Genomic DNA, 93,557 nt, shown 5'->3' on the forward strand with positions numbered 1-93,557 from the left:
TTGCGTAAATCGCATGCACATGAATGACGAACATCGGAAAGCCGTATGAGGGAAAACCTCACGTACGGTTTGATGAGGAGGGGCTGAAATTATTCAGTCCCTTACTCTAGCGGCAATGGATATATGTTCTTGTCATTAATGGCTATATATTTTTGTCATCCGACAGACAGCTGTCGAGTGACAAGAACATACAACGTTAAGTAACCCTCCAGAAGGTGTTTTTTTGAGTTATGGATATATGTTCATGTCATTAGCAATTGACAAGAACATATATCCATTGTCGATTTGTGACAAGAACATATATCCATTACCGGAGTGAGCTGCTATGGCCGTTACGCTAACGGGCAGGACCCCAGTCATTTTATATACTAGAAAATAACAAAAACAGATATAATCAGGTGAGATTCCAAATACAAGGAGTGATGATGTGATGAGTATTGTAAAAGAAATTAACTGCATTTACATCCCTACAACAAATACAGAAGTAACGGCCAAATGGTATGTGCATAATTTAGGTTTGGAGTTAATAAGACCCATTCATGAAAATCAGGCTCAGCTTCGTATCCCTCGGGACAAGCCATTTTTTTGATTAAGACTCCTGAGCAAAAAAATCTAAACTACATTGAAATAAGTGGAACAGAACAATGTGCACTTACCTTGGAAGTAAATGATTTTAACGGACTCTACAGCCAAATGAAGGACAACGGAGCTAAGGTATCGGAGATTGAAGATAATGGGAGCTGTGGTCTTAATTTTTATGCCTATGACCCAGATGGAAATAAACTCGATATTTGGGGAGGCTGGCGAAAGTAATTTGTTATTCAGCTATTGTCGAACGTTAGCTCAACCTGAACGAGGCTGCCGGCAAATTGTCAGCAGCCTATTAAGCTAAAGGGCATATGAACGTATTGATCTCAACTATTTACACCCGAATATACGTTCGATAAAACTTTGGAAGTACTCATTTCCTAAAGGCTCCATTTATACCTCCTTAAACCATCCCCAGAAAATGCAACACCCTACTCGCTGTTTTCATCCTGCTAGTAAATCGTAGAGATCACGATTCAATAAACTGCATTAATACCTGATTGAACCTCTCGAGTTCGTCCAGGAAAGGAACATGACCGCTATATTGAAACGGAACGAGGGTTGAATTTTTGATGAGCTGATGGGTTTCCTTGGCATTGGCAAACGGGACGACGTGGTCGTGGACGCCATGAACGATAAGGGTAGGCGTGGTGATTTTCGGAAGATCGTTGCGCACGTTTTGATCCCTTAATGTCGCCATCACTGCCGCAGTCGCCCAACCCGCTCCTTGCAAGCCGACTTGAAAAAACCAGTCCGAGAAGGGTCCGGTAATATGTTTAAAGAAAAATTGATTCGTTAACCCGGCGAGCATACTAGGCCGATCCGTCAAGGTGTCGGAAATAAACTGATTAGCCGCTTCCTGCGGGATTGATCCCGGCGATTGTGCATCAATCAACACGAGCTTGGATACCCCGTGTCCTTGATGTCTGGCCATATACCGGACCGCTAAAGCTCCGCCCGCGGAATGTCCCGCCAATGTTATGTTATTTAATTGCAAGGCATCGATGACAGCCCGGATGTCGTCGGCCAATCGGTCCAAGCCATATCCGCTATAGGGCTTATCCGAATTGCCAAACCCACGCCAATCCATGCCTATGCAGCGAATGCCTTTCATCGGAAGCAAATTGAATTGATATTCGAATTGTTTATGGCTTAAAGGCCAGCCGTGAATAAACAAAATCGTCTTCTTCCCCGTCGGATTCAGATCCTGCACAAATACCCGTACGCCCGGTTCAACACTAACAAAGTATTCCAAGGTGATTCCCCCTTACTGAAGGTGAAGTACCTTAATAGATATTTGGCTGATCAAAGAGGTATTCCTTATCGATTGTAATCGGTCAGCCATCAGAAGGATCTTCACATAGTAATTACATATGCAGTGAAATTAAGAGATTGGGTAAGAATAAAGTAAGCCTTTATACATTAGGACATTCCAAAAATGAAGCTACGCTGGCCTTTATCATAGATTTCATCCCTTTTGATACTGGATCGTGAAGGAGAGAGAGGATTTCAAATAAAGACACTGGCTTTGTGGACAGGTTTTCTTATTGCCAAAGGAGGTGGACATACGGCAAGCAGATTCCGCTGACCTACGGACCCGCGACGCTGAACGGCAGCCTCTACGTACCGATCGGCGATATCGGCAAGCTGCTTGGCATCGGCGTCGCCTGGGAAGCTGGCCCCCGGACGGTCGTCATTACGACAAAGGCGACATAAAACATTTGGGCGGCTTTTTGCACCGGGGCCGGCACCTTAGAAACCCGATGTTTCACAGAAAACTCGGGTTTCTCGATCTGCCGGAGCAGCTTTTACGAAGAAAACCAACAATCGCCGTCACCGATCGCGGTTGGGTGCCAGCTCCTTCGCGAGCTGCTGTCGCAACTCCCCGGATATGGGCAACAGCGGCAGACGAAAGGTATCTGACACCAGGATGCCTTGATGCGAGAGCAGCCATATGAGTGGGGTGGGTTGGAATCCCGGAACAGCAGTTCAATGAGGGTGCCAGCGAATCGAAGGTGCTCGCCGCCGGCCAGTTAAACTAACGGGTACGATAGCACAATGATACCAGGCTGCCGGTACGATCGGCAGCCTATTCAGGCTTGTGCCAAATGAACTCGAAGGTTGTCTTTTAGTGTGCTGACGAAATCTATTTCAATTATTGGGAATTTGATTTACTTGACGAGGTTGGATTACATGTGTAATATTAAGCAATGGGATTACATATGTAATCATAGGAGGGTTCATTGATGTCGCAAATTCCAAAAATATCGGATTCGGAATGGGAAGTTATGAAGGTACTTTGGGTAAGATCTCCGAAAACGGCAAATGAAGTGATTGAGGACTTACCAGAAAGTAATGAATGGAGCCCCAAAACGGTTCGAACACTTCTGAACAGGCTTGTTGAAAAAACGGCGATCGCCTATAACCAAGATGGACGAGTATATTCGTACTATCCGCTTGTGAAAGAGAACGAATGTATTCAATCCGAGACACAGTCCTTCCTTCGTAAAATATACGGTGGGGCGCTAAAGCCGATGCTCGTCAACTTTCTTAAGGATGAAAAATTGTCCAAAGAGGATCTGGATGAGCTTAAAAGTATTTTGGAGCAGAGGAGGGATTAATCGTGACAGCATGGATTGATGGCGCATTTGATTGGATTTGGACAACGACAATCATGGCATCGGTGCTGGCATTGCTGATTTTCCTTGCGAAAGTAATTCTGAAGGATAGAATCAAACCGCGAATGTTGTATCTGTTCTGGATGTTGCTTGTCGTGCGACTTGTTCTGCCGTGGACGCCTGAAAGCTCGTTTAGTATGTTCAACCTTATCCATTTGGAAAGCGCTGCGAATACGACAATTTTGCAAACGGTGCGAGCATTTCCAACACCCGGAATGATAGAGACTACACCAATTACAAATAAACCCACACACGTGAACATGAGCAGTCTAGCGTCAGTTCTAGACCAATCCCCGAACAATAAATTTCGTATGGATTGGTTGCAGGTACTTCCATTACTTTGGGCGATCGGAACAGTGCTTATGGTCATCGTGATTGCGATAAGCAATGTTTTATTTGCTTTAAAGATCAAACAGCAAAAGATCGTCTTGCTTTTTCACTGAAGTAACGGGCGCATAGCTCAAAAGATTCTTTGATAGCTGCAACATACCAAAATCCCCAAACGTCAGAACAGTTGAATGGGGGATTGTTATGAAAAGAATTATGATAACACTGTTAGCAATGTGCTTCATTCTTACAGGGTGCATGAACAACGAGAAAACAATTACGTTAGTACAAATCAAAGATTTATTTGAGAAACATGGCATTCCCTTAGAAGAGCCGTCAGGATTAAATAAAGAGAATATATTTCTAATGACATTGAATGGTGTAAAACCTGAGCCTTTTATGATCAATGAAGATCAATTAGTGAGTATTTATATCTATACGTCCAGCAATGGGGCTAAAAAGGGAATAATGGATTTTGAGGATAAGACGGCAACGGCAGATGTGGTAGCGCATGAACGATATCAACCAGCGAATTTATTAATTTTTTATGATTACGAAAGCTCCCATAAAAAAGATGATCAAGTAGAAATGGTGATAAAGGACATGAAGTCTCTAGTGCGGTAGTATGAATCTGAATTACTTATTGTTATTAAGCTAACGGGTACGATAGTTCAACTCACTTGGAGCAGTTTGCCGGCGGCATTTGCTCCATTTTTCGTTAAGTTAACGGGCAGGATAATTCTAACATGCCTTTAAGCGTTAGGATGCCTCCGAACCGTCGATTCATTTCGGCGGTTTTTTACCGTGCTTGAGTAAGTTTTTATCAACAATGGAGAAACATTTTGCTGGACTGGAAGTATTATCCTGTATAGTTTGCGAATGTGAATTGCAGGAGGGAGCAACCAAGATGAGAAAAGGCTACGTCGTCTACAGCATTGCGGCGGCGCTGATTCTAGCGAGCTGGCTCGTTAGCGCCGGCTACAACCGGTACTATCGACTGCCGGAGGGACGGTTTCTGCAGCATCACATTGAAGCAACGGACTCGCCTTCCGTGGCTTTCGATCTCCTCTATGTCGCTAACAAGGGAGACAAGCGGACGATTCAATCCATTAAGGTGGCCGAACTGCCAACATTGGATTTTTACCCCGTTCAAGTGCATCAGGAATTCAACCGGCAAACGATTTATAAATTCATGGGCTTCTACCGAAGCGCTCCCGAACGAAAAACGGCGCTGCCGCCGTTGAATCTTCACGCCGTTACCGTTACTTACAACGACGGGAGGACACGGGTGATGGAGGTCGGCGATATTATCGTCTATCGGAACGTGTATCCGTCCAAGGCTTCGCCGGTCGAGTTTTCTTCCGGAGGGAGCTCCTCGGACAATACAGGCTTAAATACGGTGAGCGTGAGTCGTATTGACCGGAATGACATCGGCTTGGCTCGGCCTGCTCGGTACGGCTTTTCAATTCAACGAGGAATGGATCAGCAGCATCGCGAGCTCCAACGGCCCCCTCGAATCGGAAGTGACCTATCCAATGAAGCTGGCCAAAGGCGACAGCCTCATAACGAACTATTGGTTCGATTTTCCCGACAGCAGTCCGCTGGCGGCGGACGTATTCAACTTACTCCTGACGCAAACGTTTAACGAGGAAGGCGGCAGCCGGTCGAGCTATCCGATTTTTGCAAATTATTTGCCCTACTTCACGGAATCGCAAATGAAGCATTTTGTCCGAGCGCAGAGGGAGGATCGCGAATGAAAAACTCTGCTTATTCCCTCATCGCCGTGGGCGTGGCACTCGATCTGCTCTATATCGACAATACTGACCGGGCGCCAATCTGTTCCTCCTGCCTTTCCTGTTGAAGGTCGCGAAGTCGGATGCGGTCTGGGTCGTGCTATTCGTTAGAGGGGCTATCATACATGTACGGGTTCTCTTCCTTGTCAGGAGCATGAACGACAAACTTGGAGCGGTTTGCCGGCGGCAGCAGCTCCATGGCTAACGGATACGATAGAAGATTCGCTGTTACTGCTTGTACCGTGGATTTGAAGGGGGCGTGTTCATGTTTATTTGGAGGAGAGCGGTATTTTGGTTCTCGTTATTCAGCATTATCATTTGCTTTCAAGACTATTGGAAAACGATTCATATTAATAATCCGACGACACTCATGATAGGACTTGGACCGTTTGAACCATTCAATCATTGGATGCTAGATTTTGATCCTTTCGAGCCGCCAGTTACTGCAACTATAAGTGCAAAAATGCGCGGTTATGTCATGCATTTGATTTTTTTCTTTTTAGTAGGCGCGGCTCTTGATAAACTTATCCACAAATTAAAACGTAAGCGGCCGGTCGATTAAGCTAATGGGTACGATAGTGCAAGGACCAGGGACATTCGCAGTGTTCGGCAACTGTTCCCTTTTTCATTGAATTAACGGGGAGATTTTGGTGCATTTTTGGTATATTAGTTATACAGACACCAAAAAAAAGGGGGGAGGAGATGCTCATTATATCCAGGTTGGAATGTGATGAAAGACCCTGACTGTCCTAGCTGCAGGAGAGCGTTGAAAGAAGGAGATGCTTGATGAGGAAGTACGCCTTTCCAAAACTCAGCACTAATCATACAATTCAAAAGGTCATGATTTATGAAACAACAAAAAATGGAGTGTATCTGTATCTATATCTAACACAAAAAGATCTGCCATCGCATAATGATTTCTGGTTTGATGATTTGCAAGATGCTGAAAATTTTAGCAAGTCATCTTTTCACACTGATGACTCCGACTGGATTATGATTGACGATCCCAATGAAGGTTGCCAAGACGATCTAATTAGACCAATTCGGCGGCGTAAAGATAATTCTTATGAATTACTTGAGGATGGCGTTTGGAAAAAAATCGAGTTATAAAATACAACAAGTTCCCAATGATCATGAGACATTATTGAACTAACGGATACGTTAGTTTAGACTACAGGATGGTATCCGGAAGTTCACCAACCTCCGTTCTCTTAACGAATGGAAAGATTAACTGAGTCTGTATTGGGGGTGAACGTAATGTCGACAATCGCGATAATCGGAAGTCGACGCTATTCCAAATTGAGCTTAGTTGAGGAATATGTAAATAGCTTATCCAAAGATACGATCGTTATCAGTCGAGGCTCGAGAGGTGTTGACCATGTGGCTTACGTGGCCGCACATTTTCGTGGGCTTCATTGCAGGAGGTTTCCTGCTGATTGGAATGAAAATGGAAGTAGTGCAATTTTCCTCTCGAATTTGCAGGTTGTATCCGAAGCAGAAATGCTTGTTGTGTTCTGGGACGGTGAAAGTAGAGGTACGTTGCAGACAATCGAAGTTGCATATCAGTACGAAAAACCAGTGACAATATACGGACCCAACGGAGAAATTCTCGAAAGTACTTCATTCAACTAACTGGGTACGATAGTTCAAATAAAGAAGTGAAGGCAGCCGATCGGAAATAATCGGCTGCCTTCGCTTAACTAACGGGCAGGATAATGAAATGACTTGTAGAAAAAAACCTATAAATAAAAGTAACAAAAGTAGCGTAAGGTGTGTGGATTTCAAATCTCGCAGATGATGCAGGATCATATGTCTACCCTCTCTGGCGATTTTTAATCTGGACAATTCTACCGGTAGTTGAATAAAGCGGATGACAATTCAACCAACGCTTGATAGGATTGCGTTTGCGGAAATGCTATGCTGTTTTCGACAGTGCGCACTGTACATTTTGTGTTATCGGAGGTATACGATGCTCGACGTGCGTAAAATTGGAGCTTATATATCGAAGCTTCGCAAAGACCAGGATTTGACCCAATTGGAACTTGCCGATCAACTGAATGTAAGTCATCAAGCGGTATCGAAATGGGAACGGGGCGACTCGCTACCGGATATCGGAACTCTTCCGCAGTTTGCAAGGTTATTCGGCAAAACGGTAGACGACATTTTAAATGCAGGAGACAACGTAGAAAATCGGGAGCACCAGCACCTGGGAACGATCGTTAAGGAGATCTCAGAGAACAGGCCGGTACAAGTTGCAGAGATGGTCAATACCGGAGAGGTGAAGGTGGAAGAGCTTGTAGAAGTAGCGCCGTTTGTAAAGGCAAGCGTTCTGCATAAGGTTACAGAACGATTAGACAGCAGCGTTCTAAAGTTAGACGTGATCATGCGGCTGGCTCCGTTCCTTGCAACAGATACATTGGATGCATTGGTACGTCAGGCAGAAGAGGGCGAAATTGTGTGGAATGCCATTACTGGACTCGCTCCGTTCGTCAGCAGCGACACATTAAGCCGACTGGTAGATAAGTCGATTGACGGTTCCTTAGAAGTGCAAAATCTTGTTGGAATTGCCCCGTTTCTTGGAAGAGAACATGTAGATCGGTTGGTACAAGAAGCCGAAGAGGGCAGCTTGAGCTGGCATTCCGTTCAAGGGCTGGCACCCTTTATTAGCAGAGAAACATTAAGTCGTTTGGTAGACCGGGTTGTAGATGGCACCATCGATGCGAACCGGATCATAAGCCTCGCACCGTTCCTGGGTAGGGAGCAAGTGGATCGGTTGGTACAAGAAGCCGAAGAGGGCAGCTTGAACTGGCATTCCGTTCAAGGACTGGCACCCTTTATTAGCAGAGAAACATTAAGTCGTTTGGTAGACCGGGTTGTAGACGGCGCTATCGATGCGAACCGAATAGTAAACCTCGCACCTTTTCTGGACAGGGAAAATATCGAGAAGTTGATTGTTGGAGTCGAACCGGAACATCTTAGCCCGGATCTGCTGGCAAGTCTTGCTCCTTTCGTCGATCAAGGGACACTGAGTAGAATGGTGACAAACTTATTAAATAAAGTAAAGTAGACATGTATATTGGAGATTGGTAATGCACGGCGATCCCCAAAGCTACCGGCTTGAAATTCGGTAGCTTTTTGTTTGGTTTCGGATCATTGTGAACCAGCGATACACAGACTGCGGTTGTCTTGGTAAAATAAAGAATTAGACTGAAAATAAAGTATTCAATTGTGAGAATAAAGTTCTGGACTAGGCAACGGCGTAAAGCTAACGGGTACGATAGTTCAACGCTTCTTAGAGCAGTTTGCCGATGGCAACTGCTCCATTTATCGTTATGCTAACTGGCAGTTATGTGCGGCGATTAAATTTTGCGCCTCTCGACAATAATATTCTACTGAAGTAGAATAAAAGAGAATTCTACTGTAGTAGAATTGAGGGGGAAATGAGGTGCTTTCATATGAATATGAAGCTGTTTGACAGCGAGCTTAACATTATGGAGATTTTGTGGCGAGAAGGCGATACCACTGCAAAGAGAATTTCAGAAATTACGAAGGATAAAATTGGTTGGAGCAAGACAACAACCTATACGATCATTAAGAAGTGCCTTGTTAAAGGAGCGATTGAACGGCAAGAGCCAAATTTCGTTTGCCGTGCGCTTGTTACGAGGGAGCAGGCGCAGGAACATGAAACAACAGAACTTATTAATAAGATGTATAATGGTGCACCAGACAGGTTGATTGCGTCGCTTTTGGGGCAGAGACAGTTGACGACTGAGGAAATTAACCGCTTAAAACAACTGATTGAGAGCTTGGAATGATGTGGCATATGTCGTTGCTTGAAAGAAGTGTATCAGCTTCCCTCATAATTCTTGCGGTTGTATGCTTTCGCTCCCTGCTCCTGCATAAAGTTCCTAAAATGACCTTTATCATTCTTTGGGGGATTGTGTTATTCCGGCTGCTTGTTCCTATTTCTGTTCAATCGCAATTTAATATTTATACGGCGGTTAACGATTTAAGCAGGATGTTCACAGTACACGAGAGCAATTCCCTGATGCATAACTCACCGATTTCAAATGGAGGCACAGTTACCATGCCCCCCATAACAGATGGAATGATTACATCAGCCTTACCACTGGAGTTGGCTTCACCGATACCATCTTTTGTGCTGGTATGGCTTATTGGTTTCACGTTATGTGCTATGTTTTTCATCATCCCGCATTTACGGTGTCGTAATATTTACAGAATGTCGTTACCGATTGAAAATGATATCATCCAAAAATGGCAGAAGTCTAATCCTGTATGGCGAAAGGTGCAAATTCGGCAGTTAGATAGAATTTTGACTCCGCTCACCTATGGTATCTTTCAGCCTGTGGTACTCTTGCCGAAACATATCGATTATACCGATGAAAAACAACTCGAGCTTATCCTTACCCACGAATATATTCACATTAAACGATTTGACACGCTCAAAAAGTGGTTGCTTGCAGCTAGTGTGTGTATCCATTGGTTTAACCCTTTCGTGTGGGTCATGTACATTCTTGCCAACCGTGACATCGAGCTATCTTGTGATGAAACGGTCATAAGGACATTTGGGGATAGCATGAAGTCTTCTTATGCTATGGCACTTGTCCGTTTGGAAGAAAAGAAAAGCGGGCTGTCTTCTATGGTTAGTAATTTTTCCAAAAACTCAATGGAAGAGAGGATTAACTCGATTATGAAAACCAAGAAAATCTCTATAGCGGCGATGCTACTCGCTAGTTTGATTGTGGCCGGATCTATTACGGTCTTTGCGACTTCTCCACTGGACAAAACGGATGCGGCTTTTGCTGTCGAAGGCCCAGCGACCGAAAGTACGCCTACCTCATATCAAGGCGAATTCTCGACAGCGTTAATGCCGATTGATTTAACCTTTACCAAATTGGACGTGCCGCAGTTGATTGATCAGCTTAACGCTTCAAAGTATATGGCGCTTTATTTGGACAACGAGATGCTTCTGCGCGTAATGAATGATAATTCCATACAGATTAGCAAGGACAACGGGGCATCTTGGAAAAAATATGATACTGACAGAATCTCGGCAACAGATTTTGCCGTCTGGCTTTTGAAAAATGATCCGAATCCTGGCTACTCAATAAAAGAAATGCAGAATCGCTTAGCAAACGGAGCAGAAGTAGAACATATTAGGTTTGAAAACGGAAAGGAAATGTATGTTGTCGTAGACAAAAGCGGCGTCCAGATTGAGCTTGTTCAACCTAAAAAAATTGCTTCAGTCCTGTTGGACGGTCAAAGAATGATGATTACTTCCGATAGACTCCCCATGCTTATATCAGCACAGATGCTGAAGTCATTTTATGACTCGTTAGTTTCCAACAGTATACTGACAGAAACTCAAGCAGCACAAGATTATTCGGAAAGAGTAAAGCATCTTAAAGAAAATGATACGATCTTCACGGTAACGAATTAAAGGGAATTTACTAATCTTTAAGTTGCCATTCCTGTAAGACTTAACGATGGTGGGAACAAGCTGTTTTAAAAAAAAAGGGATCCAAATATATTTGTTATGGATTCAGCTAACGGGTACGATAGCACAACGGCACCAGGCTGCCGACAGTCGTTGGCCAGTTCAGCTAATGGACAGATAATGTAATTTGATTGATTCTTAAAAGTAACGATTCAATGTGGTAAAGTAAATAGTAAAAGATGTCAAACGGAGATGGTTTCGCAATGGATCAATTGTCCATCTGAGATGAAATAGGAAGAACTAATAAAATCACTAAAGAGTCATGTGTACTTTGCTGAAGTAAATAAGAATATGTGGAAACCAGTTATCCAAAAAATCGAGGAGTCGTTCATTCAAAAACAACATTATACAAACAGTTTGCATTGGGGTTGGCAGAGACTTAAAGATCCACAATATGTGCTTAGAATGGTTGACATATCAAATAGATATTTAAAGTATTTTGTTAATGATGATAGGGTTTGGTTTATTGTGGAGGATTACAAAAATAAAATGTGGCTATATGAAGGAGATACAAACTTTATAATAAAGAATGTTATTTCTGAACTTATGCATCTAAGGGAACATTATTTAGTCTCAAATACGCATGGTTAATAAGCGTTAATCATCATGATATTGTGTTCGGATCAGGGTTAGAGGTAGTGAATAAGATGAAAAAATTTGAGCAAATGAACTCAGAAGGAATTATTAGGAGTTGATTGATTCGTATTCAGGGAACTAGTACCACACTTTATTAAGCTAACGGGTACGATAGCTTAATGTCGTCAGGCTGCAGTAGAGGAAGGTATGGCTGCAGAACCGAAAAAGGAGGCGTTCCTATTGAGTACAACTTTCTTTCTTGTAAGGCACGCATTAAAGGAAAAAGCAATCGGAGATGTTTCAATTACCTCACAAGGGATACAACAAGCACAAGCGACAGCCAGGTATTTCTGTAACCTGCCAATAACAATAATCGTGACGAGTCCACTCCAACGAGCAAAAGAAACTGCCGAGTACATTGCCCATAATACAAATGCAACACTAATGGTGGATAGCCGTTTGCGGGAACGAGCAAATTGGGGCGATTTACATGGGCAAACATTTGATGAATTTGCTGCGATGTGGGAGCGATGCACACGCGATCCTGATTACATACCACCGGTTGGTGATTCGGCCAACAGGGCGGGAGAACGCTTATTATCACTTTTGACAGAGCTGGGAAACGCGCAGCCGCCCGAAAGCAATATAGTAATTGTTACTCATGGGGGATTAATTACCGATTTCTTAGTGAGAGAATTTCCAGGGAGTGAGCTTGATGCTTTGCACCAAGATTTTGTTTTGAAGCAGAGTGAGCTCATTTCCGAGTGTTCAATTACAAAACTGATATCCAATAACGGACGTTTCAATTTGGAATCATTCGCATCAATAGAACACTTGAGTACAAGTTGATGCGTAATAAAGGATTATGAAAAGCTCACTTTATTGAACTAACGGGTACGATAACACAACGACACCAGGCTGCCGGGATAACGGCAATCTGGTTCATAAGAGAATAAACAGAATGGAGAGAATTATAAAATGAACCGACTAGTAATCATGACAGTAGGAAAGACTCATAGTGGAAAAACTACTTTCGCAAAAGAATTAGAATCAGTATTACAACAAGCTGTTGTCATTGATCAGGACAACCACGCAGAATTTATAAATAACCATTATAAGAAACTACGCCCCATTGAAGGACCAAATACAATCAAATTCTCTCTTACAAATACGATTGTTGAGTATGCAACGGAGCAAAGCAATTTACACATAATCCTAAGCAATTCCAATCTGCATGAACCAGCACGAACGAATGTACTTCGTTATTTTCATGAAAGAGAATTTGTAAGCATTATAGTTTACTTTGATTTACCTGTTGAATTACTGAAAGAGCGTGTAGAACAAACACAGAGAACTAAAGCGATCTTTCGAAGTGCCTCGAGCTTTCTAGAAGTGCTAGAGCGACAAGAAATCTCGAAACAGGTACAACCGAGAGAAGATGAAGCTAATTATATATTTGTCATTAAGGATCCAACTAAGCTAATGGAAATAATTCAACAAATTAAAACAATCAGTGAATAAGTGAATTATAATATTTTACATTAGCTGATTTAAATTTGTTTCGGGGCATTTGGCTCTGGTAATTCAAATTTTCATTACGCTAACGGGTACATTAGTTTATAACTACACGACAGCAGCCGGCTTGTAATCGGCTGCTGTTTTTGTTGAAGTAAAGGGCAGGCTAGTGCGGGATAATAGTAGGAGATACTCTAGAAAATGTGAACTAGGTTATGTCTCTCATTAAAATCTAATGTGTTTGTAAAGTCATTCTCATCTACTATGTTTTATGATAAGACCGATCAATGAATTTGGGAGGAATGCAAATAAAAATTCACTAACATATCGTGCTGACGATTTAGATTGACAATCCGTCATAATGAAAACCTTCACGAGGCAATCTTGACAAACACAATTAAAGGAGAGATCGGAAATGACTAAATCATCCATGATGAAAAAATCCATAATTACAGGTATGACATTTGCTATGGTTCTTGGAGGCTCAACTGCTGCATTCGCTCACGGAATCCATAAGGACAAGTCTCAAGATAAGTCCAGCAAATCCGCTCAACAATCAACACAAAATCCAACTGCAGTACAATTATTGAGTTTCCAGCAGAAAGCAGAGTCCTCACCAGCAGTGGCTCAGTCGATTACTCGAGCAGAAATGATCTCATCAATTAACCGTTCATTCCAGCTTGCGGAAAAAACGGATATTACCTTTTCGGATCTGAGCAACTCGGATTTGGCATATGACCAAATCTCAATCGCTGTTAAGGCCGGCTATGTAAAGGGCTACGCGGATGGAACGATCCGTCCGAATCAGCTGGTAACGCGTGAGGATGCGGTAACCATGGTCGCCACTCTTGTAAATCTAAAGTTGGATACCATTAAAGGGTTAGACAAGTACACGCATGCGGCCTTGATGGAAGCATGGAGCAAACCTGTAATCGCTGCGGTTTTGAATGCAGAGATTTTGAATGTTGGCAGCTTCGGGCCGAAGGCCAAGTTTACAAGCGTGGTATCGGACGCTCTGCTCGAGAAAGCTCTAGAGTTTGCGAAAGATCTAGGGGTTGTAATCCCGGCAACGCCGCCTACGGGCCCAGGCACAGAAACGCCGCCTACGGGCTCAGGCACGGAAACGACGCCTACTGGCGATCATGGTTCAGAGACAGGCACGGTAAAAACGTTTGATACTGCTGGCGTATATGGTCCAGAAACAGGCACGGAAACGATTAAAGGCAATGTGGCCGTATCCGCTCCAAGCATTACGTTGCGCCATCTTGTTATTGAAGGAGATCTGAGGATAACGGCCGACGTCAGTGACGGGGATGCATACTTCAAAAATATTACGGTAAAAGGAGTCGTTTACATACAAAGGGGAGGCGTAAATTCAGTTCACTTCGAGGATTGCGATCTGGCGAGCGTCAAAATGTACTGACGTAAGGCTCTATCCCCAAGGGTTATGACCTAGCATTTCGGACGAGAAACTGGCAGAGGAGTCCAGGTTACACTGGTCCCATTCATACCGCGTTTCTTGGTAATGATGAAAAGAGCATACTTACGAGATTTTTATGTAAATAAAATACCTCTAATAGCTGAGAAAGACATCAGAATTAAGATGGCTATTTGAATGAAGATCGTCCACAGTGAAGTTACACTAGCGATGAAGGAGCTGCCGCGGCAGCTCCTTTTACATCTTCACAAAAATAGGGGGGGTTACAGACATACTGCTGGCCGTTAAGCTCCCATGGAAGAACGTAATTACTTCCATAATCTATGGTATCGCGTGAGCGGCATGGATGGCTAATGGGCAGTTATATTTAAAATTATCCTGTTGTCCAAAATTCACATATGGTGTAATCTGGAAACATCCTTTTAGAAAGCGAGTGATTATCGTGAGAACCATTCATACAGTTTGCGACGCAGTTATATTAGAGGTATGGAAGGGATAATTGCTTGAGCTAATCCCTTCCGTGCAAAACCAAAATACGGAGGGAAAACAGATATGTCTTTTAGTAATTACGGTGAACTCTGCACGGAAGTCTATGACCTAACCAAAAAAATTGGGCAATCATTCGGTGGAGACATTGAGTATTATCGCGAAAAGCTTAAACATTATAAGGGACGCATTCTGGAGGCCATGGTTGGATCTGGACGGGTGATCATTCCTCTTCTTGAATCTGGCCTGATTGTAGATGGAGCGGACTATTCACCGCAAATGTTGGATTCATGCCGAAGCCGATGTGATGAACGAGGATTAACTCCCAACTTATACGAAGCAAACTTGCAGGAACTTTCTTTGCCACATAAATATGAAGCAATCATCATTCCTGGGGGTTCGTTTCTATTAATCGAACAACGGGAAGAGTCAATTAGAGTTCTAAAGCGGTTGTATGAACATTTGGAACCAGGTGGGCAGTTGTTCCTTGACCTGTTTTTGCCAGACAACAATTATAACAGTTCCGAATTAGGACGATGGGAGGGATCGGCAATATATCACTTGCCTAATGGTGACATCATCACGATGGAAGGCAAGTGTGTGGAAGCCGATTTATTCTTCAATCAATACCGAGTAAGCTACTTAAAATACGAAAAGTGGCGTAATGGGGGATTGGTCCAAACGGAATTGCAGCGATTTGCATTGCGGTGGTACGGTGTCGAGGAATTCAAGTACATCCTTGAAAGCATTGGTTTTTCAAATGTCAAAGTTTGCGCTGATTTTGAGGATGGGAAGAAACCAACAAGCGGTAATCAGAAATTCGTTTATCAAGCCTCTAAATTATAAATCACACAACCCCCGCGTACAAAGTACGCAGGGGTTGTTACGCTAACGGGTACGATAGCGCAACAATCAGGTCATTAAAGTAATGGGTACGTTAGTTCAGAACAGCACAACGGCAGCCGAAGGATGATCAGTTGCCGTTTTTATTGAAGTAAAGGGAAGTATCGTTAAATAACTAAACTCAACCCTTTAGCAATTCGGAATATGCGATTACAATTTACATTGAGATGAACACGGAGAGGATTTTTGAAAAAAATATAAAGGATGGTATATAGACATGGCTGACAGGATATTTGAAGAGCCGAGACTTGTAGATGTTTACGATTTTTTTGATTCAGCTGAACGTCCAGATCTTGACCCGTACATTGCAATGACAGACGAATTCGGTGCTAAATCCGTAATTGATATTGGTTGCGGAACCGGAATCCTTGCTTGTCGACTTGCTGCACTAAGTAAGGAAGTCATTGGGATCGATCCAGCCGCTGCCTCACTCAAAGTTGCATGTCGTAAGGCTTGTGCAGATCGGGTCAAATGGATTCATGGAACGGCTCCAATGCTCGCTGGAATGCAAGCAGATCTAGTGACGATGACCGGAAACGCCGCACAAGTCTTTGTAACTGATGAAGATTGGATGTCAACACTTCGTATTTGTCGTGGTATTCTTCGACCTGGTGGACGGCTTGTATTCGAGGTCCGGGATCCTTCAAAGGAGGCGTGGAAGGACTGGAACCGCGACCAGTCCTATCAGGTAATTGAAGTGCCAGAAATCGGAAAGGTAGAGAAGTGGGTGGATCTGCTGGATGTGCAGCTGCCTTTAGTTACGTTCCGTCAAACATTCGTGTTCCAAAGTGACGGGGCAGTAATAAGCTCGGACTCGACACTAACGTTCCGGAGTCAGTCCGAAATTATTGAATCCTTATGCTTCACTAATTTGCTTGTCGAGGATATTCGAGATGCACCAGATCGTCCTGGACTAGAATTTGTATTCATCGCTCGTTGTCCGGGATAAAGAAACATTCATCAGGGCAGTTTGAATACCTAAGGACACTGACCTTCGTAAAGCTAACGGGTATAAGAGCTCAGTGCCTGCTACGGCAGAATAACGTGCATGTAGCATATATAGTAGACAACCGTCAATGAAAACCCTAATAATGAACATAACGAGGAGGTGTTCCCATGGGTGAACAGCGGCAGCATTACAATGAAGAATTTAAACAAAAAACTGTCCAATTTATACAAGAGCAGACCAAGTCGGTGGCGGACATTGCTCAGGAACTGAACATCCCCGCGAATACCTTACACAAATGGATGGCGAAGTATCGGCAGTTTGAGAGCGAATCGTTAGCCAGTAGTGAGAAAGTCCGTCAACTGGAGCAGCTCTTGCGAGAGAAAGAACAGGAACTCCAAGAAAGAGATCGCCGGATTGTGGATGTGGAAGAGGAACTGGCGATCGTAAAAAAAGCCGTGCACATCTTCAGCAAACCAAAGAAATGAGGTTTCAGTTCATCGAAGACCATCGCTCCGCGTTTCGAATGGAGAAGATGTGCAGCGTGCTTGAAGTGTCCCGGAGCGGCTACTACAAATGGAGAAACGCCACACCCAGCCAGCAGGCCATACAGAAGGGCGAACTGATGGAGCGGATCACTTTCCACTTTCACGATACGAATGGACGATATGGTAGTCCGAAAATAACCCATCAACTACAGCTGGAAGGCTATCACGTCGGCGAACGTACCGTGGGCAAGTACATGCGGGAGATGGGCTTACGTTCGTGCGTTTCCCGAACCTTCCGAGTCCAGACAACCGACTCGGATCACGATTTGCCGATCGCCCCCAATATCCTGAAGCAGCAATTCGCGACCGCTACCCCCAACACGGTGTGGGTGGCGGACATTACGTATATCCCCTGCCGGGAGGGCCGACTATACCTGGCAAGTGTCTTGGATCTGTGTACCCGTGAAATTGTGGGTTGGCGGCTTCAGGACCGAATGACGACGGATCTGGTCCTCGGGGCCTTACAGGACGCCTATGAGGCCAAGAAACCGGAAAAAGGACTTCTTCACCATTCGGATCGTGGTTCGCAATATGCCTCCATCGAGTACCGTAACCAGCTTGCTTCCTATGAGATGGAGGCGAGCATGAGTCGAAAAGGCAACTGTTACGACAACGCCTGTATGGAGTCGTTCCACAGTCTGCTCAAAAAAGAATTGGTTTACTGCACCAAGTTTAAGACCAAGCAGCAGGCTTATGACCAAATCTATTCCTATATCGAGTTTTTTTACAATCGCAAACGAATCCACAGTGCACTGGGCTACTTATCCCCGGTTCGGTTTGCCGCACTTTTTCACACGAAAAAGAAAGCTTAGTATTTGCTTAATTAGGTGTCCACTTTCTTGACAGAGGTCCAGGATAGTTTAAGATTATTCGCGTGGAATCGTATCATAAATGACGCAAATTTTGGGCGTTTGAATCGATCGACTGGATCGGATAGCCTTAATATTATTACGATAGAATTATCTAGATAGGTGTACGTTACCGAAAAAGTTACAAAGTCTGTCTGGATTAATTCGCAGTGGCAATCGACGCCTTCAGGACTTCACGCACGGAAAGCGGCGAGCGGTTGAGCAGTTTGGTGAGCGCCGGATCGATGTGTGCAAATTCGCCTTCTCGGCTGGCGCGGAAGATGCCGAGCAGCATATTGGCCTGCGCTTCGGGGACGCCGTGCGACATAAGCATGTCACGATACTTGTCGTCAGAAACGACCACGCGCTGAATGGGGCGGCCGGACAACTCCGAGGCGATGGCGGCGACACCTGTGAGGTCAATGGCCTCGGTCGCGGTGAGGCCGGGCGTCAAGCCGTCAAAGCGCTGCTCGCTCAAGGTGATGGCGGCCGCTTCGGCAAGGTCTGGGTGTGCTGTCCAGGAGACTGGACCGTCCTCTGGAGCGGCCAGCACGCCGGTCGAAATGGCGTCGCCGAGAAACATCAGCACCGATGCCGTGTAAAAGCCGTTGCGCAGCGATACGAAGGAGACGCCTGAGGATTGGAGCGCCTTCTCGGTGGCGGCGTGATCCTTCATCGGGGCGAAATGCGACGACGGAGACGAGCCCATGTGGCTCGTATAGACAATTCGGCTTGCGCCGGCTTTTTTGGCGGCTTCGATCGCCATGGTATGACTTTGAACGATAGCTTCACCGAAGCCGTCAGCGGAGACGATTAACACTTGTGCCGCGCCTTCGAAGGCGTATGCGAGACTGTCGGAGTCGTTGAAGTCGCCTTGGCGTACGCGTACGCCCTTCCCTTGCAGTTCCAGCACTTTCTGCGGATCGCGCACGCTGACGCCGATCTGTCCGGCTGGCATGCGTTCTAGTAGCTTCTCCACCGTCATCCGTCCGAGCTGTCCGCTAGCTCCTGTTACGATAATCATGTCACAATCACCTTTCTTTGCCTTTTATTCGACAGTGTGGTTAACCGTCAGTTTTGGATATGCTATACTGTACAAATTGTAATAGGATTGCGGCATCCGAACAACCAGCATTTAGCCGGTTTCGTTTCTTAAACAACATGTATGCCGATTTGTCGGGTTTGGAACGCCGAAGGAGCGAAGTCGAATATGCCAGTCAACTTGGATGATCCTCGAGTGAAGCGGACGCGTCAGCTGATGCTGCAATCCTTTATGGACTTGCTCGAGCAGAAGAAAAATATCTACTCTATTTCGGTACAAGACATTACATCTCATGCGACGGTTAATCGTTCCACCTTCTATTCTCATTTCCAAGACAAGTACGCGTTCCTGGAATGCTGGATGAGCGACAAGTTCCGCAAGATCGTGGAGATGCGCTTACCGGATTACACCCTTACAGGAACGGGCGATTTGCGAACGCTGATTCAGGTCACTTTCGAATTTCTGGCTCGTCTACGCCAGTATATGACGCCAGGTGACGTCCAATTCGAGCCGATGTTCGAGGTCGCGATCCAGAAAGAGGTCGAACGGCTGCTGCTCCGATGGCTCCGTGAGAAGGAGGGGATGCAGGCTTCTATTGCAGAGGAGATGATCGAGACGACAGCGGAAGTGATTAGCTGGGGGATATTCGGATCGGCCGTGCAGTGGAGCCGCAACCCTCGGCTGCGTACCGTGGAGGCAATGACGCAGGACGTGCTGGCCGTAGCTACAACGGTATTGGAGCCAGTAAGCTAACTCGAACGGATACGTCCATTATTTCGGAAAGTCTGAACCGTTCTGGCCGCCACCTTTATTCTACTGTGCTTAATTTCCTCGGGTTTCATGATTGAACTATACCAGCTAATAGGTTGTCAATATTTAATTATTAATGAAACAAACGAGGGATGTTATACTGGAAAAAGGGAATGGCAAATAACCGTCCCATAGATTTTGGGAAGGTTTTCCTCAATGTCTAAGTATTTCTTTTTAGTCTAAGCGGAAGGTTTCTTTCTTGGTTAAGATTGCATATATCCAGTGGATCAGTTTATTTGCACAAGCGATCACAGCTACTTTAAACAATTTGCCCTCTGCACGCTTTTTATCGTAGTAAGCCCTTAATTTTTTATTGCGTGAGCTTCGTATTCCACATCGAACAGCTTGATATAAGGCTGTTCGATGCCTCCTGGTGCCGCGTTTGGTGATTGAATTTTGGGTTCCAGTAAACTTGCCGGAAGAGAAGACACTTGGATCAATACCGGCAAACGCAACTAGCTTTTTTGCGTGACTAAACCGATCGATTTCCCCGATCACAGCTAAAATTGTTGCCGCAATTTTGGTGCCAATACCAGGTATCGATTGGATTAAATCATACTCCAGTAATTCTTCAGCCAGGGCCTCTATTGATTTATCGAGTTTCGCTAGATGCTCCTGGTACTGAAGAAGTAAATGAATGAACAGCTCCAATGAGATTAAATGACTCGGAAAAGCGGTCTCCCTGAAGGGATTTCACTCTGCTGCAGCCATTAGTTTCTGTGCACGTTCCAGCGACCACCGGTTCGAGCCGACATGTCCGACAAGGCGTTGTATGATCGTCGTAACGGTCTTCTCGGACATTGCCAGCACGGATTGAGACGTTGGATATTGGGCCAGGAAACGAAGCGACACTTTAGAATAAAGGTCACCAAACACGCCATGATACTCTGGAAAGACCTGATCCAGCACCGCTTGAAATTGCAGCTTTACCTGGACAACCATTTGCAAGAGTTACATATCGTACCCGTTACTTTAACCAGCCCGAATCCTCTATATGAAATCTAATGATTTCTTTAGCTTCCTGTATATCCTTACATGGTTCGATATCCATAAACTGTGTAATATCCTCATTTGAGAAATGTTTAAACACTTCTTCCGCGTCTTATAGAGTCAGAATTCTCAGATTCAGACTTTCGGTTTCTAATGAAAGATACTCAATTTTTTGATTGTTCGACACATTCCCATACCTGGGGAAAGACCTGACAGCGTTAGAATCCCAATCCCCTCCTAACTTATTGGGTAGAAAATCGACTTCATTCGTTATGCTTTCGCGAATTTGGCTCGCACGCTCGGGCGGAACAAAATGACCGCGATGCCGATCAAAACGATTCCCTGCACGCACTGTTCAATCCGCATCCAGAGCGGGTATACCCCGCTATTGATCGAGATCGCGATAATCCCGAGAGTGCCGAGTATAGAGATGATCAGAACTCGGAAATAAGCGGAACGCTTGCCTCTCCTCAGTTGCATTCCGAATCGGACGAAGAGAAGGGATAAAACGGCAAGTCCGAGTGACCGGATCCATACATATTGGTTGATAGAGTCCTTCATAAAGTAATCGAGCAACACAAGCGCGAGGCTCATAAGAAAAAAGACGATTTGCAGTTTAATAACAAACGAAATAGAGTTTTCAGCCGATTTAGCGTAGTTCGCAGCAATACGATTCATATTTGATTCCTTTCTGCCGTTTCATTCGGCTCCGGTTTGGATTTTGTGGCCAAGTCGAATCAATAAGCTCATTCTTTCGCATACTCAGGTTGCGATTTTCAGAACGTTTATCATGCTCACTCCCGTATCAGTTATTGGTTATGTCTGTATTATAAGAAAAAAGAATGAACCCATGTCAGTACAAAAGTTCATCTTTCTATATGAGAATATTCACTTTCTACCTGATGAGGAATTTCACCCTCGGGAAACGCTTGCCTACGATACGGAATATCATTGGCACTTCTTCCTCACTGTATCCGAGGGAGCCGCCTCGCTCATCGCCGGGGCACTTGAGCCCTGAAAAGCTGAATTCGAGCCGCTCTTGACAGAGCGCTAGCATTGCTACGCTAACGGATTACGATAGCTCAAGAAAGACACGAAGGCAGCACCCCAAGGCTAGTAATAAAGCACAGAAAGCCGAGTGTTATTGGAACGTACAATTAATTCCCTTTCAGACGATAACTTCATCTATTAATTCTTACATCAGTGTAGGAATAGTGCCTTCATCAATCAATTTAATTGCCAATATTGCTGTACTTGTTCCTATGGGATTTTTATTTCCGTTCGTTTTACGAAGACCATCATCATCCTTAAAAACGATTGTATTTTCACTTGTGATTATTTTAGGTATTGAAATAATTCAATTTGTAACCTTTTTGGGGGCAGCGGACATAGATGATTTACTGCTAAATATGTTTGGTAGCGTGTTGGGGTATATTATTTATGTGATTTCTAGGATACTTCATAACAAACTGACCAAGGGTTATCGTACGTTAAACTAACGGGTACTATAGTTGAACGCATTTTTTAGCGGTTTTTTTAAACGCTGAGTTATAATAAATAGGAACATATAGCCCCTCGTTGTGCTACACGAGATAAGTTTAATTATGAACACAGGAGACGTGAGATATGAAGATCGCGGGAGAGCTCGTCACAGAGACGCTCGAGTATGATGGTGGTCGGCAGGTTACGGTGTACGTCCCTCCGGATCCACCCCAGGCAGTCGTGTTCGCCGGTGACGGTCAGCTGATCTCGCAGTGGGGCGGGTACCTCGAGGCCGCCGACGTACCGCCCACGATGATCGTCGGTGCCTACCGGACGTCCGATGAGGATGAGATGGTGCGCATCCATGAGTACTCACCGCCGTTCGACCAGGAACGGTTCGCGGCACACGAGAGGTTCTTCGTCGAAGACGTCCGCCGATGGGTGCGATCGCGCTTCAGCGTCGCGCTGCCCGCCAAACGAACCGCGGTGTGCGGCGTGTCGGCGAGTGGAGAGCTCTCACTCGCCATAGGGCTTCGGCATCCGGACATCTACGGTACGGTCTTATCCGCGTCGCCAGGCGGGGGCTACCGACCGCCTGCCGTGATGCCAAGCCCGCTACCGCGCACCTACCTAGTAGCCGGCACACTGGAGCCGTTCTTCCTCGAGAACGCGACCCGGTGGGCGGCTGCGCTGCGCGATGCAGGTGCGGACGTTGAAATGAGAGAGCGGGTCGCGTCGCACGACGATGTGATGTGGCGAGAAGAATTCCCGCTGATGGTGGCGTGGGCGTTTGGACGATAAACATCCGCCGAGCCCGGGTCAAGTGGGTTTGACTCGCATCCGACCCGCCTACTCCGACGACATTGCAAGCCCTGATGGTGAGCAGCCCAATCGTCCAGGCTTGCATCGTCAGCGGATCGTCCGGTTGAGACCATTGCGCGAATCATTACGCTAACGGGTACGATAGTTCAACAAGAAGGGGATACCATTTTGGTCATCCCTATTTTCCCGTTCCCCCTCGAATCAGCAACACTTAAATTGTCATAAGGTGAGCCAAAAACGCCCTGCTCACAGGGCTGGAGAAAATAGGGTACTAAGCTCACGCCGAAGAGCTGCGGAGCGGTTACGTGTGCTTCTTGACGAAAGTGGAATTCCTGGAATTCCCCTTGCTGATCACTAGGAAGGGTAACGAAACCTTTAACTCAAAATTGGGTATATATAACAGATGCGTTTGAAAATTGAAAAGGGGTGAAAATATGCGTATGAAAAAAATTATTGTAATTGCTTCACTATTATCTGTACTCGGAGCATCGGTAGCATTCGCAGACACAGTGAAAAACAAAATTTCTCTGTATATAAACGGTGAGAAGGGCCAAAACGATGGGTATTTAATAGATGGTGAAGTCTATTTACCTGTCAGTAGCCTTGGGAGATTGATAAATGGATTCATTACATTAAACGAAAAAAACAATGAATTGGAAATAATTAAACCGAACATAAACCTGCTATTATTTCAAAATCAAATTGAGAAAAGAAATTTTGCCGTTGGAGAGGTGCAGAATGGGGGAACATTTCCATTAAACTTACTAGTCCAAATTGATAATTTGACTCAGAAGGTTTACTCATTAAAAATAGATATTGTAGATCCTAAAGGAAATTCATTGAATTTAAACGAGTTTTATACATCAGATGCTGATCCTGATGTAATTAATGACGGAAATTTTGTATATAACTTAGCATTCAAACAAGAATTTAAATATGCTGGCGATTATACAATAAACCTTTCTGTTAAGTTATCGAAAGAGGCAGAGTATCAAGTTTTGTCAACGAAAAAAATTATTTCTAAATAAATAGTACCGTGGTATTAACCATTGAAGAATGATATTCACAGCAATGGGGTTGTCCGGCTTATTTCGTAAAGCTTACGGGTACGATAGTTCAATGATGGCAGCGGCAAACCAGTCCTTTAAGGGGGCTGGTTTTTTCAATACATAAGTTAAAGTATGTGTTGAAACTGTCGTTATGCTAACGGGTTACGATAGCTTAATAAAGGACATTTGACGAAGGAGCTGCTGCAGGCAGCTTCTTGCTTCTTCGCAAAATCTTACACTTTGTACAGATGTACTTCTGGGCATTGAGCTAACAGGGAGTTTAGTGGGGGATTCGTTTATGGATCTTTATTCAATATCCTACGTATGGTTAGAGAACGATAGTGCGAAGCAGCTATCGGAGCAACTGCTCCACTTTTAAAAATTATGGTCAATCGTTAAAAAAACCACGACATTCGAAGGAGAGTGATCCCTATGAAATCAGCCTATGTATCTCACGAAACTAGACTTGTCCGCTATACCGATGTGTCCACTGCCTTATCGTTGCTAAGTGATGAAAGGCTTCAAGAGCGAGTGGATGATGCTACAGTTCTTAGTACTGGCATTGGTGGCACAGCGGCGTTGATGGAGATTGAAGACGCGCCTATCTTCGTGAAAATAATACCGATTGCAGAATTAGAAGGACGCGACAAAAATGTCATGTCCACTAGAAACGTGTTCGAACTCCCTCCGTTTTGCCACTATGGCATAGGTTCACCAAGTGGTGGCGTGTGGCGTGAGGTCGCCGCCCACACCATGACCACCAACTGGGTGTTGGCAAAACAGTGTGAGAGCTTTCCATTAATGTATCACTGGCGAGTGTTACACATTCGTAGGCCAATCTCTGAGGAACTGAGTGATGTTTCCCGTTTGGTTGAGTTTTGGGGTTCCGAGGCTGTAAGAGATCGTATCGAGGCAATTGAGCAATCAGTGGACAGTGTTGTACTGTTCTGCGAATACGTTTCCCATAACCTTCACGACTGGCTTACCGAACAGGTCGCTATTGGTGAGGATACAGCCACCACAGCGTTTGCCATGGTGGATTCTAACCTGCGTTCTGCTGTCTCGTTTATGAATGCGAATGAGTTACTTCATTTCGATGCTCACTTTAGGAACATTTTAACCGACGGATACCGTGTTTATATTTCGGACTTCGGCCTTGCAACATCTTCTCGGTTCGAGCTGTCCGATAGCGAATTGGAGTTTTTCGAATTGAACAAGGCTCATGATGGGTGTTATGTGGTGACAGAGTTCGTGAACTGGCTTGTAACGGTCTTAGGCGGTACGATGAATCATTTAGAACGTATAGAATTCATACGTCGATATGCTGAAGGTGAGAAGTCGCCAGAGATTATGGATTTAGCAGCAGCCATTATCAAGAGGTACGCTCCAATAGCCGTAGTGATGAATGATTTCTACATGAAACTCTATTCGGTGAGCAGAACTACACCATTTCCAGCCGAGGAGATTCAACGGATCTGTGCAACAACCGGGTTCGAGCCGTTAAGATCATAGAGATATAAATGAAGGGGGATTACGCTAACGGGTACGATAACACAACAACATCATGCTCCGGGAATAACGGCAATCTGGTACATAACTTACAGGATTATGGAACAAGTTGAGAGGTGAAATATGATTCGGGGAGTAATTATCGAGGGGTTGTCTACCGCAGGAAAAACATCAGTATTTTCCGCAATAAAGAGATTGCATAGTCAAACACACAATAGTGAAAAAACAATAATTGCATTAAGTGAACACTATTCGCAAGTGTTGCATTCATTCCAAGGTGACTTAAGATCGATGGACAAAGATGAACATATTCAGCTTTTAAATCGTCATGTTGATTATCTTGAACAACAATACAATTGGATTGATTTGCTTGGTCATACGAAACCATCAAACGGTATATTTTATCTTTTAGAGAGATTTCATGTAAATCATCGAGCGGCATTTATAAATTCTGCAGAAATTGAGATTCTGGAGAAACGTCTATCAAGGCTTAATGCACATTGTGTACTATTAACCTTGTCTCAAGATGCTGTTGAGCCCAGGTTTATTGAAAGTCGTAATGAAGCTTGGAAATCATATGTGATGGAAAACCGCTCTAGGGTAACGGAAGCATGCCAGAAGTTCTTAGAGGATCAGGATAAACTTCGCATGTGTGCGAAAAAATCTTTAATTCCCACATTAGAGATAATCACAGACGAAGCAGACTGGGATTCTTATGCAAAACAAATACTTATGGAATTGAACTAACGGGTACGATAGTGTAATTGTCTCGAGTTGGTGGACGAAAGCCTGCGAACTAGCTAGGTCTATTCTCGTGTGGTGTTTGCTATCCAAGGGTAGAAAAGTAGGAAAAGAATAAATAAGTTAAAAGGGCTCGGTATTGCCGCGATTCCTAAATAAAGACTAGTCGGGATAGATAAGATAAGTGTAATATATTTTATTGGTTTACTGTTCAGAAATAATGAGCCCATGAATAATAATGTTGGCAAAATGAGTGTTAGAAAAATAATTAATTGCGTATCAGAGGCAGTGGGACCGTATGGATTAGCATATAAAAAAATGATTGATAATACAATTGTAGCTGATGGAGGAAGAAGTATGAATAAAGTTTTCAAATTAACACTCTTATCATAATTTTTAATCAACTATTACCTTATTGTGATTTTAGCACGCTTTCCTAATTATAGTGGTTATCAGGTGGAAATTCTCTTAAATGGGACATACCTATTTGAAAAGCTTTGAAGGCTATTTTATTGAGCTAACTGGGCACGATAGTTCAACCCGCCGGATAGGTGTTGTAAAAGGTTGTCATCAATCGACCGTCCGCGCACTCTTAGCGCTTATATCGCTCATTCCAAGTAGACATTATTCCACATTACAATGGCTGCTATCACCAGATTGAGACAGGAAGCACGATTGCGCTGATTCCCGAAACTGCGGTCACGCAGTTCACCCAGTCGGTTAAAGAATACGGCGCGGGCCAGTGCATTCTTGGCTTCACCTTTATTTTGGCCAACCTGTACCCGGCGGCGTAGCTCTCAACATTCTACAACCAATCCAGCGTGAAAAGCGTGTCGCTCGATACGTCCTAATTCCCGCATCCTCCGTTTAACTAAAGTTATATTCGGTCGGGCCCGGACTGTGCACATTAGCAATCTATAAGAAACCGGGCCAGCTGTTCTTTGATAAAATATAGATAGAAAGGAGGCTACATATGGGACGTTTAATCCTGCAGATGAATGTAACACTGGACGGTTGCTGTGACCATACGCAGGTGATTGCGGATGAGGAGCTCCACCAGTATTCGGTGGACATGATGGACCAGTCCGACGGTCTGCTTTTTGGACGCGAAATCTATCAGTTGATGGAAAGTGCCTGGCCAGCCATAGCCAGCAGCGGCACCGGACCTCAATTCTTGGTCGACTTCGCACGCAAGCTCGATCGGAAACCCAAGTACGTGGTCTCGCTGACGCTGGATCAAGTGTCGTGGCAGAACTCTTTCTTATTGAAGGGGCCTGTTTCCGAGGAGGTGCCACAGCTTATGGCAGAAGGGAAGAGCTTACTCGTTAACGGCGGTCCCGGCCTCGGTTCCACCCTGGCACAACTGGGATTGGTGGATGAGTATCACTTCCTGGTACAGCCCATCGTTGCCGGACGTGGTCCCCAATTGTTGGGGGGAATTCGAGATCGAATGAATCTGAAGCTGACCGGGACCAAACCCTTCGGCTCCGGAGTCGTGCTGCTCCGCTACACGCCCGTTCGTTGACTGCTTGGCTGATTACCGCGGCTTGGCACTGCCAGACGAATACATACAGCACAAGACGTAACCGGCAAACATTTGTCGGCTGCTTCGTTTATATCACGAGGAGCATCTCTGTTCCAACCTGGTAGGGTAGGATATAGTTAATGTCGCGAAAGACAGATCTTTCCTCTGCTGAGCCGCCTGTTGTTACAAGCTGCCTACGGTGGAGCAGAAGGTTCAATACGATGAGCGAAGGAAACAGACAACCCTACATCGGTTTGTTAAGCTAACGGTTACGTTAGCATTCAACGAGTTCTAACTACCTGATAACTAAAACCGGATTCCTTTATAGAATAAAGGGTCTGGTTTTTTCATGTAATGAACTGCTTAGCGTACGATTTTTTCCGTTTTGTGAGGTGACCCCATATGGTAAAATTAGCGGAAATCAAATAATTGAGGTGAAACTAATGGAGATATTAATAATTCGACATGGAGAATCAGAGGATGAGACAGTAAATGTACTTGAACCGTTAACAAGCTTAGGAATTGAGCAAAGTAAAAAAATGTCTGTACGTGTTTTAAAAGAATTTCCACCAGAGTTAATTTGGTCAAGTACACTTCAACGTGCAAAGCAAACGGCGGATATTTTAGCGAATATTGTTGATTGTGAAGTGAAATATCTTGATAATCTATGTGAGCAGAAAGTTGATGAAAGCGACTTGAAATTCTATGAGCGAATCCAACAAATTTTTTCTTACATAAAAGAGAATAGCAGTCAATATAAAAGAGTTGCCATTGTTTCTCACGGAGGAACTATTACGAAACTCATTGAAAATTTCCTCCAGTTGCCTTCAAATAATAATGTCTGGTTCCAAACCGACAACACGGGAATTCATTTCTTACACTATCATCCCAAAGCAGATATTATAAAATTTTCAAATAGCACCTGTCATTTAAACTAACGGTACGATAGCTCAATAAGCACGAAGAGACGGCAGCCGGTAAAATGGCTGCCGTCTTTTTAACTAACTGGCAGGTCAACGCAACATTTTTGTGACAACTTCGTTAAATATTGGGAAGACGTCAGTGAGGAGCTTGCCGCGCGGCAGCTCCGTTTTCGTTTGTTGAAGTAACGGGCAGGATCGAGTAGTACTTGAGAGTTATATGAATAAACCTAATATGGTAAGATGATCCACATTATGGAACATACATAATCGTACAATGTAAGAACTCAACAAAATTCCATCGAGAGGGCTGTTCTTATGTTCGATAACAACACAAACGAATCCACTCGGCAGGGATCCGAAGATATAGGTCATCGGATGGACAGCAAGAACCACGTCTTAGTCTTTAATGTGATGTTCTGTATCTCCATAGTTCAATTAATAAGCAGGGTTTATTAATAAAAGATAAAAAACACATGTGGCCGGAGATAGGATTATTGAAAAGCTTAGGTGTCGCAATTTTGGTTTCGGGTATAGGTTTACTGGGATTAAGCGGATTAGAAAAGGTGTTAATCTTTGTTGCTTTATCAAGTAGTACAATGGATGGAGTGAAGGGCTTAACACCACCATATATTTGGGGTATTATAAATTTTTTTTATCGGGTTATTCCGGGTGATCTACCCACTTAACGGGTACAATAGCATAATTCAGACCAGAATAATGAAGCAGCCGGCCAGAACGATCGGCTGCATTTGCTCAGGATAGTTCCAATATATGGTATGTTAAAATAAGGGATTTGAACAAGGGGGGCAATGTTGAGGGAAATAAAGCATCCAGTTAAGAGTCCTTCAAGAATTAGAACCATTATAGGCATGATTGCTATTATATTGAGTCAATCTATTCTTGTATTGAGATCATGGGATCTTAGGGGTATATTCTACGCTTCGTTAACAACGGTTCTTATAAGTTTAGTCGTACTGTTACTCGCATTGTACAGAACATTTTTCAAGAAACCAACCGAGTTATGCCTATCCGATGAGCAAATCATATTAAATGGGAATATAATTAATTCGAGGGATATTAAAGTGATAATGACCAGGGGATACTTTAAACCTGTTATCGGGATATTACCTTACAGGAGGAAAGTTGTCCCAATGGATATGGCATTTAGGTATTCAAAGGATGGAGATAGAGGTATCTCGGATTTAAAGAGTTGGGCAAAAATGAATAATGTAAAGATGGTCAATAAATCGTTTCAAACGTGGATATAAGGATATTCCCAGCACTATTCGGTACGATCATTATCTTATTCAGAAGATGGGCTTAACTAGGATGACATGCTTGTTCATTGAGCTAACGGGTACGATAGTTCAACTTCGATGTGGGAACCGTGCGGCTGCCCTTCGCTCAGCTAACGGGCAGGATAGCTTGGGAAGTTTCAGTTATAATAGCTATTAGTAAGAGTACCAAAGGGAACCTCGGAAACCTAATGTTTTTCCCTATACTGTTTACACTAAGCTTAAAGGTATGCGGCTAGCCCCATTTAAAAAACCTCTTATACATCACCATATTTCCTTGAAGGGGGACATCTGTTTTGGATGCGCAGTTTCTAGATTTATTGGCCCAGAAATATGATACGGAAGAAAAAGTTGTAACAGAAATCATCAACCTTGAAGCGGTCTCCAATCTTCCCAAGGGAACTGAGCATTTTGTCAGTGATTTGCATGGGGAGTTCCAGGCTTTTCAGCATGTACTAAGAAACGGTTCGGGTACCGTAAAAGAGAAAATCAAAGCCTTGTTCCGTGAAGTTTGGACGGATCATGAAATCAATGATTTTACTGCGTTAGTTTATTATCCGGAAGAAAAAATACAGCTGGTTAAAGGAGACCTGTGCAATAAACAAGCCTTGAACCGATGGTACAGAGAAACGATTGAACAAATGCTTAAACTCATTTCTTATGCCTCTTCCAAATATACGCGCTCGAAACTGCGTAAAGCTCTGCCGGAGCAGTTTGTATATATTGTAGAAGAGCTTCTATACAAGACGGATTCTTCCAACAATAAGGACCCTTATTATGAGGAAATATACCGGCAAATTATTTCCTTGGGCCAGGCGGACAAGCTCATTATCGGCCTTGCTTATACGACCCAGCGCCTGGTGGTTGACCATCTTCATGTGGTCGGAGATATCTATGACCGCGGGCCGGAACCCGATAAAATTATGGACACGCTGATCAACTACCATTCTGTAGACATTCAGTGGGGGAACCATGATGTCCTGTGGATAGGCGCCTATGCGGGTTCCCTGGTCTGCCTTGCGAATATTATCCGGATCTGCGCCAGATACGATAATCTGGACATCATCGAAGACGTATATGGAATCAATCTTCGCCCATTGCTGAACTTGGCGGAGAAATACTATGATGACAATCCGGCTTTTAGACCGAAGCTGCAGACCGACCATAACGGTTCGGAGCAGGAAATCCTGCAGATTACCAAAATCCATCAAGCCATTGCCATGATCCAGTTTAAGCTTGAAATCCCGATTATCAAGAGACGCCCCTACTTTAATATGTCTAAGAGGCTTTTGCTTGAGCAGATCGATTACGACAAAACTGAAATCAAGATCGGCGGAAAAACTTACCCGCTGGAAAACACCTGTTTCGCAACCGTAAATCCGCAACAGCCTGAACAATTGCTGGAGGAAGAACAGCAGGTGATGGAAAAGCTGCTGTTCTCCGTTCAGCATTCCGAAAAGCTGGCCAGACATATGAATTTTCTTATGAAAAAGGGAAGCCTTTATTTAAAATACAACGGGAATTTGTTATTTCACGGCTGTATTCCTTTGGATGAAGAAGGAAACATGGAAGAAATGCAGATTGAAGACAAGACGTATTCGGGCCGTCAGCTGCTCGATGTTTTTGAATATTATTTACGTTACGCCTTTGCGCATCCGGAAGAGACGGATGATCTGGCTACGGATATGGTATGGTACATCTGGACAGGGGAATGTTCCTCGCTCTTTGGAAAGAGAGAAATGACCACCTTTGAACGGTACTTTATCCAAGATAAAGAAACCTATAAGGAGAGAAAGAACCCTTATTACCATTTGCGTGAAAATGAGGAGATCTGCCGGAAAATCCTGCATGAGTTTGATATGAATCCGGATCATGGACATATCATTAACGGCCACACGCCAGTTAAAGAAATTCGTGGAGAGAACCCCGTTAAAGCAAAAGGGAAAATGGTTGTCATTGACGGCGGTTTTTCCAAAGCCTATCAATCCACAACGGGCATCGCCGGATATACCTTGTTGTATAATTCCTTTGGCATGCAGCTCGTTGCCCATCAGAAATTTAATTCAAAAGAAGATGTGTTATGTAACGGAACGGACGTATTGTCTGTAAAAAGGCTGGTGGACAAAGAACTGGAGCGGAAGCTGGTGAGGGAAACGAATGTCGGGGAGAAGCTGCTGCAGAAAATCTCAAATTTGAAGAATCTCCTGGAATATCGCTACATGAAATGAAACAACTGCTAAATGAAACAACTGGTACAGCCGCGTTACGCTAACAGGTACGATAGTTCAATAATAACACGGAAGCAACCGACCACAATGATCGGCGCTTCATTGAGCTAACGGGCCGGATAATTTAACCAAATGACATTATATTAATTCCAGGAGCAAGTCATCCTCAATTAATGAAAAGCGCCGCAACATTGTACCATTACGGTATCGCTCAATTTATTCTAACCTTCTGGTGGTACGACCCTAACGGATAACAATAGGTTCAAGTAATCGATGAGACGAAGAGGGGGAAACCGAAATGAAGACAATCAAGTGCATGATGGACCACCTGTACTGGGCGGACGGACGCATCTTGGACGCGCTCGAGGAGAGTGAGACGAAAAACAAGGACATTCTGAAGCTGGTTCGGCACGTCGCGGCCGCGGAACGAGTCTGGCTGTCCCGATTGCAGGGCAAGGGCAGCGCGCAATATTCGTTGTGGGAGGAAGCGGAAGACCTGACGGCGATCCGGACGATGTTCGAAGAAAACGCTGGGCAATATCGCGTCTATATCGAAGGGCTCGAGGAATCCGAGTTGGACGAGATGATCGACTATGCAAACCAGAGCGGGGTTCCGTTCCGAACGTCCGTCCGGGACATCCTGTCGCAGGTTCTCTTACATGGGCAATATCACCGGGGACAGATCAACCGGGCGCTTCGGATCGAATCGGCAGAGCCTGTCCAAATTGATTACATCACGTTCGCGAGGCTCTAACAGGGCCTAATAATCACCATTTCTCGGAATGGGATTAGCATTGACTAACGGATTACGATAGCTTAATAATAACACAGCAGGCTGTCGACTTTTTTATATGCTGTAGCTATTGCTACGCTAAAGGACATTAGAGCATAGTTCCGTTGGTGTTATTTTTAAGCCATTGTCATAATTGAATTTACTAGCAGTAATTGCTACTATGGGAAGTAATTTAAAACTTATATGTGACTGGCGAAGCATGGGGATCCATGAGGAAGCATATAGGTTATGGCCGTACGCCTGGGCAGAGGTAAGGGGAATTTCCCCTTACCTCTTTATGTTTACTCGAGAGGAGCAAGAGCAATGAAAACAGTTCAACACGATTTGTTTGAAAACCCATATCCCGGAAGAACGCTTATCGTAGGAATGACTCCTTCCGGGTCGCAACGTGCACATTGTCTCGAATGGTGATCAAACTGACACTATCTATGATGGGTTGCAGCATAACCGGACCTTTGAACAATCGTTAATGCTTCGAGAGTTTGAACCAGATGCTCCGCACTTTACACCGAGAATTTCAGCCGTGATAAACACAGAACTTAAACAGTATAGTTTATCGATTTTAAAAACACACGACAACGACCTTTCAATTTGCTTACGCAATAGTTATCAATACAGTAAATTTAAGAGTGGCATTGGTCACTGCATTCACACGTACAACTCAGAGCAGAATGCTGTACTAAAACCGTTTGAAGGCGACCCTTTCGAAGTACCACTATTCGATTCAATGAATGGTATAGCTGACTATTACTGGGAATGTATCAATGCTGAAAACAAAATCGCATTGCTGGTAAAGTTTATTCATGTTTCAAATCAAGATATTCAATTCCAAATTCGAAATAAGCATTCAGCTAACTGAGCACGTTAGTTCAACAACACATCAGAGCAGTTTGCCGGCAGCAGCTGCTCCATTTTTTTGTTACGCAAACGGGCAGAACAGATAACAACCTAAAGGAGAAAGGCCTCGGTTCATAATAAGATCGATCGCCTGTGTCAATGGCAACTTTACCAGATCCGGTGCACAACGTTTAAATTGCTTCTTCGGGAGACACCCATTCATATCGATCGTGCTCGGGTTCTCTGCTGATATCGACCTCTGCTTTTCAAGTCGCTTCGGCAGTATACAGGAACCAGGATTCACTGCCAAAATCGGTAATTCTACTGGCAGGTTAAGACCGGTTTCGAGGCAGATCCTCTTTGTATTATTGAAGTAGAGGGAGTTTAGCGCAATAGATCCTGCTATTTGCAACTTAAATCAATCCCCAAACGTTAGAACAGTTGAAATGGGGGACTATTATGAAAAACATTATAATAACGCTGTTAGGAATGTGCTTCTTTGTTACAGGGTGCATGAATAACGAGAAAACAATTACTTTGGAACAAATTAAAGACTTATTTGAAAAACATGGGGTTCCCTTAGCAAAGCCGAGAGAATTAAATACGGAGAATGTATTCATAATGACTTTGAATGACGTATCACCTGAGCCTTTTTTGATTAATGACGATCAGTTAATTAGCATTTACATCTATTCTTCCAGCGCGGGTGTTAAGAAGGCAATTAGAGATTTTGAGGATAAGACGGCAGCGGCAGATGTTGTACCACATTCAAAATATCAAGTTGGGAATGTGTTGATAATTTATTCCAACGAAGGCTTTAAAGATGATCGAGTTGAATTCGTAGTTAAGGAAATGAAATCTCTTGTGTCCTAATTAAAAACTTTTCGTTACGCTAACTGGGTACGATAGTGCAACACGAAAGGGCTGCCTCATGGGACTGTTGACAAAGGCTAGGGAATCAACAGTCCCCATTGGCAGTCCTTTGTTTTTTTTACTGGAGATTAGCGTCAGTTCCTTTTATAGCAGGATATCCCACTCGATAAATCGAATAAAGTTATAAATTGAAACGGCCGGGTAGCTCCTAAATCATGGGAGGGGGAAGAGTGTATTAAAGCAGCATCCTCAAAGGAAAAAAAACCAAAGGAAAAAAAGCACAGGAAGACGAACCACAACCAAGAAAAACGGCTTCAATTATACTTTGAGCAATTTTTTCAAAGAATTTTTCTAAAACCTTCCGGATGATATAGTGTTGTTGTATTTGAGATCGACCTCGAAATCAGGAAAAAACTGCCGACATCAATGAATCGGCAGTTTTCTTCACTAATGGGCAGTAGAATACCATAGCCAGCCACCAAAATAATTGGTATATTTAGGTTGGCATAGCAATCCATAAGAAATTACTTCATATGCGGCACTGCATAATACAGATGAAAATAAGTGATTAGTATTTGTGAGGAATGAGAGGAGTTGAACATGAGCGCCGTAGGTCTCTCGAAGTCGCGGCTCGATCGAATGCATCAAGTATTCGGGATACGTCGAACGTAAAGAAATGCCTGGGCTCGTTGCGCTCATCAGTCATGAGAAAATGCGTTCAACTTCCAACATGTTCCTCGATTTATGCTCAGCAGTTCACAACAATTTAAGCTTTCGTGGAAAGAATCGATGAGGCTGATTCGCGTAGTGATGAACTGTTCATTTAGCAAATAATCTCGTAACCATTACGGAGGCTAGATAAATGGCGAAGGGACATCCGTATTTTCATAGCGAGGATGCAGGAGAACAAGCCGCATTCTATACCAAAGCGTTGGGCGGGGAACTTGGACTTGGCCCGAAATCTGGTGAGGAGCTGACGCGCTTCCAAAAAACGCAGGTGGCCATAGTCGGAGCCGGTCCGGCCGGTCTCGTACTGGCCCTCCTACTGCAGCAGGAGGGCATCGACTGCATCGTCGTCGAGAGCCAGACCCAGGCCCACGTGGAGGCACGTGCTCGAGCCGGATTCATCGAGCACCGCGTCGTGAAATTCTTGCGCCGACACGGCCTCTCAAAGGGGCTTGACCTTCGCGGTGTATCTCACACAACGTGCGAGTTCCGCCACGGCGGGCGCCGGTACATAGTCCCGTACGGTGACCTCGTCGGTGGTTCCCACGTCGTCTACCCCCAGCAATTCGTGGTGAAGGACCTAATCGAATTGTTCACATCTCGTGGTGGGACGATCCTGTTCTCACACCCGGCGGCCAAGATGGAAGACCTGGAGAGCAATCGAGCATTGGTCACCTGCCTCGTGCAGGACTCCTCTGACAGTCCGCTCCAGTTGGAACTGGAATGCGACTTCGTCGCGGGGTGCGACGGGTTCCATGGCCTGTCCCGCACGTCGATCCCCTCGACCCACGCTACGACATTCAACAAGCAGTACGGGATCGGATGGCTCGCACTCCTCGCTGAGGTGCCGTCATCGAAGAGGATAGTGTACGCGCTGCACGAGTCGGGCTTCGCCGGGCAGATGCCACGAACCACGCAGGTCACACGCTTCTACCTGGAGTGTCCGACCGGGGATCTGGAATCAGAGTGGCCCGACGACCGCGTCTGGAGCGAGCTGCGCAAGCGCATGGCCATCGACGGTGAATGCGACCTGGTCACTGGCCCGATCATCGAGCGCAGGGTGCTCGACATGCGCAGCGTAGTAACGGAGCCCATGCAATACGGAAGGCTCTTCCTTGCCGGCGACGCCGCCCACATCATCACTCCCGTCGGAGCGAAGGGAATGAACCTCGCCGTCGCCGACACCGAAGTCCTCGCACGGGCTCTGATCGCTCACTACCGCGAGGGGGACGAAACGCTGTTGAGGAAGTACTCCGAGACCCGCCTCCCGGACGTGTGGAGGGTACAGGAGTTCTCCGACTGGATGCTGCGGCTGATCCACAGCACCGATGGAAGCGACGATCAGGCATTCTCAGAGCGCCTGCGACGGGCAAGACTCGAAAGGCTGTGCGGATCAGACGCCTACGCGAACCTGTTCGCGGAGAGCTACGTCGGTCTATAGCGGAGGCCGGGTGACATCATTTCTGTCCGTAGACAACTCTATTTAAACGCCTACGAGAACCCGTGAGAGACAGCAGTGGAATGCTATATCTACTTATATAATCAACCTTGCCTCATCGGTCTCTGCAAAACCATTTCCATGCATTTGCGGATGAAGTGCTAAGAGTGAACCGATTGGCAGATACGTCTCACCCGTGTGGATTCCCATTCTGCTTTAGATAGACCCTTAAAAACGAGGGACGGGAAATGAAAGCTCAATAAATGCCGGCTGCCAAAATCACGGTAGCCGGATTTTTAAATGCACTTATATGCGCTTAATCATTTTATGACGGAAACATATGCGTAAAATCTCGACCGGATAGGCGAGGGTTAGGGGAGATCACTACGCTAACGGGTCAGTCTAATGCAAAAAGAAATTCTTTATATATGTTTCAAAAAAAGGAGGTGAAATCACAGTGGCTACCCTTCATTTAATGGTTGGTCTCCCTTGTAGCGGCAAGACTACTCTGGCTCGTAAACTCGAAACGAAATACTCTGCACTTCGCCTTACTCCTGATGAATGGCATATCCGTTTATTTGGGCACGATTTCGGGGATACCATGTCGGAAATTGACGAAATGAAGCATGATTCTAGACATGATTCAGTGGAAATCCTAATGTGGGACGTGGCAGCTAGAGTTTTAGTTCTTGGTGTTGATGTTATTCTGGATTTTGGATGCTGGGTAAGAAGTCAACGAGAAGAGTTTCGTTCGCTAGCCAATAACTTAGGGGCTGACTTTAAAATTCATTTTGTTGATGTGCCTCAAGAAGTGTTGTTTAAACGTCTAGAAGCTAGAAACGCTATACACCCAGAGGGAACTTTTTTCATACCCAAAGATAAAATTAAAGAATGGATACAAATTTTCGAGCCACCTTCTCCAGAGGAACTTGAATCTCCCGATGATTAAGCTAACAGGTACGATAGTGAGGAGCTTGCCGCGGCAGCTCCTTTTTCATTTGTTGAAGTTATGAACAGGCAGATAGTTGGATAAATGTACAATGACAAGAGAAAGGGAAATTGGATTTTGGAGGATGGAGGGAATTGAAAAAACTCTTTCGTGAGATATGGGATAAAAATAAGCAAACAATCTTTAATCACCCTTTACAAACCTAGGAGGCAGCAACATGACGCGCATATCGGGAAGCTCATCCGGACGACGACGTACGCGTATTCGATGTCTACCAAGAAGCGTTCCAGACGGTCGACGGCGATGTCGTGCGGGCATGGGAGAAATTGAGAAAAGAACGCCTGAACTTCTCCGAGCTGAGTCCCGTGGAACGGCAGAAAGTTAATGCCCTTAACGACATTACCGAAATGGCGATGCGCGCCGATAAATACGTGTTCGTCTCCCCATGTGGAATTGGGGCATTCCCCCTCGGCTCAAGGCGTTCATCGACGCCTTCGTCATCGTCGGCAAGACGTTCCATTACACGGAACGCGGGCCGGTCGGCCTGCTGCGAGACAAAAAAGCGCTGCATATCCAGTCGAGCGGCGGGATTTACTCCGCAGGGCCGGCAGCGGCCATGGATCACAGCCATCCCTATCTGCGCCTGGTGCTCGGCATCGTCGGGATTCGCGACGTACAAGCGCTGTACGTGGAAGGCCATGATTTTCAACCGGAGCGCGCGAAAGAGATCGTCCGGGCAGCAATGGAACAGGCCGTCAAGCTTGCCGCGGCCTGGTAACGCACCGGACGCATAAAAATCCCCCTCAAGGGTTTTTTTGTTGACCGTTCCATTGGCGTCACATCGAGCCCCGCTATTTCGTCTTGTTTGCAAAGAAGCAGAAAAGAGGTAATAACTTCTTTACCTTCTCAATAAAACATTCCCAATTCCCTGAATTCGAAAACCCAATCCCCCATTCTATATCTCGTAGTGCCTTTCTTAATTGAATAAGTTTGTCGATTTCGGTCTGTTTAACGGCTGCATAAACACCTTGAAATATCTGTTCGCGCAGTAACGAATAGATTTGTTTGGTTTTCGATTCAATCGTAGCAGACAGCATGCGTTGGGGCATAAAGCAAGCCTCCTTCATTTCAAATAAGTGGTATGCTGATTTTCAAGTAAAAGTGGATCTGATAAAATCCAATTCTACATGCTATTATGGATGTTGCCAATATAAAGTTTCAGGAAGAAGATGAACCTTCGAACCTTGTTTATTCGGACTCGTGAACGGAATGTTCGAAACAGTGAAGCAAACTGACAGCCTCAGGGAATACCGTCGAAGGCGGCCGACTGGCTTCCGATCGCCGCCCTCTTTATGGCATCTCTGAATCTGAGGCCTACGATTAGTTCAATCGCGCCCAGAGCGGCGTCTACCGGGTTTGCATTTTCGCCGATTCGGAAGTCGATTGCCGGTATGGTCCAGGAAAGCATGGCGCGACTGGGCATTGGAATAAACGGCTGCAGCATTTAAATATTTATGAAACAACCATGGGAGAAGCATGGCAACTTATCAGGAATCCGTATCCCGTTGGCTAACACCATTTGGAGGCTCGATATTCAATGAACAAGCTCTGGTATTTATCGCAAATCAGCATTTTTGAAGAAATGTCGCAAGAAGAGATGAGAGAGATCGATCAGTTAGATACCATCCATCATTTCAATTGGATCACAAAAAACACATTGGTCCAAACCCCGGAGTCCACCCGCGAGGGACTCTATTTCGTCAAGGAGGGCAAGCTTAGGCTCTATCAACTGAACGACAGCGGAAAACAGTTTACGCTTGGCATTCTCACAAAAGGAAATATATTCGGAGAGTTAAATTCATTCTCGTTCGGAACCAGACGGGTTTATATTGAAACGCTGGAACCGTCGCTTCTTTGCACCATGTTCGAGCCTCAGTTCGAACGGTTGATGATCAATCGGCCTCAGCTCGCGCTCAAATTTCTTAAAACACTCAGTGACCGGTTAAAGGAGCGGGAGGGTCAATTAGAACAGCTTGCGCTTCATGGTCTGAGAAAACGCCTACTCCATCTCCTTTCCACACTGAGCGCAAAATTCGGCGTCATTCAAGACGGATATGCGCTGATCGATCTGCCTCTTTCCCATCAAGAGATTGCCAATATGCTGGGTGCTAGCCGCGAAGCGGTCAGTGGCGTGATGAGCGGTCTTGCCAAGGAGGGCGTCGTTAAGACATCACGCCTGTCTGTTCAACTTGCTGTTACAATACTTGAAGAAAATATTCCTCGAAACGCTACACATTGATATGCAAAGACCACCGGTGGTCTTTGTTTTTACTTTTAGGACATATATCGTAAATTGCCATTTTAGTTCCCATGTCCGAAGCCGGAAATGAACGGGCCTCGCGGCTGACGATGATCCACGAGGCCTGGTCGCTGTCCCTGAGCCCTTACGGACGAACGCGGATGATTGTCTTTCCCTTGATCCGCTCAGTGCAAGCCGACGCTGGGCTCATTATTAACGGATAGATTGCGAACGTTCGTTTTATAATAAAGAAACTGAAGATGCTTGCCGACGGTTTAGATTAACGGCGTGGACTATACGATCACATTTACGAAAGAGATGATCCGATTTGAAAAATAATTCCATCGAATACTGTCTAAACAAAAAAGGAGCGATTAAGGATTTTCCCTTGGGAGGAACCGATCCATTCGCGATAAAAATTGCAGGTAAAATATTCGCTCTTTTTTATGAGGAAAAAGGGTACTTGAACCTAAAATGCGACCCTGTGATTGCGGAAAACTTGAGAGAGCAGCATGAGGACGTTCGACCGGGATATCATATGAACAAACAGCACTGGAATACGATTATTCTCGAGGGTTCTTTGTCAGAGTCGGATATCTTTGCAATGATTGACCAATCTTACGATTTGGTTGTTAAAAGCCTTCCTAAGAGCATCCGGGAGTCTATTTAGTTTTATAATTTCCGGATATCTGTCATACAAATGTATTTCCTCATTTTTACATGACGAAGGCTGCGCTCCCGTATCTCAAGGCAGGAAGGGGCAGATCCGCGTAAACCGCGGATTTTTTCATTTTCACGAAAACAGGTTTTTGTCCAATGCGCTCGACAAGAACTTGCATATCGTTAGCCGAAAGGACAAAAACTGCGCCGAAACGAAAGACTTTTATATTTATCCACGTCGCAGTATAGCGTGACTTACTTTCCCTCCCATCTTGCTTATTGCGGCAGACTTTCGTTAAAGAACTTTATTTTCAATTAAAGAACTTTATTTTCTCTCACCAGATAAACCGCTTGATAGATCAAGGTTTTTTACAGTATTTCTCTCAACAAATATGACACCACACACATGGGCATGTTTTTGTTTAGCTTCTTGCCGAATCAAACATTTGGCAATACTGTCAAGAATAAAATAACATTACAAGAAGTGCTTCAGGAGGTTTATGGTTTCTACTCCTGCATCTATACGTGAAGAGGCGCTATCCAAATCAAATAAGTTGATGCGTCATTATTTGATGACCTATGGGCCTTTAAAATAAGACTTCGCTTGGATGGTGAATTTTCACCAAAATCCCCAAGCTACAAGATTGGATGGCTATCGGTTTCATCTCATACGAGAAACAAAGGAATCGCAACAGCGCTAGGGCTGCCCAATAAATCATTATCTTCCAAATAGTCGCATATGTTTCTCCATGGGATAAACCCATAATGCCGTATGGCATAAAAGGAGGAAGATGAAGTGGCATCGATTCGTACTGACTTGAGATTAACGAATAACACCCCTTTTAACATGAAACGAATTTGGGTGACGGAAACGGATAACTATGATTGGGATGGGGGAGCGCGGCCTGATCATAATTTTCAAAATGTAAGCCTTGCATCCTATGCATCTAGGGAAGAGCGCGAAGAACTCAATTATTGGGCAGGCTCGGCATGGTACAGGCTTCATGTGGAATTCCAGAATGGCGATTATATTTCTTTCAGAAACAATCAGTACGATGCTCGTCATGATCATAAGCGTGAGATAGGAATGGATGGAGAGAGTGCAGGAAAGTTTATCGCGACACAAATATCTGGTGATAATTGGAACAAGATCACGATTTCCATTCGTGTCCCTACAAACGGTTGGATGGACAAAGTGTCGGGAAGCAGTAAACTGTCTGAGTTCAACATTCCTGGCACTCACGACACTTGCGCTCTGTATGGCGGAGATCTGGCGATTTGTCAAACGCAGAGCCTCAAAGAACAACTGGATTCTGGTATTCGTTTTATTGACATCCGCTGTCGGCATATCGAAGACAGGTTCGCAATTCACCACGGCGTCATGTTCCAGCACTTGATGTTCGGAGGCGGAGTCAGAGATGTCTGTCTAAGTTTCCTGCAAGCGCATCCGAGAGAAACGATTATTATGTCTGTTAAGCATGAATATGATGATGCAAATGATACAAGGAGCTTTGAAAATACGTTTCGATGGTATCTCGAAGGTAATGAATCCATGTGGTACCTCGGGGACACAATACCAACCTTGGATCAGGTTCGGGGTAAAGTTGTTTTAGTCCGACGATTCGGTGCAAATTCTGTGTTGGGCATTGATGCGACAAGTTGGAGTGATAATGCTACGTTTTCCATTAATAATCCAGGTGCTGTACTTCGCATTCAAGATGAATATAAGGTACCAACAGTGTTCCAAATCAGTAAGAAATGGGATCATGTGAAATCCCTATTGGATCAGGCTCAAAAAGGCAATCTTGAGGACTGGTACCTTAACTTCACATCCGGTACATCGGCAGGCGCCTATCCATATACGGTAGCAGAAGGAAGCCCAGGTATTGAAGGTCTGAATTCCCACATGTATAGTTACTTGGATCAAGTAACTTCGAAGCGAATAGGTACGATCATCATGGATTTTCCGAATAAACCGATCACAAGTTTGGTTGAAAAGATCATTGCATCCAATAAGTTTTTGCTATAGTTGCTAAGATAAAACGTTGAATGAGTACTACGTTAAGCATTTTGTATCTCGATAACTTGGAGTATGAGGCTTCACGAATAACAGCCTGCTTACGCACTTTTCCTTCATAAAGTAGGGGGGAGAGTAATCTGCTTAACTGGAAGTTAGTGTTATTATTAATGTCGTGATTCAACTAATGTCGGTCGACAAGAACATAGCGATTCAAACCCGCATAAACCGCGGGTTTTTGTTTTCAATCGGACAAGTTATTGTCGCGGACGAATGACAATAACTTGACCCTTTTGTCGACGAGCGATAAGAACTTGACCCTGTTGCCGGTGATGAAAAAGCGGACAAACTTAAAAGGTTTATAATCTGTTAGTGGCCAGGGGAGCAAAATAGAGACAATGAAGCAGCTGTTCGATGAAAATAAAGTCTAGAATGAAAAAGTATTGTAAAGCGAAAGATAGTTGCAGCCCAAAATAGTCCTTGACTGACGGTGTGTCATTAAGCTAACTGGGTACGATAGTGAGGAGTTTGCCGCGCGGCAGCTCCTTTTTCGTTTGTTGAAGTAACGGATAGTATAACGCAGCCACAGACTATTATGAAACGTTTCTACGTCATCCTCTCTAACGATAAGTTTATAAAAAAAACGGCCACAGGCGGGCCGTATCGAAGTCTTGCATTAATAAATCAATTTGACTGTTGAGTTACAAGTATGAAAGTTACACCGAACTTGTCTGTAACAGTACCAAATGCCGGACTAAAAGGAACCCTTTCCAGAGGGGCGATTACCTTACCACCATCCTGCAAAGCTTCAAAAGTCCGCTTTGTTTTCTCCACGTCACGTATCGAGATGTTGAGGGCAACAACAGCATTAACGATAGGGTCCAAACCACGAAATTCCTCTTTGTCGCCACCTGTAAATCCGTTAGCAGCATGTTGGTTTGGTGCATCGAATAACATGAGTTCGCTTTCTTCGATTCTTAGGAGCGCATTCGAAACACGTTCCTTTAAACCATCTGGACAAGGTATTGGCATCTCACCATACGTCTGGACATGCAGGACTTGGGCTTCGAGTACTTTTACATAAAAGTGAATTGCTTCTCTTGCGTTACCGTCCATCACTATGCAAGGGGTTAAACTTTGCGGCAAGATCATTCATCTCCTTCGACTCATTTTTATAAACGTATCACAATAAATGATTGCTGATTTCTTTTTGATTGCTAAATTGTCCCTAGAGCCATATTAGAAGACCGATGACATAGCTCAACTCAAATCATTAAACTAATTGGGCACGATAGCGCCAATGCCGAAGGAACGCCGCGCGGAAAGGGTTTCCAGAATTAATGACCATTTTGAACACCGTATCTATCATTTGTCATTACGCTAACGGATTACGATAGCACACTACAATTATGAGGCAGCCGACTACGATCAATCGGCTGCCTCTATTCAGCTAACTGGCAGGAGAATGGGCAACTATACGAAAGTTACATTGAAGAAAATAAAAATAGGAATGGTATCATTGATGAACTTCGTAATCACGGCGCCGGATGGGGGCTTACCATTTGTTCCGAAACCGTCCGGCTTCATGGAGAGCAGAACATTCAAAGCCGCTCGAACGAAGGAACGGTTGTTCGGATCATCCTTCCCGGATTATACAACTATGAATCATCACCAATTTTCAAAGGCTGCTTCATAGCAGCCTTTTTCCGCACTATCCAACTAAAAATTTTTTAAAAAAAATTAAAGTACTTTGTGGTAAAATTAGAGCAATATTTCCATGGAAGATATATCTATTAGTATATCTATAGATTAAAACTTTAAGAAAAGACTTCCTTTAAATCTAAATAAATTTTTAACTGTAAGGACAGTATTTTATAGAACTACTTTAAATGTTGATAATGTTGAACTCAAAGGAGGAACATGCAGCCTGTGCAGTCAGAAAACGCGCTGTATGTTCTTTTTTTGCTTCAAAATAAATTTAAGGAGTTATTAACATGGAAAACGGTCTACACCAATTAACACGGCTATTTGCCGCAATCATTCTGGCCGCCTCGCTGACTTTGCCGATTTTTACTCATGACGTACATGCCGCAAACAATGCCTTCCCTCCTCCACAATATAAATTTGAGAGTCCCTATTATGGTGTGATGGAGACGGGAGGGGTAGTTACCGTAAAGGTGATGCGCACTTCAGACACCGGGAGCGCCGGGAGTGTTCCATACATTGTTGGATTTCCGGAATCAATCGGTTACGCTCAACCGGGAGTTGATTATGATGGACAAGCCGCCCAAGGAACGCTGAACTTTGCTCCCGGAGAAACTTCCAAAACGATTACGATTTCGATCTACGACGATGTCCTGCTGGAAAATAACGAAGCTCACCCGGATAAACCTTTGAGAAACGCAGAAACCATAACCTTAGAGCTCATTGATACATCGATTAATTTTCCGACGTCGTCGACGAACATCTATATTTGGGATGATGATTGGGGTCAACCCGAAACTGCCGGTTCGTTTATATTTCAGTACTACTTCGATGCTGTTAGCGAAGCGGCTGGAACTTACAGCCTCTATGTGCAACGAATGAACGACGCAAAAGGACAAGTGACCGTCGACTATACGACCAGCAGCGCTATCACGAATTCCGATTCTCCATATCAAGCAACGGAAAACGAGGATTATATACCGGTCAGCGGGACGCTCAACTTCGCGGACGGGGAGTGGTGGAAAAAAATAGATATTCCGATCATCGACAACGACGCAAGGCACGACGTAAGGCTTTTTCGCGTCCGGCTTAGTAATCCCACCGGGGGAGCAACGCTGGATAACTGGTCAAATACAACTGCCGAGATTACGGAAAAGGACAGCCGTCCTGCAGCACTGGCAAATACGATTGTTTTTGATGTATTCAATGATTACCATAATGCGGGAAAAGATAACCTGATCCATGTATTGCGGGAAAACCCGACCGGTGATGAAATTCGCGTCGAATATGAGACGTTTGACGGCACGGCTCAGAGCGGAAGCGACTACCAGACAACCACCGGCACACTGGTATTCGCACCCGGAGAAACCGAAAAAGTAATCACGGTTCCAATTACAAATGACAGAACGGACGATGACTTTGTCAAAAGTTTTGGCATAAGGCTAAAGAATCCTGCAGGGGGAGAAGCTGTTATCCCCGGTGCAGAAAAATATTTTAAAATAAATCATGGGTATGACCATATTAGTTTCTCCTATCCCACCTACAATATCATTGAGGAGGAAGGCGTGGCCAGCCTCAAACTTCTACGCACCGGGAATACGAACGGCAGGCACACCATCCACTACTACACGGAACCGGGCACGGCAAAGAATGACGATTTTACGCCAGTATCGGGAACCCTTACTTTCGCGAGTGGAGAGTGGAGCAAAACCATCCAAATCCCGATCACGGACGATCATCAGATCGAGTATAAGGAACAATTCAAGGTCTTGACGTCGAGCGGCTCGGGAACAGATATCGTTATTTTCGATGAAGATCATCTTAAGTGAACAGGTAACGAGAATGATAAGGGCGTCGGTTAAGGCCGGTGCTCTTGTTTTTTTGCGCAAATACTTTTAAGAAATACATATTAATAATTAATCGTACGATGATTATTAATTTATTGTGAGCAGTGAAAATAAAGTATTGGACCGAAAAATAAAGTATTAGATTCAGGTGGCGGCGCTCAGTAGAAGGTGGTTACGACTAAGAAATACAAACGAATTCTGAAAACAAAGAATGGGAAGTTAGTTCTTTATTTAAATCAGGACTTTTGGGATAAGGTGGAGGTGTAGAAATTGTCGCGAGTACTGCTTGCAATAATTTCGGTTATTTTTGTAGTTATTTTATCGGGATGTAAAGATAATGAATCATCTATCACAACTTCAGTTTGGAAAGAGTCGGGTATTGTTGAATTAACAACCGCAAATGAAAAGGGAGAAGAAATTAAAGCTAAGTGGCTAGGAGAACAAGGGCGTTTAGCCATTAGCAATAGTCCGTTCTACGCTGGTAAAAAACAGAAGTATATGTGGCTTCTATGGGGTGAACAAGAAGAACTTGTAGGTAATACACTTAAGGTGACTGCAATCAGTGAAAATGGTGATGAAGAAACGATTTGGGAATCTACTTTAGGAGGAACTAACTGGGGTGCAACGGCATCTAGCCCCTCCAGTCTCATTCTAAAAACAAATGGGCTTTGGCAGCTTAAAGCTTTTGTTAATAATAAGCTTCATGGAACCATAATAGTTAAAGTCATTTGATACGGAGTGTCAGCCCGAAACATGAAAGTACGAGAAGTGCGCAACTGTATCGCCTTCATGATGGAGCTAACGTAGAACGTTAGTTGAAAAAAACCAAGGAGCAGTTTGCCATCGGCAACTGCTCCTTTTTTCATTAAGATAAAGGGTAGAATTACCATTACTCCAATCGGCAGACTAATTTAAAGGTGGATTTCATAATGGTGAAATTGGTGTATTAATATGCATTTTTGTTGTATATTTATCCTGCAAGCATCTATAAGAGGATGGTGAACAGATGAATTTATTGGACGTAAATGAGCTGTCAGCTCAACAAATAACTAACATCTTTCAACTGGCCGATAGATTAAGACATGAAAATGATAAACATTTATTAGCTGGAAAAACGTTTATTTTATTCTTTCCTGAATCCAGTCTTAGAACCAGAATTACTTTTGAGAAAGCCATAAGGGATTTGGGGGGAGAATGCATATTATTCCCTCCAGAGACCCTGAACAGAAGGGAACAGTTAAGTGATGTTATTAAATATATGGAAAATTGGGCTCAAGGGATCGTTGTTAGGCATGCTGAGTTTTCAAAAATTCAGGAATTGTGCAATCACTCTGATATTCCAATCATCAATGCAATGACATCTGAAAGTCATCCATGTGAAATATTATCCGACCTCTACTCCATCAGTAAAAGGAAAGAAAACTTTAAGGAGTTAGTGTATACATTCGTGGGCCCACCGGGGAATATATGCAAATCGTGGATAAATGCTTCAAGTGTGTTCGATCTTAATTTCAACCATGTATGTACAAGTGGTTATAGAATAAGCGAAGATTCGCGTAATTATAAATTTTATACTGAACTTGAAGGTATTCTGATGGATAGTGATGTGATTTTGACTGATTCTTTGCCAAATGAATTACGAACAAATGAATACATAAATAAATATCAAATAACGTTAGATAGAATGAAGTTAGCTAAGAAGAGCGCAATCTTGAATCCGTGTCCTCCTTTTTTCAGAGGTGAGGAGATTAGTGAAGACGCTATCTCTTCGGATTATTTTGTCGGATATGCATTTAAGATGAATTTACTTTATGTACAACAAGCTATTATATTATTTTGTCTTTTGAACTAACGGGTACGATAGCTCAATAAGACTGTTCAGCAGCTGGTTACTCGATCAGCTGCTTTTTCTTTGAAGTAACGGGCAGCATAGTTCAAAGTGAATATATAATAAATATGAGGAGGTATGTCATGCGGTTAAAAACGATACTTAGTGTTTTCTTCGTTTTGTTCATCTTGGGTTGCGAAGAGCAAAATATTACTGATACTATTACTCAGGAGTCGCCAGCGATAGTTGAAACAAACTTGGGCTCAATTCTAGTTGAGAACAACAACGATGGAATGTCCCGTCGAAATCTAGAGTACAACTCGCAGGAAAAAGGAAAGCTTGTAGTTGATCCGAACTTTTACAATCAAAATGAAGTTAAGCGCGGTGAAGTGATTTATTACAAAATACCCGAGATCGATAAAAATAAATATCCACGTTTAAATCCACCTGAACATAATATCTCACGGGTAATCGCTCTCACTGATGAAGTTGTGCAAATAAAGAAAGGCCAAGTTTATATAAATGAAAAAAAGTTAAATACTTTCTATGGAAAGATTTTAAGTTGGGGAATGGATGAAGATGAGTATTTTAATACGGTCAATCAGCCAGGTACAGCCGAATGTAACGAATCATGCCAGAAAACCATGAAGGATTACTTCAACATGGATATGGAGAAGTTTAAAGTACCAGACAATCATCTCTTTGTCTTGGGTGATACTGGGTGGAGAAGTATTGACAGTAATGTCTACGGTCCTCTTCCCATTGGTAACGTTATAGGTAAAGTTTTGGGATATGAAAAAAAATAAACGGTAATTCGATTAAGTTAACGGGTACGTTAGTGGAGGGGCTTGCAACGCGGCAGCTCCTCTTTTCCATTAAAGTAACGAGGCAGAATTGTTGAATTGGGCTCGCGAAAATTTAGTGTAACGGAAATTGCATTGGAGGACATTATGTTGAACCAATCCATATTGAGAGACGGATTAACGATCATCGCTTCATGCAAACAAGAAACAGGTGACATTTGGCAAGCTCATTATGGTGCTGCCGCGATCGGCAGTTACTTTTTCGTTTCAACGAATAATATGAGACAAGAAATCACTGAACTCATAGCTTCGCAGGCGGGAGCGATGGTACAAAAGATTCTTGGGGTGAAAAGCACTCAACACCGTTCCGATTGTAACACACATACGGCTGAAGCTGACATACTTGAAGCACTTGATAAAACGATCGACGAGCTGCACTGGGTCGGTCATAATGTAATCTACAGCGCAGCAAGTTTGTTGGCTATTCATGAACTAAAAGGTTGGGGAAGTACTGGGGAAATTGCAGGAATAACCGATCTTATTCTCTCGTTTGAGAGGACGATTCCAGGACGTTCATGGATTGGTTTTTCTGCTTCCGAGGTGAAAAGGATGCAGATTACAGATGAAGACGGCTTTCCGACTATATCGAATCCCAAAGAGCTATCATTGCTTGTGCTGGAACAGCTGACCGAGTTCCCCGTCATTTATCGTGCGGAATCACATCATGATTTAATTGGACACATGCTGACTTTCTCACATGCGTTAAACATCTTGTTTGATCTAGGCCATGTCTCCTTTTTCGAAAGAGGATTACTTCCAATAATGAAGCTGATTAAAGTTCTACGCTATAGTCGTAACGTTAAACCTGGAGATTCAATCAAATTGGTTTCGCCTGTCGATCATTTGCCTCTGCAAGCGGCGGTGCAAGTAAACGCGCTACCGACTGAAATTCAGTTTTGGCAAAAGGACTATAGCGAACAAGATTGGGATTTCGGTCACGTATTTAAATTTTCTCATAGCTTTTATGACCATTTACGACGAGTGGAGCAAAAGAAAAATTCGTACAGTGAAAACTTTCGGTATATCATAACTCAATGGTCACAACTCGAATGACAATCGCGGGATTCCGTGGAGAAATGAATTAAGCTAACGGGTACGATAGTTGAAACGATACAGGGAGCAGATTGCCGTAGCAGCTGCTCCCTGTTTTATTGAGGTAACTGGGAGTAGAGCAGAAATTCGTAAAGGGATTGGAACGATTTCGTCCGAATATATAGACATAGATTTTTTTAAGGAGACGATGCAGTGAATGTATTCAATCGTGCACGAAGTAAAGAAATCAAATATCATGACAAGTTTTATGCTGAGACTAAGTTATTCCAATCTGGCAGCTGGCTTTCTCGCCCAGTGAAGGTTGTACTCGATAATTTAACACATATAGAAAAAAACAAAATTCAAGTCCTTGACCTTGGATGTGGAGTCGGAAGAAATAGCATACCCATTGCTCAACAAATTCAAGCGTATAACGGGAAGGTACATTGCATTGATTTGCTACCTTCAGCTATCAAATTATTAAACCAATATGCGGAGCATTATGGAGTTACCGATACAATCGTTACACAAGCGGCTGATGTGGAAAATTTTCTAATTAATAAAAAAACATTCGACTACATTATCGCTTGTTCTTGTTTAGAGCATGTTAGCTCAGAAGCAGCTTTTCAAACTAAACTTGAAGAAATAAAAGAAGGAACAACAGATAGAGGTATTAATTGTATATTAATGAGCACAGAAGTAAAAGAAATAGACGTACTTACAGGAGAGGAACAGGAAGGTTTGATTGAATTAAACCTTTCAACAGAGAAAGCATTTACTTACCTTAGGGAAGTGTACTCTGGCTGGGATGTATCAATAGAAAAGAGTGTTCAACAGGAAATTCAGGAGAAAAAGGACGGTAGAGCAATTATTTTTAGAAGCAATTGGATTACATTTGTAGCTCAAAGCAAGGGATTGAGCTAACGGGTACGTTAGCTCAATCACGACATGACGGCAGCCGGACACACGACCGGCTGCCGTTGTCTGTTGAAGTAACGTAACGGGGTAGAATAATTTAGTTACAAATAAAGGGAATTAGCTAGAATATAGAGAAGAGTACTAAAGAAGACAATCAGAACATATAAAAATTGAATCGTATTCGTGGAGGGTTTTCATTGAAGTACTTTTATGGAGTAATGGTGGTTTTGGGAGTTGTGTTGCCGTATTCTCAATTTCTCCCTTGGGTTATACAGAATGGTCTTGAATTGTCTCAATTAGTAGAGGAAATAACAAAAACGCGAATCGGATCATTTGCATGGATGGATGTTTTAGTATCAGCAGTTGTGCTTTTCGGGTTCATTTTCTTTGAAGGCAAAAGAAGAGGTATGAGGTTTTTATGGTTGCCGATTGTCGGTACGCTTGTAGTTGGTGTTTCGTTAGGCCTTCCTTTATTTTTATTACTAGGTGAATTACACAAGGAGAGGAAATTACAAGGCTGAACTCATCAAATTTGTTGAACTAACGGGTACGATAGCGCAACAACCAAGTCATTAAAGTAACAGGTATGTTAATGCAACTTTGACAGTTTTAAGGCTTCAAATAAAGGAGGAATTTTAAAGAAGAGGAGGATGCTTAAAGAATGACAAAGAATCGAAAATATGCCTTCCTCAGTATGATCGCTGTAGTTGGAGTCATCGTTGTGTTCGGATTTATTGATATATTTTTCTCTACCAAAACTTCTTCAACGAATGATATTTATTTAATACCTGAAGGATTTGAAGGCGATATTCAGGTAAATTATAATGTTACAGGTGCTCCTGGGCTTAAAAAGGAAGGTAAGTTCGATATAATTCCGATTCAATTCGATGGAACCTACGATACCTCGAAGTATGATATGGAATACGGAATTGTAAACGATCAATATTTTTATGTTAGTCATGATGGGCAGAGAGCACCGATCGATAAAAATTGTGTCTTTGTTGGAGGAAATGGTTCGTCCGAGATTGGTTTAAGCATTACAAAACATAACTATCTGAAAATTACCCGTACAAAATGCGGTGAAGATTTTGGAGTTTGGGGTAAATGACTTATCAAAAAGATCACTTTGGCGGAGTAGCATGCGCGGCAGCTGCTCCCTTCTTGTCTTTCTCTTGACGTTGAGCTTGCCGCGTGGCAGTTCCTTTTTCGTTTGTTGAAGTAACGGGTACGATAGTGGAGGAGCTTGCACCGGCAGCTCCTCTTTGTTTTTATTGAAGTAACGGGCAGGATAGTTGAATCACGTTGCGAATAATTTAAGTCGTGGCGAATTTACGAAGTTTGTAAAAAAAGACGAAGGAATTGGTTGTCATGAGCAAAAAATCGGAGGAATTTTTTAGAATTATGTTAGAGTTCAACAGGTAATGGTTATGAAAAATCAATTGAGCGTCACGGTGAGGTATTAGAAACTGTCATAATTGAGGATATCTTCATGCCTGAGATTATTAAGCTATTAAGCAAGAATAGAAACATCAAGCTCTTAGAAAGTATTTTTGATTACTTTAAAGAAGTATCTGATTGCAAAGATGATTACTTAATTAACATTTTTTCAGTTACAGTATTGGAATCATTGGGTAACGACAAAACAATTCTCGGGGTTGCACAAGAATATATGGGACCTAAAACCATGCAACTTCAATTAGAGGCTGATAGAGGACTAGGTAGAAGTTAATCTGTGTTCAGTTCAACTAACGGGTACGATAGTTGAACGCATTTGGGAGCAGTTTGCCGGTTGAAGCTGTTCTATTTTTCGTTACGCTATTGCGCAGTTTAACGACAGAATTTCGTCACTTTACAATTCGTATAGATTCCTTGCATAATGTGGTGGAGTCAAAGAATGGCAGGTATTATAATTACGTCAAAATTTAGATAAAGTGGAGGATACATATTGAGTAAAAGTGACCAAGGGAACACAGGCTTAGGATTTATATTGAAAGATACACTGCAATGGTCAAATGAAGCGCCAATCAATTACCCGCAAGTTATCGCAGGGTTTATCGGGATGGCAGGCTGCATTTCTTTAGGATTCTATTTGAATAATTTAATGTTCGGATTATTATCTACTTTTGGTGTAATGATTACAAATGATACTTCGTCTGATGGAACAATCAAGAAACATACAACTGAACTGTTTCGTACAATGGCGACAGGGACAGTTGCAATAGTTATAGGCATAATTATAGCAGGGCACGGCTGGTTGACTGGTGGTTTAATTGTAATGATTTCGACATTGGCAGCGCTGCTGGGAGGAATAAGCAGATCTGTTGCAATAGCCAGCGTCCAATTTGTGATACTTTCTATTATTGGTTCTAGCATGGGCGATGGAGGGTTGTATCAGGACATTTTCAAAATACCTGCTTATTTTGCAACAGGTTCTTTATTGGGAATAATCGCATCTGTCATTGTGGGATTCCTAATGCAGAAATCGCGGGACCACAAAATTTCAGTTCAAACCGCTAAGATTTCTTATAAGCAACGATTTACACAGTGGCGGAGTAAATTAACTCATTTTACAGGCTGGAAATACACAGTTCGAGTCGCATTATGTATGATAGCGGCACAATCGATAGGGATTGTTTTCCATCTTGAACGTTCCTACTGGATCGGCTTAACAGTGGCTATTGTCCTCAAACGTGATTTAGCCTATTCACAAAGACGTATTTTTCAAAGAGGCATAGGTACAGCGGTAGGTGTACTACTCGGAAGCTGTTTGTTGCTGTGGTCTCTGCCGCAATGGAATAGTGTAGTCGTTATCGGATTACTTGGTGCGCTTCGCCCCATTTTTAAAAATCGAAGTTATGCGATCTATGCCATGCTTATGACACCGTTAATGTTAATGATGTTCAGCACCGGCAGTCCAGTGACAGCATATTTGTTAGAATATCGATTACTCGATACAATGATTGGCTGCGTACTTGCTTATGTTCTTGGTTTTTATATATGGAAAAACGCCTCTCAAGGAAACGCTGTTGGGAAAACTTAATCATTCATTTCAAAACGATTATCTGGTAGTCACAAATTAGTCTTGTCGAAGAATAACGCTTGCAGAATTTACACTTACACAAGTCGTTCTTCAGCTAACGGGTACGATAGCGCAACAACCAGGTCATTAAAGTAACGGGTACGATAGTTCAACGCATCTTGGAGCAGATTGCCGACGGCAGCTGCTCCATTTTTTCATTACGCTAACGTGCAGAATAGTTTAAGGTCATTCGCGGTGAACCGTACCATAAGTAACGGCAAGTTTTTGAGCGAAAGGGTCACGGCTGACTTTAGAACTTAATAATCACGTTACCTTTTTTACGTTCGGTCTCTACATATTTGTGTGCATCCGGCAGGAGCTCCAGAGGATATCGACGATCGATCACGGCGTTCAGCGTTCCATTTCTTGCGAGTTCCATGAGAAATGCCAAATTCGCTTTGTTCTGCATCAGGCCGGCTGTTGCAAAAACAGCCCGTTTGCCTTTAAAAAGGGAAGTCCACATCATCTGTAAAACGATAGACAGCTTAGGTACGGTAGTCAGATAAATTCCCTTGGTGGTAAGTACACGCTTGCATGCCAAGAAGGAGCGTTTGCCTACAGCATCAAAAACGACATCATAGGCTTTTTCCACCTTCGTGAAATCTTCCTGGGTATAATCAATAAAGAAATCTGCCCCCACTTTTCTTACCAGACCTTCGTTGCCGGCAGAGCAAACACCGGTTACTTCAGCGCCATAGTATTTGGCTAATTGCACAGCGTAGATGCCGACAGCCCCCGAGGCACCATTAATCAGAACTTTCTGTCCCTTCCGCAACTTTGCCATATCTCTTAGAAACGTCAATGCGGTAGCACCCCCGTCACAGACGCCGACGGCTTCTTCAAAGGTGATGTTGTCCGGTATAACCGCAAGGGGGCTCTCTTCGGAAAGACACTTATATTCAGCATAAGCACCGAAGTTTTTGATGCTCATCCCCAAAACACGATCCCCCTTTTTAAAATGCTTTACTTCTTTGCCGACCGCTTCGACCTCTCCGGCTAATTCAGTTCCACCAATTGCAAATTTCGGTCTAGAGAGTCCGTATATCAATTTAATCATTCGCGGATTGCCCTTGCGAAAAGCGCAGTCCGAAGGCCCTACTTTGGCAGCTTGGATACGTATGAGAATTTCCTTTTTTCCAGGCGACGGTTTCGCGATTTCTTGCGGGACAATCACTTGCGGTAGACCATACGAGAATTGGACCATTGCTCTCATGGGTTTCCCCTCCTATTCTTTAGTGCGTTCTTTGTAGAACGTATCATCGCCAATGCAACGGTCCTTTACAAAAGGCTCCTTAATGTTTGAAAATGGATAGGAGGAAGACCGGAAGAGAAGGAGATGAAGGAAAGCGGTAATGAAAAACATTTTATACAAGTATATGTCGAGATGGACTTCCCTTAACGAGGAAGATCAGCAAGCCATTGTGGACCAGATCCGTACGGAAGAATTTAAAAAGGGGACCGTTCTTTTCAAACAAGGAGATGTCACTACAAAATGTTATTTCATCCTGAAAGGTTGCGTAAGGCAGTATTCGATCGATGAAGAGGGAAGAGAGGTCACATCCAATTTCTTCACCGAAGAGCAAGCCATCGCCATTTTCAATCACCACAAACCAGACAAGTCATCCGATTACACCTTCACGTGCGTTGAAGAATCGGTAATGGTCGTTGGCGACCTCGATACGGAAAAGGACATGTACAACAAACACCCTCAATTGGAGTCGATGACCCGTAGGATGATCGAGGAGAACTTTAGTCAGGTCCAAAAGGAATTCGCTGCTTTTATCATTTCTTCGCCGGAAGAACGCTTCAAGACGCTGCTAATGAAACGCCAATCTCTCATCGACCGGGTACCCCAACATCAATTGGCCAGTTATCTCGGCATTACTCCGGAGTCACTAAGCAGAATTAAGAAGAGAATCCACCAAGACCTTCGCTGATCCGATAACTATCCTTGGAATACCATGAAAAACCCCCTAAGTTAAAGTAATGATTACATTGTAACTAGGGGGATGTTTACGTGCATTGACTTAAGTCAAGAGATAAGTTTGGAAATTGGGAACTTGCGTATGCAGGGAGAAAAACGAAACTTGCCGTTATAGATAGCGCGGAGAAGCGTATCACAAGTAACGCCTAGATCATTACGCTAACGGGTACGTTAGCTCAACGACACCAGGCTGCCAGCATTAATGGCAGCCTATTAAGCTAATTGGCAGTTTACACTATAACCATTCAGTCACTTACCCAATTGGATTTCTTTATTTAAGATGAGATTGCCATAATAGAAAAATCTTTGAAGCGAGGTAGCTGCATGATCATCGCGACTTATAACCTTTGGAACAATGATAGAACGTTAGGCGAAAGAATACACGCAATATGTGAGGAAATTCGCTCGGTTAATGCGGATATTATTTCATTACAGGAGGTTTCTACATCGACTCCCGGCTATCCCTCAAAGGCATTTTCAACCTATATAGCTGAACAAACCGGATACCCATATATCATTTTTCGTAAATATCCTGATCTAGAAGATGCCGATGAAGGATTGGCCTTCTTAAGCAAGCACAAATTTGAATTGGAGACAGCGATCTGGGACAATAATTCCAATGTATCGATTTTTTGCGCAATTCGTTCCGTTATACAGGTAGAATCGGTTCGCGTTGCCATTACAAATGTTCATCTGGACTGGAGAAGCGTGATAAACAGGGAAGTTCAAATTTGCGCAATACTCGATTGGATTAATGAACAAACTGAAACAAATACAGTTGAGTTATTATGTGGGGATTTTAACGATGTACCAGATTCGAGCATTCATCGGTTGCTACAGGGACGGCAATCGCTGAATAGCCGAGCAGCCAAATGGTTAGATCTCGCCGAATATGAGCAATGGCGAAGTGGATTGAAAGCCGAGGCAACTCTTGATTTTGTACGAAATCCTCGGTGGGAAGGGGTCCATACACTGCAGATTCCTGCCCGCTTTGATTGGATTATGCTAAGACAAGAGCACCAGCTTCAAGATTTAGAACCTGTAGTGAGCAATGTGCGACTATTCGGAACAACTAAAACGCCGATGGCTCAAAAAGTTCCAAGTGACCACTATGGAGTTGCAGCTGAGTTAAATTTCCTGGCAGCCCCATTGCGCTAACTGGGTACGTTAGTGAGGAGCTTGCCGCGCGGCAGCTCCTTTTTCGTTTGTTGAAGTAACGTGCAGGATTGCGTGGCAGTCGGTTGTTTTTGTCGATCTATTGAGCAGGAATACGTAAAAAGCCTACGAATAGATATATATCCATGTTTTTACAGTAAGGAGGCGTTAAATGGGTTCCAGCATAATAGTAGTTGAATACGATCCCAGTTGGGTTTTGTTGTTTGATAAGTTGCGAGGTATCGTACTTCCTGTTTTAAGCGACCTCGTAGTCACAATAGAACACGTTGGAAGTACATCTGTTCCAGGGTTAGCAGCTAAACCGATTGTTGATATGGACGTGGTGGTGTCTACGCAGGCAGATGTCCTTACAGCTATCCAAAGGCTCGCCACCCTTGGTTATGTTCATGAAGGCGATTTAGGAGCTACAGGGCGGGAGGCTTTTATTCCTCCTAATAGTGTAACTTGGCATCACCTCTACGTGTGCACAATGGAAAACGCCGAATATAAACGTCATATCCTTTTTCGAGATTATTTGAGAAGTCATCCAGAGGACGCCAAAATGTATGGTGAATTGAAGTTGGAATTCGCACAACGATTCCACAAAAACCGTTTGGCATACACAAATGCTAAGAGCGATTTTGTGAATGAGATACTACAACGGGCTGGTTGGAAATGATGTGTATCTCAGTCAGGTGTGGTTAACGGGTACGATAGTGCAATACAGAGAGATTATTTTGGAAGGTGGAATTGGGTATGCCAGATTTCGAAAGCTAGTCTGAAACATTTAGCAAATACAGACTAGGAGGATTAACAAAGATGGAAACAGCCTTATCCACGATGCGCATCGAGACAGAGCGCCTTATCATTCGTCCTTACATTAAAAGTGACATGATGGAATCATTTGAACTTATGCAAAATCCGGAGCTGTTCACTTACATGCATTTAGACGTGTTACCGCTTGAGGATTATCAAGGGGTGTTCGAGTGGTTAATGAACAGCTATGATACACCCTTCGATATGCCGTTTAAATATTCGTTCCCGATTAGAAGCAAATTTACTGGAGCCTTAGTAGGATGGTGCGGTGTAGGGGTACTTGACTTTAGTGCACCTGACAAGGAGTTGTACTATTTGATTGGTCGTGAATATTGGGGCAAAGGCTACGCGACTGAAGCTGCTGTTGCGTTGGCTGCCTACGCGTTTGATGTTATCGGACTCGACCGACTGTACGCTAAAGCAGATCCAAGGAACAAAGCATCGTTGAAAATTTTCGAGAAACTGGCTTTTGTGTTTGACCGCGAGCTTGCGGGACTGACAGACGATTACGAGGATTGTAACGGTGAACTGATGCATGTGCTCACAAAGGAACGGTTTAAAGAGCGAAAAATTAATTGAATTGAGGTGGAGTCCATCCCTGTATGGGATGGACTCCATTACAATTTTTCATCACTGATTTACCGGGAACCTTCTAAAGCACAGAATTGGCCATTCCACTAACGGGTACAATAGCATAATACCGAAAGTACTGTCGCGTGGCAGCTGTACGAAGAAAATAAAGGTTTAGACTGGAAGTGCTGATTCTACGCGGGTTATTGAGTCGAGAAATCGCCTGAATTTGAAAAATAAGTATTAGACTGACCCCATGATTAAGATAAAACGAGATAATAGAGTATTAGACTTGGAAAATAAAGTTGTGGACTGGCGCGGCGATGGAGACCGACTTTGCGCATCTAGTATAAGTCATTCAATTGTTAGCGATTTATTTGTAATTGAAAGCATCCATGGTACCGCGCATAACATGAGCCAACTCATGAGCGGATTCTTGATTGAGAATCGTTTCATCATCGTTTTTGATGCTTCAACCTCACGAAAGGCATACTTGCTCATACCCTCTTGATAGGAAAGGATTGCCCTCTCAAGCGTTTCGCCTTGTATCGCCATAGCTTCCAACTTATCCGCGAGAAGTGCCGCATCACGCAACGCTGTGTTACCTCCATGCGCTCCGGTAGGGGGCATGACGTGGATCGCATCTCCCATAAATACAACTCGGGAGACTGGCCACATATCCGGTTTTTTGGCTACTCTGAATCTTACCGGCATGGTATAGTCGACATCAGCCCGCTCTACAAAACGTTGGACAACCGGATGAAAGTCGCGTACGGCCTCTTGTGCAAGGCGTTGCAGCCCCTTGGCGTCAAGTTTCTCTTGATATTCCGGAAACTGCTCTTTCGGCAGCAGAATTCCCCACATCACGTAATCATCATTTATTGGCGGTGCTTGGTTCACGCCAAGACGTGCAAAAGCCGTTTGCGGTGCCTCAGTGAAGCGCATTGCGGTAAAGAAGAATCCGCGGCCGGCTGGACCCATCGCGAATACTCCGCTGGTTTCCAGAGGACGAGGAACGAGCGATCGTCCTTTATGAACGAGGAGCGAGCGGCCATAAATCCCCCAGCTGCTAGTATGTTCTGGTTCACAGTCGGGCAAAAGCTGCTTGCGAAGGGCCGAGTTAACACCATCTGCACCAACTACGAGTGAAGCACGGATACAACTTCCATCCGGGAAGTAAAGTGTTGCTCCATCCGATGTTGTCTCAGCACGCAGCGCTTCCTTGCCGTAATGCACCCTATCCTGAAGCCCCTCGAGCATAATGGCGCGGAGTGTTTGGCGATCCACCTGCCGTGGAGTTCGCAAGTCAGCACCGCTCGGATCGCCTTTAAAAGTGAGTCTGAATACCTCGCCAAGCTCTTGGTTAGTTACGCGAAAGTAGCTCGCTTTGTCCGTAGGGGAAGCAGTAGCAAGAAACAACTCAAATAAATGAGGCGGCAGGCATCTCTGAAGAGCTGCGATACCGTGCTCGTCAACACTGATTCGATAACCTTGGCGACGGATATACGGCGCAGGATCGCGTTCATAAATTTGCACATCGAACCCGTCGCGAAGCAACGAATGTGCTAGGCACAAGCCACTTAACCCGGCACCGGCTATAGCCACTGAAATTTCGGACATATTACAGCCATCCCCTTTTAAGTTTGATTGACAATCGATTAATTGGTAAAATGAGAGTTGACCTTAATTAATTTATCTCACGAGATAAGATAATATTAAACGGAGGATGACCTAAATGTCAAGAAATCAAATCATAGACACCCTTGCGGAAGAACTACGAATTAACAGTACGGTGACGATCATGTTTCACCAAGCAATCGGTACAAAACTGGGATTAAATGCGACGGATCACAAATGTTTAGATGTCATATTGAACAATCAACCCATTACTGCCGGTCGTCTTTCCGATTTAACCGGGTTAACAACGGGTGCGATCACGGGTGTATTAGACAGGCTGGAGAAAGTGGGATATGTTTTCCGAGTCAAAGATCCGAAAGACAAAAGGTCGGTATTGATTTCCGTCGATCGGGAAAAGGCGGAAAAGGATATTTTGCCTCTCTTCCATTCATTCGGTCAACAACTGAATCAAATGTTATCGAGCTATAATGATAAGGAACTTGAAAAGGTACTCGATTTTATAAGACAATGTAATTGCTTGTTAAAGAATTTTACAGAAAAAATTATTAAATGATCAATGATCTCCAGAAAAAAGACACTCCGCCTTTTTGGTCTCAGATTCGGCCCGACCGCACTACCAGTTTTCGCAGGTGCTGACTCAAGTAGCCCGGGTATGAAGTCCGAGCTTCAGCAGTCTAAAACTTTATTTTTCAGTCTAATACTTTGTTTTCACTGAACAGCAGCCCTTAGTACGCTAACAGACTGCAGAATATATCTATATAAGCTCATTAATCTTAAAATGGTTGGAGTCAATATTGACTTCAACCATTTCCTTCTAAAATCATCTTAAGAGGTGACCTAAATTAAAATTTTTAAAATTGGTCTTTTCTGTCTAGTGTTGTTTTTATTGGCTGGTTGTTTTAACATTGTTGGGGATTTTAAAGACTCAACTGATGCTGTTATTGTAATACCGAAGGATTATCGTTTGTTTAATGGTAATTCGAACGTGCATTATATTGCAAAGAAGCAAGATCGTTCACCTGTTATTATCGGATCAGATGTTTATATGATTGGATGGAATGCCCGGTATGTATTATATAAAAGAAAGAACATAAATAATTCACTTGAATTAGGTATACTTGATACAAAAGACGGAAAGGTAACGAAACTTTATCTTGAAAAAGATATTTCCAACCAATTGAATGAACTTGGTATTGGGAATATTGAGTTAGAAAATGTAAACAGTCTCTTTATTGAAAAAGCTAAGAAACATGACAATTCTTGATTGCAGTGAAGAGTATACCGGAGAAATGGCTGCGAATGGTCCCCGGCAGGCAGCATGATACTTTTTGATATGTCTCTGAGAATTATTGATGCAAATCAATGGATTTATAATCCATTCCAAATATGGAATGACGGCGGGTGACCATAAGAACAAGCTCGATTTTGCCAATAAGCAGTTTAAAGCCAGCTATATTTAAGGAAATATCTGAATACACGCAGGCATCATCAATGTTATATTGCAGCCTACTGAGCGATCGGTAGGCTTTTTCTGCTGTGCCCTGCCTGTGCTAAGAGCCTCGCGAATATCTGAAGATATTTTCGCATGCACTGCAGGTTTACTAGAGAAGACTTTTGAAATTATTATGGGAACTTTTTGATTATTGCCTTGTCTACTTATTTGGAGGTGTTGCAAAGAGTGGAAGACGATTATCTCAAAAATATGAACCGCATCGATCCGCCTTTAATCGAATCACTTGTTGTTAGATACTGGAAGGATGTTTGGAATTTTGCGTATATTCTAACCAAAAAGCATGATGCAGCTGACGATATAGCTCAGGACACATTCGTTAGCGCCTTTCTTTCCCTGGATGGCTTCCGTGGCGAGTCAACAGTAAAAACCTGGTTGCTCCAGATTTGCCGAAACCAAGCCATTAACTATAAAAGATCCGCATTCTTCCGTAAAATGATACCAGTTCCAGTTGTTAAATTCTCTGCTATGTCAGCCTCCGCCGAAACCATTTTTTTCGCAAATGCCTGGATGGATGATACTTGGCGATACTTATTGTCCCTTCCAAACAAATATCGGGAAGTGTTGGTATTGGAAATACGCTATGGACTTTCAATTAGAGAGGTATCGGATTTGCTGCATATTCCGGAGGGAACCGTGAAATCAAGAATTCATCGGGCAAGAGCCAAGATGAGAAAAAAGATGCAGGAGGGACGGCCATGAAGAACAGAGACTGGGAAGAACAGCTTCAAGAAGGACCTTACCATGTCAAAGCTAAGCAAATTCAAATCAGAAGCATTCAAGAAAGGGTACTGGGCGCTCAAAAGAAAGGAACACATTCAGGCTTGAAGTGGATGGCCTCTATCGCTTTAATCCTTGCGGCAGCAGCCTGTCTATGGATCGTAGAAATCCCTGTTTCCGTCCATCCAGAGATCCCTGCTCCCATCCATTCGGATATCTCGGTACGCTCCCTATCGGACCAGGATATTTTGCAAATAATAGAAAAAAGCAGCCCTGATCCCGATCGAACATTGCTGTATAAAGAAAACGCAGGAAACAGCGGATTATTGATTTTTACAGCAAAACAGGATTCGCAGCGGCACGGAATGACATGGGAGGTTGGGTATATCAACGGAGGATCGCAGAGCTGGACTAAAGGCGGCGAAGCCTGGGTTGACTACGTGTCAAAAACTCAGGGTGAAAATTGGGTGAAAGGGGAGGTTAAAAATCCATCCCCAGTGTACATTAAAGCTCAGCCGGGCACACCATTCCCAATTCTTTATGGCGATCTCATAGATCCTTGGGTCTCTCAAATCCGTATTTCAGACAAACAAGAATTGCAGCAAAATGCAAAAGTCATCAAACATGCTCTTGGAATCCATTCTTTATGGTTTGCTTCCCTGCCCATTCAAACAAATGGAGCTCTCATGATAGAGTATTTGGATATCAAGGGAAATGTAATAGGTACAAATAATTTAAATGTGGAATCTTCTGGAACGACTGAAAAGGGGCGATGAATTGGTTTGTTTGGCAACTTATTACGCTAACTGGGTACGATAGTACAAAACGAAGTCGGCTAACTAACGGTCATGTCTGAGTAAAGGGACGAGCGTAAATGGATGATGTAATAAAGGAAATCTTCTCTCCAAATGGATTCTATAAAGCGCAAATTATTAAACATTCAAAAGATAGTTTATTTACATCACAGGTCTTCAAATGGATTGAGCATGACGATGAAATAAGCGAGATAATGGGGGAGAAGGGCTTCTGGGGAGTTCTGTACGCAACAACTTCATTAACAGATACAGTAGAAAGCTGTATGAATGTCACTGTCGAAAATCTAACTGTTGCTTCAGGTGAAAAAATCAGCACTTGATATTAAACTAACGGGTACGATAGCTTAATACAGAACACAATGAGGCAGCTGACCAGAACGATCGGCTGCCTTTACTCAACTAACGGGGCAGTATAGTTCCAATATAGGATATTGATATTAGGTAGGTTTGAATGGGATTTGAAGTCTGATATCATCGGTAATCGAGGTAGCTTGCTGTGTTAGAATAAATTAAATGTACCTGGATGATGGATCAGTGGGGGGAAAAAAATGAATAAAACCGACCGACAGCTTGCCATAACGCTTGAACTACAACGGAGCAAAGTATTGAGAGCGGAAGATATGGCTTCTTTATTTGAGACGAGCGTACGGACGATATATCGAGACATTCAAGCCCTGAGCGAAATGGGGGTCCCAATATTGGGAGCCCCCGGTCAGGGTTATTCCCTGATCGATGGATATTTCCTGCCGCCGGTCAGTTTTTCGGCGGAAGAGACCGTGGCCTTACTTATGGGAACAGATTTTATCGAACAGAGGTTGGATGGTAATTACGGAACTGTGGCTCAGGCCGCCAGACGCAAGATTGAAGCTATTCTGCCGGAGCCAGTGCGAGATGAGTCGGCACGCGTTCGGGAAACCATGCGGCTTCTTCACGCTAGTGAACCGTTAACTGGATTGAGGGAAAAAGACTATCTCGGACAAGTGCGGCGGGCGATTTTGGAGCGGCGAAAAATAAAGATTTCGTACCAGAAAAAAATGCCGGAATTGGACGGCAATAGGAAGAGTATGCGTGAGGTCGATCCGTACGGACTGGCGCTCGTTCAGGGCAATTGGATTTTGATCGGACGCTGCGACCTGCGGCAGGATATCCGCCATTTCCGCTTGTCGCGAATGACTGAGCTAGTCGTGTTGGATAAGTATTTTGTTATGCCGTATGGCTTTAACTTGAGCCATTACCGTCCGCCAGATGACCGCAACGAACGCGTGCTGATTCGGGCCAATCCAGAAATAGCCGATAAAATCGTCGAGACCGGTAATTTTTATATGGAAGCGGTCGAGGAGCGGATAGACGGTGTTTGGATCCACTTTCGCGTTCGAACGCCGGAGGAATTGCTGCATCTTATCCTTAGTTGGGGAGGAGACGTCGAGGTTGTGGAACCCGAGTCTTTACGCTGCCGGATTCGGGAAGAGGCCGAAAAAATTTTAAAACGCTACTGACATGCTGTTGTCAGTAGCGTTTATTTATACTGGGATTATACCCAGGATGAATGAGGAGTGTTGTTTATATGAGAAGTACAGCAGAAGTATTGCAGGCGTTTGAAGCGACAGTTGGACGGTATTTAGTTGAACTGGAAAACCTCGATATGGAGCAGCTACATGCAAAGCCTAACGAGGAGGAATGGTCGATTGGGCAAATGTATATGCATTTGATTCAGTCGGCTCAATTCATGCATCTGCGTAATGTTGACCAATGTTTGGCGGGAAGCGAAGCAGTGTTGGGGAGCACGGGGGAAAAAACGGAGAATGGCAGGGCCGCGTTTGAGCTTGGAAGTTTTCCGCCCATTCGGATACGGGTCCCGGCTTCACCACAGTACACACCGCAGCAGCCGGAGAGTAAGGAGCAGCTGATAGAAGGACTTCGTGGCGTAGTTGAACGGATGAAACGTACTGAAATCGCTTTGAGTCAGGCGGTGGAAGGGAATAAAATCCTTCATCCAGGTTTCGGCGCGTTAAACGCTACAGAGTGGTTTTTGCTGGTAGAAATGCATTATAGGCATCATCTATTGCAACTGGAACGTTTACAAAATTTCTTAGAAAATTGCCAATAAGAAAGGGACGGAAGAAGCCGAATGAAATAAGCTAGCAAAGCCGTTACTGGATTGGCGTTGTATCTACTTCACATGTACAACGAGCTGGATGTGTCCTGGTAATTGGCTAATATACTACTCTCCACGGACGGACATCTCGAAAGGGGAAGTCGCTCCAATCCTTTACCGCCATTGGAAGCTGGTTCAATGCTTGGCGATACGGAACATAATTTCCAGTTCCTTAAGGATGGACCAACCGGCGGGTTCTTCGATGAGAACGGCGCCCTCCAATGGTAGCGTGGGTGTTAATATATATTTAAGCTAATGGATTACGTTAGCATAATGCCGAAGGGCTGCCGCGCGGCAGCCCTTAGTTGCGCTAACGGGCAGCTCCATATATTTCTTTATCTTCAATTTAGTACCACTAGAATTTTATCTGGTAGACTCGTATTACGGTCAAATTCTAAGAATAAGTGAGCATTTAGGAGTAAAACGTTTCTCCATAGAGGGAGTAAGAATATGCTACAGGCGTTTTTACAATGGAACTTGACATGCAAACAAATGGTTGCATATAATAAGGGCATGGACAAAGTATTTAAAGCACTTGCCGATGGAACCCGCAGAGATTTACTCGACCTCTTGTTCGCGAATAACGGTCAATCCTTAGGAGAACTTTGTAAACAAATGATTATGACTCGTCAAGCTGTTACGAAGCACCTTCAGCTGCTGGAAAAGGCAAACCTTGTTACTGTCGTTTGGCAAGGCCGTGAAAAGCTGCATTATCTTAATCCGATACCTATCGGGGAAATTTATCAACGCTGGATCGGCAAGTTTGAGCGTCACCGGATCGAGGCATTAAGCACACTAAAACAAGCCTTAGAGGAGGATTCTAAACATGAATAACGTTTCATTTGTTTACACGACTTACATCGCAACTACACCAGAGAAGCTTTGGCAAGCCCTAACTAACGGTGAATTCACCAAGCAGTATTTTTTCGGTAGTGAGATTGTTTCAGATGCAGATTGGCAAGTTGGCTCCGGCTTTAAATTGATGAATAAAGAGAAGGTTGATCATCATGGTGAAGTTCTTGTATGTGAGCCATATCGTTTACTCACAGTTACCTGGAGTGTTAAAGACGGTGAAGGAGAGCGGTTCTCCAAAGTTACTTACGAATTAACTCCTATGAACTCTACTGTAAAACTGACTCTCAGGCACGAGGATTTATTAGAGAAGGATATTCGCAAAGATGTAGGTAAGATTGATGGATTTAATAATGGCTGGCCTGTCATTCTCAGCAATTTAAAGAGCTTGCTCGAAACAGGCAAGACCCTGCCAGCCTTTTAGTTTAACATTGATCTTAGCTAAACCTCTGGAAGTCCCCAGATGGAGTCTAATCGTAGTAATAACCATGGTTGACAACGTATGCAATGACAAGGACGTCTTTGGGGTCGCTCTTCGAAGGATAGTTATCATTCTGTTACTGATACATAAAACTAAGGTGAGGTGAATGAATTGGGGCTGAATCAATTGAATTACTCCGTTAACCATGCAGGCGCATTTTCGAATTTTGGAAACGTCACGGAAGAAATGCTAAAAGGAAAAATTTTTCTAAAAGATTCCTTAAAACTTACGAGCATGGAAGTTTCACTCAATAATCTGCCCCCAAAGGCGGAAGTCCCCTTCTATCACAAACACCAAGAAAATGAGGAACTCTTCATCTTTCTTAAAGGACAAGGTCACTTACAAGTAGACGGAAACGAATTTGATGTGTTCGAAGGAACTTCAGTTCGAATTGCTCCTGACGGAGTGAGAGCGTTGCGGAATACGTCCGCTTCGGAAGACCTGTATTTTATCGTTATTCAAGCCAAAGAGAACAGCCTTACCCAATGGGTGGAGACAGACGGGGTAATCCTGGAGCAACCTGTCGAATGGGGGAAGAGCGTTGAATTCAACTAACGCAGAACGATAGCATAATTCAGACCAGAATGAGGCAGCCGGCCAGAACGATCGGCTGCCTTTGCTCAACTAACGGGTACGTTAGTGGAGGATCCAGCTGGTGGAGACTCATCACATAAAAAGAGCCTTCGTGGTTATTGATCCACCAGATAAATGATCAGTTCATGAAACTCTTCTGAACTAACGGGGAACGATAGCGCAATAACCAAATGGGATGCCGCGCGGCAGTACTTCGCTAAGAGGAGCATGCTTTGTGGGCAGCTCTTCTTTGGTTTATTGAAGCAACGGGGCATTATGCGTAATACGATTGACCGGATAATGGTAAAATTGAGTTAAGCTTTCTTTAACGACAATAATCAAAGGAGATTACAATGGATGAGCAATGGAGGATAGCTAAACATGATCCAGAATGGAAAAAGCTGTTCAATGATATCGCTGCAAAATTAAGAGCTTCATTGAGAAATTTGGCAATTCGTATTGATCATGTCGGCTCCACTTCGGTTACGGGTTTGGATGCAAAGCCAATCATTGATATCCAAATATCTGTTTTAAACTGCGATGACGTCTTAAACTATAAGACCAGGATTGAAAAAGTAGGTTTCGTATTAAGAGGAGAAAATCCAGACAAAACGAAGAGGTATTTTCGGGAACTGCCAGGCTCTCGAAGAACTCATATTCATGTAAGGCAAGCGGGCAGTTTTTCAGAACAAATTACTTTACTCTTTAGAGATTATTTACGCGTACACCCTGCAGATTGTTTAAGGTACGCTCAGGAAAAGCATCGATTAATGGAGCTTTTTAAGAATGAACGCCCAAAATATGTTGAAGGAAAAGGACAGATCGTTTGGAATATTATACAGAAAGCTCATATTTGGTCGCAAGAAGTGGGCTGGAAACCAGGTATATCAGATATGTAAGGTTACCTTATTTTATATCCTGAGCTCTCATGAAAGATCGGAATTACTTCCATAATCTGTGCTGTATTGCTTTTCCAGTGGACCGGTTTATTTGCATAAACGATCTGGGCACGTTAGTGAGAAGCAGGAATATTACAATTATTTTGCGAAAATGGTAGGAGTAACAAAATTTATGATTACAGGAGGCTGCTTATGTTGAAATTATTCGAGTATAACTGGCAAGTTCGCAAAGATTGGTTTGACTGGTGCGATACGGTGAGCGAGGAAGAGTTGATGAAAAAACGGACCGGCGGCATAGGATACATCCTTCCCACGCTGTATCACATTGTGGCAGTCGAGTATGGCTGGATATGTGGTGGAATACAAGAAAAAGCGGTTGAAATCCCTCCGTTCGAGGAAGTGGCCAGCTTGCAGCATATAAAAGATTTTTCCGCCCGTTGCCACGTGGAACTCGCTCCATTTGTCTATGGTTGGAATGATAGCCTGGAAGACCGCATTATGATTGATATCACGGATGAAGGGGAACGGGAAGCCCATAAATACGGGGAAGTGATGCGGCACGTGATCGCCCACGAGATCCACCACATCGGTCAATTGTCTGTATGGTCGCGAGAAATCGGAAAGAAGCCGGTTACTGCAAACTTGATTGGCAGAAGGTTATTCGATATTGAACGTTGATATATTCTATTGAACTATCGGGCAGGATAGTTCCAATCGGGTATTGTGATATGGCAGCTGGTCAACATGTTCGGCTGTGTTTTGATTCTAAAATAATCATGGTAACATTGGGGAATTCTATAATTGAATCGTGTTATTCTCAGTCGAGCGATACTATTCGCTTCTAACAAAAAAGCTTTCAAATCCCGAATGATTGGAACTGGACGAAATGTATGATTACCATGCCCTTTATGACCAATACCGCCCGTTGCTTTTCTCTATCGCCTACAGGATGCTCGGATTGTCTCAGGACGCCGAAGATATCGTTCAGGACGTGTTTGTAGCATTACAACAACAGAATAGATCTGAACTCATTAATATAAAAGCGTATCTTTGCAAACTTGTCACTAATCGCTGCCTGAACGAGCTCAAATCATCGCGCAAGGCAAAGACCACCTATATCGGCCCATGGCTGCCTGAGCCGATCGTAACTGCGGTAGAAGGCAATCCCGAGGAGGCGTTTGAGCTTAAAGATGATATCGCCTACGCCTATCTGGTCGTGATGCAGCGGCTGACGCCGATGGAAAGGGCCGTCTTTGTACTGAGGGAAACACTCGGCTTCCCTTTCGAGGAAATTGGAGAATGGATCGGTAAATCTGAGGTTAATTGCCGGCAGTTGTTCAGTCGCGGAAAACGCAAGCTGGACACTAAGAAAAACGACGCCGGGGTGCCGATTTCGCCGTTAAAACCTGAATTCCAGGCACTTAGTGCATCGTTCAGCGCAGCTTTTCGCGCTGGAGATATCGCCGCCATTGTGGAATTACTTAGTGAAAACGCCATCTTGCTGACAGACGGCGGCGGCAAAGTAAGAGCTGCCATTAACCCGATTACCGGCCGGAAACGCGTCCAGGCTTTGCTGACCTATTCCATTTCTAATTATCTCCGGGATGGGACTATCAAGAAGGTAGTGGTCAACGGCCATGACAGTTTTATGGTGATGTTTGATGGTAAACCGTTCGCCGTTTACTCCCTCGCTTTAAATTCTGACGGTTCGGCCATTTCTCGTGTATATGTCATGATGAATCCGGACAAACTTCAAGGCGCTGCCCGTTTGCTCGAAAAGCAATCCTAAATTTTTTATAGATCATTGTCACAGATATGTTCCTTCAGTTGTCTTCTTGATGTACAAACTAAAAACAAGTCTAAGGAGGAAGTAATTGATGACGAATTTAATCGCTGATATAAAGATTCCTGATAGTAAACTAGCCGTTGAAGCGGCTGAATTATTGCGTGAGCATGCCGACGACCTTCTGTGGAACCACTCGAACCGGGTATTTCTGTTTTCGGCTATGAAGGGTAACCTTAATCAAATGAAATATGATTCTGAATTGCTTTATATCAGTTCGCTTTTCCACGATCTCGGCCTTACTCCCGCATTCCGAAGCCCGGACAAGCGCTTTGAGGTCGACGGGGCTAATGCTGCCCGTGATTTTCTTAAAAGTCGCGGCGTCCCGGAAGATTCCGTTCGGCTTGTATGGGACGCTGTTGCCCTGCATACATCCATCGGAATCGTCGAATATAAGGAAACCGAAGCGGCGCTTATGAATTTTGGCGTCGGTTATGATGTGGTCGGGAAGAACTTCGATTTCATCTCAGCAGAAGCGCGGCAGCAAGTCGTCGAGGCATTTCCCCGCAACCAGTTCAAACACGACATCTTACATGCATTCTTGGAAGGCTTCAAACACAAACCGGAAACCACCTACGGAACGATTAACGCCGACGTGTGCGAACTGCTTCTTCCGGGATTTGAGCGTCCCAACTTTTGCCATCATGTCCTTCATTCCCCATGGGATGAGTAATTGACTTGAATGATCGATTGCCTTTGTTCAGTTAACGAGCAGAATTGCATAGCTTTTTCGATCATTCTGAACACTCCCTCGTTTTTTCTTATGTATCTTGCCAGAGCGGATCTTTGCAGATCAGTGGCCTTCTTCACGAAATTGAGATGACAATCCCCACATTATTCGTCGCAAGTGTTCTCATGATTAAGTAGCAGGGCGCATCATGCTAACGGGCACCTTTGTTCAATAAAACAGCAGCAGTCCAGGACTTTTTTTCTCGTCCATGGCTGCTGCTGTTTCGTTTTTTGAGTCAGTCTAATACTTATTTTCGGAGTCTCACGGTGTTGTAATTAGAAAAACCGCGCGGATTCAATACGTTCAGTCTCGATAATATATCTGTTCCTTACTGCCCCTAGGTCAGCGATCCGGGTTGTTGGATTGCTTCCGATATATACAGCTCATGTTCCATAACGTTTTCCATCTCCTTTCAATTGCAATGAGGTGTGTTGTGGTTTAACACCCGCGCACTTCAAACGCCTCCTCAAATATGTACCGGAAAATATCTTATTCCAATAAAGTGAACCTGCCAGTGTCAGCATATAAAAAAATAATTCTTATTCACAATCCTAAACACAGCGAAAATAATCATCCTCGACATTATGGGTTATGTCGTGTTATTTTTTTTCAAATTACAGTACATTTTGTTATGTACACTTCGCAATTAATATTTCTTTAAGGCTCGAAAGGAGAAAAGAATATGGGCAAGAGAACAGAATTCCTTTATATGTCCGAACCAGATGTCATCAAAGCTGGTGTTCTGGATGCGCAAATGGCATTCCGTGTTGATATCGATGGTCACCGCAACCCCATTTTGACTCGGATGGAGAGTCGCATTTCATGGTAACCCTGTATTCTGCTATCCTATGCGAAGAAGGTTTTATCACAAAAGTAAGAATAAAAAGGAGCAGAAGTGATGTTTGAAATAAAATCAGATCGTTTGCGTGTTGAGATTGCGGACCCGAATGAAGCTCCAAATATAACTACGCGTTTCGACCGGGCGGGATTTATAACCGAAATCGTGCTAGATGAAGTGCATCGTTTCTGCGCCACGGAGCCTAATAATCTCTCCCATCCGTCTTCCGGTGGACGCGGGCTTTGCAGCGAATATTTATTCGATGTCAGCGCAGAGGCAAAGACAGGTGAGACTTTTCCCAAATTCGGCGTCGGTCTTTTGAAGAAGCTCGAAAACGCACCGTATAAGTTCTGGGGAAGATACGAAGTCGAGCAGTACCGCATTCGTGTCGAGGAAAGTAAGGGCAGCGCCAGATTCATAACGGAACCGCAACTTTGTATTGGCTATGCAATAAGCCAAAAGAAAGATATATCGGTTAAGGATAACATGCTCATCATGCAAATCACGGTTAAGAACGAGGGAGAAAAGCCGATAAGCATGCGCGAATATTGCCATAATTTCCTTTCAATAAACTCAATGGCCCTTGGGCCGGATTACAAGATACGAATGGATTCGATCAAAGATATGGGGAAAGACGTGCTAAACGGGCATATAAAAGGTGATGGCCATGGATTTACCTTTGCGCAATATTCACCTTCACCTGCCTCTGCAAAGGTGACGCTGGAAGAGATACAAATAGGCAGCTCCAAAATATTTGAATGGTCGATGATAAATGAAGCCTCCGGCGCCCGTGTAGACGTAAAGGACGAGATTGATATCTGCGGCATGACGATGTGGTGCGCAGATCATATAGTAAGCGTAGAAACCTTCCACAAGCTGGAGCTTGCGCCGGGTCAAAGCAATACATGGCAGCGCACCTGGATTTTTGACAACATATGAAGAACTATTGCCCTTTTTCGGTTTTCATTGGTCCACCTCTCTTGTTACTGGGATTCTGAACTGTACCCCGTCAAGTAGACAGTACAAAAAAATAAATAAAGAACGCTTAAGCGGCCTTGGTCCTGAATTCCATGGGACTGAGGCCGGGGGAGCATATCAATCGGGTAATAAGAAGAGCAGGGCAGTTTTTTTGATATTCTGCCCTGCTTCTATTTGTCTATCAGCAAAAAGAACCCTGTATGCTCAATGGTTTCCAGCAGCTCTACAACACTCTTTTTGTCAAATTTCCTTAAAAGGTTTGAAATATGGGTCTTCAATGTCGTCATTTCAGTAAAACGGACTTCAGCTATTTCCTTATACTTCATGCCGGATCGCAACAAGTGCAGTATATCCATTTCTGACGGGGTGAGTTTCAGAATTACCTGAATAGTATAAGAAAGGTTCTCTTGGGCGTTTTTCAACTGGATATATTCCTTCCTCAAATACTCCGCGGCTTCCGGGTGTATGATAGAGCGGTTTTGCGCAGCCCGTATTATGGTGTCGGGTAAATCGGGTTCAGAGACCCCTTTTATGAGGTAGTCGGACGCGCCGAATAGAAACGCGTTGGAGATGTAATAGTCGGAATTCTGGACTGTATAGATGATAACCTTGGTATTTGGCCGCAGCTTGATTATCTCGCGCATAGCGTAAAGCCCCGCGAGTCTGGACTCTATTTCAATATCCATTACAGCAACGTCAGGGGCGTTATTGGCGGCGAAAGCCACCGCTTCATACCCGTTACCAACAGAACCTACCAGAACAATAGCCGGATTGTTAGCCATAATGCGTGTCAGCTTATTCCGCGTTTGTTCCGATCCGTCCACAATTAGAACTTTTATAGGGTTAACAGTCGTCTTCATGAGATCACCTTCCTGACGAAGTTGTGTAGGCAGCAGGTTGCGCTGGTTAAAGAGAGTAAACCAATCTGGAAGCGTTTACAGGAAAGATGAACGATTTGAAGGCGGGATGGCTCCAAAATAAATTCTATTCTATTAATATAGATCTAAAAAGTCTAATGAAAATTCATACTTGACAAATAGAAGTTAGCATAAAATTCCAATTAATAATGCTTTAATTAGGCCAAATGCACAAAACATGCTCAATATTATCAGTTTATTATCATCAAAACCAGTGTAAAACTTAACCAGTGAAAAACTTAATAGTTATTGGAGATAAGGGAAAATCGCAAGTTTTTTCATCCTTTACAATAAAGTCGGTTGAAAATTAAGATGAAATCATGAAATTCAACCAATCGAAAGGACGATTCTTATGGAACAGGCAATGCAGCAGTATCATGATATGTTGCGGGAGATGTACAGATATTATCGCAGCCAGCCTTCATATATGGAGAGACTGCTTTCTGGAAGAAAGGAAATAGTCGGGGGTTTCGCACATTTTTATAACGAACACAAACCGGATCGGATTTACCTGATTGGAAGCGGTTCCAGCCTGAATGCCTGCAAAGCGGCAAGTGAATATATGGAAACTATCCTGGGGGTGGAAATAACCTGCGCGCCGCCCAGCAATCCGCCGGTCATCCGAGGTTCGCGCCCGCTTGTTCTGGCGGTCTCTCAGGGCGGCAAGTCGTCTAACACCGTGGCTTTGCTGGAAGAGCTGCGAGGCGGAGTCCAGACCGTATCGTTTACAGCGGGCGTTGACAATCCCGTTGCGCGCATGGCGGATTTTTATGTAGACATCTCGGTGGGCGACGAGACTGTGGGCCCAAAAACCAGAGGTGTTACAGGAACGGTGCTTTGCCTATACCTTGCCACGCTCGAAGCTGCGCTGTTATGCGGGAATTTAAGCGAGGCGGGGTATGGCAAAGAAATCGGACTGCTGGAAGAAACGATAGGATATGGCGAGCAAAACTTGGAGGCGTGCGAGGACTTTTACCGCGCTCATCTAGACGATCTGAAAACAGCTCGGCATTTCCTGTTTGTGGGTAAGGGACCGGCGGCGGCCGTGGGCGAGGAAGACGCGCTGAAAGTGTTGGAAACCCTTTGCTTACCCAGCGCCGGATATGAGTTTGAGGAATTCTTGCATGGCCCGCCTATTTGTATAAATGAGGAAACCGCCTTATTCCTCTTCAATTCTGGAGACAAAGACAGCGTCCGGATGGAAAAAATGGCGGACATCACCCGCAAGGCCAGCAAAAACAGTTACATTATTGATCGAACCGGTTCCATGCAGGGAGATCATATACTTCGGTTGAACGCGGGAGACAGTAAATTCATGTCGCCGTTCGTGGATATTTATTTTGGACAGCTTATATCGTCTCTGCTAACCCAGGAGCTGGGGATAGTCCGCCACCCTGCCATACGTTCAATAACTTCTGATATGGACACTAAGACATCGGATTCGGGGAAGTGATGGTTCTGTATGAAATACGTAATCGGCGTAGACGACGGAATGACAAAATATGTAATTAAAGCAATGGATTTGGAAGGGAGGACGCTGGCGGAAAAATCGAGAGGCGCGATCAACCGCAAAATAGTAGGAGAGAAAAAAGCCGAACGCTTAGTATCCGAAGTGACCGAAGCTCTTTTGAATGATTTCGGCGCTAAAATAGAAGACTGCAAATGCGTTGTCGTCGGCGCGGTGGGCATTGATTCGTCCGGAGACCTTTTAGTCGTAGAGAGTTTTTACGCAGCACTGGGCTTTCCTTGTCCCATCTTCTGTATGAACGACGGAAAGGTAGCGCTATACGGGGCGACGGGAGGCGTCGGCGTCGTGGCAATTTCAAGCGCGGGTTCTATTGTGGTCGGTCGGAATGAAACGGGAAAAATAACGCGCTCAGGAGGATATCCTCTCACCATTATGGGCAACGAAGGCTCCGCTCAGTGGCTCGCCGTTATGGCCCTTAAGCATATGTCAAGGTGGGTGGATGAAAGCGTTCCCACGACAAAATTGGTTACGAATATGATCGAACACTTCCACGGATTTGACTCAAACAAACTGATTAAGTGCGCAAACAGCCTCCGACGCAATCTGATTAAGCCTGAAATGGCTTCTCTGGTATATAGCGCGGCAATCGATGGCGACGAGGCTGCCGTGGATATTTTGCGCAAAGGTGCCAGGGAACTCGTCAATGTGTCGCGGGAAGTGGTTCAGAAGCTGGAATTTGAAAAAGAATCCGCTTTTGTGTGTGGAATGTGGGGGAGCGTATTTCATGATTCAGCGATCTTTGCGGATGAGTACAGGCGGCTCTTTTTGCAGGAATACCCTAATTCCAGCCTGGTATGTCCACAGGTTGACGGCGCGGACAGCGCGGCCCAGATGGCTTTGGATTATTTAGGCGGCGGAATACCGTTTATAACTGAGCTTGAGGAAAAATAACCAATAGGAGGAGGCCAGAGTATTGAGCACCTCATTTACGGAAAGAACGCAAACACAAAAATTCAGAAACCTTTTGAGATTGATTTGGAAATACAGGATGGTTTATACCTTATTGGCTCCGGGCTTTATCTGGTACATCATTTTTGTTTACGGACCCATGGGTGGACTTACCTTAGCTTTTAAAAGCTATCGGGTGAGCGGCGGAATATGGGGCAGCCCGTGGGTTGGCATGGAGAACTTCAAATATATATTTGTGGATCAGGCGTTTATACGTTCGGTAGTTCGTACCTTGGAAATCAACTTGGGAAGAATGGTCTTTCAGTTCCCGATGGCAATTGTGATTGCCCTTCTTTTAAATGAAGTGATTTTCCTAAGGATGAAAAAAAGTTTGCAAACGATACTCACGTTTCCGCATTTTTTATCATGGGTGGTACTATCAAGCGTCCTGATTACTATTTTGTCTTACGACGGGTTTGTTAACGGCATTATTAAGGCGTTTGGCCTTAAATCTTTTAATTTTTTAGGAAATGAATCCATTTTTGTCCCTTTGCTGTACATTACTGAGATCTGGAAGAGTTCAGGCTGGGGGGCAATCATCTACCTGGCGGCCATATCTGGCATTGATGCAGAGCAATACGAGGCCGCGGCCATTGATGGGGTAAACCGGTTTCAAAGAATGTTCCACATTACGGTGCCCGGTATTATGCCCACGATCATTGTTATGTTTATCCTCACCATGGGCGGTCTGATGTCCACAGGATTTGATCAGATTTTCAATCTGAGCAATGACGCGGTACGCGGCGTAGCTGAAACTTTGGATATGTATATTTATAAAATCTCATTCCAAAGCGCGCCGGATTTTTCTTACTCAACGGCGGTAAGCCTTTTCCGTTCCGTAATTAATATGGCATTATTATTGGCCGCTGACCGCATCGCAAAGCTGATGGGTAAAGATGGCTTAATGGGCTAGAGAGGAGGCGAGGGTCATATGAAATCAACTAAAAGCTTGAAAAGAAAGACGATAGGCGATTATCTTATTCCTGCTATTTTGATTATATGGGGATTAATAGTTTTGTTTCCGTTTTTCAGCGTTGTCGTCATTTCCTTTACATCAGAGGCCGAATACATTAAAACCCCGTTGCTTCTCTTCCCAATGGAACCGACGCTGGAATCGTATAAACGGATATTTGAGGACGGGCGCATCGCGAGCGGTTATTTTACTACATTTAAGCTCCTGGCAATGTCGTTGCCGCTCAGTTTATTTCTGACCACCAGCTTTGCTTACGGGATGAGCCGCAAAAATTTTCCCGGGCGCAAATTCATCTTCTACTTTGTGTTGATCGCTATGATTTTTGACGGCGGAATCATCCCTTTGTATATGCTAATGAAGGATCTGCACCTGGTGCCCAATAATTTATGGGCTGTTGTTCTGGCAAACACAGTGAGTACCTTTTACATGATTCTCATGCACAATTTTTTCAAAGCCCTGCCTGATTCGCTTATGGAATCAGCGAGGATAGACGGAGCGGGGGAATGGCGGATTCTTGCCAATATTGTTTTGCCGCTGTCCGCGCCCGTACTTGCCACAATAACCTTGTTCTACACAGTTGACCGCTGGAATGAATGGTTTCACCCTATGCTTTTTTTGCAAAGAGGGGAGCTTCAACCGCTGCAACTGGTGCTGCGAAGCATTGTAATCGATGCGCAAATGGACATGGTGAAAACCGGCGGGAACACGATCGAGCTGGCGTCAAATTTCGCTATGGGAGTAAAAACGGCCGCTATCATATGTACCATGCTTCCGGTTATGCTGTTCTTCCCGTTCCTGCAAAAATACTTTGTGAAGGGTATTATGGTCGGCGCGGTAAAATAACAATATTGCGCCGAATTGTAATAGATAAAAAAAAGGGAGGATAATTTTTTTATGAAAAAAACAAAAACACTCACGTCTCTGCTTGTGACGGTCATGCTGGCCGGTGTTGTTTCAGCATGTTCGTCAAATGAGACCGCATCCCCGGCCGCATCCGCACCGGCGCCGTCGGGAGCCACGGGGCAAGAACAAAATAAGTATGCCGAGCATATGACAATTTCGTATGCCGTCGGCAGTAATAACCTTGACGTAAACGACGATGATTTTGCAAAAATTTGGAAGGATAAGTTCAACTTTGATTGGGAAATCAGGCCGGTAGCATCCAATAACAACAGTGAAACATTTCGCATCTGGATCAATTCCGGCGATATGGCCGATATCGGGAGCTGGAACTATAATCATTCAGAGTATGTATCCTATGTAAAGCAGGGACTGCTTAAGGAATTGCCTGAAGGCTGGCGTGAGAAGTGGCCGAACCTCGCCGCGTCCCAAGATGCGACAGGAATTGCCAAATACGTTTCGGATCAAGTGGGCAGTGACAATATTCTGTTTAAGCCTATCATGGGTGACAACTATCCGCTTGACACGCTGATCGACAACTCGGGAATGTGGTACCGCGCAGATTGGTTCCGTGCCGTTGGCGCCGAAGTAAAGGATTCTTACAGCATTACTGAACTCATGGATATCGCGCGGAAGGTCAAGCAACAGGATCCCGGCAAAGTAGGCAAGGCGCTGATTCCTATTATCTTTCCCACATCGGACCTTCCTCATCTCTTCATACACCCCAACGCTACACACTACCGGGATGTCTCTCAGTTCTATCAGGACGCTGACGGAGTGTTTCATTGGGGACTCGCCGATCCGGATATCCTGGTAGGATTGAAGCTGTGGCGGCAGGCCTATGACGAGGGGCTATTGCATCCTGAATTCTACAATCTGCCAGGCGGAAGGGAAACGGAAGCGCAACTGAGTACCGCCGGCGTTGCTGCGATGAATGCCTCCTCAGGTATGGGCTCCGTGGGCACCCGGCAGGCCAGCTTTATGAGCACGAATTTAGACGTTGATCCTGACGAGGCGTTGAACTTTGCGTTTATTACGGATGACAAGGGCACTTATCGGGGCAGTGAAGCCCCCAACTTCGCCGGTAGTCTTATATTCAACCCGAAACTGGATGATGCCAAGTTTGAACGGATACTCGACATTCTCGACGAGTCCGCTTCCGAGGAAGGGCAGAAACTCATTAACATGGGTATTGAAGGCACTGACTGGGAAACAAAGCCCGACGGCACGATTACTAACTTGAACGGGGACATCCAAATTTCCGACAAATACAAGAGTATCCAGGACTTATGGCCCAACCTGGTCCGTCTGCGCGACGATTATCAGTTGGTTAATCCGACATTGCCGCAGATTTGGCGCGATAAAGGCCTCAATCAGTATATTGAGAAAGCCAAGGTCATTGATTTCAATAATCCCGAGATTTTTGCGAAACTCGACCCGGACGTATACTTTTATAATTCACCCGCGCGTACCCGCGCTGTCATGGACCTCAATGCAGAATTAGCGGGAATTGTTCTGAAGGGACCTGATGTAGAGGCCAACTGGAAAGCTTGGGTCAAAGCAAAGATGCCACTGATTCAGCCTGTTCTGGACGAGCTTACCGCGATGAAGAAAAAATAGGATGTAAACAGAAAAGTCAAAAACACCTTCCCATTTGATTGATCCGGTAAAACAGATAATAAACAGGAAGCCCCCGGCTGCAGGATAATAAATCTGCAACTGGGGGTAATATTGACATGAAAATTGCTGCTATGAATGGTGGAACGGCCAACTACCCCGAAGGGACGATGTGGAGTGAGCGGAAGAAAGAAGTTATTCATTGATGGCAGGTGGGTTGAAGCTCAAAACTACGAGACTCTGAAATCGCCCTACTCAGAGGAGACGATCGCTGAAATTCCTCAAGCTACGATACAGGAGACCGAATCTGCTATCGCCGCCGCCGATCGTGCCGCTAAGGCCATGGCTGCGATGTCGAGCCATCAGAGAGCCGAAATTTTGGGTAAAGTTACATCGCTCCTGACCGAGCGAGCCGAGGAGGCGGCCCGGCTGATTGCCGCGGAAGCCGCCAAGCCGCTTGCCATGGCCCGCGCGGAAGTGCAGCGTACGATCATGACCTATAAGTTTTCCTCGGAGGAAGCAAGGCGCATTCACGGTGAGCAAATCGCGGTTGACGCCGCGCCCGGCGGGGAAAACCGGACAGCCTACACCGTCAGGGAGCCGCTGGGAGCTGTCGGCGCCATTACGCCATTCAACTTTCCGATGAATCTTGTCGCCCATAAGGTCGGGCCTGCGATTGCAGCCGGCAATTCGGTCGTTTTGAAACCCGCTTCGCAAACCCCGTTAAGTTCGTTTTTCGTGGCGGAATTGTTTGCTGAAGCCGGTCTTCCCGCCGGAGCATTAAATGTTGTGACGGGGAGTGGAAGGACAGTTGGCGACAAGATCGTGACGGACCCGCGTATCAAAGCCGTGACGTTTACGGGAAGTCCGGAAGTCGGAATGGAAATTCGCAGCAGAGCGGGGTTAAAGCGGGCAACCTTGGAACTCGGCTCGAATTCGGCGTTGATCGTCGATCGGGACGTTGACATCGACGAAATTATTGACCGTTGCGTCATCAGCTCGTTCAGTTTCCAGGGGCAGGTGTGCATTTCGCTGCAGCGGATTTACGTTCATGAAGCGATTTACGACACGTTTGTCAGCAAGTTCGTAGAAACGACACACAAGCTGACCATCGGAGACCCGCTGGACGAAAGGACCGATCTTTCCGCCTTGATCAGCCGGAAAGACGTCGAGCGAACGTTGAGCTGGATTGAGGAAGCCAAACAGAACGGTGCGGTGATCGCCACAGGGGGAACCGCTGAACGCAATATTGTTCTGCCTACGGTTTTGCTCGGAGTCGATCTGAAGACGAAAGTTTCCTGCCAGGAAGCTTTTGCGCCTGTCGTGCTAATCAATAAGGTGAAATCCGTTGAGGAGGCCGTGAATTACGTCAACGACTCGCGCTTCGGACTGCAAGCCGGCATTTATACCTCGAACATGCATAATGCTTTCAGCGCGGCAAAAAAACTGCATGTCGGAGGTGTGATGCTCAACGATACACCTTCTTTTCGGGTGGACCAAATGCCCTACGGCGGCGTGAAAGACAGCGGCATGGGCCGCGAGGGAGTCAAATATGCCGTTGAGGAATTGACGGAAATGAAGTTGATCGTGATTAACCATAATATAACGCACGCCCGTCAATGAGAGGGGATTCACCATGATTATCGGGATTCCAAAAGAAATCAAAAATAATGAGAATCGTGTCGCCATTACGCCATCCGGAGTGTTGAGCCTGGTCGGACGAGGTCATCAGGTATTCGTCGAGTCGGGCGCCGGAGCGGGCAGCGGTTTTGCGGATGAGGATTATTCGAAGGCCGGAGCGCAGATCGCGGCGGCGTCCGATGTTTGGTCGCAGGCGGAGATGATTCTCAAGGTCAAGGAGCCGCTGCCGCCCGAGTACATGTATTTTCGAGAAGGGCTGATTCTGTTCACGTATTTGCATTTGGCAGCCGAGCGCAAGCTTGCCCAAGCTCTCGTGGATAGCGGCGTAACCGCTGTTGCGTATGAAACGGTGGAGACAGGCGGGAGGTTGCCGCTGCTTACCCCGATGAGCGAAGTGGCCGGCAGAATGTCGGTGCAGATCGGCGCGCAATTTTTGGAAAAGCCGCACGGAGGAATCGGAATTTTATTGTCCGGCATCCCGGGAGTCAAACGCGGCAAGGTGACAATTGTCGGCGGCGGCGTCGTCGGAACGAATGCGGCCAAAATCGCGATCGGGCTCGGCGGAGAAGTCACAATTATCGATTCCAATCCTGATCGGCTTCGCGCGCTGGATGATCTGTTCGGAAAATCCGTGAACACGGTGATCTCGAATCCGGCGAACATCGCGGAATGCGTGAAGGAGTCGGATCTGGTCATCGGAGCGGTACTCATTCCCGGTGCGAAAGCGCCCAGACTCGTCTCGGAAGAAATGGTCAAGACGATGAAACCCGGCTCCGTCATCGTCGACGTCGCCGTAGACCAGGGAGGTATTTTTGAAACGGTCGACAGCGTGACGACGCATGACAATCCTACTTATATCAAGCACGGCGTTGTTCATTACGCGGTCGCCAACATGCCGGGTGCGGTGTCGCGGACTTCCACCATCGGACTTACCAACGTTACGATGCCTTATGTCCTGGAAATCGCGGACAAGGGATTGGCAAGCGCGGTGAACGGGAATCCTGCCTTGGCCAAAGGCTTGAATGTAACGGAAGGACAGGTCACCTGCGCTCCGGTCGCAAGAGATCTCGGCTTCCCTTACGTTCCTTACGAGAAGATACTGCTGGTAAACACCAAATAAACCGGATCCCAGGGAAATAGGGAGCGGGAGTGGAGGGTTAACAACGTGAACGTTTTAGAAATCGCCGTCCTGCCGGGCGACGGCATCGGCAAGGAAGTGATGCCGGAAGCGCTCGAAGTGCTGCGCTGCATCGCACAGATTCACGGCGGTCTTCGTTTCGATTTTGCCGAGTTTCCGTGGAACTGCGAATACTACTGCGAGACGGGCAAAATGATGCCGGATGACGGGTTGGACACACTTGCGGGCTTTAATGGCGTTTTTCTCGGTGCAGTCGGCGATCCACGGCTGGTGCCGGATCACATCTCGCTCTGGGGATTGCTGCTCAAAATCCGCAAAGGCTTCCGCCAGACGATCAATCTCCGCCCGGCCAAGCAATTAAAAGGCGTCGCATCGCCGCTGGTGAACCCCAAAAACTTCGACCTGGTTGTCGTTCGGGAGAACAGCGAAGGAGAATACAGCGAGATTGGCGGGAGAATTCATCAAGGCGAGGATGAAGTCGCGATCCAGAACGCTGTATTTACGCGCAAAGGGTCCGAAGCGGCGATGCGCTATGCCTTCGAGTTGGCGCAGAAAAGAAGAGGACATGTGACGAGTGCGACCAAGTCGAACGGGATTTATCATACGATGCCGTTCTGGGATCAGATTTTCAAGGAAGTGCAGACCGACTATCCCGAAGTGAAAACCAGCTCGTATCATATCGATGCGCTTGCCGCGTTTTTTGTCAGCCGTCCGCAGCTGTTCGATGTGGTGGTGGCCAGCAACTTGTTCGGCGATATTTTGACCGATCTTGGGGGAGCCATTATGGGAAGCATCGGAATCGCCCCTTCCATCAATATCAATTTGGACGGCAAATATCCATCCATGTTCGAGCCGGTACACGGTTCCGCGCCTGATATATACGGCAAAGGCATCGCAAATCCCGTCGGCCAGATTTGGACGGCGAAGATGATGCTCGATTATTTTGGCGAAGAGGAACTCGGAACCGCGCTTCTTCAGGTCATCGAAGATGTCATGGAAAGCGGGATTCGTACGGCGGATGTCGGCGGAACGGCATCGACGCAAGAGGTCGGGGAAGCGATCCGGGAAAGGCTTCGTCGTTTGAATTAAAGAGAGCAGCAATGGGTTGAATTGTACCCTTTTCATTATAAATTCGGCGTGAGGAGAAGAAAGATGGCTGATAATCAACGATTGATGGAACTGGATCGTAAGCATATTTTGCATCCGACCAGCCCGATTAAGGATCATTACGAACAGGGACCGTCTGTCATCATGCAGCGGGGCGAAGGCATTTATGTGTACGATACCGAAGGAAAACAGTATCTCGACGGGTTATCCTCCCTATGGAACGTCAATGTGGGCCACGGGAGACAGGAATTGGCGCAAGCGGCTATGGAGCAAATGAGCAAGTTGGCCTACAGCCACTCCTTCAACCGGTTTTCCCATGAGCCAGCCATCCTGCTGGCCGAGAAAATAGCGTCTCTCGCGCCCGCCGACTTGAACGTCTGCCATTTCACATCGGGCGGCTCGGAATCGAACGATACTGTATTTAAATTGATTCGCCATTATTTCAAATTGAAGGGCGAGACGAACCGCTATAAAATCATCGCCCGCTATCGCGCCTACCATGGCGTGACGATGGGCGCGACGAGCGCCACCGGCATCCCGGTATTCCGCCAGATGGGCGGACCGCTCTCCGATGGATTCGTGCAAGCGGGCGCTCCATACAGCTATCGCTGCGACAAGTGCGAATCTTGCGCCGAAGGCGGCGCCGCCTGCGCGGTGCAAAGTATGGAGGAGGCGATTCTCCGGGAAGGTCCTGACACAGTGGCGGCGGTTATTGTCGAACCGATTCAGGGAGCAGGCGGGGTCATCGTTCCGCCGCCCGGCTACATGAAAGAAATCCGCCGTCTTTGCGACAAGTACGGCATTCTGATGATCGCCGACGAGGTCATTACCGGCTTCGGACGAACCGGGAAATGGTTCGGCATGGAGCACGAGGGTGTGGTTGCCGACCTGATGACGTTCGCGAAAGGGATTACGAGCGGGTACGTTCCGCTTGGAGGCGTGATTTTGAACGACGGCTTGCATAAGGAGCTTGCGGAGCTGTCAACTGCGGTATTGCCTCATGGATATACCTATAGCGGACATCCGACCGCTTGCGCAGTGGCGCTTAAAAATCTGGAGATCATCGAACGGGAAAATCTGGTCGTGAATGCTGCCGCCATGGGCCAAGTTCTTAGCGCCGGGCTGGAGCAGTTGAAGGGGGATTCGGATATTGTAGGCAACGTCACGTACCGGGGGCTGCTCGCTTCGGTTGAGCTCGTCGAAGACAAGGCGGACAAACTGGCGTTTCCGGCAGCCAAGAAGGCTGCGCAGCTCGTATTCGACAAGGCGAAGGAAAAAGGTCTGATCACGCGCGCGATCACGATCGATAATACGGACATCATAGCCCTATGTCCTCCTTTGACCATTCAGAAGGATCAGGTGGAGTCGCTTATAGACATCCTGGCGACATCGATTGCGGATGCACGGAAGGAACTGTTGGGTTGATAGCCAAAATCCCATGCGCATGATTCGTACAAAATCTATTACTTGCGCGCCGGGGAACGGACGGGCTTGGCTTTCAGCCGCTCGTCCTGTTCGCCAGGAGAAAAACATTTTGGCACGATTTCTTGAAATATAAGAATGTATAAAATTCCGTCATACTTTGCTTCTATTTTTGAAGAAGAAACTAACTCTTTCGCCAGAGGACGGCAGAGCCGTTTCTTCTTAACCTTATAGAATTTATAAGTTTCACATTTATTCATTTCTATAAGGTCTGAGGGAAGAAACTTACTGTGCCACCAAAGGACGGCGACAGCCGTTTCTTCTTGCGTACTTGAACATGTAGTATTTGGAAGAAGCAAGGAGGGGAACGGACTTGGGAGAAAACTTAAGCGTGCTGGGCTCAGGGCTGATGGGCCATTCCATCGCGCTGACGGCGGCATGGGCCGGTTTTTCGGTCGTTTTGCAGGGGAACAGTGAAGCCGGTCTGGCGCGCGCGGACAAAGGAATTTGCGACAAGCTGGCGTTGCTGGCAGACAACGGTCTGATCAAGCAGGAGGACATTGCGGCGGTGCGCGGGCGCATCCGCACAACGGTTTCGGTGCCGGACGCTGTAGCGAACGCGAGCTTCGTTATCGAGTCGATTCCCGAGCAGCTGGAGCTGAAGCGGCAGCTTTACGGACAGCTGGATGCGTTGTGCGATGAAAGCGTTGTATTGGCGAGCAATACGTCCGGGCTAAGCCCAACGGCGATTGCCGAGCGGATGAAGCGGCCGGAGCGGATGGTCGTCACACACTTTTGGAATCCTGCGCATTTGCTGCCTCTCGTCGAGGTCGTACGCGGGGAGAGAACCGACGACAAGACGGCGGATCGGGCGATGCAGCTGCTGCGGGCTATGGACAAAAAACCGATTCTCGTGAAAAAGGATGTGCTCGGATCGGTCGGTAACCGGCTTCAGTATGCGCTGCTCCGGGAGGCGCAGTATATTTTGGAGCAGGGCATCGCCAGCATGGAGGATATCGACGCCGCCGTGACGTACAGCCTCGGCCGCCGGCTCCCCATAACCGGTCCGTTCATGACGGCCGACATGGGCGGTCTTGAAGTGTTTGACGCCATTTCGGGCTATTTGTTCGCCGATTTGAGCAAGGCCGATCAATCGCTCGACGCTATGCGCGCGCTGGTTGACAGCGGCAAGTACGGGCTAAAAACCGGCGCCGGCTTTTACGGGTGGGACGAAGCGTTTTCCGCGCAAATGACCAAGGCCCGGGAGCAGGAGCTCATTCGGTACTTGAAGCGGGATATGGGGCTGGAATAGCCTGAATTTCGAATGAATCATTCTAACCGCTGAAACCCGATTAACGTCGTTGTTGTGCAACAATACCGCAATGATCCGATTTCGCCGAATCAATGGGCTGTTTTTCTCACGAACGGCCCGATCGATCGCCCTTTTGAAACGTACGGCCGGATTTAACAAAAAGAAAGGTGGTTTTACAATGTATCAACCTCTACTCGATCAGCTCAAGGAGAGCCGGTACATCCGCAGGTCCATGAAAGTGGACGAATCGGACTCCGCTTATGAACGCTGGCGCAAGAAGCCCATTTTAAAGTCCCGTGAGCTTCAACTGTGCGAAAATTTTGATACCCTGATCCAAAAGGGCCCAGGCACCATACACAGGGATTTTACAAAGACCATATCCGGCAAGGGAAGCGTCCGGCTGGACACACCCACTTCAACCGCCGTTAAAAGACCAAACAACCGCAGATATGACGAACCCGGCATATTATTTCCGCTGCAGCACGAAAACCTGTATGAGTACAACCGCATCTCACTATGGGTCTATGTGGACTCTCCCGGTTTTTCCAACCAATTTGTTCTGGTGGCACTGCACAATGAGGGTGAGCACATCATGCCCGTGCCCGGCCGTTTTGAGGGCATGCATCACGCTGACATGACGCCCGGCCAGTGGACACAGATTATCTGGGAGCTCCCCGATATCTACCGCGACAATGTCACCGGCATCTCGGTATACACTTTCCTGCCCGGCTCACCCATGAATGCCTCGGACAGCATGTCCCTTTATATTGACGATTTGCGGATTGAAACGGTAGAGCCCGAAAAGAGCCGCGGCTGGGACCTTCCATCAGGTACCATAGCTTACTGTCACAGCGGCTACCTGAGTGATGCGCGCAAACAGGCGCTGGTACAGGGCTCCGATGCTGAAACCTTTTCATTGGCCGATGACAAGGGTAAAGCCGTGTATACCGGCAAAGTAACGACATGCGAAAACGGCTTTGGCCTTGTGGATTTCTCCGGTTTTAAAACACCCGGCTTCTATACTATTACTGCAGGGGATTTCACTTCAAAAGCCTTTCCCATCGGCCCGGACGCATTTCTCGCCGCCGCCTGGAAGAGCCTTAGCTTCTTCTTCACCGAGCGCTGCGGCTTCGAAGTACCGGAGCTTCACATCGAATGCCACCTCGATACCTTCTGCAAACACCCTGACGGGCGCACTATACCAGTACATGGCGGCTGGCATGATGCTGCAGATTTATCGCAGGCTATAGATAAAACCGCAGATGTCATTGTCGCCATGCTGGACCTCGGCGACGCCACCCGTGAAACGCAGCCGGACCTTTCCGACCGCGTACTGGAGGAAGCCCGCTGGGGACTGAACTGGGCGATGCGCACCCGTTTTGGCGACGGCTACCGCCATACCAGCCTCACTAAGGGCATCTGGACCAAGAATTACCGCGGCGATAAGGACGACATGACGGGGGAGGCGAAGAATACCGCCATTCATAACTACACCGCCGCCTATACCTGCGCCTACGGCGCGCCGTTTTACAAATGGGACAGAAATTTCTACGACTGGTGTGTCAAGTGCGCCAGTGAAGACTTTTTCTTTGCCGAAGATACGATTGCAGCTTCGAACGATAACAGTTTGATGTCTGAGCGTATCGCAGTGGCCACTTCCGCCGCCGCCATGCTCTACCGCGTGACTGGCGAGACACGCTTTCTTGACGCGGCGGCGAACCGTGCGCGGCAGCTGGCCCAATGCCAGCAGCTGGAGCGCAGGACGGACTTTTCCCTTCCGCTGTACGGTTACTTCTACGAAGATCGTGATAAAAAAAGGCCCATCAGCTTTTACCACCGCAGTTATGAGCATTTCTTCATGAAGGGCTTCACACTGCTGCTCGTCGACGCGCCGGATCACCCAGATGCTGGGTTGTGGAGGCAGTGCGTGGATGCTTACACCGACTACATCAAGGAAACCGCACACGTAATGGAGCCCTACGGCATATTGCCGGCAGGCGTATACGAAGTCGGCAACACCGATTATTCCAAGATGTCGCACGAGGGGTCAAAGGACATTGGCGGTCCGACGATTGAAGAATATAATGCACAGGTGAAAAACGGGATCAAGCTGAACGAAAACACGTATCTGCGCAGATTTCCGGTGTCCTACCAGTTCCGTGGCTTTCATGCGACCTTACTGAGCAAGGCCAAAAACGTTTTCACCCTGGCAAGGTTCCTTGGCGACCGCGAGCTTTATGACATAGCGGCCAGGCAACTGGAATATGTTCTGGGCTTCAACCCCTTCGCCATGAGCACCATGTATGGAGAAGGCTATGATTATCCTCTGCTCTACGGCGGCTTTGCAGGCCAACCTGTGGGCGCAGTGCCTGTCGGCTTCGAGACTTTCGAAAACGATGACGAGCCATACATGCCCATGCAAAACAACTGCACCTATAAGGAAGTATGGGTGTGCAGCACTGCGCGCGTGATGTGGAGTATTGCAGAGGTTTACAAGGGCATCTGATTCTTCATTTCCGCCATAAGCGTCAAATCCGGCACACGGGATCTATTCGACTTCCAGCGCGTGCTTCCGGGCGGCAAGGGTCGGCTCGCAATTTACACGCGATATCCCGTTTCAGTGTCAACACGGTTAAGCAGGGGTTCACCCGCCTGCAGATGGCGCAGGTTTTCAAACCAGACCTCGATGATGGAAGGATAGATTTCACCGAATTCATCACCGCCGGCGCAATGGGGAGTGATCATCGCCGTTCTGATATTCCACAAGCGATGGCTTTTGGGAAGAGGCTCCGGCTCCACCACGTCGAGGCCAGCGCCCGCCAGCGCGCCGCTTTCCAAGGCATCGCAGAGCGCCTCGGTGTCGACGGCTGAACCCCGTCCCACATTGAGCAGGAAAGCCCCTTGCTTCATCTTCGCGATGCGCTCGCGGCTGAATAAGCCCTCCGTGTCCGGGTGATTCGGCAGACACAGAGCTACAATGTCGCATTGCGGCAGGATGTCGTCAATCTGATCCATAGTATACAGAGCTTTCAGATAATCGGGTTTTTTGTCGACTTGCCGGCGAATGCCGAAAACTCTCGCGCCCAGAGCATGCATTTTTTGAGCATAGCGGGCGCCGATATCGCCGATGCCGACGACCAGCACGGAAGAGCGCGCTACGATCCCGATGCGTCCCAGATGACTCCAACTGCGCTCATGCTGGAGATCGCGGTACAGGTGAAGCTTGCGCATGAGGACGAGCGTATGGGCAAGCAGAAATTCGGAGATGGCAAGCCCGTAAGCGCCGGAGCAGTTGCACAGCAAAGCGCCCTTCGGCAGCACGCCCGGTTGCACATACTGGTCATGCCCGGCTGTCTGGAGCTGCAGCCATTCCAATCTCTCACATAGGGAAAGCTGCTCTTCGTTGGGGTTCCCCCAGATATAGGAGGCTCGTTTGAGCGCTTCTTCCGAAGGAGGCTGCTTCTCGCAGTAAACGATATCGAGCCCGGGCGCTTGCGCCTCCAGTTTAGCGCGAAATTCAGGTAAAAAGGTCATCATGACAAGAAGGGTCTTTTTCATCCGTACATTCCTCCCATGCTGTTGTAATGGAGCGAGCCTTTGTCCGGCAATTCCGGAAAAGAGAATATCTCGTTTTTTACACTTTAACTAAGAATTTTCAGATAATAAAGGATGATAAAATTTCCTCCCAAATCGGTTTTTTGCGATGGGAGTGAATTTATTCATCCTCGACTGAGCGGGCGTGTATGCCTATAATTGCGACAAGGCCAATATGCCTATGATTACAACCATAGGGGAGGAACGCTATGCGTGCCCCAACCGTTGTCAACAAAGAAAGGATGGATCGTCATGTCGAGCCAAGAATCGTATGTCCTGTGCGCATTGGCGCAGATGGATCAGCTGAGTGTGGGAGAGCTTTCACGTTTTTTATTTGAAACAAGCCTTGTCGCGGAAACCGATCTCAAGCTGCCGCTTACCTCTCTCAAGGAGCAGGGACTTGTTTGCCAGGCCGTGAATTTGCGTGGGGTCGTCTACGAAATCACGGACGCCGGCCGGATCTTGGTGAACGGCGACGCGGCGCTTGCGCGGATAAAAGCGGACGTAGCCGCCAAAAGCGCGGAGTACAAGCGTGTCTTTGAGCAGGAGAAAGACTATATTGCCCAGTATACCGAATCGTCCACCGGGGTTGTTCCCGTATTCCTTTCCATCCGCGACGGCTCAAGGATTGTCCTTAAAATTAATATTATCGTCAGGGATATCGACACCGCGAAAAAAATATGTTCCGGATGGATGAGCAACTCCGGGCGCGCATTTGACGCCGTATGGCAGGCTATCGCCGGGGATGAGCCGGATCCGGGCTTTTGGACAAATCGGCCGGAGGAGGGGAAGGCATGAAACTACCCGTCTGGAAGGAGGGGCTCCCTTACCCCCAACCATCCGAAATGCCTTATCCCAGCGGCATGACAAGGATACTCGCGCATGATGGACGGCGCGATCTGTTGCCCTTTCTTCACGATTGCACGATCACCTCGCACGGCGGCAGATTGTATTTGGGCTGGTATAACTCCACCGACGCGGAAATCTGCGGTTCTTCCCTGATCCGGGGGCGCTATTCCGAGGACGGAGGGGAAAGCTGGTCGGAGGTATTCAACGTGGTGGGCGAGATCGGCAGCGCCGAGGAGCACTTTGTGCCGGCGAGCTTCTTTGTGCACGAAGGCAAACTGTTTTCTCTGATCACCGAGATGGGCGGCAAGAATCTGTCGATTTCTCTTGACCTGTTTGAGGCTCCGCAGTCTTCTCTTGACGATTGGTCAAGAGTCTCCGTCATATCCGGGGGGTTCCTTAGCAATTCTCCCCCAATCCTGATGGATACGGGCGATTACATTGCCGGCGTCTGGATGCCGCTGAAGGGGGAAACTCCCGCTTTTCCGGCAGTGCTCATCAGCCAGGGCTCGGATATCGCGAAGCCGTGGCGATGCTCTTTCTTGTATGATCCGCTCGCTCCAGGCGCCGTGAAGATCCGGTGCCCCGAAATCACTTTGGTCGTGCAAGGAAGCGCTGTCACCGCTTATGTCCGAAATGACGAGGGCAAGCATGGCGATCCCACAAGCGGAGCGTCTTTTGTTTTTACGAGCGGGGATTACGGTGAGAGCTGGTCAAAGCCGGCCAAAATTACCATGCCGGTCGGAAACTGCAAAATGTTCGCAGGCATCCTGTCCGATGGCAGGCGCTACATGATTTACAACAACGATCAGGGCTACTTTAAACGCGGTCTGCTCTGCATGGCTCTCACCGAACCGGGAGAGGTGGAATACACAAAAGTCTATAAGTTATTCGAAGGCGGGGCTGCGGAATTCGATGGCCGGGGGGGGATTTGGTTTTATCCCTGCGCCTGCGAGCAGGAAGGATTCCTGTATATCGCCTGCACCATGCAGGAGCATGATGGCGTAAGAAGCGCCGTCATCGCTAAAATCCCATTGGACTCGATGTAAGCGCCGCCCTGAATTCGATCACAAAACGCCCTCAAAAACCGTCTTGGGCAGTTTGGGGGCTTGTCTCTATAGTTAAGAAACCGCCGTACTGGCTTTGTCGCATCATCCGCTTATCTGCGGCTATGACGTGGCGGAAGAACTGTTAAAACGTGTGTTGGAGGCTAACCGCGCATACCTGCCGAACTTTTTCAGTAAATAAAATGGAGTGTTAATCATGTCATTGATATTAGCTGTAGATCTAGGTGGAACGAAAGCCCATGCTATCATCGCCGACCACCAGGGCAATATTTTGGGCTTTGGAGACGACAAGGAATGGATATATCAAGCGATGGAAAGGCGGATATTTAAAATGGTACGTATCCGTTTCGCCGCGGACAAAGCTCTCGCCGACGCAGGATTGCCCATGTCAAAAATAGATCGGGTATCCGCCAACTGTTCCGGAGCGGACTGGTCGTTTGAATTTCCCCTTGGAGTCAGACATCTTCGCGAGACTTTGGGCGTCCAGAATGTTTCTTACTTTAATGACTGCATAGGCGCGCTTCGGGGCGGCACGGAGATTATCGGGCGCGATTGCGCCGTCATCTGCTTGGGCTCAGGCGCCAACTGCGCGGTCTATAACAAGGACGGCCAGAGTTATGAGTATGCCTATTACTTAAAGAACATACATCAGGGCGGCGACGCCATAGGCCGCTTCATTGTGGACGCTGTGGTGGACGCCAGCGCCGGTCTCGCGCCGGAAACCGAACTAACGCGCCTTTTGCTGGATTTTACGGGTTTTTCCTCCGTAGAGGAGTTTTATATGCTCTGTACGACGGGCCGAACCGAAGACGAGCCTCCCAAACAGCCGGTGTATAAGGAATTCTGCCCGTTGCTTTTTGAGGCCATACGTCTCGGAGACACCGTGTCGCTGCAGTACATTGATCAATTTTGCGCCGCTTTGGCTAATTATGTGGTGGTTGCCGCAAAAAAACTGAATATCGTTGACAGGCCGCTGCCTGTGGTCATTTCGGGAGGCGTGTGTAAGGGCGACAACATCATTCAGGAACTTATTGAAAAACACCTCAAGGGAAAAATACCCGGGGCATACTGTATAAACGCGCGGTTCGAACCGGTAGTCGGGGCGCTGTTAATGGATCTGGATCACATTTATCCGGAGGGTATACCCGAAGACGTTATGAAAACACTTGAGCATTGCTGTACCGAACGGAAGCTTTTCCGGGATATCGGATATGCGGAGTCGGTAGGATAAAATAGAATCGAGAATCAATGGGGTAATAAGAAGATCAGGGCAGTTTTTTCATATTCTGCCCTGCTTCTATTTCGAATTGTCTATCAGCTTCCTTACGTGTTGCCGGTCCCCGGCAGTTTTAAGCGTTCGTCGTTTGGAATGGCTTGCACTGCCATCTGATATGGGGGAGTCATTTTTGTTGGTTAGAATAAAGAAGGTGGCAATTTACACTGGTACCCATAGACTGGACACTTTGAAAAAAGGCGTTCAGGCTGTGGGTACCTTTTTTGTATACTGGAGTAAGCAATGGAGGGATTACATGAGCAAGAAGCTTTTT

Annotated in this window: 94 protein-coding genes, 3 pseudogenes and 1 riboswitch; of the genes and pseudogenes, 85 read left to right on the forward strand and 12 right to left on the reverse strand. The window is 45.5% G+C overall.

All coding sequences use genetic code 11. The features are described from left to right. Positions 1-430 precede the first annotated feature (430 nt). Positions 431-589 (forward strand): hypothetical protein, encoded by a 159-nt coding sequence (locus AC0YOB_RS35545; protein WP_475796805.1) that lies wholly within the window; start codon positions 431-433, stop codon positions 587-589. After that, complete coding sequence (locus AC0YOB_RS35550; protein WP_475796806.1) at positions 586-813, forward strand: VOC family protein; 228 nt, start codon at positions 586-588, stop codon at positions 811-813. Before AC0YOB_RS35545 ends, AC0YOB_RS35550 begins: the two co-directional genes overlap by 4 nt. A gap of 244 nt (positions 814-1,057) precedes the next feature. On the opposite strand, the gene AC0YOB_RS35555 is transcribed toward AC0YOB_RS35550, so the two are convergent. Next, positions 1,058-1,843 carry an alpha/beta fold hydrolase gene (locus AC0YOB_RS35555; RefSeq protein WP_475796807.1) on the reverse strand — a complete coding sequence of 262 codons (786 nt, stop codon included), beginning with the start codon at positions 1,841-1,843 and terminating at the stop codon, positions 1,058-1,060. Between the two features lie 275 nt (positions 1,844-2,118). Between AC0YOB_RS35555 and AC0YOB_RS35560 the strand changes: the two genes are divergently transcribed. The 19 genes and pseudogenes from AC0YOB_RS35560 (at position 2,119) to AC0YOB_RS35650 (ending at position 18,128) form a co-directional block, all read left to right on the forward strand. Beyond that, positions 2,119-2,304 carry a stalk domain-containing protein gene (locus tag AC0YOB_RS35560; RefSeq protein WP_475796808.1) on the forward strand — a complete coding sequence of 62 codons (186 nt, stop codon included), beginning with the start codon at positions 2,119-2,121 and terminating at the stop codon, positions 2,302-2,304. Between the two features lie 527 nt (positions 2,305-2,831). Then, positions 2,832-3,209, forward strand: a complete 378-nt coding sequence (locus AC0YOB_RS35565) for a BlaI/MecI/CopY family transcriptional regulator (protein ID WP_475796809.1) — start codon at positions 2,832-2,834, stop codon at positions 3,207-3,209. A 2-nt stretch (positions 3,210-3,211) separates the two neighbouring features. Next, positions 3,212-3,709 (forward strand): M56 family metallopeptidase, encoded by a 498-nt coding sequence (locus AC0YOB_RS35570; RefSeq protein ID WP_475796810.1) that lies wholly within the window; start codon positions 3,212-3,214, stop codon positions 3,707-3,709. A gap of 88 nt (positions 3,710-3,797) precedes the next feature. Further along, positions 3,798-4,217, forward strand: a complete 420-nt coding sequence (locus AC0YOB_RS35575; RefSeq protein ID WP_475796811.1) for a hypothetical protein — start codon at positions 3,798-3,800, stop codon at positions 4,215-4,217. A gap of 283 nt (positions 4,218-4,500) precedes the next feature. After that, positions 4,501-5,238, forward strand: coding sequence for a hypothetical protein (locus AC0YOB_RS35580; RefSeq protein WP_475796812.1), 738 nt, complete (start codon positions 4,501-4,503; stop codon positions 5,236-5,238). Between the two features lie 413 nt (positions 5,239-5,651). Next, a complete protein-coding gene (locus AC0YOB_RS35585; RefSeq protein ID WP_475796813.1) occupies positions 5,652-5,948 on the forward strand; it encodes a hypothetical protein in 297 nt (98 codons plus the stop codon). Positions 5,949-6,172: 224 nt separating this feature from the next. After that, complete coding sequence (locus AC0YOB_RS35590) at positions 6,173-6,496, forward strand: hypothetical protein (RefSeq protein ID WP_475796814.1); 324 nt, start codon at positions 6,173-6,175, stop codon at positions 6,494-6,496. 147 nt (positions 6,497-6,643) lie between these two features. Then, positions 6,644-7,018 carry a hypothetical protein gene (locus AC0YOB_RS35595; RefSeq protein ID WP_475796815.1) on the forward strand — a complete coding sequence of 125 codons (375 nt, stop codon included), beginning with the start codon at positions 6,644-6,646 and terminating at the stop codon, positions 7,016-7,018. A gap of 337 nt (positions 7,019-7,355) precedes the next feature. Next, positions 7,356-8,453 carry a helix-turn-helix transcriptional regulator gene (locus tag AC0YOB_RS35600; protein ID WP_475796816.1) on the forward strand — a complete coding sequence of 366 codons (1,098 nt, stop codon included), beginning with the start codon at positions 7,356-7,358 and terminating at the stop codon, positions 8,451-8,453. 388 nt (positions 8,454-8,841) lie between these two features. Beyond that, positions 8,842-9,201: a BlaI/MecI/CopY family transcriptional regulator gene (locus AC0YOB_RS35605; protein WP_475796817.1), complete on the forward strand. Its 360-nt coding sequence runs from the start codon at positions 8,842-8,844 to the stop codon at positions 9,199-9,201. Beyond that, positions 9,198-10,847, forward strand: coding sequence for a M56 family metallopeptidase (locus tag AC0YOB_RS35610; RefSeq protein WP_475796818.1), 1,650 nt, complete (start codon positions 9,198-9,200; stop codon positions 10,845-10,847). The genes AC0YOB_RS35605 and AC0YOB_RS35610 overlap by 4 nt, the downstream gene beginning before the upstream one ends. Before the next feature lie 300 nt (positions 10,848-11,147). Then, a pseudogene (locus AC0YOB_RS35615) lies at positions 11,148-11,599 on the forward strand (DUF6756 family protein). Between the two features lie 121 nt (positions 11,600-11,720). Continuing rightward, positions 11,721-12,329 (forward strand): histidine phosphatase family protein, encoded by a 609-nt coding sequence (locus AC0YOB_RS35620; protein ID WP_475796819.1) that lies wholly within the window; start codon positions 11,721-11,723, stop codon positions 12,327-12,329. A gap of 129 nt (positions 12,330-12,458) precedes the next feature. After that, positions 12,459-13,001 carry an ATP-binding protein gene (locus tag AC0YOB_RS35625; protein ID WP_475796820.1) on the forward strand — a complete coding sequence of 181 codons (543 nt, stop codon included), beginning with the start codon at positions 12,459-12,461 and terminating at the stop codon, positions 12,999-13,001. 409 nt (positions 13,002-13,410) lie between these two features. Continuing rightward, the gene (locus AC0YOB_RS35630; RefSeq protein WP_475796821.1) at positions 13,411-14,418 is read left to right on the forward strand and encodes an S-layer homology domain-containing protein; all 1,008 of its coding nucleotides are present in this window, start codon (positions 13,411-13,413) and stop codon (positions 14,416-14,418) included. Positions 14,419-14,985: 567 nt separating this feature from the next. Continuing rightward, the gene (locus AC0YOB_RS35635; RefSeq protein ID WP_475796822.1) at positions 14,986-15,765 is read left to right on the forward strand and encodes a class I SAM-dependent methyltransferase; all 780 of its coding nucleotides are present in this window, start codon (positions 14,986-14,988) and stop codon (positions 15,763-15,765) included. Between the two features lie 274 nt (positions 15,766-16,039). Further along, complete coding sequence (locus tag AC0YOB_RS35640) at positions 16,040-16,771, forward strand: class I SAM-dependent methyltransferase (RefSeq protein WP_475796823.1); 732 nt, start codon at positions 16,040-16,042, stop codon at positions 16,769-16,771. A 167-nt stretch (positions 16,772-16,938) separates the two neighbouring features. Beyond that, positions 16,939-17,256: a transposase gene (locus AC0YOB_RS35645; protein ID WP_475796824.1), complete on the forward strand. Its 318-nt coding sequence runs from the start codon at positions 16,939-16,941 to the stop codon at positions 17,254-17,256. After that, on the forward strand, positions 17,253-18,128 hold the full coding sequence (locus AC0YOB_RS35650) for an IS3 family transposase (RefSeq protein WP_475796825.1): 876 nt from the start codon (positions 17,253-17,255) through the stop codon (positions 18,126-18,128). The genes AC0YOB_RS35645 and AC0YOB_RS35650 overlap by 4 nt, the downstream gene beginning before the upstream one ends. A 196-nt stretch (positions 18,129-18,324) precedes the next feature. Here the strand turns inward: AC0YOB_RS35650 and AC0YOB_RS35655 are convergent, their stop codons facing one another. Next, positions 18,325-19,188 (reverse strand): SDR family oxidoreductase, encoded by an 864-nt coding sequence (locus AC0YOB_RS35655; protein ID WP_475796826.1) that lies wholly within the window; start codon positions 19,186-19,188, stop codon positions 18,325-18,327. Positions 19,189-19,374: 186 nt separating this feature from the next. On the opposite strand from AC0YOB_RS35655, the gene AC0YOB_RS35660 reads away from it, so the two are divergent. Further along, on the forward strand, positions 19,375-19,959 hold the full coding sequence (locus tag AC0YOB_RS35660; protein WP_475796827.1) for a TetR/AcrR family transcriptional regulator: 585 nt from the start codon (positions 19,375-19,377) through the stop codon (positions 19,957-19,959). A 231-nt stretch (positions 19,960-20,190) separates the two neighbouring features. On the opposite strand, the pseudogene AC0YOB_RS35665 reads toward AC0YOB_RS35660, so the two are convergent. Together AC0YOB_RS35665 and AC0YOB_RS35670 are read right to left on the reverse strand one after the other, a co-directional pair. Continuing rightward, positions 20,191-20,952: pseudogene (locus AC0YOB_RS35665) on the reverse strand (IS110 family RNA-guided transposase); the annotation flags it as partial. Between the two features lie 324 nt (positions 20,953-21,276). Continuing rightward, positions 21,277-21,684 carry a hypothetical protein gene (locus AC0YOB_RS35670; protein WP_475796828.1) on the reverse strand — a complete coding sequence of 136 codons (408 nt, stop codon included), beginning with the start codon at positions 21,682-21,684 and terminating at the stop codon, positions 21,277-21,279. A gap of 172 nt (positions 21,685-21,856) precedes the next feature. Here AC0YOB_RS35670 and AC0YOB_RS35675 point away from each other — a divergent pair, with 172 nt between their 5' ends. The 6 genes from AC0YOB_RS35675 (at position 21,857) to AC0YOB_RS35700 (ending at position 26,615) form a co-directional block, all read left to right on the forward strand. Beyond that, complete coding sequence (locus tag AC0YOB_RS35675) at positions 21,857-22,024, forward strand: hypothetical protein (protein ID WP_475796829.1); 168 nt, start codon at positions 21,857-21,859, stop codon at positions 22,022-22,024. A 37-nt stretch (positions 22,025-22,061) separates the two neighbouring features. Further along, the gene (locus tag AC0YOB_RS35680) at positions 22,062-22,505 is read left to right on the forward strand and encodes a VanZ family protein (RefSeq protein WP_475796896.1); all 444 of its coding nucleotides are present in this window, start codon (positions 22,062-22,064) and stop codon (positions 22,503-22,505) included. Between the two features lie 127 nt (positions 22,506-22,632). After that, entirely contained in the window at positions 22,633-23,289 is a 657-nt protein-coding gene (locus AC0YOB_RS35685) for an alpha/beta hydrolase (RefSeq protein ID WP_475796830.1), read from the forward strand. A gap of 455 nt (positions 23,290-23,744) precedes the next feature. Further along, positions 23,745-24,338 carry a hypothetical protein gene (locus AC0YOB_RS35690; protein WP_475796831.1) on the forward strand — a complete coding sequence of 198 codons (594 nt, stop codon included), beginning with the start codon at positions 23,745-23,747 and terminating at the stop codon, positions 24,336-24,338. A 453-nt stretch (positions 24,339-24,791) separates the two neighbouring features. After that, positions 24,792-25,871, forward strand: a complete 1,080-nt coding sequence (locus tag AC0YOB_RS35695; RefSeq protein ID WP_475796832.1) for a protein kinase family protein — start codon at positions 24,792-24,794, stop codon at positions 25,869-25,871. A gap of 120 nt (positions 25,872-25,991) precedes the next feature. Next, positions 25,992-26,615 carry a hypothetical protein gene (locus AC0YOB_RS35700; RefSeq protein WP_475796833.1) on the forward strand — a complete coding sequence of 208 codons (624 nt, stop codon included), beginning with the start codon at positions 25,992-25,994 and terminating at the stop codon, positions 26,613-26,615. Positions 26,616-27,211: 596 nt separating this feature from the next. On the opposite strand, the pseudogene AC0YOB_RS35705 reads toward AC0YOB_RS35700, so the two are convergent. Beyond that, positions 27,212-27,469: pseudogene (locus AC0YOB_RS35705) on the reverse strand (Tn3 family transposase); the annotation flags it as partial. A gap of 113 nt (positions 27,470-27,582) precedes the next feature. Here AC0YOB_RS35705 and AC0YOB_RS35710 point away from each other — a divergent pair. From AC0YOB_RS35710 to AC0YOB_RS35755, 10 genes are all read left to right on the forward strand, one after another. After that, positions 27,583-28,134, forward strand: coding sequence for a dihydrofolate reductase family protein (locus AC0YOB_RS35710; RefSeq protein ID WP_475796834.1), 552 nt, complete (start codon positions 27,583-27,585; stop codon positions 28,132-28,134). Positions 28,135-28,577: 443 nt separating this feature from the next. Next, entirely contained in the window at positions 28,578-29,072 is a 495-nt protein-coding gene (locus AC0YOB_RS35715) for a phosphoglycerate mutase family protein (RefSeq protein ID WP_475796835.1), read from the forward strand. A 797-nt stretch (positions 29,073-29,869) separates the two neighbouring features. Then, positions 29,870-30,325 carry a hypothetical protein gene (locus AC0YOB_RS35720; RefSeq protein ID WP_475796836.1) on the forward strand — a complete coding sequence of 152 codons (456 nt, stop codon included), beginning with the start codon at positions 29,870-29,872 and terminating at the stop codon, positions 30,323-30,325. A gap of 323 nt (positions 30,326-30,648) precedes the next feature. After that, entirely contained in the window at positions 30,649-32,580 is a 1,932-nt protein-coding gene (locus tag AC0YOB_RS35725) for a fructose-1,6-bisphosphatase (protein ID WP_475796837.1), read from the forward strand. A 298-nt stretch (positions 32,581-32,878) separates the two neighbouring features. Beyond that, complete coding sequence (locus AC0YOB_RS35730) at positions 32,879-33,334, forward strand: DinB family protein (RefSeq protein ID WP_475796838.1); 456 nt, start codon at positions 32,879-32,881, stop codon at positions 33,332-33,334. A gap of 214 nt (positions 33,335-33,548) precedes the next feature. Continuing rightward, positions 33,549-33,626: riboswitch (ZMP/ZTP riboswitch) on the forward strand. Positions 33,627-33,761: 135 nt separating this feature from the next. After that, the gene (locus AC0YOB_RS35735) at positions 33,762-34,232 is read left to right on the forward strand and encodes an IMP cyclohydrolase (RefSeq protein ID WP_475796839.1); all 471 of its coding nucleotides are present in this window, start codon (positions 33,762-33,764) and stop codon (positions 34,230-34,232) included. Between the two features lie 437 nt (positions 34,233-34,669). Further along, on the forward strand, positions 34,670-35,083 hold the full coding sequence (locus AC0YOB_RS35740) for a hypothetical protein (protein ID WP_475796840.1): 414 nt from the start codon (positions 34,670-34,672) through the stop codon (positions 35,081-35,083). 862 nt (positions 35,084-35,945) lie between these two features. Then, positions 35,946-37,250, forward strand: a complete 1,305-nt coding sequence (locus tag AC0YOB_RS35745; RefSeq protein ID WP_475796841.1) for a 4-hydroxybenzoate 3-monooxygenase — start codon at positions 35,946-35,948, stop codon at positions 37,248-37,250. A 454-nt stretch (positions 37,251-37,704) separates the two neighbouring features. After that, complete coding sequence (locus AC0YOB_RS35750; RefSeq protein ID WP_475796842.1) at positions 37,705-38,196, forward strand: P-loop nucleotide/nucleoside kinase family protein; 492 nt, start codon at positions 37,705-37,707, stop codon at positions 38,194-38,196. A 445-nt stretch (positions 38,197-38,641) separates the two neighbouring features. Further along, positions 38,642-38,974, forward strand: a complete 333-nt coding sequence (locus tag AC0YOB_RS35755) for an FMN-dependent NADH-azoreductase (protein WP_475796843.1) — start codon at positions 38,642-38,644, stop codon at positions 38,972-38,974. Positions 38,975-39,047: 73 nt separating this feature from the next. Here AC0YOB_RS35755 and AC0YOB_RS35760 read toward each other — a convergent pair whose 3' ends face one another. Further along, on the reverse strand, positions 39,048-39,305 hold the full coding sequence (locus tag AC0YOB_RS35760) for a hypothetical protein (RefSeq protein ID WP_475796844.1): 258 nt from the start codon (positions 39,303-39,305) through the stop codon (positions 39,048-39,050). A 191-nt stretch (positions 39,306-39,496) separates the two neighbouring features. Beyond that, positions 39,497-39,679: a hypothetical protein gene (locus AC0YOB_RS35765; RefSeq protein WP_475796845.1), complete on the reverse strand. Its 183-nt coding sequence runs from the start codon at positions 39,677-39,679 to the stop codon at positions 39,497-39,499. A 114-nt stretch (positions 39,680-39,793) separates the two neighbouring features. Here AC0YOB_RS35765 and AC0YOB_RS35770 point away from each other — a divergent pair, with 114 nt between their 5' ends. The 3 genes from AC0YOB_RS35770 (at position 39,794) to AC0YOB_RS35780 (ending at position 43,184) form a co-directional block, all read left to right on the forward strand. After that, entirely contained in the window at positions 39,794-40,495 is a 702-nt protein-coding gene (locus tag AC0YOB_RS35770) for a Crp/Fnr family transcriptional regulator (protein ID WP_475796846.1), read from the forward strand. Positions 40,496-40,823: 328 nt separating this feature from the next. Further along, positions 40,824-41,165 carry an MmcQ/YjbR family DNA-binding protein gene (locus AC0YOB_RS35775; RefSeq protein WP_475796847.1) on the forward strand — a complete coding sequence of 114 codons (342 nt, stop codon included), beginning with the start codon at positions 40,824-40,826 and terminating at the stop codon, positions 41,163-41,165. A gap of 786 nt (positions 41,166-41,951) precedes the next feature. After that, positions 41,952-43,184, forward strand: a complete 1,233-nt coding sequence (locus AC0YOB_RS35780; protein WP_475796848.1) for a phosphatidylinositol-specific phospholipase C — start codon at positions 41,952-41,954, stop codon at positions 43,182-43,184. 672 nt (positions 43,185-43,856) lie between these two features. Here the strand turns inward: AC0YOB_RS35780 and AC0YOB_RS35785 are convergent. Next, entirely contained in the window at positions 43,857-44,318 is a 462-nt protein-coding gene (locus AC0YOB_RS35785) for a VOC family protein (RefSeq protein ID WP_475796849.1), read from the reverse strand. A gap of 848 nt (positions 44,319-45,166) precedes the next feature. On the opposite strand from AC0YOB_RS35785, the gene AC0YOB_RS35790 reads away from it, so the two are divergent. The 10 genes from AC0YOB_RS35790 to AC0YOB_RS35835 all read left to right on the forward strand — a co-directional run bounded on the left by AC0YOB_RS35790 (position 45,167) and on the right by AC0YOB_RS35835 (position 54,404). After that, complete coding sequence (locus tag AC0YOB_RS35790; RefSeq protein WP_475796850.1) at positions 45,167-46,705, forward strand: Calx-beta domain-containing protein; 1,539 nt, start codon at positions 45,167-45,169, stop codon at positions 46,703-46,705. Between the two features lie 288 nt (positions 46,706-46,993). After that, complete coding sequence (locus tag AC0YOB_RS35795; RefSeq protein WP_475796851.1) at positions 46,994-47,455, forward strand: hypothetical protein; 462 nt, start codon at positions 46,994-46,996, stop codon at positions 47,453-47,455. A gap of 274 nt (positions 47,456-47,729) precedes the next feature. Beyond that, positions 47,730-48,575 (forward strand): ornithine carbamoyltransferase, encoded by an 846-nt coding sequence (locus AC0YOB_RS35800; RefSeq protein WP_475796852.1) that lies wholly within the window; start codon positions 47,730-47,732, stop codon positions 48,573-48,575. A gap of 119 nt (positions 48,576-48,694) precedes the next feature. Further along, the gene (lepB, locus tag AC0YOB_RS35805) at positions 48,695-49,357 is read left to right on the forward strand and encodes a signal peptidase I (RefSeq protein ID WP_475796853.1); all 663 of its coding nucleotides are present in this window, start codon (positions 48,695-48,697) and stop codon (positions 49,355-49,357) included. Between the two features lie 144 nt (positions 49,358-49,501). Continuing rightward, complete coding sequence (locus AC0YOB_RS35810) at positions 49,502-50,467, forward strand: hypothetical protein (RefSeq protein WP_475796854.1); 966 nt, start codon at positions 49,502-49,504, stop codon at positions 50,465-50,467. Between the two features lie 192 nt (positions 50,468-50,659). Continuing rightward, positions 50,660-51,370 carry a class I SAM-dependent methyltransferase gene (locus tag AC0YOB_RS35815; RefSeq protein ID WP_475796855.1) on the forward strand — a complete coding sequence of 237 codons (711 nt, stop codon included), beginning with the start codon at positions 50,660-50,662 and terminating at the stop codon, positions 51,368-51,370. 191 nt (positions 51,371-51,561) lie between these two features. Beyond that, entirely contained in the window at positions 51,562-51,885 is a 324-nt protein-coding gene (locus tag AC0YOB_RS35820) for a DUF2834 domain-containing protein (protein WP_475796856.1), read from the forward strand. A 140-nt stretch (positions 51,886-52,025) separates the two neighbouring features. Next, positions 52,026-52,472, forward strand: a complete 447-nt coding sequence (locus tag AC0YOB_RS35825) for a DUF6843 domain-containing protein (RefSeq protein WP_475796857.1) — start codon at positions 52,026-52,028, stop codon at positions 52,470-52,472. 381 nt (positions 52,473-52,853) lie between these two features. After that, positions 52,854-53,093, forward strand: coding sequence for a DUF7674 family protein (locus AC0YOB_RS35830; protein ID WP_475796858.1), 240 nt, complete (start codon positions 52,854-52,856; stop codon positions 53,091-53,093). 216 nt (positions 53,094-53,309) lie between these two features. Next, positions 53,310-54,404 carry an FUSC family protein gene (locus AC0YOB_RS35835; protein ID WP_475796859.1) on the forward strand — a complete coding sequence of 365 codons (1,095 nt, stop codon included), beginning with the start codon at positions 53,310-53,312 and terminating at the stop codon, positions 54,402-54,404. Positions 54,405-54,693: 289 nt separating this feature from the next. On the opposite strand, the gene AC0YOB_RS35840 is transcribed toward AC0YOB_RS35835, so the two are convergent. After that, on the reverse strand, positions 54,694-55,656 hold the full coding sequence (locus tag AC0YOB_RS35840) for an NAD(P)-dependent alcohol dehydrogenase (protein WP_475796860.1): 963 nt from the start codon (positions 55,654-55,656) through the stop codon (positions 54,694-54,696). Positions 55,657-55,795: 139 nt separating this feature from the next. On the opposite strand from AC0YOB_RS35840, the gene AC0YOB_RS35845 reads away from it, so the two are divergent. The 4 genes from AC0YOB_RS35845 (at position 55,796) to AC0YOB_RS35860 (ending at position 58,977) form a co-directional block, all read left to right on the forward strand. Further along, positions 55,796-56,380 (forward strand): Crp/Fnr family transcriptional regulator, encoded by a 585-nt coding sequence (locus AC0YOB_RS35845; protein ID WP_475796861.1) that lies wholly within the window; start codon positions 55,796-55,798, stop codon positions 56,378-56,380. Positions 56,381-56,751: 371 nt separating this feature from the next. Then, complete coding sequence (locus AC0YOB_RS35850) at positions 56,752-57,585, forward strand: endonuclease/exonuclease/phosphatase family protein (RefSeq protein WP_475796862.1); 834 nt, start codon at positions 56,752-56,754, stop codon at positions 57,583-57,585. Between the two features lie 169 nt (positions 57,586-57,754). Next, positions 57,755-58,261 (forward strand): GrpB family protein, encoded by a 507-nt coding sequence (locus AC0YOB_RS35855; RefSeq protein WP_475796863.1) that lies wholly within the window; start codon positions 57,755-57,757, stop codon positions 58,259-58,261. Positions 58,262-58,401: 140 nt separating this feature from the next. Then, entirely contained in the window at positions 58,402-58,977 is a 576-nt protein-coding gene (locus AC0YOB_RS35860; RefSeq protein WP_475796864.1) for a GNAT family N-acetyltransferase, read from the forward strand. Between the two features lie 345 nt (positions 58,978-59,322). Here the strand turns inward: AC0YOB_RS35860 and AC0YOB_RS35865 are convergent, their stop codons facing one another. Beyond that, positions 59,323-60,588: an FAD-dependent oxidoreductase gene (locus AC0YOB_RS35865; RefSeq protein WP_475796865.1), complete on the reverse strand. Its 1,266-nt coding sequence runs from the start codon at positions 60,586-60,588 to the stop codon at positions 59,323-59,325. 115 nt (positions 60,589-60,703) lie between these two features. On the opposite strand from AC0YOB_RS35865, the gene AC0YOB_RS35870 reads away from it, so the two are divergent. The 16 genes from AC0YOB_RS35870 (at position 60,704) to AC0YOB_RS35945 (ending at position 72,961) form a co-directional block, all read left to right on the forward strand. Beyond that, entirely contained in the window at positions 60,704-61,159 is a 456-nt protein-coding gene (locus tag AC0YOB_RS35870; RefSeq protein ID WP_475796866.1) for a MarR family winged helix-turn-helix transcriptional regulator, read from the forward strand. A 321-nt stretch (positions 61,160-61,480) separates the two neighbouring features. Continuing rightward, positions 61,481-61,870, forward strand: a complete 390-nt coding sequence (locus AC0YOB_RS35875) for a hypothetical protein (RefSeq protein ID WP_475796867.1) — start codon at positions 61,481-61,483, stop codon at positions 61,868-61,870. Between the two features lie 414 nt (positions 61,871-62,284). Then, the gene (locus AC0YOB_RS35880; protein WP_475796868.1) at positions 62,285-62,818 is read left to right on the forward strand and encodes an RNA polymerase sigma factor; all 534 of its coding nucleotides are present in this window, start codon (positions 62,285-62,287) and stop codon (positions 62,816-62,818) included. Beyond that, positions 62,815-63,612, forward strand: a complete 798-nt coding sequence (locus tag AC0YOB_RS35885) for a hypothetical protein (RefSeq protein WP_475796869.1) — start codon at positions 62,815-62,817, stop codon at positions 63,610-63,612. Before AC0YOB_RS35880 ends, AC0YOB_RS35885 begins: the two co-directional genes overlap by 4 nt. Before the next feature lie 98 nt (positions 63,613-63,710). Further along, positions 63,711-63,971 (forward strand): hypothetical protein, encoded by a 261-nt coding sequence (locus AC0YOB_RS35890; protein ID WP_475796870.1) that lies wholly within the window; start codon positions 63,711-63,713, stop codon positions 63,969-63,971. Positions 63,972-64,199: 228 nt separating this feature from the next. Next, the gene (locus AC0YOB_RS35895) at positions 64,200-65,147 is read left to right on the forward strand and encodes a helix-turn-helix transcriptional regulator (RefSeq protein WP_475796871.1); all 948 of its coding nucleotides are present in this window, start codon (positions 64,200-64,202) and stop codon (positions 65,145-65,147) included. 68 nt (positions 65,148-65,215) lie between these two features. Continuing rightward, positions 65,216-65,758: a DinB family protein gene (locus tag AC0YOB_RS35900; protein WP_475796872.1), complete on the forward strand. Its 543-nt coding sequence runs from the start codon at positions 65,216-65,218 to the stop codon at positions 65,756-65,758. Between the two features lie 498 nt (positions 65,759-66,256). Beyond that, on the forward strand, positions 66,257-66,640 hold the full coding sequence (locus AC0YOB_RS35905) for an ArsR/SmtB family transcription factor (protein ID WP_475796873.1): 384 nt from the start codon (positions 66,257-66,259) through the stop codon (positions 66,638-66,640). Next, positions 66,633-67,082: an SRPBCC family protein gene (locus AC0YOB_RS35910; RefSeq protein WP_475796874.1), complete on the forward strand. Its 450-nt coding sequence runs from the start codon at positions 66,633-66,635 to the stop codon at positions 67,080-67,082. Before AC0YOB_RS35905 ends, AC0YOB_RS35910 begins: the two co-directional genes overlap by 8 nt. A 159-nt stretch (positions 67,083-67,241) precedes the next feature. Further along, complete coding sequence (locus AC0YOB_RS35915) at positions 67,242-67,694, forward strand: cupin domain-containing protein (protein ID WP_475796875.1); 453 nt, start codon at positions 67,242-67,244, stop codon at positions 67,692-67,694. A gap of 371 nt (positions 67,695-68,065) precedes the next feature. Continuing rightward, the gene (locus tag AC0YOB_RS35920) at positions 68,066-68,611 is read left to right on the forward strand and encodes a GrpB family protein (protein WP_475796876.1); all 546 of its coding nucleotides are present in this window, start codon (positions 68,066-68,068) and stop codon (positions 68,609-68,611) included. Positions 68,612-68,803: 192 nt separating this feature from the next. After that, positions 68,804-69,289, forward strand: a complete 486-nt coding sequence (locus AC0YOB_RS35925) for a DinB family protein (protein ID WP_475796877.1) — start codon at positions 68,804-68,806, stop codon at positions 69,287-69,289. Positions 69,290-69,497: 208 nt separating this feature from the next. Continuing rightward, entirely contained in the window at positions 69,498-70,400 is a 903-nt protein-coding gene (gene sigJ, locus AC0YOB_RS35930; RefSeq protein ID WP_475796878.1) for an RNA polymerase sigma factor SigJ, read from the forward strand. Between the two features lie 88 nt (positions 70,401-70,488). Further along, on the forward strand, positions 70,489-71,127 hold the full coding sequence (locus tag AC0YOB_RS35935; protein WP_475796879.1) for an HD domain-containing protein: 639 nt from the start codon (positions 70,489-70,491) through the stop codon (positions 71,125-71,127). A gap of 739 nt (positions 71,128-71,866) precedes the next feature. Continuing rightward, a complete protein-coding gene (locus AC0YOB_RS35940) occupies positions 71,867-72,013 on the forward strand; it encodes a hypothetical protein (protein ID WP_475796880.1) in 147 nt (48 codons plus the stop codon). 69 nt (positions 72,014-72,082) lie between these two features. Beyond that, entirely contained in the window at positions 72,083-72,961 is an 879-nt protein-coding gene (locus tag AC0YOB_RS35945) for a hypothetical protein (protein WP_475796881.1), read from the forward strand. 209 nt (positions 72,962-73,170) lie between these two features. Here the strand turns inward: AC0YOB_RS35945 and AC0YOB_RS35950 are convergent, their stop codons facing one another. Further along, a complete protein-coding gene (locus AC0YOB_RS35950) occupies positions 73,171-73,860 on the reverse strand; it encodes a response regulator (RefSeq protein ID WP_210046980.1) in 690 nt (229 codons plus the stop codon). Positions 73,861-74,269: 409 nt separating this feature from the next. Between AC0YOB_RS35950 and AC0YOB_RS35955 the strand changes: the two genes are divergently transcribed. From AC0YOB_RS35955 to AC0YOB_RS36005, 11 genes are all read left to right on the forward strand, one after another. Then, on the forward strand, positions 74,270-75,370 hold the full coding sequence (locus AC0YOB_RS35955; protein ID WP_475796882.1) for an SIS domain-containing protein: 1,101 nt from the start codon (positions 74,270-74,272) through the stop codon (positions 75,368-75,370). Between the two features lie 9 nt (positions 75,371-75,379). Beyond that, on the forward strand, positions 75,380-76,336 hold the full coding sequence (locus AC0YOB_RS35960; RefSeq protein ID WP_475796883.1) for a BadF/BadG/BcrA/BcrD ATPase family protein: 957 nt from the start codon (positions 75,380-75,382) through the stop codon (positions 76,334-76,336). 22 nt (positions 76,337-76,358) lie between these two features. Next, positions 76,359-77,306 carry an ABC transporter permease gene (locus tag AC0YOB_RS35965; RefSeq protein WP_475796884.1) on the forward strand — a complete coding sequence of 316 codons (948 nt, stop codon included), beginning with the start codon at positions 76,359-76,361 and terminating at the stop codon, positions 77,304-77,306. Between the two features lie 18 nt (positions 77,307-77,324). After that, a complete protein-coding gene (locus AC0YOB_RS35970; RefSeq protein WP_210046977.1) occupies positions 77,325-78,209 on the forward strand; it encodes a carbohydrate ABC transporter permease in 885 nt (294 codons plus the stop codon). A gap of 51 nt (positions 78,210-78,260) precedes the next feature. After that, positions 78,261-79,886 carry a type 2 periplasmic-binding domain-containing protein gene (locus AC0YOB_RS35975; RefSeq protein ID WP_475796885.1) on the forward strand — a complete coding sequence of 542 codons (1,626 nt, stop codon included), beginning with the start codon at positions 78,261-78,263 and terminating at the stop codon, positions 79,884-79,886. Between the two features lie 174 nt (positions 79,887-80,060). Then, positions 80,061-81,506: an aldehyde dehydrogenase family protein gene (locus AC0YOB_RS35980; RefSeq protein ID WP_475796886.1), complete on the forward strand. Its 1,446-nt coding sequence runs from the start codon at positions 80,061-80,063 to the stop codon at positions 81,504-81,506. Between the two features lie 13 nt (positions 81,507-81,519). Then, entirely contained in the window at positions 81,520-82,644 is a 1,125-nt protein-coding gene (gene ald / locus AC0YOB_RS35985; protein ID WP_475796887.1) for an alanine dehydrogenase, read from the forward strand. A gap of 45 nt (positions 82,645-82,689) precedes the next feature. Continuing rightward, positions 82,690-83,751, forward strand: coding sequence for a tartrate dehydrogenase (locus AC0YOB_RS35990; protein WP_475796888.1), 1,062 nt, complete (start codon positions 82,690-82,692; stop codon positions 83,749-83,751). A 63-nt stretch (positions 83,752-83,814) separates the two neighbouring features. After that, positions 83,815-85,194: an aminotransferase family protein gene (locus AC0YOB_RS35995; protein ID WP_475796889.1), complete on the forward strand. Its 1,380-nt coding sequence runs from the start codon at positions 83,815-83,817 to the stop codon at positions 85,192-85,194. 370 nt (positions 85,195-85,564) lie between these two features. Beyond that, a complete protein-coding gene (locus AC0YOB_RS36000) occupies positions 85,565-86,503 on the forward strand; it encodes a 3-hydroxyacyl-CoA dehydrogenase family protein (RefSeq protein ID WP_475796890.1) in 939 nt (312 codons plus the stop codon). Positions 86,504-86,681: 178 nt separating this feature from the next. Beyond that, on the forward strand, positions 86,682-89,009 hold the full coding sequence (locus AC0YOB_RS36005) for a glycoside hydrolase family 9 protein (RefSeq protein ID WP_475796891.1): 2,328 nt from the start codon (positions 86,682-86,684) through the stop codon (positions 89,007-89,009). A gap of 92 nt (positions 89,010-89,101) precedes the next feature. On the opposite strand, the gene AC0YOB_RS36010 is transcribed toward AC0YOB_RS36005, so the two are convergent. Continuing rightward, entirely contained in the window at positions 89,102-90,061 is a 960-nt protein-coding gene (locus AC0YOB_RS36010; protein WP_475796892.1) for a D-2-hydroxyacid dehydrogenase, read from the reverse strand. Positions 90,062-90,349: 288 nt separating this feature from the next. Between AC0YOB_RS36010 and AC0YOB_RS36015 the strand changes: the two genes are divergently transcribed. From AC0YOB_RS36015 to AC0YOB_RS36025, 3 genes are all read left to right on the forward strand, one after another. Next, positions 90,350-90,895 (forward strand): DUF4364 family protein, encoded by a 546-nt coding sequence (locus AC0YOB_RS36015; RefSeq protein ID WP_475796893.1) that lies wholly within the window; start codon positions 90,350-90,352, stop codon positions 90,893-90,895. Beyond that, positions 90,892-91,992: a sialidase family protein gene (locus tag AC0YOB_RS36020; RefSeq protein WP_475796894.1), complete on the forward strand. Its 1,101-nt coding sequence runs from the start codon at positions 90,892-90,894 to the stop codon at positions 91,990-91,992. Before AC0YOB_RS36015 ends, AC0YOB_RS36020 begins: the two co-directional genes overlap by 4 nt. Positions 91,993-92,206: 214 nt before the next feature. Continuing rightward, positions 92,207-93,241 carry an N-acetylglucosamine kinase gene (locus AC0YOB_RS36025; protein WP_475796895.1) on the forward strand — a complete coding sequence of 345 codons (1,035 nt, stop codon included), beginning with the start codon at positions 92,207-92,209 and terminating at the stop codon, positions 93,239-93,241. Positions 93,242-93,557: the final 316 nt, after the last annotated feature.

This window comes from Paenibacillus sp. JT31N17 (assembly GCF_056269255.1).

What these genes read in the sequence shown, in the direction of transcription:
- AC0YOB_RS35840 (WP_475796860.1), bottom strand. Translation starts at nt 55,656, where the DNA reads ATGAGAGCAATGGTCCAATTCTCGTATGGTCTACCGCAAGTGATTGTC.
- AC0YOB_RS35845 (WP_475796861.1), top strand. Translation starts at nt 55,796, where the DNA reads ATGAAAAACATTTTATACAAGTATATGTCGAGATGGACTTCCCTTAAC.
- AC0YOB_RS36015 (WP_475796893.1), top strand. Translation starts at nt 90,350, where the DNA reads ATGTCGAGCCAAGAATCGTATGTCCTGTGCGCATTGGCGCAGATGGAT.
- lepB (WP_475796853.1), top strand. Translation starts at nt 48,695, where the DNA reads ATGCGGTTAAAAACGATACTTAGTGTTTTCTTCGTTTTGTTCATCTTG.
- AC0YOB_RS35865 (WP_475796865.1), bottom strand. Translation starts at nt 60,588, where the DNA reads ATGTCCGAAATTTCAGTGGCTATAGCCGGTGCCGGGTTAAGTGGCTTG.
- AC0YOB_RS35940 (WP_475796880.1), top strand. Translation starts at nt 71,867, where the DNA reads ATGGGCAAGAGAACAGAATTCCTTTATATGTCCGAACCAGATGTCATC.
- AC0YOB_RS35610 (WP_475796818.1), top strand. Translation starts at nt 9,198, where the DNA reads ATGATGTGGCATATGTCGTTGCTTGAAAGAAGTGTATCAGCTTCCCTC.
- AC0YOB_RS35885 (WP_475796869.1), top strand. Translation starts at nt 62,815, where the DNA reads ATGAAGAACAGAGACTGGGAAGAACAGCTTCAAGAAGGACCTTACCAT.
- ald (WP_475796887.1), top strand. Translation starts at nt 81,520, where the DNA reads ATGATTATCGGGATTCCAAAAGAAATCAAAAATAATGAGAATCGTGTC.
- AC0YOB_RS35905 (WP_475796873.1), top strand. Translation starts at nt 66,257, where the DNA reads ATGCTACAGGCGTTTTTACAATGGAACTTGACATGCAAACAAATGGTT.
- AC0YOB_RS35960 (WP_475796883.1), top strand. Translation starts at nt 75,380, where the DNA reads ATGAAATACGTAATCGGCGTAGACGACGGAATGACAAAATATGTAATT.
- AC0YOB_RS35830 (WP_475796858.1), top strand. Translation starts at nt 52,854, where the DNA reads ATGCCTGAGATTATTAAGCTATTAAGCAAGAATAGAAACATCAAGCTC.
- AC0YOB_RS35770 (WP_475796846.1), top strand. Translation starts at nt 39,794, where the DNA reads ATGAACAAGCTCTGGTATTTATCGCAAATCAGCATTTTTGAAGAAATG.
- AC0YOB_RS35730 (WP_475796838.1), top strand. Translation starts at nt 32,879, where the DNA reads ATGAAGACAATCAAGTGCATGATGGACCACCTGTACTGGGCGGACGGA.
- AC0YOB_RS35755 (WP_475796843.1), top strand. Translation starts at nt 38,642, where the DNA reads ATGTGGAATTGGGGCATTCCCCCTCGGCTCAAGGCGTTCATCGACGCC.
- AC0YOB_RS35585 (WP_475796813.1), top strand. Translation starts at nt 5,652, where the DNA reads ATGTTTATTTGGAGGAGAGCGGTATTTTGGTTCTCGTTATTCAGCATT.
- AC0YOB_RS35650 (WP_475796825.1), top strand. Translation starts at nt 17,253, where the DNA reads ATGAGGTTTCAGTTCATCGAAGACCATCGCTCCGCGTTTCGAATGGAG.
- AC0YOB_RS35625 (WP_475796820.1), top strand. Translation starts at nt 12,459, where the DNA reads ATGAACCGACTAGTAATCATGACAGTAGGAAAGACTCATAGTGGAAAA.
- AC0YOB_RS35695 (WP_475796832.1), top strand. Translation starts at nt 24,792, where the DNA reads ATGAAATCAGCCTATGTATCTCACGAAACTAGACTTGTCCGCTATACC.
- AC0YOB_RS35810 (WP_475796854.1), top strand. Translation starts at nt 49,502, where the DNA reads ATGTTGAACCAATCCATATTGAGAGACGGATTAACGATCATCGCTTCA.
- AC0YOB_RS35855 (WP_475796863.1), top strand. Translation starts at nt 57,755, where the DNA reads ATGGGTTCCAGCATAATAGTAGTTGAATACGATCCCAGTTGGGTTTTG.
- AC0YOB_RS35890 (WP_475796870.1), top strand. Translation starts at nt 63,711, where the DNA reads ATGGATGATGTAATAAAGGAAATCTTCTCTCCAAATGGATTCTATAAA.
- AC0YOB_RS35910 (WP_475796874.1), top strand. Translation starts at nt 66,633, where the DNA reads ATGAATAACGTTTCATTTGTTTACACGACTTACATCGCAACTACACCA.
- AC0YOB_RS35545 (WP_475796805.1), top strand. Translation starts at nt 431, where the DNA reads ATGAGTATTGTAAAAGAAATTAACTGCATTTACATCCCTACAACAAAT.
- AC0YOB_RS35660 (WP_475796827.1), top strand. Translation starts at nt 19,375, where the DNA reads ATGCCAGTCAACTTGGATGATCCTCGAGTGAAGCGGACGCGTCAGCTG.
- AC0YOB_RS35745 (WP_475796841.1), top strand. Translation starts at nt 35,946, where the DNA reads ATGGCGAAGGGACATCCGTATTTTCATAGCGAGGATGCAGGAGAACAA.
- AC0YOB_RS35920 (WP_475796876.1), top strand. Translation starts at nt 68,066, where the DNA reads ATGGATGAGCAATGGAGGATAGCTAAACATGATCCAGAATGGAAAAAG.
- sigJ (WP_475796878.1), top strand. Translation starts at nt 69,498, where the DNA reads ATGTATGATTACCATGCCCTTTATGACCAATACCGCCCGTTGCTTTTC.
- AC0YOB_RS35685 (WP_475796830.1), top strand. Translation starts at nt 22,633, where the DNA reads ATGAAGATCGCGGGAGAGCTCGTCACAGAGACGCTCGAGTATGATGGT.
- AC0YOB_RS35970 (WP_210046977.1), top strand. Translation starts at nt 77,325, where the DNA reads ATGAAATCAACTAAAAGCTTGAAAAGAAAGACGATAGGCGATTATCTT.
- AC0YOB_RS36010 (WP_475796892.1), bottom strand. Translation starts at nt 90,061, where the DNA reads ATGAAAAAGACCCTTCTTGTCATGATGACCTTTTTACCTGAATTTCGC.
- AC0YOB_RS35800 (WP_475796852.1), top strand. Translation starts at nt 47,730, where the DNA reads ATGAATTTATTGGACGTAAATGAGCTGTCAGCTCAACAAATAACTAAC.
- AC0YOB_RS35825 (WP_475796857.1), top strand. Translation starts at nt 52,026, where the DNA reads ATGACAAAGAATCGAAAATATGCCTTCCTCAGTATGATCGCTGTAGTT.
- AC0YOB_RS35575 (WP_475796811.1), top strand. Translation starts at nt 3,798, where the DNA reads ATGAAAAGAATTATGATAACACTGTTAGCAATGTGCTTCATTCTTACA.
- AC0YOB_RS35630 (WP_475796821.1), top strand. Translation starts at nt 13,411, where the DNA reads ATGACTAAATCATCCATGATGAAAAAATCCATAATTACAGGTATGACA.
- AC0YOB_RS35710 (WP_475796834.1), top strand. Translation starts at nt 27,583, where the DNA reads ATGGGACGTTTAATCCTGCAGATGAATGTAACACTGGACGGTTGCTGT.
- AC0YOB_RS35670 (WP_475796828.1), bottom strand. Translation starts at nt 21,684, where the DNA reads ATGAATCGTATTGCTGCGAACTACGCTAAATCGGCTGAAAACTCTATT.
- AC0YOB_RS35640 (WP_475796823.1), top strand. Translation starts at nt 16,040, where the DNA reads ATGGCTGACAGGATATTTGAAGAGCCGAGACTTGTAGATGTTTACGAT.
- AC0YOB_RS35760 (WP_475796844.1), bottom strand. Translation starts at nt 39,305, where the DNA reads ATGCCCCAACGCATGCTGTCTGCTACGATTGAATCGAAAACCAAACAA.
- AC0YOB_RS35740 (WP_475796840.1), top strand. Translation starts at nt 34,670, where the DNA reads ATGAAAAACATTATAATAACGCTGTTAGGAATGTGCTTCTTTGTTACA.
- AC0YOB_RS35925 (WP_475796877.1), top strand. Translation starts at nt 68,804, where the DNA reads ATGTTGAAATTATTCGAGTATAACTGGCAAGTTCGCAAAGATTGGTTT.
- AC0YOB_RS35590 (WP_475796814.1), top strand. Translation starts at nt 6,173, where the DNA reads ATGAGGAAGTACGCCTTTCCAAAACTCAGCACTAATCATACAATTCAA.
- AC0YOB_RS35580 (WP_475796812.1), top strand. Translation starts at nt 4,501, where the DNA reads ATGAGAAAAGGCTACGTCGTCTACAGCATTGCGGCGGCGCTGATTCTA.
- AC0YOB_RS35715 (WP_475796835.1), top strand. Translation starts at nt 28,578, where the DNA reads ATGGAGATATTAATAATTCGACATGGAGAATCAGAGGATGAGACAGTA.
- AC0YOB_RS35675 (WP_475796829.1), top strand. Translation starts at nt 21,857, where the DNA reads ATGTCAGTACAAAAGTTCATCTTTCTATATGAGAATATTCACTTTCTA.
- AC0YOB_RS36020 (WP_475796894.1), top strand. Translation starts at nt 90,892, where the DNA reads ATGAAACTACCCGTCTGGAAGGAGGGGCTCCCTTACCCCCAACCATCC.
- AC0YOB_RS35850 (WP_475796862.1), top strand. Translation starts at nt 56,752, where the DNA reads ATGATCATCGCGACTTATAACCTTTGGAACAATGATAGAACGTTAGGC.
- AC0YOB_RS35635 (WP_475796822.1), top strand. Translation starts at nt 14,986, where the DNA reads ATGTCTTTTAGTAATTACGGTGAACTCTGCACGGAAGTCTATGACCTA.
- AC0YOB_RS35950 (WP_210046980.1), bottom strand. Translation starts at nt 73,860, where the DNA reads ATGAAGACGACTGTTAACCCTATAAAAGTTCTAATTGTGGACGGATCG.
- AC0YOB_RS36005 (WP_475796891.1), top strand. Translation starts at nt 86,682, where the DNA reads ATGTATCAACCTCTACTCGATCAGCTCAAGGAGAGCCGGTACATCCGC.
- AC0YOB_RS35870 (WP_475796866.1), top strand. Translation starts at nt 60,704, where the DNA reads ATGTCAAGAAATCAAATCATAGACACCCTTGCGGAAGAACTACGAATT.
- AC0YOB_RS35655 (WP_475796826.1), bottom strand. Translation starts at nt 19,188, where the DNA reads ATGATTATCGTAACAGGAGCTAGCGGACAGCTCGGACGGATGACGGTG.
- AC0YOB_RS36025 (WP_475796895.1), top strand. Translation starts at nt 92,207, where the DNA reads ATGTCATTGATATTAGCTGTAGATCTAGGTGGAACGAAAGCCCATGCT.
- AC0YOB_RS35860 (WP_475796864.1), top strand. Translation starts at nt 58,402, where the DNA reads ATGGAAACAGCCTTATCCACGATGCGCATCGAGACAGAGCGCCTTATC.
- AC0YOB_RS35595 (WP_475796815.1), top strand. Translation starts at nt 6,644, where the DNA reads ATGTCGACAATCGCGATAATCGGAAGTCGACGCTATTCCAAATTGAGC.
- AC0YOB_RS35895 (WP_475796871.1), top strand. Translation starts at nt 64,200, where the DNA reads ATGAATAAAACCGACCGACAGCTTGCCATAACGCTTGAACTACAACGG.
- AC0YOB_RS35700 (WP_475796833.1), top strand. Translation starts at nt 25,992, where the DNA reads ATGATTCGGGGAGTAATTATCGAGGGGTTGTCTACCGCAGGAAAAACA.
- AC0YOB_RS35765 (WP_475796845.1), bottom strand. Translation starts at nt 39,679, where the DNA reads ATGCCCAGTCGCGCCATGCTTTCCTGGACCATACCGGCAATCGACTTC.
- AC0YOB_RS35975 (WP_475796885.1), top strand. Translation starts at nt 78,261, where the DNA reads ATGAAAAAAACAAAAACACTCACGTCTCTGCTTGTGACGGTCATGCTG.
- AC0YOB_RS35645 (WP_475796824.1), top strand. Translation starts at nt 16,939, where the DNA reads ATGGGTGAACAGCGGCAGCATTACAATGAAGAATTTAAACAAAAAACT.
- AC0YOB_RS35690 (WP_475796831.1), top strand. Translation starts at nt 23,745, where the DNA reads ATGCGTATGAAAAAAATTATTGTAATTGCTTCACTATTATCTGTACTC.
- AC0YOB_RS35955 (WP_475796882.1), top strand. Translation starts at nt 74,270, where the DNA reads ATGGAACAGGCAATGCAGCAGTATCATGATATGTTGCGGGAGATGTAC.
- AC0YOB_RS35790 (WP_475796850.1), top strand. Translation starts at nt 45,167, where the DNA reads ATGGAAAACGGTCTACACCAATTAACACGGCTATTTGCCGCAATCATT.
- AC0YOB_RS35600 (WP_475796816.1), top strand. Translation starts at nt 7,356, where the DNA reads ATGCTCGACGTGCGTAAAATTGGAGCTTATATATCGAAGCTTCGCAAA.
- AC0YOB_RS35995 (WP_475796889.1), top strand. Translation starts at nt 83,815, where the DNA reads ATGGCTGATAATCAACGATTGATGGAACTGGATCGTAAGCATATTTTG.
- AC0YOB_RS35945 (WP_475796881.1), top strand. Translation starts at nt 72,083, where the DNA reads ATGTTTGAAATAAAATCAGATCGTTTGCGTGTTGAGATTGCGGACCCG.
- AC0YOB_RS35935 (WP_475796879.1), top strand. Translation starts at nt 70,489, where the DNA reads ATGACGAATTTAATCGCTGATATAAAGATTCCTGATAGTAAACTAGCC.
- AC0YOB_RS35900 (WP_475796872.1), top strand. Translation starts at nt 65,216, where the DNA reads ATGAGAAGTACAGCAGAAGTATTGCAGGCGTTTGAAGCGACAGTTGGA.
- AC0YOB_RS35605 (WP_475796817.1), top strand. Translation starts at nt 8,842, where the DNA reads ATGAATATGAAGCTGTTTGACAGCGAGCTTAACATTATGGAGATTTTG.